111 protein-coding genes, 1 tRNA gene and 1 other RNA gene (2 of these 113 only partly in view) are annotated in these 110408 nt (G+C 60.7%); 64 read left to right on the top strand and 49 right to left on the bottom strand.

The features are described 5' to 3' along the window. The 8 genes from ychF to PKE98_RS11670 all read right to left on the bottom strand — a co-directional run. Positions 1-172, bottom strand: the 5' end (the start) of a protein-coding gene (gene ychF / locus PKE98_RS11705; protein WP_271195456.1) for a redox-regulated ATPase YchF. It extends 929 nt beyond the left edge of the window; 172 of the gene's 1101 nt are visible here — the first part of the coding sequence; the start codon lies at positions 170-172; the stop codon falls past the left edge of the window. Between the two features lie 39 nt (positions 173-211). Further along, complete coding sequence (gene pth, locus PKE98_RS11700) at positions 212-796, bottom strand: aminoacyl-tRNA hydrolase (RefSeq protein WP_271195455.1); 585 nt, start codon at positions 794-796, stop codon at positions 212-214. Between the two features lie 31 nt (positions 797-827). Next, positions 828-1436 carry a 50S ribosomal protein L25/general stress protein Ctc gene (locus PKE98_RS11695; RefSeq protein ID WP_271195454.1) on the bottom strand — a complete coding sequence of 203 codons (609 nt, stop codon included), beginning with the start codon at positions 1434-1436 and terminating at the stop codon, positions 828-830. A gap of 127 nt (positions 1437-1563) precedes the next feature. After that, entirely contained in the window at positions 1564-2505 is a 942-nt protein-coding gene (locus tag PKE98_RS11690; protein WP_108098481.1) for a ribose-phosphate pyrophosphokinase, read from the bottom strand. A 46-nt stretch (positions 2506-2551) separates the two neighbouring features. Next, positions 2552-2626: transfer RNA gene (locus tag PKE98_RS11685), tRNA-Gln, on the bottom strand. A 33-nt stretch (positions 2627-2659) separates the two neighbouring features. Continuing rightward, positions 2660-3511 (bottom strand): 4-(cytidine 5'-diphospho)-2-C-methyl-D-erythritol kinase, encoded by an 852-nt coding sequence (ispE, locus tag PKE98_RS11680; RefSeq protein WP_271195453.1) that lies wholly within the window; start codon positions 3509-3511, stop codon positions 2660-2662. Continuing rightward, a complete protein-coding gene (lolB, locus tag PKE98_RS11675; protein ID WP_271195452.1) occupies positions 3511-4128 on the bottom strand; it encodes a lipoprotein insertase outer membrane protein LolB in 618 nt (205 codons plus the stop codon). The genes ispE and lolB overlap by 1 nt, the downstream gene beginning before the upstream one ends. A gap of 3 nt (positions 4129-4131) precedes the next feature. Then, positions 4132-5859 (bottom strand): tetratricopeptide repeat protein, encoded by a 1728-nt coding sequence (locus PKE98_RS11670; protein ID WP_271195451.1) that lies wholly within the window; start codon positions 5857-5859, stop codon positions 4132-4134. Between the two features lie 199 nt (positions 5860-6058). On the opposite strand from PKE98_RS11670, the gene hemA reads away from it, so the two are divergent. From hemA to PKE98_RS11640, 6 genes are all read left to right on the top strand, one after another. Beyond that, positions 6059-7336 carry a glutamyl-tRNA reductase gene (hemA, locus tag PKE98_RS11665; protein WP_271195450.1) on the top strand — a complete coding sequence of 426 codons (1278 nt, stop codon included), beginning with the start codon at positions 6059-6061 and terminating at the stop codon, positions 7334-7336. Next, on the top strand, positions 7333-8415 hold the full coding sequence (prfA, locus tag PKE98_RS11660) for a peptide chain release factor 1 (RefSeq protein WP_271195449.1): 1083 nt from the start codon (positions 7333-7335) through the stop codon (positions 8413-8415). The genes hemA and prfA overlap by 4 nt, the downstream gene beginning before the upstream one ends. Before the next feature lie 3 nt (positions 8416-8418). Beyond that, positions 8419-9270: a peptide chain release factor N(5)-glutamine methyltransferase gene (gene prmC, locus PKE98_RS11655; RefSeq protein ID WP_271195448.1), complete on the top strand. Its 852-nt coding sequence runs from the start codon at positions 8419-8421 to the stop codon at positions 9268-9270. Next, positions 9263-10024, top strand: coding sequence for a molybdopterin-synthase adenylyltransferase MoeB (locus PKE98_RS11650; protein WP_271195447.1), 762 nt, complete (start codon positions 9263-9265; stop codon positions 10022-10024). The genes prmC and PKE98_RS11650 overlap by 8 nt, the downstream gene beginning before the upstream one ends. After that, a complete protein-coding gene (gene murI, locus PKE98_RS11645) occupies positions 10021-10815 on the top strand; it encodes a glutamate racemase (RefSeq protein WP_271195446.1) in 795 nt (264 codons plus the stop codon). The genes PKE98_RS11650 and murI overlap by 4 nt, the downstream gene beginning before the upstream one ends. 156 nt (positions 10816-10971) lie before the next feature. Continuing rightward, positions 10972-11484 carry an acyloxyacyl hydrolase gene (locus tag PKE98_RS11640; protein ID WP_271195445.1) on the top strand — a complete coding sequence of 171 codons (513 nt, stop codon included), beginning with the start codon at positions 10972-10974 and terminating at the stop codon, positions 11482-11484. A 209-nt stretch (positions 11485-11693) separates the two neighbouring features. On the opposite strand, the gene PKE98_RS11635 is transcribed toward PKE98_RS11640, so the two are convergent. The 13 genes from PKE98_RS11635 to PKE98_RS11575 all read right to left on the bottom strand — a co-directional run bounded on the left by PKE98_RS11635 (position 11694) and on the right by PKE98_RS11575 (position 23845). After that, positions 11694-12428 (bottom strand): class I SAM-dependent methyltransferase, encoded by a 735-nt coding sequence (locus PKE98_RS11635; protein ID WP_271195444.1) that lies wholly within the window; start codon positions 12426-12428, stop codon positions 11694-11696. 10 nt (positions 12429-12438) lie between these two features. After that, positions 12439-12756 carry a YkgJ family cysteine cluster protein gene (locus PKE98_RS11630; RefSeq protein ID WP_271195443.1) on the bottom strand — a complete coding sequence of 106 codons (318 nt, stop codon included), beginning with the start codon at positions 12754-12756 and terminating at the stop codon, positions 12439-12441. 24 nt (positions 12757-12780) lie between these two features. After that, positions 12781-13290, bottom strand: coding sequence for a DUF2878 domain-containing protein (locus PKE98_RS11625; RefSeq protein ID WP_271195442.1), 510 nt, complete (start codon positions 13288-13290; stop codon positions 12781-12783). Next, complete coding sequence (locus PKE98_RS11620; RefSeq protein WP_271195441.1) at positions 13283-14554, bottom strand: SAM-dependent methyltransferase; 1272 nt, start codon at positions 14552-14554, stop codon at positions 13283-13285. The genes PKE98_RS11625 and PKE98_RS11620 overlap by 8 nt, the downstream gene beginning before the upstream one ends. Beyond that, complete coding sequence (locus PKE98_RS11615; RefSeq protein ID WP_271195440.1) at positions 14541-15338, bottom strand: DUF1365 domain-containing protein; 798 nt, start codon at positions 15336-15338, stop codon at positions 14541-14543. The genes PKE98_RS11620 and PKE98_RS11615 overlap by 14 nt, the downstream gene beginning before the upstream one ends. Beyond that, positions 15335-16585 carry an NAD(P)/FAD-dependent oxidoreductase gene (locus PKE98_RS11610; RefSeq protein ID WP_271195439.1) on the bottom strand — a complete coding sequence of 417 codons (1251 nt, stop codon included), beginning with the start codon at positions 16583-16585 and terminating at the stop codon, positions 15335-15337. Before PKE98_RS11610 ends, PKE98_RS11615 begins: the two co-directional genes overlap by 4 nt. After that, positions 16582-17358, bottom strand: a complete 777-nt coding sequence (locus tag PKE98_RS11605) for an SDR family NAD(P)-dependent oxidoreductase (protein WP_271195438.1) — start codon at positions 17356-17358, stop codon at positions 16582-16584. Before PKE98_RS11605 ends, PKE98_RS11610 begins: the two co-directional genes overlap by 4 nt. Next, a complete protein-coding gene (locus PKE98_RS11600; protein WP_271195437.1) occupies positions 17355-17819 on the bottom strand; it encodes a nuclear transport factor 2 family protein in 465 nt (154 codons plus the stop codon). The genes PKE98_RS11605 and PKE98_RS11600 overlap by 4 nt, the downstream gene beginning before the upstream one ends. Before the next feature lie 4 nt (positions 17820-17823). Beyond that, a complete protein-coding gene (phrB, locus tag PKE98_RS11595; RefSeq protein ID WP_271195436.1) occupies positions 17824-19302 on the bottom strand; it encodes a deoxyribodipyrimidine photo-lyase in 1479 nt (492 codons plus the stop codon). Further along, on the bottom strand, positions 19302-20288 hold the full coding sequence (locus tag PKE98_RS11590) for a MerR family transcriptional regulator (RefSeq protein WP_271195435.1): 987 nt from the start codon (positions 20286-20288) through the stop codon (positions 19302-19304). The genes phrB and PKE98_RS11590 overlap by 1 nt, the downstream gene beginning before the upstream one ends. Before the next feature lie 12 nt (positions 20289-20300). Further along, complete coding sequence (locus tag PKE98_RS11585) at positions 20301-21254, bottom strand: YbgA family protein (RefSeq protein ID WP_271195434.1); 954 nt, start codon at positions 21252-21254, stop codon at positions 20301-20303. Between the two features lie 210 nt (positions 21255-21464). Then, positions 21465-22553 (bottom strand): tRNA (uridine(54)-C5)-methyltransferase TrmA, encoded by a 1089-nt coding sequence (trmA, locus tag PKE98_RS11580; protein ID WP_271195433.1) that lies wholly within the window; start codon positions 22551-22553, stop codon positions 21465-21467. Continuing rightward, a complete protein-coding gene (locus PKE98_RS11575; RefSeq protein WP_271195432.1) occupies positions 22550-23845 on the bottom strand; it encodes an NCS2 family permease in 1296 nt (431 codons plus the stop codon). The genes trmA and PKE98_RS11575 overlap by 4 nt, the downstream gene beginning before the upstream one ends. A gap of 519 nt (positions 23846-24364) precedes the next feature. On the opposite strand from PKE98_RS11575, the gene PKE98_RS11570 reads away from it, so the two are divergent. After that, positions 24365-25756, top strand: a complete 1392-nt coding sequence (locus PKE98_RS11570; RefSeq protein WP_271195431.1) for a PhoH family protein — start codon at positions 24365-24367, stop codon at positions 25754-25756. A 166-nt stretch (positions 25757-25922) separates the two neighbouring features. Here the strand turns inward: PKE98_RS11570 and PKE98_RS11565 are convergent, their stop codons facing one another. From PKE98_RS11565 to gatC, 5 genes are all read right to left on the bottom strand, one after another. Further along, complete coding sequence (locus PKE98_RS11565) at positions 25923-26300, bottom strand: carboxymuconolactone decarboxylase family protein (RefSeq protein WP_271195430.1); 378 nt, start codon at positions 26298-26300, stop codon at positions 25923-25925. Between the two features lie 13 nt (positions 26301-26313). Continuing rightward, positions 26314-26718: a septal ring lytic transglycosylase RlpA family protein gene (locus PKE98_RS11560; RefSeq protein ID WP_271195429.1), complete on the bottom strand. Its 405-nt coding sequence runs from the start codon at positions 26716-26718 to the stop codon at positions 26314-26316. A gap of 135 nt (positions 26719-26853) precedes the next feature. Then, positions 26854-28299: an Asp-tRNA(Asn)/Glu-tRNA(Gln) amidotransferase subunit GatB gene (gene gatB / locus PKE98_RS11555; protein ID WP_271195428.1), complete on the bottom strand. Its 1446-nt coding sequence runs from the start codon at positions 28297-28299 to the stop codon at positions 26854-26856. Positions 28300-28310: 11 nt separating this feature from the next. After that, on the bottom strand, positions 28311-29762 hold the full coding sequence (gene gatA, locus PKE98_RS11550; RefSeq protein ID WP_271195427.1) for an Asp-tRNA(Asn)/Glu-tRNA(Gln) amidotransferase subunit GatA: 1452 nt from the start codon (positions 29760-29762) through the stop codon (positions 28311-28313). 14 nt (positions 29763-29776) lie between these two features. Beyond that, entirely contained in the window at positions 29777-30064 is a 288-nt protein-coding gene (gene gatC / locus PKE98_RS11545; protein WP_271195426.1) for an Asp-tRNA(Asn)/Glu-tRNA(Gln) amidotransferase subunit GatC, read from the bottom strand. A 224-nt stretch (positions 30065-30288) separates the two neighbouring features. Between gatC and mreB the strand changes: the two genes are divergently transcribed. The 8 genes from mreB to tldD all read left to right on the top strand — a co-directional run bounded on the left by mreB (position 30289) and on the right by tldD (position 41436). Then, a complete protein-coding gene (gene mreB / locus PKE98_RS11540) occupies positions 30289-31326 on the top strand; it encodes a rod shape-determining protein MreB (RefSeq protein ID WP_108096189.1) in 1038 nt (345 codons plus the stop codon). Positions 31327-31475: 149 nt separating this feature from the next. Then, on the top strand, positions 31476-32555 hold the full coding sequence (mreC, locus tag PKE98_RS11535; protein ID WP_271195537.1) for a rod shape-determining protein MreC: 1080 nt from the start codon (positions 31476-31478) through the stop codon (positions 32553-32555). Next, on the top strand, positions 32552-33040 hold the full coding sequence (gene mreD / locus PKE98_RS11530; RefSeq protein WP_271195425.1) for a rod shape-determining protein MreD: 489 nt from the start codon (positions 32552-32554) through the stop codon (positions 33038-33040). The genes mreC and mreD overlap by 4 nt, the downstream gene beginning before the upstream one ends. Positions 33041-33091: 51 nt before the next feature. Continuing rightward, on the top strand, positions 33092-33697 hold the full coding sequence (locus PKE98_RS11525) for a Maf family protein (RefSeq protein ID WP_271195424.1): 606 nt from the start codon (positions 33092-33094) through the stop codon (positions 33695-33697). Next, complete coding sequence (gene rng / locus PKE98_RS11520) at positions 33690-35147, top strand: ribonuclease G (protein WP_271195423.1); 1458 nt, start codon at positions 33690-33692, stop codon at positions 35145-35147. The genes PKE98_RS11525 and rng overlap by 8 nt, the downstream gene beginning before the upstream one ends. 88 nt (positions 35148-35235) lie before the next feature. Continuing rightward, positions 35236-39081 carry a YhdP family protein gene (locus PKE98_RS11515; RefSeq protein ID WP_271195422.1) on the top strand — a complete coding sequence of 1282 codons (3846 nt, stop codon included), beginning with the start codon at positions 35236-35238 and terminating at the stop codon, positions 39079-39081. Between the two features lie 32 nt (positions 39082-39113). Then, complete coding sequence (locus PKE98_RS11510; RefSeq protein ID WP_271195421.1) at positions 39114-39953, top strand: carbon-nitrogen hydrolase family protein; 840 nt, start codon at positions 39114-39116, stop codon at positions 39951-39953. Positions 39954-39993: 40 nt separating this feature from the next. After that, on the top strand, positions 39994-41436 hold the full coding sequence (gene tldD / locus PKE98_RS11505) for a metalloprotease TldD (RefSeq protein ID WP_271195420.1): 1443 nt from the start codon (positions 39994-39996) through the stop codon (positions 41434-41436). Positions 41437-41531: 95 nt separating this feature from the next. Here tldD and yjgA read toward each other — a convergent pair whose 3' ends face one another. Further along, a complete protein-coding gene (gene yjgA / locus PKE98_RS11500) occupies positions 41532-42050 on the bottom strand; it encodes a ribosome biogenesis factor YjgA (RefSeq protein ID WP_271195419.1) in 519 nt (172 codons plus the stop codon). A gap of 97 nt (positions 42051-42147) precedes the next feature. Here yjgA and pmbA point away from each other — a divergent pair, with 97 nt between their 5' ends. The 6 genes from pmbA to PKE98_RS11470 all read left to right on the top strand — a co-directional run bounded on the left by pmbA (position 42148) and on the right by PKE98_RS11470 (position 47544). Then, positions 42148-43494 (top strand): metalloprotease PmbA, encoded by a 1347-nt coding sequence (pmbA, locus tag PKE98_RS11495; protein WP_271195418.1) that lies wholly within the window; start codon positions 42148-42150, stop codon positions 43492-43494. Positions 43495-43706: 212 nt separating this feature from the next. After that, on the top strand, positions 43707-44102 hold the full coding sequence (locus PKE98_RS11490; RefSeq protein WP_271195417.1) for a FagA protein: 396 nt from the start codon (positions 43707-43709) through the stop codon (positions 44100-44102). Then, a complete protein-coding gene (locus tag PKE98_RS11485; RefSeq protein WP_271195416.1) occupies positions 44095-45471 on the top strand; it encodes a class II fumarate hydratase in 1377 nt (458 codons plus the stop codon). Before PKE98_RS11490 ends, PKE98_RS11485 begins: the two co-directional genes overlap by 8 nt. Before the next feature lie 33 nt (positions 45472-45504). Further along, a complete protein-coding gene (locus PKE98_RS11480) occupies positions 45505-45987 on the top strand; it encodes a DUF2753 family protein (protein WP_271195415.1) in 483 nt (160 codons plus the stop codon). Position 45988: 1 nt separating this feature from the next. Beyond that, positions 45989-46600 (top strand): superoxide dismutase, encoded by a 612-nt coding sequence (locus PKE98_RS11475; RefSeq protein ID WP_271195414.1) that lies wholly within the window; start codon positions 45989-45991, stop codon positions 46598-46600. Between the two features lie 38 nt (positions 46601-46638). Next, positions 46639-47544 (top strand): ZIP family metal transporter, encoded by a 906-nt coding sequence (locus PKE98_RS11470; protein ID WP_271195413.1) that lies wholly within the window; start codon positions 46639-46641, stop codon positions 47542-47544. Between the two features lie 13 nt (positions 47545-47557). Here the strand turns inward: PKE98_RS11470 and PKE98_RS11465 are convergent, their stop codons facing one another. From PKE98_RS11465 to PKE98_RS11420, 10 genes are all read right to left on the bottom strand, one after another. Beyond that, positions 47558-47830 carry an HPr family phosphocarrier protein gene (locus PKE98_RS11465; protein WP_271195412.1) on the bottom strand — a complete coding sequence of 91 codons (273 nt, stop codon included), beginning with the start codon at positions 47828-47830 and terminating at the stop codon, positions 47558-47560. A gap of 34 nt (positions 47831-47864) precedes the next feature. Further along, on the bottom strand, positions 47865-48719 hold the full coding sequence (gene rapZ, locus PKE98_RS11460; RefSeq protein WP_271195411.1) for an RNase adapter RapZ: 855 nt from the start codon (positions 48717-48719) through the stop codon (positions 47865-47867). Positions 48720-48737: 18 nt separating this feature from the next. Beyond that, positions 48738-49202: a PTS IIA-like nitrogen regulatory protein PtsN gene (gene ptsN, locus PKE98_RS11455; RefSeq protein WP_271195410.1), complete on the bottom strand. Its 465-nt coding sequence runs from the start codon at positions 49200-49202 to the stop codon at positions 48738-48740. Positions 49203-49216: 14 nt separating this feature from the next. After that, positions 49217-49525 (bottom strand): ribosome hibernation-promoting factor, HPF/YfiA family, encoded by a 309-nt coding sequence (gene hpf / locus PKE98_RS11450; RefSeq protein ID WP_108096173.1) that lies wholly within the window; start codon positions 49523-49525, stop codon positions 49217-49219. Positions 49526-49671: 146 nt separating this feature from the next. Further along, positions 49672-51183, bottom strand: a complete 1512-nt coding sequence (locus PKE98_RS11445; protein WP_271195409.1) for an RNA polymerase factor sigma-54 — start codon at positions 51181-51183, stop codon at positions 49672-49674. A 173-nt stretch (positions 51184-51356) separates the two neighbouring features. Then, positions 51357-52082: an LPS export ABC transporter ATP-binding protein gene (gene lptB, locus PKE98_RS11440; protein WP_271195408.1), complete on the bottom strand. Its 726-nt coding sequence runs from the start codon at positions 52080-52082 to the stop codon at positions 51357-51359. Further along, positions 52082-52654, bottom strand: a complete 573-nt coding sequence (lptA, locus tag PKE98_RS11435; protein ID WP_271195407.1) for a lipopolysaccharide transport periplasmic protein LptA — start codon at positions 52652-52654, stop codon at positions 52082-52084. Before lptA ends, lptB begins: the two co-directional genes overlap by 1 nt. Then, positions 52641-53213 (bottom strand): LPS export ABC transporter periplasmic protein LptC, encoded by a 573-nt coding sequence (gene lptC, locus PKE98_RS11430; protein WP_271195406.1) that lies wholly within the window; start codon positions 53211-53213, stop codon positions 52641-52643. The genes lptA and lptC overlap by 14 nt, the downstream gene beginning before the upstream one ends. 9 nt (positions 53214-53222) lie before the next feature. Further along, entirely contained in the window at positions 53223-53747 is a 525-nt protein-coding gene (locus tag PKE98_RS11425; RefSeq protein WP_271195536.1) for a KdsC family phosphatase, read from the bottom strand. A 14-nt stretch (positions 53748-53761) separates the two neighbouring features. Further along, positions 53762-54736 carry a KpsF/GutQ family sugar-phosphate isomerase gene (locus PKE98_RS11420; RefSeq protein ID WP_271195405.1) on the bottom strand — a complete coding sequence of 325 codons (975 nt, stop codon included), beginning with the start codon at positions 54734-54736 and terminating at the stop codon, positions 53762-53764. Positions 54737-54997: 261 nt separating this feature from the next. Here PKE98_RS11420 and PKE98_RS11415 point away from each other — a divergent pair, with 261 nt between their 5' ends. The 10 genes from PKE98_RS11415 to hisC all read left to right on the top strand — a co-directional run bounded on the left by PKE98_RS11415 (position 54998) and on the right by hisC (position 62992). Further along, complete coding sequence (locus PKE98_RS11415; RefSeq protein WP_271195404.1) at positions 54998-55807, top strand: ATP-binding cassette domain-containing protein; 810 nt, start codon at positions 54998-55000, stop codon at positions 55805-55807. Then, positions 55807-56607 (top strand): lipid asymmetry maintenance ABC transporter permease subunit MlaE, encoded by an 801-nt coding sequence (gene mlaE / locus PKE98_RS11410; RefSeq protein WP_271195403.1) that lies wholly within the window; start codon positions 55807-55809, stop codon positions 56605-56607. The genes PKE98_RS11415 and mlaE overlap by 1 nt, the downstream gene beginning before the upstream one ends. Further along, positions 56607-57074, top strand: coding sequence for an outer membrane lipid asymmetry maintenance protein MlaD (gene mlaD, locus PKE98_RS11405; protein WP_108096164.1), 468 nt, complete (start codon positions 56607-56609; stop codon positions 57072-57074). Before mlaE ends, mlaD begins: the two co-directional genes overlap by 1 nt. An 11-nt stretch (positions 57075-57085) precedes the next feature. After that, entirely contained in the window at positions 57086-57742 is a 657-nt protein-coding gene (locus PKE98_RS11400) for an MlaC/ttg2D family ABC transporter substrate-binding protein (protein WP_271195402.1), read from the top strand. Then, positions 57732-58043, top strand: coding sequence for an STAS domain-containing protein (locus PKE98_RS11395; RefSeq protein WP_271195401.1), 312 nt, complete (start codon positions 57732-57734; stop codon positions 58041-58043). Before PKE98_RS11400 ends, PKE98_RS11395 begins: the two co-directional genes overlap by 11 nt. A gap of 135 nt (positions 58044-58178) precedes the next feature. Beyond that, complete coding sequence (locus tag PKE98_RS11390) at positions 58179-58418, top strand: BolA family protein (RefSeq protein WP_271195400.1); 240 nt, start codon at positions 58179-58181, stop codon at positions 58416-58418. 22 nt (positions 58419-58440) lie between these two features. Further along, complete coding sequence (murA, locus tag PKE98_RS11385) at positions 58441-59706, top strand: UDP-N-acetylglucosamine 1-carboxyvinyltransferase (RefSeq protein ID WP_122494328.1); 1266 nt, start codon at positions 58441-58443, stop codon at positions 59704-59706. Between the two features lie 66 nt (positions 59707-59772). Further along, positions 59773-60408 (top strand): ATP phosphoribosyltransferase, encoded by a 636-nt coding sequence (hisG, locus tag PKE98_RS11380; protein WP_271195399.1) that lies wholly within the window; start codon positions 59773-59775, stop codon positions 60406-60408. A 164-nt stretch (positions 60409-60572) separates the two neighbouring features. Then, positions 60573-61883, top strand: coding sequence for a histidinol dehydrogenase (gene hisD, locus PKE98_RS11375; RefSeq protein ID WP_271195398.1), 1311 nt, complete (start codon positions 60573-60575; stop codon positions 61881-61883). Positions 61884-61939: 56 nt separating this feature from the next. Beyond that, complete coding sequence (gene hisC, locus PKE98_RS11370) at positions 61940-62992, top strand: histidinol-phosphate transaminase (RefSeq protein WP_271195397.1); 1053 nt, start codon at positions 61940-61942, stop codon at positions 62990-62992. A gap of 88 nt (positions 62993-63080) precedes the next feature. Here the strand turns inward: hisC and PKE98_RS11365 are convergent, their stop codons facing one another. From PKE98_RS11365 to algW, 3 genes are all read right to left on the bottom strand, one after another. Then, on the bottom strand, positions 63081-63797 hold the full coding sequence (locus PKE98_RS11365; protein WP_271195396.1) for a DUF4198 domain-containing protein: 717 nt from the start codon (positions 63795-63797) through the stop codon (positions 63081-63083). Between the two features lie 37 nt (positions 63798-63834). Next, complete coding sequence (locus PKE98_RS11360; protein ID WP_271195395.1) at positions 63835-65919, bottom strand: TonB-dependent siderophore receptor; 2085 nt, start codon at positions 65917-65919, stop codon at positions 63835-63837. 139 nt (positions 65920-66058) lie between these two features. Further along, entirely contained in the window at positions 66059-67213 is a 1155-nt protein-coding gene (gene algW / locus PKE98_RS11355; protein ID WP_271195394.1) for a Do family serine endopeptidase AlgW, read from the bottom strand. Between the two features lie 112 nt (positions 67214-67325). On the opposite strand from algW, the gene PKE98_RS11350 reads away from it, so the two are divergent. The 3 genes from PKE98_RS11350 to cysN all read left to right on the top strand — a co-directional run bounded on the left by PKE98_RS11350 (position 67326) and on the right by cysN (position 71049). Further along, complete coding sequence (locus PKE98_RS11350; protein ID WP_271195393.1) at positions 67326-68084, top strand: Nif3-like dinuclear metal center hexameric protein; 759 nt, start codon at positions 67326-67328, stop codon at positions 68082-68084. A 147-nt stretch (positions 68085-68231) separates the two neighbouring features. Then, positions 68232-69149: a sulfate adenylyltransferase subunit CysD gene (cysD, locus tag PKE98_RS11345; RefSeq protein ID WP_271195392.1), complete on the top strand. Its 918-nt coding sequence runs from the start codon at positions 68232-68234 to the stop codon at positions 69147-69149. A gap of 1 nt (position 69150) precedes the next feature. Continuing rightward, entirely contained in the window at positions 69151-71049 is a 1899-nt protein-coding gene (gene cysN / locus PKE98_RS11340; RefSeq protein ID WP_271195391.1) for a sulfate adenylyltransferase subunit CysN, read from the top strand. Positions 71050-71201: 152 nt separating this feature from the next. On the opposite strand, the gene PKE98_RS11335 is transcribed toward cysN, so the two are convergent. Further along, positions 71202-71660 (bottom strand): Z-ring associated ZapG family protein, encoded by a 459-nt coding sequence (locus PKE98_RS11335; protein WP_271195390.1) that lies wholly within the window; start codon positions 71658-71660, stop codon positions 71202-71204. Positions 71661-71818: 158 nt separating this feature from the next. On the opposite strand from PKE98_RS11335, the gene PKE98_RS11330 reads away from it, so the two are divergent. The 3 genes from PKE98_RS11330 (at position 71819) to zapE (ending at position 75148) form a co-directional block, all read left to right on the top strand. Next, positions 71819-72454 carry an alpha/beta hydrolase gene (locus tag PKE98_RS11330; protein WP_271195389.1) on the top strand — a complete coding sequence of 212 codons (636 nt, stop codon included), beginning with the start codon at positions 71819-71821 and terminating at the stop codon, positions 72452-72454. A gap of 17 nt (positions 72455-72471) precedes the next feature. After that, entirely contained in the window at positions 72472-73821 is a 1350-nt protein-coding gene (locus tag PKE98_RS11325; RefSeq protein WP_271195388.1) for a tryptophan--tRNA ligase, read from the top strand. Positions 73822-74053: 232 nt separating this feature from the next. Further along, positions 74054-75148: a cell division protein ZapE gene (zapE, locus tag PKE98_RS11320; RefSeq protein WP_271195387.1), complete on the top strand. Its 1095-nt coding sequence runs from the start codon at positions 74054-74056 to the stop codon at positions 75146-75148. 180 nt (positions 75149-75328) lie between these two features. Here the strand turns inward: zapE and PKE98_RS11315 are convergent, their stop codons facing one another. Both PKE98_RS11315 and PKE98_RS11310 read right to left on the bottom strand, forming a co-directional pair. Continuing rightward, positions 75329-76294 (bottom strand): hypothetical protein, encoded by a 966-nt coding sequence (locus PKE98_RS11315; protein WP_271195386.1) that lies wholly within the window; start codon positions 76292-76294, stop codon positions 75329-75331. A gap of 72 nt (positions 76295-76366) precedes the next feature. Next, the gene (locus PKE98_RS11310) at positions 76367-77272 is read right to left on the bottom strand and encodes a GlxA family transcriptional regulator (RefSeq protein ID WP_271195535.1); all 906 of its coding nucleotides are present in this window, start codon (positions 77270-77272) and stop codon (positions 76367-76369) included. A 248-nt stretch (positions 77273-77520) separates the two neighbouring features. Here PKE98_RS11310 and PKE98_RS11305 point away from each other — a divergent pair, with 248 nt between their 5' ends. Continuing rightward, a complete protein-coding gene (locus tag PKE98_RS11305; protein WP_271195385.1) occupies positions 77521-78657 on the top strand; it encodes an acyl-CoA dehydrogenase family protein in 1137 nt (378 codons plus the stop codon). A 62-nt stretch (positions 78658-78719) separates the two neighbouring features. Here PKE98_RS11305 and PKE98_RS11300 read toward each other — a convergent pair whose 3' ends face one another. Continuing rightward, positions 78720-79757 (bottom strand): NADP(H)-dependent aldo-keto reductase, encoded by a 1038-nt coding sequence (locus tag PKE98_RS11300; protein WP_271195384.1) that lies wholly within the window; start codon positions 79755-79757, stop codon positions 78720-78722. A 237-nt stretch (positions 79758-79994) separates the two neighbouring features. Between PKE98_RS11300 and rplM the strand changes: the two genes are divergently transcribed. The 7 genes from rplM (at position 79995) to PKE98_RS11265 (ending at position 84810) form a co-directional block, all read left to right on the top strand. Next, positions 79995-80423 carry a 50S ribosomal protein L13 gene (rplM, locus tag PKE98_RS11295; RefSeq protein WP_271195383.1) on the top strand — a complete coding sequence of 143 codons (429 nt, stop codon included), beginning with the start codon at positions 79995-79997 and terminating at the stop codon, positions 80421-80423. Positions 80424-80437: 14 nt separating this feature from the next. Beyond that, positions 80438-80830 carry a 30S ribosomal protein S9 gene (gene rpsI, locus PKE98_RS11290; protein WP_108098496.1) on the top strand — a complete coding sequence of 131 codons (393 nt, stop codon included), beginning with the start codon at positions 80438-80440 and terminating at the stop codon, positions 80828-80830. A gap of 252 nt (positions 80831-81082) precedes the next feature. Further along, positions 81083-81676, top strand: a complete 594-nt coding sequence (petA, locus tag PKE98_RS11285; RefSeq protein ID WP_271195382.1) for a ubiquinol-cytochrome c reductase iron-sulfur subunit — start codon at positions 81083-81085, stop codon at positions 81674-81676. Further along, positions 81676-82887: a cytochrome b gene (locus tag PKE98_RS11280; RefSeq protein WP_271195381.1), complete on the top strand. Its 1212-nt coding sequence runs from the start codon at positions 81676-81678 to the stop codon at positions 82885-82887. The genes petA and PKE98_RS11280 overlap by 1 nt, the downstream gene beginning before the upstream one ends. Beyond that, complete coding sequence (locus tag PKE98_RS11275; RefSeq protein WP_271195380.1) at positions 82887-83669, top strand: cytochrome c1; 783 nt, start codon at positions 82887-82889, stop codon at positions 83667-83669. Before PKE98_RS11280 ends, PKE98_RS11275 begins: the two co-directional genes overlap by 1 nt. 92 nt (positions 83670-83761) lie before the next feature. After that, complete coding sequence (locus PKE98_RS11270) at positions 83762-84379, top strand: glutathione S-transferase N-terminal domain-containing protein (RefSeq protein ID WP_271195379.1); 618 nt, start codon at positions 83762-83764, stop codon at positions 84377-84379. Positions 84380-84396: 17 nt separating this feature from the next. After that, positions 84397-84810 carry a ClpXP protease specificity-enhancing factor gene (locus PKE98_RS11265; protein WP_271195378.1) on the top strand — a complete coding sequence of 138 codons (414 nt, stop codon included), beginning with the start codon at positions 84397-84399 and terminating at the stop codon, positions 84808-84810. A 131-nt stretch (positions 84811-84941) separates the two neighbouring features. Here the strand turns inward: PKE98_RS11265 and PKE98_RS11260 are convergent, their stop codons facing one another. The 4 genes from PKE98_RS11260 to PKE98_RS11245 form a co-directional block, all read right to left on the bottom strand. Next, the gene (locus PKE98_RS11260; protein ID WP_271195377.1) at positions 84942-85472 is read right to left on the bottom strand and encodes a BON domain-containing protein; all 531 of its coding nucleotides are present in this window, start codon (positions 85470-85472) and stop codon (positions 84942-84944) included. Beyond that, positions 85469-86062 (bottom strand): phosphoheptose isomerase, encoded by a 594-nt coding sequence (locus PKE98_RS11255; protein ID WP_110616852.1) that lies wholly within the window; start codon positions 86060-86062, stop codon positions 85469-85471. The genes PKE98_RS11260 and PKE98_RS11255 overlap by 4 nt, the downstream gene beginning before the upstream one ends. 133 nt (positions 86063-86195) lie before the next feature. After that, positions 86196-86567, bottom strand: coding sequence for a YraN family protein (locus PKE98_RS11250; protein WP_271195376.1), 372 nt, complete (start codon positions 86565-86567; stop codon positions 86196-86198). Beyond that, a complete protein-coding gene (locus PKE98_RS11245; RefSeq protein ID WP_271195534.1) occupies positions 86568-88382 on the bottom strand; it encodes a penicillin-binding protein activator in 1815 nt (604 codons plus the stop codon). Positions 88383-88534: 152 nt separating this feature from the next. Between PKE98_RS11245 and rsmI the strand changes: the two genes are divergently transcribed. The 18 genes from rsmI to lpxC all read left to right on the top strand — a co-directional run bounded on the left by rsmI (position 88535) and on the right by lpxC (position 107910). Beyond that, positions 88535-89380 carry a 16S rRNA (cytidine(1402)-2'-O)-methyltransferase gene (gene rsmI / locus PKE98_RS11240; RefSeq protein ID WP_271195533.1) on the top strand — a complete coding sequence of 282 codons (846 nt, stop codon included), beginning with the start codon at positions 88535-88537 and terminating at the stop codon, positions 89378-89380. Between the two features lie 49 nt (positions 89381-89429). After that, an RNA gene (gene rnpB, locus PKE98_RS11235) (RNase P RNA component class A) lies at positions 89430-89787 on the top strand. A gap of 312 nt (positions 89788-90099) precedes the next feature. After that, a complete protein-coding gene (mraZ, locus tag PKE98_RS11230) occupies positions 90100-90555 on the top strand; it encodes a division/cell wall cluster transcriptional repressor MraZ (RefSeq protein ID WP_271195375.1) in 456 nt (151 codons plus the stop codon). Beyond that, positions 90552-91505 (top strand): 16S rRNA (cytosine(1402)-N(4))-methyltransferase RsmH, encoded by a 954-nt coding sequence (rsmH, locus tag PKE98_RS11225; RefSeq protein WP_271195374.1) that lies wholly within the window; start codon positions 90552-90554, stop codon positions 91503-91505. The genes mraZ and rsmH overlap by 4 nt, the downstream gene beginning before the upstream one ends. Continuing rightward, positions 91502-91795, top strand: coding sequence for a cell division protein FtsL (gene ftsL, locus PKE98_RS11220; RefSeq protein WP_271195373.1), 294 nt, complete (start codon positions 91502-91504; stop codon positions 91793-91795). The genes rsmH and ftsL overlap by 4 nt, the downstream gene beginning before the upstream one ends. Further along, positions 91792-93528, top strand: a complete 1737-nt coding sequence (locus tag PKE98_RS11215; protein ID WP_373877844.1) for a peptidoglycan D,D-transpeptidase FtsI family protein — start codon at positions 91792-91794, stop codon at positions 93526-93528. The genes ftsL and PKE98_RS11215 overlap by 4 nt, the downstream gene beginning before the upstream one ends. Beyond that, positions 93528-94991, top strand: a complete 1464-nt coding sequence (locus PKE98_RS11210) for a UDP-N-acetylmuramoyl-L-alanyl-D-glutamate--2,6-diaminopimelate ligase (RefSeq protein WP_271195372.1) — start codon at positions 93528-93530, stop codon at positions 94989-94991. Before PKE98_RS11215 ends, PKE98_RS11210 begins: the two co-directional genes overlap by 1 nt. Then, entirely contained in the window at positions 94984-96351 is a 1368-nt protein-coding gene (locus tag PKE98_RS11205) for a UDP-N-acetylmuramoyl-tripeptide--D-alanyl-D-alanine ligase (protein WP_271195371.1), read from the top strand. The genes PKE98_RS11210 and PKE98_RS11205 overlap by 8 nt, the downstream gene beginning before the upstream one ends. Beyond that, positions 96352-97434, top strand: coding sequence for a phospho-N-acetylmuramoyl-pentapeptide-transferase (mraY, locus tag PKE98_RS11200; RefSeq protein ID WP_271195370.1), 1083 nt, complete (start codon positions 96352-96354; stop codon positions 97432-97434). Positions 97435-97448: 14 nt separating this feature from the next. Further along, entirely contained in the window at positions 97449-98798 is a 1350-nt protein-coding gene (gene murD / locus PKE98_RS11195; protein WP_271195369.1) for a UDP-N-acetylmuramoyl-L-alanine--D-glutamate ligase, read from the top strand. 11 nt (positions 98799-98809) lie between these two features. After that, the gene (ftsW, locus tag PKE98_RS11190) at positions 98810-100048 is read left to right on the top strand and encodes a putative lipid II flippase FtsW (protein ID WP_271195531.1); all 1239 of its coding nucleotides are present in this window, start codon (positions 98810-98812) and stop codon (positions 100046-100048) included. Further along, positions 100038-101108: an undecaprenyldiphospho-muramoylpentapeptide beta-N-acetylglucosaminyltransferase gene (gene murG / locus PKE98_RS11185; protein ID WP_271195368.1), complete on the top strand. Its 1071-nt coding sequence runs from the start codon at positions 100038-100040 to the stop codon at positions 101106-101108. The genes ftsW and murG overlap by 11 nt, the downstream gene beginning before the upstream one ends. 28 nt (positions 101109-101136) lie before the next feature. After that, positions 101137-102555, top strand: a complete 1419-nt coding sequence (gene murC / locus PKE98_RS11180) for a UDP-N-acetylmuramate--L-alanine ligase (protein WP_271195530.1) — start codon at positions 101137-101139, stop codon at positions 102553-102555. Continuing rightward, entirely contained in the window at positions 102552-103496 is a 945-nt protein-coding gene (locus PKE98_RS11175; protein ID WP_271195367.1) for a D-alanine--D-alanine ligase, read from the top strand. Before murC ends, PKE98_RS11175 begins: the two co-directional genes overlap by 4 nt. A 4-nt stretch (positions 103497-103500) precedes the next feature. Then, the gene (locus tag PKE98_RS11170; RefSeq protein ID WP_271195366.1) at positions 103501-104379 is read left to right on the top strand and encodes a cell division protein FtsQ/DivIB; all 879 of its coding nucleotides are present in this window, start codon (positions 103501-103503) and stop codon (positions 104377-104379) included. Positions 104380-104398: 19 nt separating this feature from the next. Next, positions 104399-105646 carry a cell division protein FtsA gene (ftsA, locus tag PKE98_RS11165; protein WP_271195365.1) on the top strand — a complete coding sequence of 416 codons (1248 nt, stop codon included), beginning with the start codon at positions 104399-104401 and terminating at the stop codon, positions 105644-105646. A 56-nt stretch (positions 105647-105702) separates the two neighbouring features. After that, the gene (ftsZ, locus tag PKE98_RS11160) at positions 105703-106887 is read left to right on the top strand and encodes a cell division protein FtsZ (protein WP_271195364.1); all 1185 of its coding nucleotides are present in this window, start codon (positions 105703-105705) and stop codon (positions 106885-106887) included. Positions 106888-106998: 111 nt separating this feature from the next. Then, positions 106999-107910, top strand: coding sequence for a UDP-3-O-acyl-N-acetylglucosamine deacetylase (lpxC, locus tag PKE98_RS11155; protein WP_271195363.1), 912 nt, complete (start codon positions 106999-107001; stop codon positions 107908-107910). A 232-nt stretch (positions 107911-108142) separates the two neighbouring features. Here lpxC and PKE98_RS11150 read toward each other — a convergent pair whose 3' ends face one another. Continuing rightward, complete coding sequence (locus PKE98_RS11150) at positions 108143-108592, bottom strand: DUF721 domain-containing protein (protein WP_271195362.1); 450 nt, start codon at positions 108590-108592, stop codon at positions 108143-108145. A 361-nt stretch (positions 108593-108953) separates the two neighbouring features. On the opposite strand from PKE98_RS11150, the gene secA reads away from it, so the two are divergent. Next, positions 108954-110408, top strand: partial view of a preprotein translocase subunit SecA gene (gene secA / locus PKE98_RS11145; protein WP_271195361.1) — the 5' portion only. It continues 1281 nt past the right edge of the window; only the first 1455 of its 2736 coding nucleotides appear in the window; the start codon lies at positions 108954-108956; its stop codon lies off the right edge, out of view.

Raw genomic sequence — 110408 nt, 5'->3', positions numbered from 1 at the left:
CGATGGCCGCCAGGGCATCGAGGCGCGGGTCGGGCATTGGTACGATGCCGCTGTTGGGCTCAATGGTGCAGAACGGGAAGTTCTCCGCCGCGATGCCGGATTTGGTCAGGGCGTTGAACAGGGTGGACTTGCCGACGTTGGGCAGGCCGACGATGCCGCAGTTAAATCCCATGGTGTAACCCTCGCGGAGAAATTCGCTGAAAAAGTGTGGTTATGCCTTCTGGCTGTGCAGAAGTTTCATCGCCCGGTTCCATTCCCCGGCGTAAACCTCTGGCATCACGCCAAGGGCAAAGTCGATGCTGGCATCCAGTTTTTCCTGCTCGGCGCGCGGTGCGCGGCCCAGCACGAAGCCGGAAACCTTACTGGCTTCACCGGGGTGGCCAATGCCAAGCCGCAGACGGTGAAAGGTATTCTGATTGCCCAGTTGCGCGATGATGTCGCGCAAACCGTTGTGCCCACCATGACCGCCGCCTTGTTTGAATTTGGCAACGCCCGGTGGCATATCGAGTTCGTCGTGCGCTACCAGAATGGCGTCTACCGCAATGCGGTAGAAACCGGCCATGGCAGCCACTGCCTGACCGCTGCGGTTCATAAAGGTAGTGGGAATCAACAGACGAATATCGTGGCCCTGATGGCTGAAACGCGCCGTCAGGCCGAAAAATTTGCGCTCTGCTACCAGGCTGACCCCTCGGGCCGCGGCGAGACGCTCAACAAAAAGGGCCCCTGCGTTATGCCGGGTCTGTTCGTATTCAGCGCCTGGATTACCCAGGCCGACGATCAGTTGTACGGCAGTCACGACAGGAGCCCTTCCTTAGACGAGGCGAGTATTACTCGGCTGCGCCTTCTTCTTCATCTTTCGGTACGCGCGAAGCGTGGATGTTGGCTACCGGCAGGTCTTTGCCGTGTGCCAGAGCAACCAGTTCAACGCCGGCTGGCAGAACCAGGTCCGACAGGTGAACGATTTGGCCCAGTTCCACTTTAGCCAGGTCGACGTTGATGAATTCCGGCAGGTCTTTAGCCTCGCAGGAAACTTCAACTTCAGCTGCGGTGTGGGAAACTTCGCCGCCTTGCTGCTTCACGCCAACCGCAGTTTCCTGGTTGATGAAGTGCAGAGGAACGAGAACGGTCAGTTTCTGGCCAGCAACAACGCGCACGAAGTCAGCGTGCAGTACGTGACCTTTAGCTGGGTGGCGTTGCAGTGCTTTGATCACTACAGTTTCAGTCGCGCCGCCAACGGTCAGGGCGATAACGTGGCTGTAGGCAGCTTCGTTTTCCAGCAGCTTGGCGATTTCTTTGGCCAGCAGAGTGATGGAAACCGGAGCCTTGTCACCACCGTAAACTACGGCAGGAACTTGGGCGGCGAGACGACGCAGGCGGCGGCTCGCACCTTTCCCCAGGTCGGAACGCACTTCAGCATTCAGGGCAAAATCAGTCATGGTGAATCTCCAAAATAAACGTCGCCGCCTTTATTGCTTGCGACCGGCAATGGAAGGCGGTGAGGCAAAAAGCCCCGCACGAGGCGGGGCACTTTCGTTCTGCGTTATGCAGCCAGGGATTTAACCCTTAGCGGAACATCGCGCTGATCGATTCTTCGTTGCTGATGCGGCGTACCGCTTCAGCGACTACCGGCGCGATATCCAACTGGCGGATACGTTTGCAGGCTTGAGCTGCTGCCGACAAGGGGATGGTGTTGGTCACCACCAGTTCGTCGAGCATGGAATTTTCGATGTTCTCAATGGCACGACCGGAGAGAACAGCGTGGGTTGCGTAGGCGAATACCTTGGCAGCGCCGTGTTCTTTCAGGGCCTTGGCCGCGTGGCACAGCGTGCCGGCGGTGTCGACCATGTCATCCACGAGGATGCAGGTACGGCCTTCAACATCACCAATGATGTGCATCACTTCGGAATGGTTGGCCTTCTCACGACGTTTGTCGATGATGGCCAGATCCACGCCCAAGGATTTGGCGACAGCGCGAGCACGCACTACACCGCCAATGTCCGGGGACACGATCATCAGGTTTTCAAAACGTTGATCTTCGATGTCGTCCACCAGTACTGGCGAACCGTAGATGTTATCTACCGGAATATCGAAGAAGCCCTGAATCTGGTCGGCGTGCAAATCAACAGTCAGAACGCGGTCGATACCGACAACGGTCAACATGTCAGCCACCACTTTGGCGCTGATAGCAACCCGGGCAGAACGCGGACGGCGATCCTGACGGGCGTAACCGAAGTAGGGGATCACGGCTGTGATTCGAGTAGCCGAGGAGCGGCGGAAGGCGTCAGCCATTACCACCAGTTCCATCAGGTTATCGTTGGTTGGCGCGCATGTCGGCTGGATCAGGAAGACGTCTTTACCGCGGACGTTTTCGTTGATCTCAATGCTGATTTCGCCGTCGGAAAACTTTCCAACGGAGGCATCGCCGAGTGGGATATGCAGCTGACGTACGATACGTCGCGCCAGATCGGGGTTAGCATTCCCCGTAAAGACCATCATCTTGGACACGCGCAGTACCTGCCGGCTGAGGGTATACCTGGATGAGTATAGAAAATGGCAGGGGCGGCTGGATTCGAACCAACGCATGGCAGGATCAAAACCTGCTGCCTTACCGCTTGGCGACGCCCCTGTAATGTGCAACTGGATGCCTAGCATCCGCTTCTCAGGACAGTTTTTGTAACCGCTGGTGCAACATCGAAACGTTACAACCTTTAGCAACAAACCCTGGCAGGGAGGCTGGAAGTTGGGCCGCGACTTTATCAGCTTCGGCTTTGTTAGGGAAGCTCCCAAAAACACAACAACCAGTGCCGGTTAATCTAACTGAAACAAATTTGTTTAGCAAGATCAAAGCGTTACGAACATCTGGGTAACGCTTCTCGACCACCGACTGACAGTCATTACGACCGCCCCGCTCGAGAACGGCGTGCAATGTAATCGGCGCAGTGTCGCGTGTCAACTCAGGATCAGAGAAAATTTCTGCTGTGCTGACAGATACTTGCGGTATTGCCACGAGAAACCACGGTTCGTCCAATTCCACCGGCGTCAGCACTTCGCCCACACCTTCAGCAAATGCGGCGTGCCCGCGCACGAATACTGGCACATCGGCGCCCAGACCTACGCCCAATTGCGCAAGCTGATCGAGACTCCAATTCAATCTCCAGATGTGGTTCAGACCCAGCAGGGTAGTGGCGGCATCGGAGCTGCCGCCCCCGATGCCGCCGCCCATGGGTAATTTTTTTTCCAGCCAGATATCGGCCCCGAGCCCACACGCGCTTTTTTCTTGCAGCTGTCGTGCGGCCTTTATGATCAGGTTGCTGTCGTGAGGGACGCCTTCGATTTCCGTGTGCAAACGAATTTCACCGTCATCACGCAGGGCGAACGTCAGCTCGTCGCTGTAATCGAGAAACTGAAACAACGTTTGCAACTGGTGATAGCCGTCAGCGCGGCGACCGAGGATATGCAGCATAAGGTTGAGCTTTGCTGGAGCCGGCAAGGTGATACGCGCAGCCGGCATCACTGGCCCAGCTGGCGCGGTTGCCAGTCCTTGATCACCAGGGTGACATCAATATTGCGGCCATGCAGCTTCATGCGTTCGGGCAGCCAATAGCCATTCTGTTCGGCATAGCTCAGGTATTCGACGTCCCAGCCATCCTGATTCAGGCGCTGCAGATGGCTTTCGGTATCGAGCACCACGGTGCTTTTGCTATCCGGCGCTGGCAGACCGCGCACCCACCAGGTCAGGTGGGAAATGGGCAGTTTCCAGCCCATCTGCTGTTCCAGCAGTTCTTCCGGCGTGGAGGCCTGATAGCGGCCCTGGTTCGCGACTTCGAGCGTGACATCGCCCGCATGTCCGGTCAGCCGTGCCGCACCACGGCCCAGTGGGCCGGAAAGGCGAATATCGTAGTAGTCCTGACGTTGCAGCCAGAACAGCGTGCCGCTGCCCGAATCTTTTGGTGCACGAATGCCCACCTTGCCGCTGATCTGCCAGCCATTGAGCGCGATGGTGCGCTCTTTGTGGGCTTGCCATTTGGCCGGGTCGCCCTGGCCTTCCAGCGATTCGTGGGAAGTTAGACCGGCGCAACCGCTGAGCACGGCAAGCAGGCCAATAATGAGGAGGTGGCGCAAACGCATGGGTTAAAGCTTCTCGGAACCGGTCAGGCGCAACAAGGTTTCGCGCAGGATGGTGTTGTCGGGTTGTTCTTTCTGCGCCGCGGCCCAGACTTTTCGTGCCTCAGGCTGTTTGCCATTGGCCCACAAAACTTCGCCTAGGTGGGCAGCCACTTCCGCATCGGGGAAACGCTCCAGGGCCTGGCGCAGCAAGCGCTCGGCTTCATCCAGGTTGCCGGTGCGGTAGTTGGCCCAGCCCAGGCTGTCGAGAATGGCCGGGTCGTCCGGGCTCAACTTATGGGCTTTCTGAATCAGTTCGCGACCTTCGGCATAGCGCGTGGTGCGGTCTACGAGGGTGTAACCCAGGGCGTTAAGCGCCATCGAGTTATCCGGCTCGCGACTAAGGATGGTGCGCAAATCGGCTTCCAGCTGGCCCAGGTCGTTGCGCTTTTCGGCCAGCATCGATCGGGTGTAGAGCAGGTTCAGATCGTCCGGGTACTGTTTGAGCGCTTTCTGAATCACGGCCCAGGCTTCGTCGTATCGCTGGCGGCTGGACTGTGCTTCCGCTTCGATCAGGTAGAGCTGAATGGCGTAATCGGGCTGAGCGTCGCGGGCATCGGCAAGCACTTTTGACGCTTCGCCGCTGCGGCCGGTGTCGAACAGAATATTGGCCTGACGCAATTGCGCCGGCAGGTAGTCGTTGCCCGGGCCCACCATGCCGAATTCCTGCAGGGCGCTGTTCGGATCTTTCAGTTCTTCATAGGCACGGCCCATGTTGAAGTGGGCTGCGTCGACGTGGCTGTTACGCTCCACTAGGTCCTGCAGGTAGCCAATCGCTTCCTGCCAGGCTTCGGCCTCCAGGCACACCAGGGCGAGGGAGAAGCGCAGATCATCGTCGTCGGGGAATTGCTGTACGAGCGAGGCGAACTCGACCTTGGCATCGTCCAGGCGGTTCTGCTCCACCAGCAAACGGGCGTATGCCAGGCGCAGACGTTTGTCGTCCGGGTGCTGTTTGATGCCTTTTTCCAGCAAGGGAATGGCTTCGTCGCCACGCTTCATGCTTTGCAGTAAGCGCGCCCGCAGCAGCAGCGGGGCTACATCGTGGGTCGCCGCTTTCTGGTCTTCGAGCAGTTGCAGTGCGGTGTCGGGATGCCCGTCCTGTTGCAGCAGCAGGGCTTTGCCGAACAGCAGTTGGCCGTTATCCGGGTATTTCACCAGCAAGCGGTCGAAGCTTTGCAGCAGCCCTGCGCGGGTATCGGGATCGGTTTCGGCAGCCGACAGGGCGAGGAAATCGAAGTGGGTGTCGCCTTGACCTTGCAGCACTTTTTCCATGTAGGTCATGGATTCGTCATAGCGGCCGGCGCGGGCCAGTTGGATGGCGACGGCACGTTGCGCTTCGAGGTTGTCCGGGGCGTTTTTGGCCCAGATTAGCGACAGCTCCAACGCCGGCTCATCGGCACCCAGGTACTCGGCAATGCGAAAACCACGCTCGGCAACGCCGGCATCCTGGGTTTCGTTGGCTTGCTGGATATAGTTTTCCAGGGCGATATCGAAGCGGTTGCGTTGCCCAGCAAGCTCGGCGGTGAGCAGCGAAAGCAGGGTTTGCTCGCTGAAGGAGCCATACACCTGAGGCTTGGCAACGGCGGCCGGCGCGGTGTCTTCCACCGGCGGCGAGCCGTCCTGGCTGGAGGGGCTCAGGTTGGCGCAGCCCCCGAGAAACATGACGGCGGCGAACAATGGCAGCGATTTATTCATATATAGGAAAGGGCGACTTACCTGCGGTTTGGGCATCATGACACAAGCCGTGGGGCAAAACCCATGGGGCAAGCGCCTATCTATGGTTGGCTGTGCACGACACAGGCCACCGGCTATTAGGACAATGGTCAGCGGTGGTTGTTCTCAATCTGGTGAAGTAGGACAATTGGCGGCTTCCCGTTTCTGTCAGCGACCCTGCATGACCTTTCTTGCCCTCGGTATCAACCATAAGACCGCCTCGGTGGATGTCCGCGAACGTGTGGCATTCACCCCGGAGCAGTTGGTTGATGCATTGCAGCAGTTATGTCTGCGCACCGCCAGCCGCGAGGCGGCCATCCTCTCGACCTGCAACCGCAGCGAGCTGTATATCGAGCAGGACAGCCTGACCGCCGACAGCGTGCTGGCCTGGCTGGCCGACTACCACAAGCTCAGCCTCGACGAACTGCGCGCCTGTGCCTATGTGCACCAAGACGATTCTGCCGTGCGCCATATGATGCGCGTGGCCTCGGGGCTCGACTCCATGGTGCTTGGCGAACCCCAGATTCTCGGCCAAATGAAATCCGCCTACGCCGTGGCGCGTGAGGCCGGCACCGTCGGTCCACTGCTGGGTCGCCTGTTTCAGGCCACGTTCAGCACCGCCAAACAAGTGCGCACCGACACCGCCATCGGTGAAAACCCGGTCTCGGTGGCCTTCGCCGCTGTCAGCCTGGCCAAACAGATTTTCAGTAACCTGAACAACAGTCAGGCGCTGCTGATCGGCGCCGGCGAAACCATTACCCTCGTCGCTCGGCACCTCTATGAGCAGGGCGTAAAGCGCATCGTTGTCGCCAATCGCACGCTGGAGCGCGCCAGCCAATTGGCCGAGCAGTTCGGCGCCCATGCGGTGCTGCTGTCAGAGATTCCGCAAGAACTTATCCACAGCGACATCGTCATCAGTTCCACCGCCAGCCAACTGCCGATTCTGGGCAAAGGTGCGGTGGAAAGTGCGTTGAAGCTGCGCAAGCACAAGCCGATCTTCATGGTCGATATTGCCGTACCGCGGGATATCGAACCGGAAGTGGGCGAGCTGGACGACGTGTACCTCTACACCGTCGACGACCTGCACGATGTGATCGCCGAGAACCTCAAAAGCCGCCAAGGCGCCGCCCAGGCGGCCGAAGAGCTGGTAGCCATCGGCACCAGCGACTTTATGTCGCGCCTGCGCGAGCTGGCTGCCGTCGATGTGCTCAAGGCTTACCGGCAACAGGCCGAACGCCTGCGCGACGATGAACTGTCCAAGGCCCAGCGCCTGCTCGCCAACGGCACTTCAGCCGAAGAAGTGCTGGCGCAATTGGCGCGCGGCCTGACCAACAAATTGCTCCACGCGCCCAGCGTGCAGCTGAAAAAACTCTCGGCCGACGGGCGCATCGATGCGCTGACCGTGGCTCAGGAACTCTTCGCGCTCGACGAGAGCAACACGGATAAAACCCCGCAATGAAAGCCTCGCTGCTGAACAAATTGGACATGATCCACGACCGCTACGAGGAACTGACGGCGCTGCTTGGCGACGCCGAAGTGATCAGCGATCAGACCAAATTCCGCGCCTATTCCAAGGAATATGCCGAGGTCGAGCCCGTGGTGCAGCTGTTGCAGGAGTTCCGCAAAGTCACCGCCGATATGCAGGGCGCCCAGGCGCTGCTCAAAGACAGCGACCCGGACATGCGCGAAATGGCCGAGCAGGAAGTGGCCGACAGCAAGGAGCAGCTGGCTGATCTGGAAGCCCGTCTGCAACGCATGCTGTTGCCCAAAGACCCCAACGACGGTCGCAACGTGTTCCTCGAAATCCGCGCCGGCACCGGTGGCGACGAGGCGGCGATCTTTTCCGGCGACCTGTTCCGCATGTACTCGCGTTATGCCGAGAAACGCGGCTGGCGGGTGGAGATTCTGTCCGAGAACGCCGGCGAACATGGCGGCTACAAAGAAGTGATCGCCCGCGTCGAAGGCGACAATGTCTATTCCAAACTCAAGTTCGAGTCCGGCGCCCACCGCGTGCAGCGTGTGCCGGAAACCGAGTCCCAGGGCCGAATCCACACGTCGGCCTGCACCGTTGCCGTACTGCCTGAGCCCGATGAGCAGCAAGCCATCGAGATCAACCCGGCGGACTTGCGCGTCGACACCTATCGTTCCTCGGGCGCCGGTGGTCAGCACGTAAACAAGACCGACTCGGCTATCCGCATTACTCACATTCCCTCGGGCATCGTGGTTGAGTGCCAGGAAGAGCGTTCGCAGCACAAGAACCGCGCCAAGGCCATGGCCTGGCTATCAGCCAAGCTCAATGACCAGCAGGAAGCGGCTGCGCACAAAGAAATTTCCGACACGCGCCGTCTGCTGGTGGGTTCCGGCGACCGCTCCGAACGCATCCGCACCTACAACTTCCCCCAGGGCCGGGTGACTGATCACCGCATCAACCTGACCCTCTACAACCTGGACGATGTGTTGGCCGGGAGCGTGGACGCAGTCATCGAACCGCTGCTCAGCGAATACCAGGCCGACCAGTTGGCCGCGTTGGGGGACTGACCCTTGACCGGCCAAGGCGGCGCCTCAAGCATTCAGCACCTGCTCGCCAGCGTTACGTTGCCCGGTTCGGACACCGCACAGCTGGATGCCGAGTTGCTCCTGGCAGCGGCGCTGGGCAAGCCTCGCAGTTACCTGCGCACCTGGCCGGAACGCGAGCTTGACGGCCAACAGTTGCAGTGGTTTCAGGCCGCCATTGCCCGCCGCCAGCAGGGTGAGCCGGTGGCGTATATCCTTGGCCAGCAAGGGTTTTGGAGCCTCGATCTGGAAGTCGCGCCGCACACGTTGATCCCGCGCCCCGACACCGAGCTGCTGGTGGAAACCGCGCTCGAATTATTGCCGCACAACCCCATTGCTGCCCTCGACCTGGGCACCGGCACCGGGGCTATCGCCTTGGCCCTGGCCAGCGAGCGGCCGGGCTGGACTGTCACCGGCGTCGACCGCGTGCCCGAGGCCGTCAGCCTGGCCGAGCGCAACCGCAGGCGGCTCAAACTGAACAATGCGCGCTTTCTCGAAAGCCACTGGTTCAGCGCCTTGGCCTCGCAACGCTTTGCCTTGATCGTCAGCAACCCGCCCTATATCCGCGCCAATGACCACCATCTGGACGAAGGCGATGTGCGCTTTGAACCGGCCAGTGCGCTGGTGGCAGGCGACGATGGGCTGGACGATATCCGTTTGATTATTCAGCACGCCCCCGCGCACTTGGCAGCGGGTGGCTGGCTGTTGTTGGAACACGGTTTTGACCAGGCTGCCGCCGTCCGTGAGCTGTTGGCAGACCAAGGCTTTACTGACATCGAGAGCCGCCTGGACCTGGGCGGCCATCAACGAATCAGCCTGGGGCGCTACATGCATGCATGACTCACTGAACGACGAGGAGCTGCTGCGCTACAGCCGGCAGATCCTGCTGAGCCAGATCGATATCGACGGCCAGTTGCGCCTGAAAAACAGCCGCGCCTTGATCGTCGGCCTTGGCGGCCTCGGCTCGCCGGTGGCGCTGTACCTGGCGGCCGCCGGGGTGGGTGAATTGCACCTGGCCGATTTCGATACGGTGGATCTGACCAACCTGCAACGCCAGATCGCCCACGACACTGCCAGCATCGGCCAGAGCAAAGTCGACTCCATGCGCGCGCGGCTGCTGGCCATCAATCCGCACCTGGCGCTACAGGCGCACCGCACGGCGCTGGATGTCGACAGCATGGCCGCTGCCGTGGCGGCGGTGGACCTGGTGCTCGATTGCTCCGACAACTTTGGCACCCGCGAGGCGGTAAACGCCGCCTGCGTGGCTGCTGGCAAGCCGTTGGTAAGCGGCGCCGCCATTCGCCTCGAAGGACAATTGTCGGTGTTCGATCCTCGGCAGCCGACGAGCCCCTGTTACCACTGCCTTTACGGCCACGGCAGCGAAGCCGAGCTCACCTGCAGCGAGGCTGGCGTGGTCGGTCCGCTGGTGGGCCTGGTGGGTTCTTTGCAGGCGCTGGAAGCCTTGAAACTGCTGGCCGGTTTCGGCGAACCGTTGGTGGGTCGGTTGCTGTTGATCGACGCGCTGGGCTCGCGTTTTCGTGAACTGCGGGTAAAGCGAGACCCCGCTTGCGCCGTCTGCGGGCCGCACCCATGAATAAGTCGGCGCCCATCGGTGTGTTCGATTCCGGCGTCGGCGGCCTGTCGGTGCTGCTGGAAATTCAGCGCCTGCTGCCCAACGAAACCCTGCTGTATGTCGCCGACAGCGGCCATGTGCCTTACGGCGAAAAAACGCCCGAATTTATCCGCCAGCGCAGCACGGTCATTACCGAATTTCTTTTGGAGCAAGGCGTCAAGGCGCTGGTGGTGGCATGCAATACCGCCACCGCCGCCGGCATCAATGAACTGCGCGCGGCCTACCCGCAGTTGCCCATCATCGGCATGGAGCCAGCAGTAAAGCCGGCGGCTGCGGCTACTCGCAGTGGCGTGGTTGGTGTGCTGGCCACCACCGGTACTTTGCAGAGCGCCAAATTCGCCGCCTTGCTCGACCGATTTGCCAGCGACGTGCGGGTGATTACCCGCCCGTGCCCTGGCCTGGTGGAGTTGATCGAAGCCGGTCAATTGCACAGCGACGTTACCCGCGAGCTGCTGCGTGGCTACGTCGAACCGCTGCTGGCCGAAGGCTGCGACACCCTGATTTTAGGTTGCACCCATTACCCGTTTATCAAACCGCTGCTGCTGGAGCTGGTGCCCCCTTCGGTGAGCTTGATTGATACCGGCATGGCGGTGGCGAGGCAGCTGCAACGGCTGCTCGGCGAGCGGGGTTTATTGGCCGATGGCGGCGGTAGCGCAACACGGTTGTGGTCCAGCGCAAATATTTCGAACCTAACACACGTGCTTCCGCTCCTACTTGGCACAGAGGCTGAGGTCGCCGCGCTGCTGCGTTAGTGGCACGGGCGATTGAATCCTTTGCCTGGCCAGAATGGTCGCTGATTTTTTAAGCTGCTTTGTGGCCGGTTGAACCTTTCGTTTATAGCCAACATTTCTATAATCAGGCCCGTACGCAGATATCTGTGATCAACCTGATACAAAAAGGACGTTGAGATGAAGTTGATTTCTTTGGCTGCGGCTGCAGCCCTTTCCCTGGGTATGTCCCTGTCCGCTCACGCCGCTGACGTCACCGTGGCCATTGGCCAAACCGGTGAGTCCACCATGGTTTACCGCCTCGGTACTCAGTTCGACTTTGGCACCAGTTGGTTGCAGAGCGATGTCGGTCGTCTGACCGGATACTGGGATGCCGGCTACACCTATTGGGATGGCGACTCGTCCTCCAGTAACCACAGTATTTCCTTTTCCCCAGTGTTCGTTTACGAGTTTGCCGGTGAAAACGTGCGGCCTTACATCGAGGCCGGCGTCGGTGTGGCCTTGTTTGCCAATACTGAGGTGGAAAACAACAAGCTGGGAACCGCCTTCCAATTTGAAGACCGTCTGGGTGTAGGTCTGCGCTTTGCTGACCAGGAAGTGGGTATTCGCGCCGTCCACTATTCCAACGCCGGCATCAGCTCGACCAATGACGGGGTTGAGGCCTACACAATTCATTACCGCTTCGCGTTCTAAGCGCCCGTATGCAACGAAAAAGCCCGGCTAAGTGCCGGGCTTTTTTATGTCGCATCTCTCGCTCCACCCACCGTCATCCCCGCGTAGGCGGCGCTCCGACGATTCGGGATCCAATTACGTGTCGGGCATAAATGTGTGCCCCTTTTGAAACTCTGGATCCCAGCCTGCGCTGGGATGACGGATATAGGTCTCGCGGCTGAGTAATTACTTCAGTTCGTAGCCTTGAACTGACACGTCAGATACCGATTGCTAAACCCATACCGCAGCATCGACCCCACCCGCGCCAGCAAATAAAACGGGTGGCGGCGGTAGTACTGCAACACCGCATGGCCCACGCCCTCCGAGCGGTGTTGTTTCTGGTGGTCGGGCTTCTTGCTGAACAGCCCTTTGAATTGCCACCACTGAATCTGCTCGAACTCCTTTACCGACCGCAGGCCTTCGCGTTGGAACAGGCGGGCGAAGGAGCCTTTGCTGAAGTCGTGCAAGTGGTGCGGGTTGCCGTCCAGCGTCGGGGTAATCGGCACCGAGGCAATCACCTGGCCGCCGCTGGCCAGCAGGCGGCTGTAGTTAGCCACCAGGCGCGTGGGGCTGGGCAAGTGCTCGATGGTTTCCAGGCTGACGATGGTGTCGAAACCGCGCTCGCTGGCAAAGGTTTCCGCGTTGGCGCACACGTAGGTGAGGTTCGGCAGGTGGTAATGGGCCTGGGCGTAGGCGATGGCGTCGGGGTCGATGTCCACGCCGGTCACGGTTTTATCAGGGTTTTGTTCGGCCAACAGCGCCGTGCCGTAGCCACAGCCGCAGGCCATATCGAGAATTTGCTGCCCGCTGAGCAGGCTAGAGGCGAATTCGTAGCGCTGCACATGGATGGCCAGGGTGGCTTGGTCGGCGGGGTTATGCGGGTCCAGGTCCATTGGATAAATGCGTTCGATACTATGCAACGTCATTCCTAATCCTTTAGCGATAAATGGTGGCCAGTTGCTCGCGTTCTTCCAGGCATTCGGGCGAGCCTTCTTCAAAAATCCGGCACACCCAGGGCCGGTTTTCGTAGATGGTGCAGCGCATGGTGTCGCGGTCCAGGGCGATGCACCAGCCATCGTCCAGGCGTGCCATTACGTCGCCGCCCCACTCATCGGTGTCGATATAACGCTCGGGCACGCCGGTGTCGGTCAGCAGCATCACTTCCAACTGGCAGCAGCACGCCGCGCAATTGGTGCAGGCCACCTTCGGGGCAGGCTCAAGGTTAACGAGGGGAATGGTGGGGAGGGCGCTCATGGGGGCAACAGTCTACAGACTGCGCTAGCCCCTTGGCTGCAATTCGACCGGTTGCATGCGCAGGGCCAGCCGATGAAGCAGCGGGAATATCACCGCCCACAGCGCCGCCAAGATGAGCAGGCTGGGCCACAACCCGAAGGGCAACCCGACGCCGGCCAACCGTGCGCCGGCGTAATACGACAGCGGCGCGGTGACGGCACCGAGAGCGCTGGCCAGCCACCAAGGGCTTGCGGTCCAGGCCAGGCAGTGGCGCAAGGTGGTGGCCAGTAGCGTCCACATCAGCACCAGCCACGGCGGAATCAGCCAGCGCGGTTCGCCGAAGTCGAACAGCCCGGCGTGCAGCAACAGGCTGTCGATAAGCGTGCCCAGCACGGTGACCGCCACCAGCAGCAGCGCCTCGCCCCGCCCAATCCACAGCAGATGCACCAGGGCTGCCAATAGCGGCCCCAGCAACAGCGCGGGGTACTGCGGGCTGAAAACACCGGCGAACCAGGCGAGTTGAAACAGCCCGGCGTTCGCCAGGTTCTTAAACATCAAAGCGGCCCAGCAAGGGCGCGGTTTGCGCCGCCGGCTTGGCTAGCAGCAGTTGCGCGGTGCCGATGGTGCGTTCGATAAAGCCGCCCTCGCAGTAGCACAGGTAAAACTCCCAGAGACGGAAGAAGCTGTCGTCGTAGCCTTGCTCTTGCAGACGGTGGCGGGCGTTACGCAGGTTGTCGTGCCAAATGCGCAGGGTGCGCGCGTAGTGCAGGCCAAAGTCTTCCATGTGCAGCAGGTTCATATCGGTGTCGCGGCTCAGCACCGTCAGCATGTTGGTCAGCGACGGCAGGGCGCCGCCGGGGAAGATATAACGTTGAATGAAGTCGACGCTGCGCTTGGCCTGTTCATAACGCTGGTCGCGAATGGTGATGGCCTGCAGCAGCATCAGGCCGTCGTCCTTGAGCAGGTGTGCGCATTGCTGGAAGTAAGTGGGCAGAAATTCGTGGCCCACCGCTTCGATCATCTCGATGGAAACCAGCTTGTCATACTGCCCCTCTAGGTCGCGGTAGTCCTGCAGCAGCAGGGTGATGCGGTCCTGCAGCCCCTGGGCTTCGATGCGCTTTTGGGTGTAGGCAAATTGTTCGCGCGACAAGGTCGTGGTGGTCACCCTGCAGCCGTAATGCACGGCGGCGTAAATCGCCATGCTGCCCCAGCCGGTGCCGATCTCCAGTAGGTGGTCGCCGGGCTTCAGGGCCAGCTTCTGGCAGATACGTTCAAGCTTGTTCAGTTGTGCCTGTTCCAGGCTGTCGTCGTCACCCTGAAACATGGCGGCCGAATACATCATGGTCGGGTCGAGAAACTGTTCGAACAGCTCGTTGCCCAGGTCGTAATGAGCGGCGATGTTTTTCTGCGAGCCTTGGCGCGTGTTGCGGTTCAGCCAATGCAGCCCAGCCATCAGCGGACGGCCCAGCCTCGCCAGGCCGCGCTCCATGGTATCGAGCAAATCCAGGTTGCAGACAAACAGACGCACCACCGCCGTCAGGTCGGGGCTGCTCCAGTAACCGTGGATATACGCCTCGCCCGAGCCGATGGAACCGTTGCTGGCTACCAGCGCCCATACCGCCGGGTTGAGCACCTGAATCTCTGCCTGCAACTCGGCGCCCGGCTGGCCGAACACCAGGCGCTCGCCGTTTTCGACAATGCTCAACTGGCCGTGGCGCAATTGCCCAAGCAGGCGCAGCACGCCGCGGCGTAGCAACCCGGCACCAATGCCGTTGCCGCCACGGATAAAGGATTTACTGCTCAGGCTAGGGCTTTTCATCGAGGCTATCCGGCGAGGCCACGCGCACAGAACCGTGCGCCGGCTGGTGGGAGAACAAAGGGGTGCGTTTGATCAGCAGACGCAAGGCCTGCCAATAAATGGCCAACAGCGTTTTGGCCGTCATCCAGGGAAAGCTGAGCAAGTGGCCGTGCAGGCTGGCGCGCGAGAGTTCCCGGCGGCGCAGGCTCAGGCTGGCATCGAACAGTTTGAGCTCGCCTTGCCAGTCGGCCATATGCACGCCCAACCGATCGGTCGGCAGGCTGAAGCGCATGCGGTATTGCAGCTCGCGCGGCAAAAACGGCGACACATGAAAGGCCTTGTTCACCCGCACATCAAATGGGCCGGTTTGGCCGTCTGGGCAGGGCAGCACATAGTGATAGCGTTCTTGCCACGGTGTATTGCGCACCTCGCAGAGCACTGCCTGCAGTTGGCCGATGCTGTCGTAGCAATAGAAGAAACTGGCCGGGTTAAAGGCCAGGCCCCAACTGCGCGGTTGCGCCAACAGACAGATGCGCCCCAGCAGCGGTTGCCCCAATGCCTCGCTGACCACCTGGCGCACCGCATCGCTCAGGCGCACGCCGCGCTGGGTAAAGGTCGGCAGAAAATCTTCTTCACGAAAGGCGAACGGCGCCCAGCGTCCACGTCCGGCCAGTGGCGACAACGCCAACACCTGCTCTTGTTCGTCGAGGTCGAGAAACAGCAGGCCCATGCGATAGCGGAACGCATGGGCGCGCGGGCTGAAGCGCCGGTGCTGAACCCAGCCGCTGTACAGGGCGCTGTTCATCCCAGCTCCTCGCCAAACGCCCGGGCCACACGCAAGGCGCTGACGACTCCATCTTCATGAAAACCGTTGGCCCAATAGGCGCCGCAGTAATAGGTGTGCTGCACGCCGAGCAACTCGTGCCAGCGCGCCTGCGCGGCCACACCGGCCAGGCTGTATTGCGGGTGCGCATAGGTGTGGCGCGACAGCACGGTCGAAGGGTCGATGGCCTCGCTCTGGTTGAGGCTGACGCAGAACGTGGTGTCGCTCTTGATGCCCTGGAGAATGTTCATGTTGTAGGTCACCGCCGCCGCGCGGCTGCGGTTGCCATCGAGTTGATAGTTCCAACTGGCCCAGGCCAGGCGCCGGGTGGGCAGCAAGCGCGTGTCGGTGTGCAGTACCACGTCGTTATCGGCGTAGGGCAGCGCGCCAAGAATGCTTCGTTCGGCCTGGCTCGGTTGGGCCAGCAGGCGCAGGGCCTGGTCGCTGTGGCAGGCGAACACCACCTTGTCGAACCGCTCGCTACCGTGGGCCGAGTGCACGGTCACGCCACGCTCATCGCGCTCGACCTGCTGCACCGGGCAGTTGAGCCGGATGTGCTGGCGAAACGAGGCGCACAGCGGCTCCACATAACTGCGCGAGCCGCCGCTGACCACCTGCCATTGCGGCCGATCATTGACTGACAACAGGCCGTGGTTCTTGAAAAACTGTACAAAGAACGGCAGCGGAAAGTTGAGCATTTCCACCAGCGACATCGACCAGATGGCCGCACCCATGGGCACAATGTAGTGGTCGATAAAGCGCTGGCGGTAGCCGCGTGCTGCCAGGTAGTTGCCTAGCGTGGTGCTGGCGTTGATACGCTGGCTTGCCAGGTCATCGAGGGCTTCGCGGTTGAAGCGCAGAATGTCGCGCAACATACCCCAGAACAGCGGCGACAGCAGATTGCGCCGCTGCGCAAACAGGCTGTTTAGGCTGTTGCCGTTGTACTCCACGCCGCTTTGCTGATCGCGCACGGAAAAACTCATTTCGGTCGGCTGATAACCGACCTGCAATTGGCTGAGCAGGCGAATGAAGTTGGGGTAGGTCCAGTCGTTGAACACGATGAAACCGGTGTCGATCGCATAGCTGCGCCCGTTCACCTGCACGTCCACGGTATGGGTGTGGCCGCCGATCCAGTCGCTGGCTTCGAACACCTGAATATCGTGTTGACGGTTCAGCAGGTAGGCGGTGGTAAGGCCGGAAATACCGCTGCCGATAATGGCAATTTTCATGACGCGTCCTTGCTGTTGTCAGGGGTGCGCGCCATGCGTTTGCCCAGTGCCAGTTGCAGGCCGGTGGGCAGACTGGCGAGCAGTTTGAGAATGGCGATAAAAGGGCCGGGAAACGCGATTTCATGGGGGCGTTTGTCCAGCCGCCTGGCGATATGGGCGGCGGCTTTTTCCGCCGACCAGCGCATGGGCATGGCGAAGTCGTTGCGCGCCGTTAGCGGGGTATCGACAAAGCCGGGGCTGACCAGGGTGACGTCGATACCCTCGGCCGCCAGGTCGATACGCAGCGCTTGCAGCAGATAGCGCAGGCCGGCTTTGGATGCGCCGTACGCTTCGGCGCGCGGCAGCGGCAGGTAGGTAACGGAGCTGGCGACCGCGACCAGATGCGGGTTGTGACCGGTGCGCAGCAACGGCAGCGCGGCCTCGATGCAGTAGCTGGCCGACAGCAGATTGGCGCGCAGCACACGCTCGACCATGGCCGCCTCGAAGTGCTGGGCGTCGATGTATTCACAGGTGCCGGCATTGAGAATCACGCCATCAAGCGCGCCCCACTGCTGAGCAATCTGCTCGCCGATTGTGCGTACTTGTTCTGCTTCGCCGAGGTCGCCTGGTAACACCAGTACTTGCTGTGGATAACGCTCGGCCAGGGCCTGTAACGGCTCAACACGGCGAGCACTGAGCGCCAGGCGCATGCCGCTGGCCAATAGCTCCTCGGCCAGTGCGGCACCGATACCGCTGCTGGCGCCGGTAAGCCATATACGCCGCGCGCCGTTCATGCCAGACGACCTTTGAGCCAGCGGATCAAGCGGCCCATCACGGGCAGGTGTTCATAGAGCAGGGCGCCGGCATCGAAGTAATCGCGGTGCATATACACCTTGTCGCGCCACAGCAGGTGCGAGCAGCCTTGCACTTCAATCGATTGGCCACCGTTCAGGCGCGGGTGGCGGTAGGTCATTTTCCAGCGCAGGTAACCGGCGCCGGGGTACAGCTGGTCGAAGCCGTAGAACTGAAAATCCAGGTCTTGCACGTTGCTGTATAGCTCGCGGAAATAGGCCTGCACAGCGGGCAGCCCATTGATTTCATGCAGCGGGTCCTGAAAGCGCACATCGTCGGTGTAGAGCTGGCTCAGGCGTTCAAGGTTGTCGGCATTGAGGCTGGCAAAAGTGGTAGCGAAGCGCTGCAGGAATTCGCGTTGCACCTGTTCGCGGTCCAGGGTTTCTGCTCGTTCGAACTTCATGACGTCAGTTCCTCCAGGGGGCTTGGCTGTCGTCGTCAAACAGCGACGGCAACCTGGCTTCACTCAGGCCTTTGAAAGCGCTGATGGCGCGGGTGCGGCTGCTGCTCAAATCAACGATGGGCGCGGGGTAGTCGCAGCCTGCAAACAGGTCGCCGCCTTTGCGTGCTCGCGGGTTATGCACATCTTTGTCACTGAGCTCGTTCAGTTGCGGGAGCCAGTGGCGGATAAAGCGACCCTGAGCATCGAAGCGCTGCGACTGGCTAACCGGGTTGAAAATGCGGAAGTACGGCACCGAGTCGGTACCGGTGGAGGCGCTCCACTGCCAGCCGCCGTTGTTGGCCGCCAGATCACCGTCAATCAGGTGCTGCATGAAAAACCGCTCACCCTCGCGCCAATCGATCAGCAGGTTTTTGGTCAGAAACATCGCCACCACCATGCGCAGGCGGTTGTGCATCCAGCCGGTGGCCAACAGCTGCTTCATGGCAGCGTCAATCAGCGGAATACCGGTGCGGCCTTCTTTCCAGGCGGCCAGGTCCTGCGGCGCATCGCGCCAGGGCAAGGCTTCGGTTTCCTGGCGAAAGGCGCGGTGGCGCGATACCCGTGGGTAGCCGGCGAGGATGTGCTTGTAAAACTCGCGCCAGAGGAGTTCGTTGATCCAGGTGATGACGCCGGTATTGCCGCTTTCGAATTCACCCTGGTTGCACATCAGCGCGCGGTGCAGGCATTGGCGCGGCGACAGCACCCCGGCGGCCAGATAGGTGGAGACCTGGCTGGTGCCGGGCTTGGCCGGCAGATCGCGTTGTTGGTGGTAGTCTCCAATGGCCTCGTCGGCGAAGGTTTCCAGGCGCTCGTGAGCGTCGGCTTCGCCGGCCGGCCACAGGGCGCGCAGGCTTTCTTCAGGTGTGGCAAACCCTGGCACTGCTTCGGGTACTGCATCGGCGTTGATGCCCAGCGCCTGCTGCGGGTGCGGCAGTGCAACCAGGGGCGGCAGGGCGGTGTGCAAGCGGCTGTAACAGACTTTGCGGAACTGGCTGAAGACCTGAAAGTAGTTACCGGCTTTGGTCAGTACACTGCCCGGTTGAAACAGCAACTGGTCCAGGTGGCTGCGCCACTGAATGCCTTGCTCGCCGAGGCGGTCGGCCACCGCGTGGTCGCGCTCGGTTTCGTTGATGCCGTATTCCTCGTTCACCTGCACGCAGCGGATTTCATGCTCGTTGCACAGCTCGGCAATTACCTGCGGGGCTTTGTCCCAGGTGTCGGCTTGGCGGATCAGCAGCGGCACGCCCAATTGCCCAAGGGCTTCGCTCAAGTGGCGCAGGTTGCGCAGCCAGAAATCGACTTTGCAGGGCGCATCGTCGTGCTGCTGCCACTGCGCCGGGCTCAGCAAAAACACGGCAACGGTCGGCCCGGCCTGCATGGCGGCGGCCAGGGCGCTGTTGTCCTGCACCCGCAGGTCGGTGCGAAACCACATGAGCTGGCGCATCAGGGTTTGGCCTTGTGTTGGCCAAGCAGGTCGAGTTGCTGCAGGGTTTCCAGCGCCCGCAACGGGTCGTCGGCCAGGTGGAGGCCATTGAGCTGGGTTTGCAGCGCGAGCAAGTCGGCTTGGTGAATACGTACGGTGGGACCGACCAGCAGGCGCGGGCAGCTGCTGTCGGCCAGCAGTTTGGGCAACTGCGCGCCCGCCAACGCCTGGCCCGAATACAGCAGGGTGGCGCGCGGCTTGATGTGCTCGATAGCCAGCGCCAATTCCAGCGGTGGCAACGGCCAATCGAACACTTCCACGGCGCAGTCGGCGCTGCTCAGCAGCCAGGCCGACAACCACAGCGCCGGCTCCATCGGCAGGTCGGAAAGATTGACCAACAACAGCGGCGCGCCGCCCAACTGACGGTTGTTGAGGTAGATACGCGAGCCCAGTTTGCTGCGCAGCCAGGAGTAGAAAAACACCTGCTCCAGCCGTGCACCGAACTGCCCTTGCCAGCGTTGTTCTAGCTCGGCGAGCAGCGGCAGCAACAGCTGTTCACACAGCAGCTTGGGCGGGTACAACTTTTCGACCCGTTTGAAGGCATCGTCCAGGCGCCGTTCGGCTTGTTCGCTGATGGCGCCCAGCATTGCTGCACGGGCATTGCTCCAGCCATCGCTGTCGACTTGGGCATTGGGCAACGCGGCGGTTTTCAGCAGCGCCTTGACCTGGCTGACGGCCACACCGCGATTGAGCCAGGTGAGAATTGCCTGGATGCGGGCGATGTGGTCCTCGGTGTACAAGCGATGCCCTTTGGCCGTGCGCTGCGGCACGATCAGGCCATAACGGCGTTCCCAGGCGCGCAACGTCACCGGGTTGACCCCGGTGATGCGCGAGACCTCGCGAATCGGCAGCAGGTTGTTTGCGAGCGCAGCTTGCAGCTCAGCGTCAGTGCTGTCTTCAGGCTCGTCGGCCTCAGGCGCGTCGGGTTGGACGGAGTGTTTGCTCATGTCAATTCCAGGTTAGAGCGCATTGCGCAGGCTTAGGGTGGCCGGGTGCGGCTGCAGGTACACCTGCTGGGCAATGTAGCGATCGGGGTGCAAGAGAAAGTGGTGCTTGAGCAGGGTCAGCGGCACCACCAGCGGCACATAGCCACGGCGGTACTGTTCGATCAACTCCTGCATTTCGATTTTTTCGTCCTTGCTCAAGGTTTGCTTGAGGTAGCCGCTGATGTGCAGCAGCACATTGCTGTGGGTGCCACGGGTGGCGCACTTGCGCAGCGCCTCCATCAGCGCGCTGAAATAGCGCGGCGCCAGTTCGGCAAGGTTATGTTTGTCGAGGCCGCCGAGCAGTTTGCCCAGGGCTCGGTATTGCTCGGGATGCGTGGCCAGCAGCAGGTATTTATAGCGGGCGTGGAAATGAGTCAGGCGATGGCGGGTGATCCCGCTTTGCAGCAGGGCTTGCCAGTCGGCGTAGGCAAATACGCGGGTGAGGAAGTTTTCCCGTAGCACCGGGTCGTTCAGGCGGCCTTCTTCTTCCACCGGCAAGTCCGGCAGGGCTTCGCAAAAACTCTGCGCATACAAGCCGCGCCCGCCACCGGCAGCCGGCAAACCATTGGCCTGATACACCTTGACCCGATACAACCCGCAGGAGGGCGACTTCTGCATAAAGATGTAGCCGCTGATGCCCTTGAGCTGCTCGGCCATCTGGCTGCCGTACTCGTGCAAGGCGGCGCTGACATCCAGCTCGGGGTGCACGGTGCCCACCGCTCGTGGCGCGGCGATATCGCCGACCAGGCGAATCGGCTCGCGCGGCGTGCCCAGGCCAATGGCCACTTCCGGGCATACGCGCACCAGTTCCACATGCTCAGCCAGGCGTTCGGTACACAGCTCGGAACGCTTGTGCCCGCCGTTGAAGCGCACTTCATCGCCCATTAAACAGGCGCTGATGGCGATTTTCGGCTTGCTGTGAACCATGGCGACCCCTGGTGGTTAGTTGTACAAGATTTATTTCTTGTACAGCTTTAGGGTCAGCATAGAGAGATTGTTGTACAGGTCAAGTTTTCTGTACAACTTTTTGAAGGGATGCAGTTGTAGGAGCCAGCTCGCTGGCGAATCCTGGCCCCATCTGTCGAGAGGGGCATTTCCAGGGTTCGCCAGCAAGCTGGCTCCTACAGAGGAAATGGCTTAACGGCGAGTGAGCAGAACGCCGGATTCCATATGGTGGGTATAGGGGAACTGATCAAACAGTGCGCAACGCTTGATGCGGTGCGTGTCGTTCAGTTGGGCGATATTCGCCGCCAGCGTTTCCGGATTGCAGGAGATGTAGAGGATGTTGTCGAAGCGCCGAGTCAACTCGCAGGTATCCGGATCCATCCCCGCGCGGGGCGGGTCGACGAACACACTGCCGAATTCATAGGCCTTGAGATCAATGCCCTGCAGGCGGCGGAACGGTCGCACGTCATTCAGTGCTTCGGTCAGCTCTTCGGCAGACAACCGCACCAGCGTGACGTTAGCCACCTGGTTGTCCTCCAGATTGGCCAGCGCGGCATTGACCGAGGTCTTGCTGATTTCGGTCGCCAACACGTTGCGCACGCGGGTGGCCAGCGGCAGCGTGAAGTTGCCGTTGCCGCAGTACAGCTCCAGCAGGTCGTCGCTGCGTTGGCCGAGCGCTTCGTAAGCCCAGTTGAGCATGTGCTGGTTCACCGTGCCGTTGGGCTGGGTGAAGGCGCCTTCTGGCTGGCGGTAGCTGAAGGTGCGGCCGGCGACGTCGAGTTTTTCCACCACATAGTCACGGCCCACCACCAGGCGCTGACCGCGTGAGCGGCCGACGATGCTGACGCCCAGCTCGCTGGCCAGCTGCGCGGCCGCTGCTTGCCATTCGTCATTGAGGGGGCGGTGGTAGCACAGGGTGATCAGGCCATCGCCGGCCAGGGTGGTGAGGAATTCCACCTGGAACAATTTGAAGCCCAGTGCCTTGCTGCCTTGCCACGCAGCTTTCAAACGCGGCATCAATTCATTGATGCGCTGGCTGGCGATGGGAAAGTCTTCCAACAGGATGGGCGTGTGCTTGTCGCCGGCGGCGAACATCGCATAGAAGCGATCCTCGCCTTCACGCCACAGGCGGAACTCGGCGCGCAGGCGATAGAACTCCCGTGGCGATTCGAATACCTGCGGCGCCGGGGCGTCGAAGGGCGCCAGCAGATCGTGCAGGCGTTGCTTCTTTTCGGCCAGTTGGGCGTCGTATTGGCTTGGGTCGAACTGCGGTGCACTCATGCGTTGAACCAACCCAGCTTGATCACGAACAGAATCGAAAGAATCACCAGCGCCGGGCTCAGTTCACGGGCGCGACCGGCCAGCAGCTTGATGGCGGTCCAGGCGATAAAACCAAAGGCGATGCCGTTGGCGATGGAGAAGGTCAGTGGCATGGCCAACGCGGTAATCACCACCGGGGCGGCGACGGTGATGTCGCTCCAGTCGATTTCCGCCAGGCCCGCAGTCATCAGCACGGCCACGAACAGCAGGGCAGGGGCGGTGGCGAAGGCCGGTACGCTGCCGGCCAGCGGCGCGAGGAACAGGGCCAGCAGAAACAGAATGGCGACCACCACGGCCGTCAGCCCGGTGCGGCCACCAGCGCTTACGCCGGCGGCGGATTCGATGTAGCTGGTGGTAGTCGAGGTACCCAGTACCGAACCGACCATCGCCGCGCTGCTGTCGGCAATCAGGGCGCGGCCCATCTTCGGCATATGACCGTCGGCGCGCATCAGGCCGGCTTTTTTCGCCACGGCAATCAGGGTGCCGGAGTTATCGAAGATATCCACAAACAGGAAGGCGAACACCACGGTGACCAGGCCGATATTCAGCGCGCCTTTGATATCCAGTTGCATAAAGGTCGGGGCCAGCGATGGCGGCATCGAGAACACGCCACCGAACTGCGACACGCCCAGGGCAATGCCGGCTGCGGTGGTGACCAGAATGCCGATCAGTACGGCGCCGGTGATCTTGCGGGCTTCCAGGGCAACGATGATAAAAAAGCCGAGGATGGCCAGCAAAGGCTCTGGCTTGCTCAGGTCGCCCATACCCACCAGGGTGGCCGGGTTGGCAACGACGATGCCGGCTTCTTTCAGCGCGATCAGCGCCAGGAACAGGCCGATACCGGCGGCAATGGCCGAGCGCAGTTCCAGCGGAATGCTGTTGATGATCCATTCACGGATGCGAAAGATCGACAGCACAAAGAACATGCACGCCGAGATAAATACCGCGCCGAGCGCCACCTGCCAGGTGTGGCCCATGTGCAGCACAACGGTGTAGGTAAAGAAGGCGTTCAGGCCCATGCCCGGTGCGAGTGCAATCGGGTAGTTGGCGATAAAACCCATGATGGCCGAGCCGATGGCGGCGGCCAGGCACGTGGCGACGAAGATGGCGCCTTTGTCCATGCCGGTTTCGCCGAGGATGCTCGGGTTGACGAACAGGATGTAGGCCATGGTCAGGAAAGTCGTGATCCCGGCAAGGATCTCGGTGCGCACCGTGGTGTTATGTGCGTTGAGTTGGAACAGTCTTTCCAGCATGGGGATGGGCTCCGCGGATGTGATCAGTGGCCGTCTTGTTTATAAACCGAATGCTCAGAAGCAAAGCACAGCCGCCTGGCTGGCGCTGGTTTTGCCCGTTCTCGGTGTATAGGGTGCGGCGAAAAAAGCGGCGCATCATACCAGTTCGCACGGCGGTGCTTGTGCCTTGTATCGGGCGCAGTGCTTAAAGGGGAAAGGTCGGAAAGGGAGAGTGAAGCGGGCCCGCATACGAAAAATGTATGTAGGGAACGGCTGTTTGACGCTAGCCGGACTTCCGACTTTAACGAGACGGTGCGGGTACGCCAAGGGCTTTTCGTCGCACCGAAAAATAAACCCGGCAAACGCAAAAATTACTTTTTCCTGTCACCTTTTTTGGAGTATCTAAAAGACAGACCGCCGAGTTCTGCAGCACACGTTGTGTGCAGTATCCCCCGCTGCGGCCGGGGATATCGGTGGTTCGTGCGGCGGAGCGCTGTTCCGGCATTCCGTCGCTTGGCTCCTACAAGAAGGTGACCGAGTATGGATGACCACGGACGCTCCAGCCCTACTGCTCCAATCCTCTACGCCCTCGATACCAACGTTCTGATCCACGACCCCAACGCCCTGCTGAACTTCCAGGAACACCACGTAGCCATCCCCATGACAGTTCTGGAGGAACTGGACAAGCTTAAAACCGGCAAGCAAGGCGTCGCAGCAGAATGTAGGCAAGCCATCCGCCTGATCGACAAGATTCTAGGCGGTGCCACCCCCGAAGAAGTGGAACATGGTGTCGCCATCCAGCGCGACAAAAGCGGTCCCTGCGGTTACCTCTCCATCCTTATGAGTCGGCGTGCCGAGCCCATTACCTGGCTGCCGGAAGATCTCAACGACAACAAGATCATCAATCAACTGGTCGACTTGCAGTCACGCAAGCCGGGCTTGTCCGTGGTGCTGGTCACCAAAGACATCAACATGCGCCTCAAGGCGCGCGCCTGTGGCATTGAATCCGAGGACTACCACACCGACCAGTTGGTCGACGATATTTCGCTGTTGCCCCGTGGTTATCACACCCTTACCGGCTCGTTCTGGGACCGCGTGAGCAAGGTCGATACCCGTCAGGACCGAGGCCGCGCCTGGCACCGTGTGCAGATGACCGACAACTTGCCGGCCGTGCATATCAACGAATTCATCATCGACGAGCAGGGCTTTGTCGGCTGGGTCAAAGGCATCAAGGCCGATGAACTGCTGATTCTCGACCTGCATCAGGAGCCTTTGCTGCACCAGGAAGCCTGGGGCCTGCGCCCGCGGGACATCTATCAGAGCCTGGCGCTGTTCGCCTTGCTCGATCCGGACATTCACCTGGTCAACCTTTCCGGCGCCGCCGGTTCTGGGAAAACCATCCTGGCGCTGGCTGCTGCTATCGAGCAGACCATGGTCACCAAGCGCTATCGCCGCATCATTGCAACTCGCAGCGTACAGGGGCTGGATCAGGAGATCGGTTTTCTACCGGGCACCGAAGCGGAAAAAATGGAACCGTGGCTGGGCGCCATTACCGACAACCTCGAAGCCCTGCATATGGACGACGAGAACACCCACGGCAGCGTGGACTACATCCTGGGCAAGGTGCCATTGCAGTTCAAATCGCTTAACTACATTCGCGGGCGCAGCTTCCAGCAAAGCCTGATTCTGATCGACGAATGCCAGAACCTGACGCCGCACCAGATGAAAACCATCATCACCCGTGCCGGTACCGGTTCCAAAGTGGTGTGCCTGGGTAACCTGGCGCAGATCGATACGCCGTATCTGTCGGCGCCCAGTTCGGGGCTGACCTACCTGACCGAACGCTTCAAAGACTTCCCCCATGGGGTGCATATCACCCTGCAAGGGGTGCCACGTTCGGTGCTGGCCGAATACGCCGAAGCGAATATGTAGAGGCGTTTTGCAGGATAAAAAAGCCGGGCCATGTGCCCGGTTTTTTTGTAGCGTGATTTCTTGCTGTTGTGTCCGGCTTGGGATTCTGGATCCCCGCCTGCGCGGGGATGACGGGTGTCTTGGCAAAAACCTTCGTCATCCCCGGGTAACGAGATGGCCAACCCTGTTAGGAACCCGTGTAGCTCTCGATTACTTCCTGCGCCGCGCGGAACGCTTCGGCCACGGCCGGCACGCCGGCATACACCGCGCAGTGCAGCAGCGCTTCGCGGATTTCTTCCACGGTGCAGCCGTTGTTCAACGCGCCGCGCACATGGCCTTTGAGCTCTTGCGGGCACTTCAAGGCAGTAAGGGCGGCGAGGGTGATCAAACTGCGGGTTTTCAGCGGCAGCCCTTCACGGCTCCACACCGAACCCCAGGCGTGTTCGTTGATAAAGTCTTGCAGCGGTTGGGTGAAGTCAGTGGCGTTGTTCAGGGCACGGTCGACAAAGGCGTCGCCCATGACCTGACGGCGTACCTGTTCGCCGGGTTTGGATTGCTCGCTCATAAGGGCTCCTGATTCAGTCGAGGCTCTGCACGCGCACCGGCGCCGTGCCGGCCTTCAGCATGTCGAGCTGTTCAGCGGCGGACTTGGAAATATCGATCAGCCGTTTGCGGTTAAACGGCCCACGGTCGTTGATACGCACCACTACGGTTTTGTTGTTGTCCAGGTTGGTCACCTGCACCCGGGTGCCGAAGGGCAAAGTGCGGTGGGCGGCGGTCAGTTGCGCCTGATCGAAGCGCTCGCCGCTGGCGGTTTTCTTGCCTTGGTGCTTGGCACCGTAATAGGAGGCTTCGCCACTTTCATTGTAGTGGCCGCTGTAGCGCTCATGGTCGTTGTCGTCGCTGGGGGTGGTGCGAAAAGAAGGGGTGGTACAGGCGCTCAAGAGCGCTAGAAAGCTTCCTGCCAGTAGAACGCGCCACATACCTGTGTCTCCGAAATTTGTAATACCCTCTCCCCCAGCCCCTCTCCCGCTAGCGGGCAGAGGGGTGCTAATCGGCAACTCGTTCTAGTTCCCTCTGCCCGCTGGCGGGAGAGGGTTAGGGAGAGGGTTTTGCCGTTAACCTTCCAGCTTCTGCTTCAACAGCTCATTCACCTGCTGCGGGTTGGCTTTACCCTTCGAAGCTTTCATCGCCTGCCCCACAAAGAAGCCGAACATCTTGCCGCGCTTGGCTTCATCGGCGGCGCGGTACTGCTCAACCTGCTCGGCGTTGGCTGCCAGCATTTCATCGAGCACTGCCGAAATGGCGCCGCTGTCGGTGACTTGCTTGAGGCCCTTGGCTTCAATGATTTCATCGGCGCTGCCTTCGCCATTGGCCATCGCTTCAAACACCATCTTGGCGATCTTGCCGGAGATGGTGTTGTCGGTGATGCGCTTGAGCATGCCGCCCAGTTGCGCAGCGCTGACCGGCGAGGCGTCGATTTCCACGCCTTGCTTGTTGAGCAGGCTGCCCAGTTCAACCATCACCCAGTTGGCCGCCAGCTTGGCGTCGCCACTGATGCCCACCACCTGTTCGAAGTAGTCGGCTTGCTCGCGGCTGGAAGCCAGCACGCTGGCGTCGTAGGCGCTCAGACCAAACTGCGCCTGGAAGCGCTCGCGTTTTTGCGGCGGCAGTTCCGGCAGGGTGGCGCGGGTGGTGTCCAGAAACGCGTCGTCGATGATCACCGGCAGCAGGTCGGGGTCGGGGAAGTAACGGTAGTCGTTGGCTTCTTCCTTGCTGCGCATGGCGCGGGTTTCGTCTTTGTTCGGATCGTACAGGCGGGTTTGCTGAATGACCTTGCCGCCGTCTTCGATCAGCTCGATCTGGCGCTGCACTTCAGTGTTGATCGCCTTCTCGATAAAGCGGAACGAGTTGACGTTCTTGATCTCGCAGCGGGTGCCGAACTCGGCCTGGCCTTTGGGGCGCACCGACACGTTGCAGTCGCAGCGCAGCGAGCCTTCGGCCATGTTGCCGTCGCAAATGCCCAGGTAACGCACCAGGGCGTGAATGGCTTTTACGTAGGCCACGGCTTCCTTGGCGCTGCGCATGTCCGGTTCGGAGACGATTTCCAGCAGCGGGGTGCCGGCGCGGTTGAGGTCGATGCCGCTCATGCCGCTGAAGTCTTCGTGCAGACTCTTGCCGGCGTCTTCTTCCAAGTGCGCGCGGGTGATGCCAACGCGTTTGACCGTGCCGTCTTCCAGGGTGATATCCAGGTGGCCCTTGCCGACAATGGGCAATTCCATCTGGCTGATCTGGTAGCCCTTGGGCAGGTCCGGGTAGAAGTAGTTTTTGCGGGCGAACACGTTGTGCTGGCCGATTTCGGCGTCAATGGCCAGGCCGAATTTTACGGCCATGCGCACGGCTTCTTCGTTGAGCACCGGCAATACGCCGGGCATGCCCAGGTCGATCAGGCTGGCCTGGGTGTTCGGCGCGGAACCAAAGGTGGTGGCGCTGCCGGAGAAAATCTTCGATTGGGTGGCGAGCTGGGTGTGAATCTCCAGCCCGATAACAACTTCCCATTGCATGGTGTATCTCCTCAGAAGCCTGTCGGTGTGCGCGTGTGCCAGTCAGTGGTGAGCTGGTACTGGTGAGCGACGTTGAGCAGGCGACCTTCCTGGAAGTAAGGCGCGAGCAGTTGTACGCCAACCGGCAAGCCGTCGACGAAACCGGCCGGCATGGAAATGCCCGGCAGGCCCGCGAGGTTGGCGGTGATGGTGTAGACGTCTTCGAGGTAGGCGGCGACGGGGTCGTTGTTTTTCGCGCCGATCTTCCAGGCCGGGTTTGGCGTGGTTGGGCCGAGAATCAGGTCGACGTCCTGGAAGGCGGCCATGAAGTCGTTCTTGATGAGGCGACGAATTTTTTGCGCTTGCAGGTAGTAGGCGTCGTAGTAGCCCGCCGACAGGGCGTAGGCGCCAACCATGATGCGGTTCTGCACTTCCGCGCCGAAGCCTTCGGCACGGGAACGCTTATAAAGGTCGGTGAGGTCTTTGGGGTCTTCGCAGCGGTAGCCGAACCGCACACCGTCAAAACGCGACAGGTTGGACGAGGCTTCTGCCGGAGCGATGACGTAGTAGGCAGGAATGGCGTGCTGCATGTTTGGCAGGCTGATTTCCTTGACCACGGCACCGAGCTTTTCCAGCTCTTTGACACTGGCGTGGATCAGCTCGGCAATGCGCGGGTCGAGGCCAGCGCTGAAGTATTCCTTCGGCAAGCCAATGCGCAGACCTTTGATGGAGTCGCCGAGAGTGGCGGAGTAATCCGGCACCGGCTCGTCGACGCTGGTGGAGTCTTTGGCATCGAAGCCAGCCATGCCTTGCAGCAACAGCGCGCAGTCTTCAGCGGTACGGGCCAGCGGGCCGCCCTGGTCGAGGCTCGAAGCGTAGGCAATCATGCCCCAGCGCGACACACGGCCGTAGGTGGGCTTGAGGCCGGTGAGGTTGGTCAGCGCCGCGGGCTGGCGAATCGAGCCGCCGGTGTCGGTGCCGGTGGCCGCTGGCAGCAGGCGTGCAGCCACAGCAGCAGCCGAACCGCCGGACGAGCCGCCCGGAACGTGTTCCAGGTTCCACGGGTTTTTTACCGCGCCGTAGTGGCTCGACTCGTTGGCCGAACCCATGGCGAACTCGTCCATGTTGGTCTTGCCCAGGCTCACGGCGCCGGCGGCGGCAAGCTTGGCGACCACGGTGGCATCGTAGGGCGCGGTGAAGTTGTCGAGCATCTTCGAGCCGCAGCTGGTGCGAATGCCCTGGGTGCAGAACAGGTCTTTGTGCGCCAGCGGGGCGCCGAGCAGGGCACCGGTTTCGCCAGCGGCGCGGCGCTCGTCAGCGGCCTTGGCCTGCTGCAACGCGCTGTCCTGGGTGACGGTAATAAAGCTGTTGAGCTGCGGGTCCAGCTGGGCGATACGCGCCAGCAGGCTTTGGGTCAGCTCTACAGATGAGAATTTCTTGGCCGCGAGGCCTTGGGCAATCTCGGCCAGGGTCAGTTGATGCATGTCCACGTCCTTAATTACTCAATAACCTTGGGAACCAGATAGAGGCCGTCTTGTACGGCCGGGGCGATGGCTTGGTAGGCGTCGCGCTGATTCTGTTCGGTCACCTGGTCTTGCCGCAGGCGCTGGGTCGCTTCCAGTGGGTGGGCCAACGGCTCGATGCCGGTGGTGTCCACCGCTTGCATCAGATCGATCAGGCCCAGGATGTTATTGAGTGTTTCAGTGGTGCGGGGGATATCGGCTTCGTTCAGACCCAGTCGGGCCAGATGAGCGATTTTCTCCACCTCGGAGCGTTCAAGCGCCATCGGGTGTTCTCCAATTAATAGAACGGCCTGTGAGAGGCGAGTAGAAGTCCGTAGGGAATGTCGTACGGAACGGATAAGATCAGCGCGCGGTCATAAGCCGCTAACTGGGCGCCAATGCCGGGAAAAGGCGCCAATTTAACATATTGGCGCCTTGCCCAAAATCCCCGTCGTTGTTAGAGTTTGCGCCACTTTTTTACCCACGCGTTGCCTAGGGTCCCTATCCCATGTTTAAGAAACTGCGTGGCATGTTTTCCAGTGATCTCTCGATCGACCTGGGCACTGCCAATACCCTGATTTATGTTCGCGAACGCGGCATCGTGCTGAACGAGCCATCCGTGGTCGCCATCCGCACCCACGGCAACCAGAAGAGCGTTGTAGCGGTCGGAACCGAAGCCAAGCGCATGCTGGGCCGTACACCGGGCAACATTGCTGCCATTCGCCCGATGAAAGACGGCGTGATCGCCGATTTCAGTGTCTGCGAAAAAATGCTTCAGTATTTCATCAACAAAGTGCACGAAAACAGCTTTCTGCAGCCCAGCCCTCGCGTGCTGATCTGCGTACCGTGCAAATCCACCCAAGTAGAACGTCGTGCCATTCGTGAATCGGCCCTCGGTGCCGGTGCTCGTGAAGTGTTTCTGATTGAAGAGCCAATGGCCGCTGCCATCGGTGCCGGCCTGCCGGTAGAGGAAGCACGCGGTTCGATGGTGGTGGATATCGGTGGTGGTACCACTGAAATCGCCCTGATTTCCCTGAATGGTGTGGTGTATGCCGAATCCGTTCGCGTGGGCGGCGACCGCTTCGACGAAGCGATCATTACCTACGTACGCCGTAACTACGGCAGCCTGATCGGTGAATCCACCGCTGAACGCATCAAGCAGGAAATCGGCACGGCCTACGCCGGTGGCGAGCTGCGTGAAGTGGACGTGCGTGGCCGTAACCTGGCAGAAGGCGTACCGCGCAGCTTCACCCTGAACTCCAACGAAGTGCTCGAAGCGCTGCAAGAGTCGCTGGCCACCATCGTGCAAGCGGTGAAAAGCGCCCTTGAGCAATCGCCGCCGGAACTGGCTTCCGACATTGCCGAGCGCGGCCTGGTGCTGACCGGTGGGGGCGCGCTGCTGCGTGACCTCGACAAGCTGCTGGCCCAGGAAACCGGTCTGCCGGTGATCGTCGCCGAAGACCCGCTGACCTGCGTAGCACGCGGTGGCGGCAAGGCTCTGGAGATGATGGACCGCCACACCATGGATCTGCTGTCGAGCGAATAATCGCTGTCAGTTGTACCGTGCATGCAGTAGTCGTTGGGCCCACTCCGGTGGGCTCATTGCATTTATAACGGTGCTTAGCCTTACACTCCGTCAACCTGCCAGCGATGCGGACCGTATGAACATTCAATTCAGCGTTGGAGCACTTAGCCATTAAGCCGCTCTTTGCCAAGGGACCCTCGTTGGGGGTACGCCTGCTGGTGCTGGTTGTACTGTCGGCCACGCTGATGGTGGTCGATGCCCGCTTTGAATCCCTCAAGCCCATGCGCAGCCAGCTCGGTCTGGTGCTGACACCGTTCTATTGGCTGGCCGATTTCCCCGTACGCTTGTGGGATGGCGCGACGCAGCAGTTCACCAGCCGTAGCGAATTGCTGGGCGAGAACGAAAAACTCAAAGCCGAAGCCCTGTTGATGCAGCGTCGTCTGCAAAAACTGGCAGCCCTGACCGAGCAGAACGTGCGCCTGCGCGAGTTGCTCAACTCCTCGTCCCTGGTGGATGAAAAGGTATTGGTCGGCGAGCTGATCGGTGTAGACCCCAACCCGTTCACCCATCGAATCCTGATTGATAAGGGTGGCAAGGACGGCGTGTTCCTCGGCCAGCCAGTGCTCGATGCCCGCGGCCTGATGGGCCAGGTGGTCGAAGTGATGCCCTACACCTCGCGGGTACTGCTGCTCACCGATATCACCCACAGCATTCCCGTGCAGGTAAACCGCAATGGCTTGCGCGCCATCGCCAGCGGCACCGGTAACCCGGAACGTCTGGAGTTGCGTCACGTTGCCGATACCGCCGATATCAAAGAGGGCGATCTGCTGGTGAGCTCGGGCCTTGGCCAGCGTTTCCCGGCCGGTTATCCGGTGGCCGTGGTGAAGGAAGTGGTGCATGACTCTGGCCAGCCGTTCGCCATCGTTCGCGCTGTGCCGACCGCCGCGCTGAACCGCAGTCGTTATGTGCTGCTGGTATTCACCGACACCCGCACGCCGGAACAGCGCGCCACCGATTCGGCCGAAGCGCAGGAAAAGGTCGACCGTCAGGCCGAACAGAAGGCGGCTGAAGCTCTGCAAGGCACTACTCCGGCGGCAGCCCCGGCGCCTGCTGCAACACCCGCACCCGCACCCGCTCAGCCGCCTGCTCCGGCCAGCGCGCCCATCACCGCGCCCGCCAAGCCTGCAACCGCGCCGGCCAAACCCATCACCGCCCCGGTAAAACCCGCCACGCAAGGAGAGCGTCGATGATCGGTCTACGCCCGCGTAACGGTTGGGTGATCTGGTTCAGCCTCGCCCTGGCGCTGCTGCTGAGCGTGGCGCCGTTGCCCGACTTCATGGAAGTCGGGCGCCCGCTGTGGCCCGCCTTGATCCTCACCTACTGGGTATTGGCCCTGCCGCACCGCGTGGGCATGACCACCGCCTGGTTGCTCGGCGTGGGCGTGGATGTGCTGTACGGCACACTGTTGGGGCAGAACGCGCTGATTCTCACGCTTATCACCTTCCTGGTGCTCAGCCTGCACCAACGCCTGCGCATGTTCCCCATGTGGCAACAGAGCCTGGTGCTGCTGGTGGTGTTTGGCTTGGCCCAGCTGGTGCAGTTGTGGCTCAATGCGTTGACCGGTAACCGCCCACCCACCTTGGCCTTTGTGCTGCCGGCCCTGGTCAGCGCGTTGCTCTGGCCCTGGGTGTCGGTGGCGTTGCGCGGTGTACAGAAGCGTTTGAACGTCAACTAAGCGCGGCAGGCTTTTTCCTGCTGGCGCACTGCTCGACAGGGAGAGGTCTGCATGGCCACGCTATACCTGGCCTCCGGGTCTCCACGCCGGCGCGAACTGCTGACGCAGATCGGCGTGGCCTTTTCTACCCTTGCTGCCCCCATCGACGAGAGCGTGCTGCCGGGCGAGCCTGCTGAACGTTACGTACAGCGTCTGGCCCAGGCCAAAGCCACCGCTGGCCTGGCGACCTTGCCTCAGCCAACCGATGCCGTCGTGCTGGGCGCCGATACCGCCGTGGTGGTCGATGGCCGGATTCTCGGCAAGCCCACCGACCAGGCTGATGCCCTGGCCATGCTGAACCTGCTTTCGAACCGTGAACACCAGGTGTTGACCGCCGTGGCGCTGGCCAACGGGCACCGCAGCGAGGTGCGTCTGGTCAGCAGCGACGTGCGTTTTCGCGCTATCTCTCCTACCGAAGCACACACCTATTGGGCCAGCGGCGAGCCGCAGGACAAAGCCGGCGGCTACGCTATTCAGGGCCTGGCCGCCGTATTCGTCAGTGGCATGCGCGGCAGCTATTCCGCCGTGGTCGGGTTGCCGCTGTGTGAAACTGCTGCCTTACTCGCCGAATTCGGCATCCCCTGCTGGCAGGCCTTGAGCGAGAGCCGTCATGAGTGAAGAAATCCTGATCAACATCACCCCCATGGAATCGCGCGTGGCGGTGGTGGAAAACGGTGTACTGCAAGAAGTGCACGTCGAGCGCACGCAGCGCCGCGGCATTGTTGGCAACATCTATAAAGGCAAAGTGGTGCGGGTGTTGCCGGGTATGCAGGCGGCGTTCGTCGATATTGGCCTGGAGCGTGCGGCGTTTATTCATGCCTCGGAAATCTCTACCCGCGAAGGCGCGGCGGTAGAAAGCATCAGCGCCCTGGTGCACGAAGGGCAGAGCCTGACCGTGCAAGTGACCAAGGACCCCATCGGCAGCAAAGGTGCTCGCCTGACCACCCAACTGTCGATCCCGTCGCGCTACCTGGTGTATATGCCGCGCACCAGCCACGTCGGCATTTCGTTGCGCATCGAAGATGAAGTCGAGCGTGAGCGCCTGAAAAAAGTGGTGGCCGATTGCATCGCCGCCGAAGGCATCGAGGAAGCCGGCGGTTTTATTCTGCGCACTGCCGCCGATGGTGCAGGCGCCGATGAAATCGTCGCCGATATCCGTTACTTGCGTCGGTTGTGGGGCCAGATCGGCACCCAGATGAAAACCGCGCCGACGCCCTCGGTAATTTACGAAGACCTAAGTCTGGCGCTGCGCACTTTGCGGGATCTGGTCAGCCTGCGTACTGAGAAACTGCGGGTCGACTCGCGGGAAACCTTCCAGAAAGTCACCCAGTTCGTCGAAGAGCTGATGCCGGAAGTGGCTGACCGCATCGAGCATTACCCGGGTGAGCGACCCATTTTCGACTTGTATGGCGTCGAAGACGAAATCCAGAAAGCCCTGGAACGCAAGGTGCCACTGAAATCCGGCGGCTACCTGATCATCGACCCGGCCGAAGCGATGAGCACCATCGATGTGAACACCGGCGCGTTCGTCGGCCATCGCACGCTGGAAGAAACCATCTTCAAGACCAACCTGGAAGCGGCCACTGCCATTGCCCGCCAACTGCGCCTGCGCAACCTGGGCGGCATCATCATCATCGACTTTATCGACATGGAAGATGAGGAGCACCAGCGCCAGGTACTGCGCACCCTGGAAAAACAACTGGAGCGCGACCACGCCAAAACCAACATCATCGGCATCACCGAATTGGGCCTGGTGCAGATGACCCGCAAGCGCACCCGCGAGAGCCTGGAGCAGATCCTTTGCGAGCCGTGCATCAGCTGCCAGGGGCGCGGGAAACTGAAGACCCCGGAAACGATCTGCTACGAAATCTTCCGCGAAATTTTGCGTGAAGCGCGCGCGTACCAACCCGAAGGCTATCGTGTGTTGGCCAACCAGAAAGTGGTCGACCGCCTGCTGGATGAGGAATCGGGTAATGTGGCCGACCTTGAGAGCTTTATTGGCCGCACCATCAAATTTCAGGTCGAGAGCATGTATTCGCAGGAACAATACGACGTGGTCCTACTCTGACTCCTCTCGTGACCTTAACCGCCCACCCCGATAACGGCGGCTCGCCCGACTTGACTCGGCCCCAGAACAAAAGGAAAGCCCGCTGACCATGCAGCGCCTTGCCCGCTCGATTGCCACCCTGACGCGCTGGGGCCTGTACCTGTGCGCCACCGGGCTGATTGTGGCGGCGCTGTATGTCAGCGTTGGCCGGCAACTGGTGCCGTTGGTGGCCGATTACCGCTTGCAAGCCGAAGATCGTCTGCGTGACGCCCTCGGTTTGCCCGTCAGTATCGGCAGTCTGGAGGGCAGTTGGCGCGGCTTTGCCCCGTTGCTGGTGGCGCACGACGTGCAGGTGGGCGAAGGCCCGAGCGCGCTGCGTCTGGACCAGGTTCGGGTGGTGCCGGATCTGTTGGCCAGCATCCAGGGCCAGCAGGTGCGCGTTGGCAGCATCGAAGTCGATGGCCTGCAACTGAGTGCGGTGCAGGACGCCGAGGGGCACTGGGCCATGGAAGGGTTGCCACAGCGCGACAACAACACGCCGCTGGACCCCGAGCAGTTGCTGCGCAGCATGAAACGCGTCAAGCAGTTCTCGCTGTTCAACAGTCAGCTCACCCTGGAGCCCAAAGACAGCGCACCGCTGACCCTTACCTATATCAACCTCGACCTGCTAACCGGCGCCAGTCGCCACCGTCTGGATGGCCGAGTGACGCTGCCCGATGGCCAGCCGCTGAGTGTCAGCGTGGCGGTGCGAGTAAAACCCAAAGCCTGGCGCGAGGCGCAAGCCGACATCTACCTGAGCCTGCCGCAAAGTGACTGGGCCCGTTGGCTGCCCGCCGGCCTGACCCGCGACTGGCACGTGAAAGAGTTGCAAGCCGGCGGCGAGTTCTGGCTGGCCTGGGCCGACGGCGCCGTGCAGCGCGCGGTGGCCCGTGTGCATGCGCCCGCGCTGAGCGCCGCCTATGCCGAGCGCACGCCGGTGAAACTTGATGACTTGGCGGTGATGGCTTATCTCAACCGCACGGAACAGGGCTACACCCTGCTGCTCAACTCCCTGGCCGCGACCCTTGGCGATACGCGCTGGGGCGAAGTGCAGGTCGGCATGACCTACCAGCAAGCCAGCGCCGAGCGCCCGCAAAGCTGGCAAGTTACTGCCGACCGCCTCGACCTGACCCCGCTGACGCCAACCATCGAAGCCCTGGCGCCGCTGCCGGAAAAAGCCGCCGACGTGCTCCGCGGATTGAAGCCCCAGGGCACCCTGCACAACGTGCAAGTAACCATTACCCCGCAGGCTGGCAACCCTGATCAGCGCCTGCAATTTGCCGCCAACCTGCAGCAGATCAGTTTCAGCGCCTACGGCGGCGCGCCGGCCGCCGAGAACGTCACGGGCAGCATCACGGGCGACCTGGGCCATGGCGAGCTGCGCATGGATACGGACAACTTCGCCCTGCACCTGGACCATCTGTTCCCTAAACCCTGGCGTTACCAGAAAGCCAACGCGCGCCTGACCTGGACCCTGAATGCCGACGCCTTCACCCTGATTGCGCCCTACATGAAGCTGGTGGGCGACGAGGGCAAGCTGGCCGGTGACTTCCTGATTCGCCTGACGCTGGCGCCGGACACCGAAGACTACATGGACCTGCGCGTCGGCTTGCAGGAGGGCGATGCCCGCTATGTGGAGAAGTACCTTCCGACCCTGGTGCCGAGCTTTAGCCAGGACCTGGCCAAATGGCTGACCACGGCGATTCACAGCGGCGCCATCGACGAAGGCTACTTCCAGTACCAAGGCTCGCTGAACAAGGGTGCCGAAGATGCGGCCCACAGCATCAGCCTGTTCTTCAAAGTGCATGACACCGAGCTGGCGTTCCAGCCGGGCTGGCCGGTGCTGAAAAACGTCAGTGGTGATGTCTTGATCGAAGACACTGGCGTGCGTGTGCGCGCGCCCAGTGGGCAACTGCTCAACAGCACGGTCAGCGATGTGAATGTGGATGTTCCCCATGTCGCCAAAGGCCAGCCATCGCGCTTGCTGATCACCGGTAACGTTGACAGCAGCATGGCCGATGCCCTGAAAATTCTGCAGGAGGCACCGATTGGCACGGCGTCGGTGTTCAACGGTTGGGGCGGCGAAGGCAACCTGAAAGGCAAACTCAATCTGGATATTCCTCTCGGAGCGGGCCCGGCCACGCGGGCCATCGTCGATTTTACCGCCGATGGCGCCACCCTCAGCATGCCTACCCCGAAGCTGGAGTTGAGCCAGGTGAAAGGTGCGTTCCGCTACGACACGGCGACGGGCCTCAGTGCGCCGGATATCCGCGCGCAGGTATTTGGCCGGCCAATCCGCGGCAAGGCGGTGGCCAGCAAGACCGTCGGCAAGCCAACGAGCCGCATCGAAACCAGCGGCCAGGTGCCGTTGAAAACCCTGACCCAGTGGCTGGGCGTAACACGACCGATTCCGGCCTCAGGCGATCTGCCGTTCCAGCTGGCGGTAACCCTGGATGGCGACAACAGCCAGCTGCAGGTCGACTCCACGCTCAAGGGCCTGGCCATTGACCTGCCCGCGCCGCTGGGCAAAGTTGCCAGCGATGAGCGCCCGAGCCAATGGCGCATGAGCCTGCAAGGTGCCGAGCGCAGTTATTCCTTCAACTACGCCAACCTGGCCAGCCTGGCCGCCAGTGCGCCGGCCAGCGGTTTTAATGATGGCCGCGCCGAGTTGCGCTTGGGCAGCGGCATCGCCCGGGTGCCGGAGGCCAAGGGGTTGCAGGTGAACGGTGATGTCAGTGAACTGGATGCCACAGCCTGGCAGGACGTGGCCAAGCGTTATGCCGGCGACCAGGCCGCCAGTGCCAAGCAGTTCTTCAACAGCGCCAACCTGCATATCAACACCTTCCACGGCCTGGGCGCCGACATCGATAACCTCGATGTGAAGATGACCCGCATCGACAGCGGTTGGGCCATCAACCTGGGCAGTGCCAAGGTCAGCGGCAATGTTGGCCTGCCGGATGCCGATGGTGCGCCCATCAATGTTCAGCTCAAGCACCTGCGTTTCCCGCCCGCCAAGCCGCCGCAGCCGGCCGATGCCAACGCCCAGGAAGTGGAAGAGCCGGACAGCCTGGCTGATGTCGACCCCCGGCAGATTCCCGCGCTTAACCTGAATATCGCCCGCGTGTACCAGGGCGATGCACTGCTCGGTGCCTGGTCGCTCAAGGCGCGGCCTAACGCCAAAGGTGTGGTGTTCAGCGGCGTGAACATGGGCCTCAAGGGCTTGCAGCTGGAGGGTAGCGTCGGTTGGGAAGGTGCGCCGGGCGCCACCAGCAGCTGGTTCAAAGGCCGTATCGGTGGCAAGAATCTTGCCGACGTATTGCTGGCCTGGAACTTCGCGCCGACGGCCACCAGCGAAGATTTCCATATGGATATCGACGGCCAGTGGCCGGGTTCGCCGGCCTGGATCAGCCTCAAACGCTTTAGCGGCACACTGGACCCGACCTTGCGCAAAGGTCAGTTCGTCGAAGCCCAGGGCTCCACTGCCGCGCTGCGGGTGTTTGGCCTGCTCAACTTCAACTCCATCGGTCGCCGCCTGCGCCTGGATTTCTCCGACCTGTTGGACAAGGGCCTGAGCTACGACCGCGTGAAAGGCTTGCTGGTGGCCACCAACGGCGTGTACGTGACCAAAGAGCCGATCACCCTGGCCGGGCCGTCGAGCAACCTGGAAATGAACGGCACCCTGGATATGGCCAGCAATCAGGTGGATGCCAAGCTGCTAGTGACCCTGCCGCTGACCAACAACCTGCCGCTGGCGGCGCTGATTGTCGGCGCGCCGGCCATTGGCGGCGCATTGTTCGTGGCGGATAAATTGCTGGGCAAACAAGTGGCACGCTTTGCCAGCGTGCAATACAGCGTCAAAGGCTCCTGGCAGGACCCGAAGATCACTTTCGACAAACCCTTTGAAAAACCTCGCTAACCTTAAGGGGTAAGCTCGTTCCCGGAGCGTGTATGGCCCTCGCGGTAATTCAAATGGTCAGCCAGGACGATGTGCTGGCCAATCTCGCCCAGGCGCGGCTGCTGTTGCAGCAGGCCGCCGAGCAGGGCGCACAACTGGCGGTACTGCCAGAAAACTTCGCCGCCATGGGCCGTAGCGACCTCGCTGCCATCGGCCGTGCCGAGGCCGAGGGCAGCGGGCCGATCCTGCCGTGGTTGAAACAGACCGCACGCGACCTCAAATTATGGATAGTGGCGGGCACCTTGCCGCTGCCGCCAGCCGGGCAACCTGACGCCAAATCCCACGCCTGCTCGCTGTTGGTCGATGAACACGGCGAGGTGGTGGCGCGTTATGACAAGCTGCACCTGTTCGATGTGGACGTGGCGGACAGCCGCGGTCGCTACCGTGAGTCGGACGATTACGCGTTTGGCGCCAATGTCGTGGTGGCCGATACGCCGGTGGGGCGTGTGGGTTTGACCGTGTGTTACGACCTGCGCTTTCCCGAGCTGTACAGCGCGTTGCGCGAGGCCGGGGCTGAATTGATTACCGCGCCGGCGGCCTTTACCGCCGTTACCGGTGCGGCGCACTGGCAGGTACTGCTCAGGGCGCGGGCGATTGAAACGCAGTGCTATATCCTCGCCGCTGCACAAAGCGGCCTGCACCCGAAGGGGCGCGAAACATTCGGCCATGCGGCAATCATCGACCCCTGGGGGCGGGTGCTTGCCGAGCAGGCTCAAGGCGCGGCTGCGCTGCTGGCCAACCGGGATGCGGTTGAGCAGGCGGCCATCCGTCAACGTATGCCGGTGTATACACACCGCCGTTTTGCTGTGTCGTCGCTGAAGGCGTCGACCTGAAGGCACCGTTTTAAAGGCCACAGCGCCTATTGGAGTGACTATGAGCGACATGTTGCTGTCCGTCAGCGAGCACCTGTTGGGGCCCGGCGGTTTGAGCATTGACCACTTGCCGGGCGTGCTCGGCGAGTTGGCAGGGCCGGGTATCGATGCGGCCGATCTGTATTTCCATGGTCAGGTCTCCGAGACCTGGGTGCTGGAAGACGGCATCGTCAAGGAAGGCAGTTTCAACCTCGACCAGGGGGTTGGTGTGCGCGCCCAGTCCGGCGAGAAAACCGGTTTTGCCTACAGCAACGCCATTACGCCAGACGCTTTGAGCCAGGCCGCCCGTGCTGCCCGCTCGATTGCCCGTGCCGGCCAGCAAGGCCGCGTGCAAGCCTTTGTCAGCCCCGAAGTGGCGCGCCTGTATGCGCCGGAAAACCCGCTGGAAGTGCTGACCCGTGCCGAGAAGGTCGAGCTGCTCAAGCGTGTGGACGTTGCCACCCGCGCGCTGGACCCACGCATTCAGCAAGTCACCGTGAGCCTCGCCGGCGTGTGGGAGCGCATTCTGGTGGCCGCTGCCGATGGCAGCCTGGGCGCGGATATCCGCCCGTTGGTGCGGTTTAACGTCAGCGTGATCGTCGAGCAGAACGGTCGTCGCGAGCGCGGCGGGCAGGGCGGTGGCGGGCGTTCCGATTACCTCTATTTTCTGACCGAAGACCGCGCCATGGGCTATGCCCGTGAAGCGCTGCGCCAGGCCTTGGTTAACCTCGAAGCCATTCCCGCGCCGGCTGGTTCCATGCCGGTGGTGATGGGTGCCGGTTGGTCGGGCGTGTTGCTGCACGAAGCGGTGGGCCACGGCCTGGAAGGCGACTTCAACCGCAAAGGCAGCTCGGCATATAGCGGTCGCGTGGGCGAAAAAGTGGCGTCGAGCCTGTGCACCATCGTCGACGACGGCACCCTGTTCGGCCGCCGTGGCTCGCTGAGCATGGACGACGAAGGCACGCCCACCCAGTGCACCACCCTGATCGAAAACGGCGTGCTCAAGGGCTATATGCAAGACAAGCTCAACGCTCGCCTGATGGGCGTGGCCGCTACCGGTAACGGCCGCCGCGAAAGCTACGCGCACCTGCCGATGCCGCGCATGACCAACACCTACATGCTGGCTGGCGAAAGCGACCCGGAGGAAATCATCCGCTCGGTGAAAAAGGGCATCTACTGCGCCAACCTCGGCGGCGGCCAGGTGGACATCACCAGCGGCAAGTTCGTGTTCTCCACCAGCGAGGCCTACCTGATCGAAGACGGCAAGATCACCGCTCCGGTCAAAGGCGCGACGCTGATTGGCAATGGGCCGGAGGCGATGAGCAAGGTCTCGATGGTCGGCAACGACCTGGCGCTCGATAGCGGCGTGGGCACCTGCGGCAAGGATGGGCAATCGGTGCCAGTCGGTGTGGGGCAGCCGACGTTGAAGATTGATTTGATTACGGTGGGTGGGACCGGGGCTTAGGGCCTAACCACGTACCTTGTAGGAGAGGCTTTAGCCTCGAGCTTTTAAAAAATCGAGGCTGAAGCCTCTCCTACAGTGAGCACCCAAGCGGCGAGTTACCGCAACCCGCGCTTGGTTTCATCCAGTTCGCGGATGTATTTGAAGATTTTGCGCGTGGCGGCCGGGGCTTTGTTTTGGGCTGCTTCGTGCTGGGCCTGGCGGATCAGCTGACGCAAATGAGTGCGGTCGGCGTCCGGGTACTCGGCGACGAAGGCTTCCAGCACGTCGTCGGTGCCGGTGGTCAAACGATCACGCCAGCGTTCGAGGTTGTGGAAGCGTTCGTTGTACTGCCGGGTCGAGGCGTCGAGTTGATCCAGCAGCACCAGAATTTCATCGATGTTCTGATCACGCATCAGCTTGCCGATGAACTGGATATGCCGTTTACGGGCGATATGCGCCGTATGTTTCGGCGCTTCGGCCAGGGCGCGACGCATGGCGTCGGTCAGCGGCAGTTTGTCGATCAGGGCAGGTTTGAGCGTGGTCAGGCGCTCGCCAAGGTCAACCAGCGCGTGTAGCTCGCGCTTGACCTGAGTTTTGCTCTTCTCTTCGGAGAAGTCGTCGGAATAGTCAGACATGGGGCAGATCCAGTTGGAAACGCCGCCATGATAACGAGTCAAAGGCCGCTTGTCCGGCCTGGCCAGGTGACTGGTCTTTGAACTGGAGTTGTAGGTTATGAGTGCAGCAGACGTAGTTGGGCCTCAGGCCCTGCCGCAATTGCAGGAGCAGGTGGCGCGAATCATCGCCGAAGCCAAGGCTCAGGGCGCCAGCGCGTGTGAAGTGGCGGTGTCGGTGGAGCAGGGGTTGTCGACCTCGGTGCGCCAGGGCGAAGTAGAAACCGTCGAGTTCAACCGCGACCAGGGCTTTGGCATCACCCTTTACCTGGGCCAGCGCAAAGGCTCGGCCAGCACCTCGGCCAGCGGCGAAGCGGCGATCCGCGAAACCGTGGCGGCGGCCCTGGGCATCGCCAAGCATGCTTCCGAAGACGACTGCTCAGGCCTGGCCGACGCCGAGCTGATGGCCCGTGACCTGCCGGACCTGGACCTCTACCACGCCTGGGATATCACCCCGGAGCAAGCCATCGAGCGGGCGCTGGAGTGCGAAGCGGCGGCCTTTGCCACCGACTCGCGCATCAAGAATGCCGACGGCACCAGCCTCAATACTCACCAGGGCTGCCGCGTGTATGGCAACAGCCACGGGTTTGTCGGCGGCTACGCCAGCACCCGGCAGAGCCTGAGCTGCGTGATGATCGCCGAGGCCGACGGCCTGATGCAGCGCGATTACTGGTATGACGTGAGCCGCCGTGGCGAAGACCTGGCAAGTGCCGCCAGTATTGGCCGTCGCGCCGCTGAGCGTGCCGTAAGCCGCTTGGGCGCGCGCCCGGTGCCAACCTGCGAAGTGCCGGTGCTGTTTGCCGCCGAGCTGGCGGGCGGCTTGTTCGGGCATTTTCTCTCGGCGGTGTCGGGCGGCAGTCTGTACCGCAAATCGTCATTCCTGGAAGGCAGTCTGGGCCAGGTGCTGTTCCCCGAGTGGCTTAGCCTGGAAGAGCGCCCGCGTATTCGCGGGGCGCTGGGCAGCGCTTCTTTCGACGGTGATGGTCTGGCCACCTACAGCAAGTTTTTCGTCGAAAAAGGCCAGGTGCAGTCCTACGTACTGGGTACTTATTCCGGGCGCAAGCTCGGTATGCCAAGCACCGCCAACTCCGGTGGCGTGCATAACCTGTTTGTGAGCCACGGCGATGACGATCAGAAGGCGCTGCTCAAGCGTATGGGCCGTGGGCTGCTGGTAACCGAGCTGATGGGCCAGGGCCTGAATATGGTCACCGGCGATTACTCCCGCGGCGCGGGCGGTTACTGGGTGGAAAACGGCGAGATTCAGTTCCCGGTGCAAGAGGTGACCATCGCCGGCAATTTGCGAGACATGTTCAAGCAGATTGTGGCGGTAGGGAATGACCTGGAGCTGCGTGGCAACACCCGCACCGGCTCGGTGTTGATCGAGAAAATGACCGTGGCTGGTAGCTGATTTCCCCTAAGCGCAAAACGTAAAAAGTTCGAGGCTGAAGCCTCTCCTACACGGACCGCGTTCTGTAGGAGAGGCTTCAGCCTCGATGCTTTTAAGCGCTTTTTCACTGAAAATCCCCGCAATTTTCCGCCTGGATAACGATCTTTAAATCGACTGTTGATTATTCTTCGCAAATAAGAATAAATGTCATCAAGTCTTTTAGAGGTTGAGCCATGGCGCTGCGATCCCCGTTTGGTCCGTGTCTGGACTGCTGGAATTGGCAAGGTTTGCGCATTCGCTGCGCACTGTTGCCTAACGAACCGCGCCTGCTCGACGTGCATTGGGCGCAGGGCTGCGAGCTGGTGGAACACGGCCAGCTATGCCCGTGGAAGATGTCCGTCACTACCCTGAATCTGCTCCTCGATACCGCGTGCGACCCGGTGCTGCCCTGGCATTGGCGCAGCCTGTGCCTCGACCACGTCTACCGCTCGCTTTACGCCATCCAGCACCTGGCTCAGGACAGGGCGCAGCACAGTACGCTCAATCGCCTGCGCAATCGCCTGGCCACACTGCAGATGACGCCCTCCATCGCTTTTTCTGAACTGGCACAAGGAAATCCCTATGAGTAATTTGCGCACCGAACGCGACAGCATGGGTGAGCTGGCGGTCCCTGCCGAGGCGCTGTACGGCGCGCAAACCCAGCGCGCTGTGAATAACTTTCCGATCTCGGCGCTGCGCATGCCGACTCCGTTTATCCGTTCGCTGATTCTGGCCAAGGCCGCTGCAGCGCGGGCCAACGTCGAACTCACGCAGATCACCCCGGAACAGGGCGAGGCGATTGGCGCGGCGTGCAGCCAATTGCTGGCGGGCGATTTTATGGCGCACTTTCCGGTGGATGTGTTCCAGACCGGCTCCGGCACCAGCTCCAACATGAATGCCAACGAAGTGATCGCCACCCTGGCCAGCCGCATTCTCGGCGAGCCGGTGAGCCCGAACGATCACGTCAATTGCAGCCAGAGCAGCAACGACATCATTCCCACCACCATCCACGTGAGCGCCGCCATCGAACTGCAGGAGCGTCTGCTGCCGGCGCTGGGGCATCTGCTCAGCGCGCTGTGCGAAAAGTCGTTGCAGGTACACCCCTATGTAAAGACCGGTCGTACGCACTTGATGGATGCCATGCCGGTGCGCATGAGCCAGGTGCTGGACGGCTGGGCGCAGCAGATCCAGAGCAATATCCAGCACCTGCGTATGTTGCTGCCCAGCCTGCAAGCGCTGGCCCAGGGCGGTACCGCAGTGGGCACCGGCATCAACGCCCATCCGCGGTTTGCCGAAACCTTCTGTGTGGAGCTGAAGGAGCTGACCGGCCTGCACTTCACGCCTGGGGATAACTTTTTCGCCCTGATCGGCTCGCAAGACACCGCCGTCGCCGTCTCTGGCCAGTTGAAAACCACCGCCGTATCGCTGATGAAAATCGCCAACGACCTGCGCTGGATGAACTCCGGCCCACTGGCAGGTTTGGCGGAAATCGAGCTGGAAGCCTTGCAGCCGGGTTCCTCGATCATGCCCGGCAAGGTCAACCCGGTAATTCCGGAAGCAGTGGCCATGGTGGCGACCCAGGTGATCGGCAATGACGCCGCCATCACCGTCGCCGGCCAGTCGGGCAACTTCGAGCTGAATGTAATGCTGCCGGTAATCGCGCAGAACCTGCTGTACAGCATCGAGTTGCTGAGCAATGTCACGCGCCTGTTGGCCGACCGCGCCATCACCACCTTCAAGGTCAACCAGCCCAAGCTTAATGAGGCGCTGGCCCGCAACCCGATTCTGGTCACGGCATTGAACCCGATCATTGGCTATCTCAAGGCGGCCGAGATTGCCAAGCAGGCCTACAAGGAAGGCCGCGCAATTATCGACGTGGCGCTGGAACACACCGACCTCAGTCGCGACCAGCTGGAGCAGTTGCTCAACCCGGAAAAACTTACGGCGGGCGGCTTGTAACCCTCTCGATCTGACCCTGTGCAGGAGCGGTCCATGAAGCATTGGCAAGGCATGATGAAGATTGGCAATCAGCTGTTTGGCGCTGGCGATTTTTATTCGGCGCGTGAGCAATATCTGCAGGCGCTGGCCTTGGCGCAGGTGTTGTTCGACCGTTGGGCCAATACCGATGAAGCGGTGGCCGCCCTGGTGATTTCTCACCACAACCTGGCGGATCTGCACCTGCGCATCGGCCAGCCGGAGGAGGCGGCCGAGTACCTCTGCGCCGCGCATGAGTACCTGTTGGAGGCCGCGGAGAATCCCCGTCTGTCCAACATCCTGCGCGACACGGCGTTGCGTCATAGCCAACGCACCTACACCGAACTGCTGGGTTTTATCAGCGAGCACGGTCAGTACCCGAGCACCGAGTACCTCTTGGCCTGCTCGCGCATTACCCACAAGCCACAGCTGGTGATCAAGTCCGGTCAGCGCGCGCCTAGTCATGGTGTCTACGGCCCCCGTGTTTATGGAGAGCATTGAAATGACCTACAGCCTGCCCCCGCTGCCTTATGCCTATGGCGCACTGGAGCCGCACATCGACACGCAGACCATGGAGATTCACCACAGCAAGCACCACCAGACCTATATCAACAACCTCAACGCGGCGCTGGAAGGCAATCCGCTGGGGCAGTTGCCGGTGGAGGAGTTGCTGACCCGTCTTGACGAAGTGCCGGAAAACCTGCGCGCCGCGGTAATCAACAACGGTGGCGGCCACGCCAACCATTCGCTTTTCTGGCAGGTGATGGCCGAGAACGCCGGCGGCCTGCCGCAGGAGGAGTTAGCGCAAGCGATTGATCAGCAACTGGGCGGCTTCGAAAAATTCAAAGAGGCCTTTACCAAGGCGGCGCTGACCCGTTTCGGCAGCGGCTGGGCCTGGCTAAGTGTCACTGCCCAGAAAAAGCTGGTGGTGGAAAGCAGCGGCAACCAGGACAGCCCGCTGATGAATGGCAATACGCCAATTCTTGGCCTGGATGTGTGGGAGCACGCCTATTACCTGCGCTACCAAAACCGTCGCCCCGAATACATCGGCGCGTTTTTCAACGTGATCAACTGGCCGGAAGTGTTGCGCCGTTATCGCCAGGCCCTGAGTTGAAAACGCTGCCGCTGGCGATTTGCTGACAAGGTTTATTCATGCCCGTTTCTTTGCATTCGCTGTCCACCTTTGGCGGTAAATCGCTGCGTCGCTCGCTGGGCGTTGCCATCGTGCTGGCGGGCGGCGTGCTGCTGTTTCGTCAGGCCGAGGCACTGCTGCTTGCCCACCCGCACCTATGGCGCGCGTTGCAGGGCGGCATGCTCTGTTCGTTAGGCACGGCGCTCGGCGCGCTGCCGGTGTTGCTGCTGCGCCGGGTGGCTGCATCGGTGGCGGACGGCATCATGGGCGCCGGCGTCGGCGTGATGCTCGCCGCCACGTCGTTTTCCCTGATTCTGCCGGGGTTGGATGCGGCGCGGGCGTTGGGTTATGGCGAGCTGGCGGCCACGGCATTGGTGAGTGGTGCGGTGTTTGTCGGGGCCATTGCGCTGTTTGCGGCCGGGCAGCTGTTGCCGCAAACGCCGATGGTGCATGAGTTGCCGGCGGAAAAGACACTGCCGGTGATTACGCCCAAGGTGGTGCTGTTTGTGGTGGCGATTGTGCTGCACAACATTCCCGAGGGCATGGCGGTCGGCTTGTCGTTTGGCGCCGGCACCCATGCGGCGGATGCCCTGACCATGGGCATCGCACTGCAGAACGTGCCGGAGGGGCTGATCATCGCCCTGGTGTTGGTGGCCGCCGGTATGTCGCGGGTAAAAGCCACGGTCATTGGCGTGGCATCCGGCCTGGTCGAGCCGCTGTTCGCCGTGATCTGCGCCTGGCTGGTGGGGCTTTCGGAGATTTTGCTGCCGTGGGGCCTGTCACTGGCCGCCGGGGCGATGCTGTTCGTGATCACTCACGAAATCATTCCCGAGTTGCACCGCAAAGGTAACGGCACCTACGCCAGCCTGGGGCTGGCGAGCGGCTTTTGCTTGATGATGTTGCTGGGCGCTGCGCTTGCAGGCTAGGCGGGGGAGGGCGTTACTCGCCTTCGTCGAAGCGGTTGTTGATCAATTCCACCAGCGCGGCCAGGGCTTCATCGCCCTGTTCACCCTCTGTGCTCAAGTGAATGCTGGTGCCTTTGCCCGCAGCCAGCATCATGACGGCCATGATGCTCTTGCCGTCTACACCACTTTCCGGGCTGCGACCGATACGGATCTGGCATGGAAAACGACCGGCTACGCCGACGAATTTGGCGGCTGCGCGGGCGTGAAGGCCGAGCTTGTTGATGATGGTGATTTCACAGGCAGGCATTGCTGCTTAAGTCCTTCTATTGGGTCTCGCGACTCTATAGGTCGCGATGACGAACCTGGATGTTTTTCAGGGTTTTCTTCAATTCTTTACCCAGCCGGTCGGCCAGGTATACCGAGCGATGATGACCGCCCGTGCAGCCAATAGCGACTGTGACATACGAGCGGTTGCTGGCGGCGATGCGCGGCAGCCATTTGTGCAGGTAGGCGTAAATATCGTCGTACATTTCCTGGACGTCGGGCTGTTCCTGCAGATACTCGGCCACCACCGAATCGAGCCCGGAATGTTCGCGCAGTTCGGGCTTCCAGTACGGGTTGGGCAGGCAGCGCACGTCGAACACCAGGTCGGCGTCCACCGGCATGCCGCGCTTGAAGCCGAACGACTCCACCAGAAATGCGGTGCCCGGTTCGGGCTTGTTCAGCAGGCGCAGTTTCAAGGTGTCGCGCAACTGATAGAGGTTCAAGTGCGTGGTGTTGATCTTGAGGTCGGCCAGATCAATGATCGGGCTTAGTAATGCACTTTCGTCATGGATGGCTTCGGCCAGCGAACGCTCGTCGGTGGTCAGCGGATGGCGGCGACGGGTTTCGGAAAAGCGCTTGAGCAGGGTGTCGTCGTCGGCATCCAGATACAGCACATCGCACTGGATATGCCGGGCGCGCACTTCGGCGAGAATTTCGGGAAAACGTTTGAGCTGGCTGGGCAAGTTGCGCGCATCGATGGAAACAGCCACCAAGGGCTGCAGCAGTTCGGTATGCAGCAGGGAGCGTTCGGCAAGCTCGGGCAGGAGCCCGGCCGGCAGGTTATCGATGCAGTAGAAGCCGTTGTCTTCGAGCACGTCCAGCGCTGTGCTCTTGCCTGAACCGGACCGGCCACTGACGATGATCAAACGCATGCACAGTCACCCGTTCGCCTAGCGGCCGTTTTGTACGTCTACGACAACCTGATAAAGACGTTCGCTGGTGGGGGCGTGGCGCAGTTGGTCGCGGACATCGCTGCGGTCGAGCATGCTGGCGATCTGGCGCAACAGCTCGAGGTGCTCGTCGGTAGCCGCTTCGGGTACCAGCAGTACAAACAGCAGGTCTACCGGAGCGCCGTCGATGGCGTCGAAGTCAACCGCAGACTCCAGGCGCAACAAGGCGCTGATGGGCGCCGTGCAGCCGGGCAAGCGGCAATGGGGAATGGCAATGCCATTGCCAAAGCCGGTGGAGCCGAGTTTTTCCCGGGCCACCAGGCTTTCGAAAATGTCTTGTCCATCCAGGTCGGGCAATTCGCGGGCGACCAGATTGGCGATTTGTTCGAGTACACGCTTTTTGCTGCCGCCCGGCACGCCCACTAGGGAGCGGCCGGGGGTCAGGATATTTTCAAGTCGAATCATGGGTTGGGGTGGTGTCAGCGGGCTGTGGCGCCTTGCAGGCGACCCAGCTGCTTTTCCTTATGTTTGATAAGTTGGCGATCGAGTTTGTCGGTGAGTAGATCGATGGCAGCGTACATGTCGTCATGTTCGGCGTTGGCGACAACTTCGCCTCCGGCGATGTGCAAAGTCGCTTCGATTTTCTGCTTGAGCTTCTCGACCTCCATGGTCACTTGCACGTTGGTGATCTTGTCGAAGTGGCGTTCCAATCGACTGAGTTTCTCGTCGATGTAGTCGCGTAGGGCGTCGGTCACATCCAGCTGATGTCCACTGATGTTGACTTGCATACCGCTTTCTCCTTATTGCCGTGTGTAAGAGACAAGCTAACGGGCTTGTCGCCGGAACACTTTGGCCTTGGATCAGTGTAGCCGTCTGCCAGAACCGGTCCGAAGCGCGCCGCGATGTGGCGCAAGAACGAACCGTCAATGGTGTATTACATCAGTCGCTTACGTTCACTGGAGGGCGCTATCCCGAGGGATTCGCGGTACTTGGCGACTGTGCGACGGGCTACCTGAATGCCCTGTGCCTCCAGTAAACCAGCGATCTTGCTGTCACTCAACGGCTTTTTCGCATTTTCCGCGGCAACCAGTTTTTTGATGATCGCGCGTATCGCCGTGGACGAGCATTCGCCGCCTTCGGAGGTGCTGACGTGGCTGGAGAAGAAGTACTTCAACTCGTAGATGCCACGTGGGGTATGCATGAATTTCTGCGTAGTGACGCGCGAGATGGTCGACTCGTGCATGCCCACCGCTTCAGCGATGTCGTGCAGCACAAGTGGCTTCATCGCTTCGTCGCCGTAATCGAGGAAACCGCGTTGATGCTCGACGATCTGGCTGGCCACTTTCATCAGCGTTTCGTTGCGGCTCTGCAGGCTTTTGATAAACCAGCGCGCCTCTTGCAGTTGATTGCGCATAAAAGTGTTGTCGGCGCTGGAGTCGGCGCGGCGCACGAAGCCGGCATATTGCGGATTGACTCGCAGGCGTGGCATCGCTTCCTGGTTCAGTTCCACCAGCCAACGGTCGTTGTGCTTGCGTACGATCACGTCCGGAACCACGTATTCCGGTTCGCTCGCTTCGATCTGCGAGCCCGGGCGCGGGTTAAGGCTTTGAATCAGTTCGATGACCTGGCGTAGCTCGTCTTCCTTGAGCTTCATGCGGCGCATCAGTTGGCTGTAATCGCGGTTACCGAGCAGGTCGAGGTAGTCGCCAGCAAGGCGCTGGGCTTCGCTCAGCCACCGGGTTTTGGCGGGCAACTGACGCAGTTGCAGCAGCAGGCACTCGCGCAGATCGCGCGCGCCGATGCCGGCGGGCTCGAACTGCTGGATGCGGTGCAGCACGGCTTCCACTTCGTCGAGCTCGATGTCGAGTTCCGGGTCGAACGCGTCCAGCACTTCTTCGAGGGTTTCTTCCAGGTAGCCCTGGTCGTTGATGCAGTCGATCAGCGTGACGGCAATCAGCCGGTCCTTGTCGGACATCGGCGCCAGGTTGAGCTGCCAGAGCATATGACTTTGCAGGCTTTCACCTGCCGAGGTGCGGGTGGTGAAGTCCCACTCGTCATCGTCGTTGGAGGGCAGGCTGCTGGCGCTGGTCTGGTAGATGTCTTCCCAGGCGGTGTCGACGGGAAGCTCATTGGGAATGCGTTCGTTCCATTCGCCTTCTTCCAGGTTGTCGACGGTGGGCGCCGAGCTTTCCTGGTAGCTGGTGTCCTGGTAGGACTCTTCGTTGTTCGGCGTGGCGGGCGCGCTTTCGGCACCATCAGCCAGCGGGTCGCTATTGTCGAAGTCCTCGCCTTCTTCCTGGCGTTCGAGCATGGGATTGGACTCCAGCGCCTCCTGGATCTCTTGTTGCAGATCCAAAGTCGACAATTGGAGTAGGCGGATGGCTTGTTGCAGCTGCGGTGTCATCGTCAGCTGCTGGCCCATTTTTAGGACTAGCGATGGTTTCATGGAGGGGGCTTAAGACCTTATTCGCCGGCGCACACGCGCTTTCCACAACGAGGGCGCCGAAGCGCCACCAGGAAGCAAATTATATGCCTATGTCTGAGGGGTTTGCCTAGTCCTCAATCGAAGTCTGTAGTGCGTGTCAGAAATACACTACAGACAGGTACAGCGGTCGCCTGTTAGAGGCGGAACTCATGGCCCAGATACACCTCTTTCACCAACTGGTTGGCCAGGATGGTTTCAGAGTCGCCCTCGGCAATCAGCTGGCCGTCGTTGACGATATAGGCCGTTTCGCAGATATCCAGGGTTTCACGTACGTTGTGATCGGTGATCAACACGCCAATGCCTTTGGCCTTGAGGTGGTGAATGATCTGTTTGATATCGCCAACAGAAATCGGGTCAACACCGGCGAAGGGTTCGTCCAGCAGGATGAACTTTGGTGCGGTAGCCAGTGCGCGGGCAATTTCTACCCGGCGGCGTTCACCGCCGGACAGGCTCATGCCGAGGTTGTCGCGGATATGACTGATGTGGAATTCCTGCAGCAGGCTTTCCAGTTCCTTGCGTCGACCCGCGCTGTCGAGCTCTTTGCGCGTTTCGAGAATGGCCATGATGTTGTCGGCCACCGAAAGCTTGCGAAAGATCGAGGCTTCCTGCGGCAGGTAGCCGATGCCGGCGCGAGCGCGGCCGTGCATGGGCAGGTGGGTGACGTCCTGCTGGTCGATCAGCACGCGGCCCTGATCGGCATTTACCAGGCCGACGATCATGTAGAAGCAGGTGGTCTTGCCAGCGCCGTTAGGACCGAGCAAGCCAACGATCTGACCGCTTTCAATCGACAGGCTGACATCACGAACCACTTGGCGGCCTTTGTAGGCTTTGGCCAGGTGTTGGGCTTTAAGAGTCGCCATTACTGCGCCTGTTGGTCGGCTGGCTGGGCGCCAGCGGGTTTGTTCTTGGGCTGGATAACCATGTCGATGCGCGGGCGCGGCGTGGTTACGTTGGAACCATTGGCGCGGCCGGCGTTAACGATCTGGCGCTGGGTGTCATAGACGATCTTTTCGCCTTCGAAGGTGTTGCCTTCCTGAATCACCTTGGCCTGGTCGATCAGCACAATGCGGTCTTTGGCGGCGAAATACTGGATGGTCAGGCCATAGGCCTTGACGATCTGTTTGTCCGGCGCGGGTTTCTGTTCGTAGTAGGCCGGGGTGCCTACAGCGGTGAACACTTCGATGTCACCTTGGGCGTTCTGCGTGATGGTCACCGTATGGCCAGTGATCTTCATGCTGCCCTGGGTGATCACCACGTCGCCGCGGTAGACCGCTACACCTTGTTTGTCGTCGAGCTCGGCGCTGTCGGCCTGTACGCGAATCGGTTGTTCACGATCGGTGGCCAGGGCCCAGGCGCTGGAGCTGGCGAAAGCCGCACCCAGGCTCAGGAGCAGGGACAGTGTGTGCAGGGAAAATTTGTTAACGAACCTCATGCTGGCCTCTTACGTTGGACAGCAGGAGCACCCGGCTGTCTTTCAAATACGCTTTCATTCCGTTAGCCGTGGTCACTCCATTGGCGGCCTCGATTCTAACGGCTTGCTGGGTCTGCGCAAATTCCTTGTCCGGGAACACGGTCATGCGACTGCTGGTAATGATGGTGGGGCGGTTTTTTTCGTCGGTGCGGGCGATGCGGACGTTGTCGATCAATTCGACCTCGGTGCCGCCCGGCGCCACTTCGCCGCGCTCGCTCTGGATATGCCAGGGCAATTGCGAAGTGGCGCGATACAGCAGCAAATCCGGCTTGGTTACCAGGCTCTTGTCACTTTCCTTCAGGTGCTCGACCTTGTCGCTGGTCATTTCATAGTGAAGCGAGCCATCTGCCTGGTATTCCACACTCTTGGCATTGATGACGTAAAAGTCCACGGCATTGTCGGCGCTGGCCTGAGGCTTTTGCTCGAGCAGGCTCTCAGGGTTCAGGTTCCAGTAGCCAAGGGCGGCAACCAGCAATGCCGCCAGGCCAAAGGATAAGGTAAGAAGCAGTTTGCGTAGCATGCGTCGGCTCTATAAGTAGGCGGCTTGGGCCGCTTCGAGATTGCCCTGGGCTTGCAGGATCAACTCGCAGAATTCACGTGCCGCGCCTTCGCCACCACGCGCGCTGGTGACACCATCGGCGTGCTTGCGGACAAAGTCATTGGCGTTGGCCACAGCCATGCCCAGCCCTGCACGGCGAATTGCCGGTAGGTCAGGCAGGTCGTCACCCAGGTACGCAACGTGCTCATAGCTTAGGCCCAGTTCGGCCAGAAGCTCATCAAGAACCACCAATTTGTCTTCGCGGCCCTGATACAGATGATGAATGCCGAGGTTTTGCGCGCGGCGCTCAACCACCGGCGAGGAGCGCCCGGTAATGATGGCAGTGCGCAAGCCGGAGTTGATCAGCATCTTGATGCCTTGGCCGTCCAGTGTGCTGAACGTTTTGAATTCGCCGCCATCAGGCAGGAAGTAGATCTTGCCGTCGGTGAGCACGCCGTCCACATCAAACACTGCCAGCTTGATGGCTTTGCCACGTTGCAATAGCTCGCTGCTCATCACATCACTATTCATTACATGACCCCCGCGCGTAACAGGTCGCCCAGGTTGAAGGCACCAATGGGATGGTCTTGTTCATCCACCACGATCAGTGCACCGATCTTGTGGTCTTCCATGATCTTTAGCGCCTCGGCGGCAAGCATGTCCGGGCGCGCGGTCTTGCCGTGTACGGTCATCACGTCGTCGATGGTGGCCTGACGGATGTCCAGGTCGCGGTCCAGCGTGCGACGCAAATCGCCGTCGGTGAAGATCCCGGCCAAGCGGCCATCGCCTTCCAGTACAGCGGTCATGCCCAGGCCCTTGCGGGTCATTTCCATCAGTGCATCACGCAGCAAGGTGCCGCGTTGCACTTTTGGCAGTTGCTCGCCGCTGTGCATCACGTTTTCTACTTTCAGCAGAAGGCGTCGGCCAAGAGCTCCGCCGGGGTGGGAAAATGCGAAGTCTTCAGCCGTGAAACCACGGGCTTCGAGCAGGGCGATTGCCAGTGCGTCGCCGAGTACCAGCGAAGCCGTCGTGGAAGAAGTCGGTGCCAAGTTCAGTGGGCAGGCTTCGTGGGCAACACGGGCGTCGAGGTTGACCTCGGCGGCCTTGGCCAGTGGCGATTCGGGGTTGCCGGTCATGCTGATAAGGGTGATGCCCAGGCGCTTGATCAGGGGCAGCAGGGTGACGATTTCGGCGGTGGAACCGGAGTTGGACAGGGCGAGCACCACGTCATCGCGGGTGATCATGCCCATGTCGCCGTGGCTGGCCTCGGCCGGGTGCACGAAAAACGACGTAGTGCCGGTGCTGGCCAGAGTGGCGGCGATCTTGTTGCCGATATGCCCGGACTTGCCCATGCCGACAACCACCACGCGGCCTTTGCTGGCCAGAATCAGTTCGCAGGCTTTTACGAAAGCCGCGTCAATACGCGGGAGCAGGCCTTCCACAGCTTCGATTTCAAGGCGCACTGTACGCAGTGCCGATTGGATCAAGTCGTTGGTCTGGTTCATAGCTAAAGACAGTGGCCGCGTGAAAAGGCGGGGATTATAGCGGCAAAGCTGGTTCGGCTCACCTTCGAATGTAGGAGCGCTTCGTCACATGCATGCAATCGCGTGTTTTTTGCCGTTGTTGAAAACGCCTTTGCCGGGTTTGTGCCTTGGGCGCAGCCGGATGCCGGTGATATAGTTGCCGCCCTGTCCGGCATGTTCACTCCCGTGGTGTCCCCACCGTGAGACATGACGTCTGATAGGCGGCTGTACCAAGGAGTTCAGATGAGTGCCGATCACGCCTACGCGGTCGAGCTGAAGGGCGTGTCCTTCATGCGCGGTTCGCGCAGCATTTTCAAGAATGTCGATATTTCCATTCCCCGCGGTAAGGTCACCGGCATCATGGGGCCTTCCGGGAGTGGCAAAACCACGTTGCTACGGTTGATGGGCGCCCAGTTGCGGCCGGCCAGCGGCCAGGTGTTGGTCAACGGCCAGAACTTGCCCGAGCTGTCGCGCAGTGATCTGTTCGATATGCGCAAGCAGATGGGCGTGCTGTTTCAAAGCGGCGCGCTGTTTACTGATCTCGATGTATTCGAGAACGTCGCGTTCCCGCTGCGCGTACATACTCAATTGCCCGAAGACATGATTCGCGACATCGTGCTGATGAAGCTCGAGGCTGTTGGCCTGCGCGGTGCCATAGAGCTGATGCCGGACGAGCTGTCTGGCGGTATGAAACGCCGTGTCGCCCTGGCGCGTGCCATCGCGCTGGACCCGCAGATTCTGATGTACGACGAACCCTTCGTGGGTCAGGACCCGATTGCCATGGGCATTCTGGTGCGCCTGATCCGCCTGCTTAACGATGCGCTGGGTATTACCAGTATTGTGGTTTCCCACGACCTCGCCGAAACAGCCAGCATCTCCGACTACCTTTATGTAGTGGGTGATACTCAGGTGCTCGGTCACGGCACGCCCAAGGAATTGATGGAGTCGGATAACCCGCGCATCCGCCAGTTTATGAAAGGTGTCGCCGATGGGCCGGTGCCGTTCCATTTCCCGGCTGCGGATTACCGCGACGACCTGTTGGGGACGCGTTAATGCGCAAAAAAACTATTGGCGAACGTATTCGCCTGCTTGGCCGCGCGGGCATCGACACGGTGGGTTCACTGGGCAGCTCTACTGTCTTTTTGTTTCGCGCCTTGTTCGGTACCGGCAATGTCGGCAACGGTTTCGGTCATCTGTTGACCAAACAGTTGTTTTCCGTGGGCGTGATGTCGCTGGTTATCATCGTCGTTTCGGGCCTCTTTATTGGCATGGTGCTGGCGCTGCAGGGTTTCAACATTCTGTCCAGCTACGGCTCGGAGCAGGCGGTGGGGCAGATGGTGGCCCTGACCTTACTGCGTGAACTGGGCCCGGTGGTTACCGCATTGCTGTTCGCCGGCCGAGCCGGCTCGGCGCTGACCGCCGAGATCGGCAATATGAAATCCACCGAGCAGCTGTCCAGCCTGGAAATGATCGGTGTCGACCCGCTCAAGTACATCATCGCCCCGCGCCTGTGGGCCGGCTTTATCTCGCTGCCGTTGCTCACCATGATCTTCTGCGTGGTGGGTATCTGGGGCGGCGCCATGGTGGCGGTGGATTGGCTGGGCGTATACCAGGGCTCGTTCTGGGCCAATATGCAAAACAGCGTGTCCTTTGAGAAGGATGTGCTCAACGGCCTGATCAAAAGTGTTGTGTTTGCCTTTGTAGTGACCTGGATTGCCGTGTTCCAGGGGTATGACTGCGAGCCCACGTCCGAGGGGATCAGCCGTGCTACTACCAAAACAGTGGTTTATGCCTCGCTTGCCGTGCTGGGCCTGGACTTCATCTTGACCGCCCTGATGTTTGGAGACTTCTGATGCAAAACCGCACCCTGGAAATCGGTGTCGGCCTGTTCCTCTTGGCCGGTCTTCTGGCCTTGTTGCTGCTGGCCTTGCGCGTCAGCGGCCTGACGGTCGGTGCCGGGCAGGACACCTATAAGCTCTACGCCAATTTCGACAACCTGGCCGGGCTTACCGTGCGCGCCAAGGTGACCATGGCCGGCGTCGGCATTGGCAAGGTGACCGCCATCGACCTGGACCGCGACACCTTCACCGGCCGCGTGACCATGGAGCTGGAAAAACGTGTGGACAACCTGCCGGTGGACTCCACCGCGTCTATCCTCACCGCGGGCCTGCTTGGCGAGAAGTACATCGGCATCAGCGTGGGCGGCGACGAAGCGCTGCTCAAGGATGGCGGAACCATTCACGACACCCAGTCGTCGTTAGTACTGGAAGACTTGATCGGCAAGTTCCTGATCAACTCGGTCAACAAAGAATCCAAGTGAGGAATACAGGCATGGTTAGCGCTCTGCGTCGCGGTTTGCTGGTGCTGTTGGCGGTTTTTCCACTGTTCGCGTCTGCCGCTCCGGCTGCGCAGGACATTGTGCAGAAAACCACTGACGAGCTGTTGAGCGACCTCAAGACCAACAAAGACCAGTACAAGGCCGACCCACAGAAATTCTACGACTCGCTGAATCGCATCATTGGGCCGGTGGTGGATGCCGACGGCATTTCGCGCAGCATCATGACCGTCAAATACTCTCGCAACGCCACCCCGGCGCAGATGAAACGCTTTGAAGAAAACTTCAAACGCAGCCTGATGGAGTTCTACGGCAACGCCTTGCTGGAGTACAACAATCAGGACATCCGAGTGCTGCCTAGCAATGGCAAGCAGTCCGACCCGGACCGCACCAGCGTGAATATGGAAGTGCGTGACACCAAAGGCACCGTCTACCCGGTCAACTACACCATGACCAAGGTGAACGGCCAGTGGATGCTGCGTAACGTCACCATCAATGGCATCAACATCGGCAAGCTGTTCCGCGATCAGTTCGCCGACGCCATGCAGAAAAACGGCAATGACCTGGACAAGACCATCGATGGTTGGGCGCAGGTAGTGGCCAATGCCAAGAACACCGAAGACGGGCAGAAGGCTGCGGGTCATGACGACTGATAGCGTGATTCGCCAGCAAGCCGACGGCGTTTTGCAGTTGGTGGGCGTGTTGGATTTTCGTACCGGCGCGGCGCTGCGTGATGAAGGCGAGAAGCTGATTCGCGCAGCGGCGGCCAGCAACGTGGTGGTCGACTGCGCCGAGGTTGAACACTCCAGCAGCGTTGGGCTGTCGCTGCTGTTGGCGTACATGCGGGTAGCCAAGCAGGCCGGCAAGACCCTGGCGGTGCGTGCGCTGCCGGTGGAAATGCGGCAGATTGCCGAAGTATCTGGCTTGCTGGCCATTTTGCCTTTGCAAGCGTGAGGCTGCCGGCTTCAGGCAGTAGTTAGCAAAAATCGAAGGCCCTCTGTCAGTGTTCCGTATTCCGGGGTTCGCAGGCGGGGGGCTTTTTTGTATCATGGCCGACCCGCGCGCGTAGGGCGCCGATTGAGGTTTAGCATGCAGGCCGTAGAAGTTAAAAGCCTCCTTGAGGAAAAGCTGTCCGATACCGAGGTCAACGTGGAAGGCGAAGGCTGTAATTTCCAGTTGAACGTCGTCAGTGATGAATTGGCGGGCATGAGCCCGGTCAAGCGTCAGCAGCAGGTCTATGCCCACCTCAACCCGTGGATCGCCGATGGCAGCATCCATGCGGTTACCATGAAATTCTTCAGCCGCGCCGCTTGGGCCGAGCGTTCCTAAGCCCACGGGCGACGAGACTCCTATGGATAAATTGATTATTACCGGCGGCGTTTGCCTCAATGGCGAAATCCGCATCTCCGGGGCGAAGAACTCCGCCCTGCCGATTCTCGCTGCAACCCTGCTGGCCGATGCGCCGGTTACCGTGTGCAACCTGCCGCACCTGCACGACATCACCACCATGATCGAGCTGTTCGGGCGCATGGGCATCGAGCCGGTGATCGACGAGAAGCTCAGCGTTGAAGTCGACGCTCGCGCCATCAAGACCCTGGTCGCACCGTACGAGCTGGTGAAGACCATGCGCGCTTCGATTCTGGTACTCGGCCCGATGGTCGCGCGCTTCGGTGAAGCCGAAGTGGCCCTGCCTGGCGGTTGCGCCATTGGTTCGCGCCCGGTGGATTTGCACATCCGTGGCCTCGAAGCCATGGGTGCGATCATCGACGTGGAAGGCGGCTATATCAAAGCCAAGGCGCCTGAGGGCGGCCTGCGCGGTGCGCACTTCTTCTTCGATACCGTCAGCGTGACCGGTACCGAGAACATCATGATGGCCGCCACCCTGGCCAAAGGCCGCAGCGTGCTGGAAAACGCCGCACGTGAGCCCGAAGTGGTCGACCTGGCCAACTGCCTGATTGCCATGGGCGCGAAGATTACCGGCGCCGGTACCGACACCATCACCATTGACGGCGTTGAACGCCTAGGCGGCGCGCGTTACAGCGTGATGCCTGACCGTATCGAAACCGGCACCTACCTGGTGGCCGCTGCCGCTACCGGCGGAAAGGTGAAACTGAAAGACACCGATCCGACCATCCTCGAAGCCGTGCTGCTGAAGCTTCAGGAAGCGGGCGCGGAAATCACCACCGGTCCGGATTGGATCGAGCTGGATATGAAAGGCAAGCGTCCGAAGGCCGTGAACCTGCGTACCGCGCCGTACCCGGCATTTCCCACCGACATGCAGGCGCAGTTCATTGCCCTGAACGCCATTGCCGAAGGCACTGGCGCGGTGATCGAGACCGTGTTCGAAAACCGCTTTATGCATGTGTATGAAATGACCCGCATGGGCGCGCAGATCCAGGTCGAAGGCAACACCGCCATCGTCACCGGTACCCAGACGCTCAAGGGCGCGCCAGTAATGGCCACCGACCTGCGTGCATCGGCCAGCCTGGTGATCTCGGCCCTGGTGGCCGACGGCGATACCCTTATCGACCGCATCTACCACATCGACCGTGGTTACGAGTGCATCGAAGAGAAGCTGCAGTTGCTGGGCGCGAAAATTCGCCGCGTACCGGGCTAGTACCGCCAGCCCTGATTGCCGCGTGTCGGTGATCAGGGCATCCAGGTTTTAAGGACATATCGCGCCATGTTGACCATCGCCTTATCCAAAGGCCGCATTCTTGACGACACCCTGCCATTGCTGGCCAAGGCTGGGATCGTGCCGACCGAAAACCCGGACAAGAGCCGCAAGCTGATTATTCCCACCACCCAGGACGACGTGCGTTTGCTTATCGTGCGCGCCACCGACGTGCCGACTTATGTCGAACACGGTGCGGCCGACCTCGGTGTGGCCGGTAAAGACGTGCTGCTGGAGTACGGCGGTCAGGGCCTGTACGAGCCGCTGGACCTGAAAATTGCTCGTTGCAAGCTGATGACTGCCGGCGCCGTTGGCGTACCGGAGCCCAAAGGCCGTCTGCGCGTGGCCACTAAGTTCGTCAACGTGGCCAAGCGTTATTACGCCGAGCAGGGTCGCCAGGTCGAAGTGATCAAGCTGTACGGCTCCATGGAACTGGCACCGCTGGTTGGCCTGGCTGACAAGATCATCGACGTCGTCGACACCGGCAATACCCTCAAGGCCAACGGTCTGGAAGCCCAGGAACTGATCGCTCACATCAGCTCCCGCCTGATCGTCAACAAAGCCTCGATGAAGATGCAGCACAAGCGCATCCAGGCCTTGATCGACACCCTGCGCGACGCGGTGGAAGCGAACCACCGAGGCTAATACCTCTCCACGCGACGTTCAGTCGCGTGTGCCTATCCTTGTAATAGCCGTTTTTCTCGGGCGTCCACAGGATTGGCTTGGTAGCCTAGCGACGCTCGAGAACCGGTTGATTGCGCACCTGCGCACAACCGCTCTTAACGTCCATGACTATCACGAGGCCCGTTATGACTGCTCCTATCGCCATCCGCCGACTCAACGCTGCTGATCCGGGCTTCAATAAGCATCTGGATCATCTGCTGAGCTGGGAAAGCGTGTCGGACGACGGCGTCAACGAGCGCGTGCTGGACATCATCAAGAATGTGCGTGAGCGCGGCGACGCGGCCCTGGTGGAATACACCCAGCGCTTCGACGGCCTGGCCGTCAACAGCATGGCCGACCTGATTCTGCCACGTGAGCGTCTGGAACTGGCCCTGACCCGCATCACCCCCGCCCAGCGCCAAGCCTTGGAAGTGGCCGCCGAGCGCGTGCGCAGCTACCACGAAAAACAGAAACAGGACTCCTGGACCTACACCGAGGCCGACGGCACCGTGCTGGGCCAGAAGGTCACGCCGCTGGACCGCGCCGGGTTGTACGTTCCGGGTGGCAAGGCGTCGTACCCGTCGTCGGTACTGATGAACGCTATTCCGGCCAAGGTGGCCGGGGTGCCAGAGGTGGTCATGGTGGTGCCGACCCCGCGCGGCGAAATCAATGAAATCGTACTCGCGGCGGCCTGTATTGCCGGTGTCGACCGCGTGTTCACCATCGGCGGCGCCCAGGCCGTAGCCGCACTGGCCTATGGCACTGAAAGCGTGCCGCCGGTGGACAAAATCGTCGGCCCCGGCAACATCTATGTAGCCACCGCCAAGCGTCATGTGTTCGGCAAGGTCGGTATTGACATGATCGCCGGTCCTTCGGAAATCCTCGTGGTATGTGATGGCCAGACCGACCCGGACTGGATCGCCATGGACCTCTTTTCCCAAGCCGAACACGACGAAGACGCCCAGTCCATTTTGCTCAGCCCCGATGCCGAGTTTCTAGACAAGGTCGCTGCCAGCATCGCCCAGTTGCTCCCTACCATGGAACGCGAAGCCATTATCCGCACCTCGATGGAAACCCGTGGTGCGCTAATTCTGGTGAAGGACATGGAACAAGCCATCGAAGTGGCCAACCGCATTGCGCCGGAACACCTGGAATTGTCGGTAGCCGACCCGGATGCCTGGCTGCCGCACATTCGCCACGCTGGCGCGATCTTTATGGGGCGCTACACCGCCGAGGCGTTGGGCGACTACTGTGCCGGCCCCAACCACGTGCTTCCGACCTCCGGCACCGCGCGCTTCTCCTCGCCGCTGGGTGTGTACGACTTCCAGAAACGCTCGTCGATCATTCACTGCTCGGCGCAAGGCGCATCGGAGTTGGGTAAAAGCGCCTCGGTGCTGGCCCGTGGCGAGTCGCTGACCGCCCACGCCCGCAGCGCCGAATACCGCATCAAGAACTAATGGGGCGGGTGCTTCGGCGCCCGTTGAGACCCACTGAATTCGAGGAGAGAAGGGTTATGAGCAAATTCTGGAGCCCCTTCGTCAAAGACCTGGTGCCGTACGTGCCGGGTGAGCAGCCCAAGCTCAACAACCTGGTCAAACTCAATACCAACGAAAACCCTTATGGCCCGTCGCCGAAAGCCATCGCCGCGATGCAGGCGGAAATCAACGACGACCTGCGTCTGTACCCGGACCCCAACGGCGACCGCTTGAAAAACGCCGTGGCTGACTACTACGGCGTGCAGCCGGCGCAGGTGTTTGTCGGCAACGGCTCCGATGAAGTGCTGGCCCACGCGTTTCACGGCCTGTTCCAGCACGGCAAACCGCTGCTGTTTCCGGATATCAGCTATAGCTTCTATCCGGTTTACTGTGGTCTGTACGGCATTGCGTTCGACGCGGTGCCGTTGGACGACCAATTCCAGATTCGCCCGCAGGATTACGCCAAGCCCAACGGCGGCATCATTTTCCCCAACCCCAACGCGCCGACCGGCTGCGTGCTGGCGCTGGACGCGATTGAGCAGATTCTGCAAGCAAGCCCCGACAGCGTGGTGCTGGTGGACGAAGCCTACATTGACTTCGGCGGCGAGACGGCGATCAGTCTGGTGGATCGTTACCCGAATCTGCTGGTGGCGCAGACCCTGTCCAAATCCCGTTCGCTGGCCGGTCTGCGCGTAGGCTTTGCAGTCGGTCACCCGGACCTGATCGAAGCGCTGGAGCGGATCAAAAACAGCTTTAACTCCTACCCGCTGGACCGCGCGGCCATTGCGGGCGCGGCGGCGGCGTTCGAAGACAAGGCGTACTTCCAGCAAACCTGCCAAGCCGTAATCGATAGCCGCGAGAAGCTGGTGGCCGAGATGACTGCATTGGGCTTTGACGTGTTGCCGTCGGGCGCCAACTTTATCTTTGCCCGTCACCCGCAGAAGGACGCCGCTGCCCTCGCTGCAGGCCTGCGTGAACAGAGCGTGATCGTGCGGCACTTCAACAAGCCGCGCATTGCGCAGTTTTTGCGGATCACCATTGGGAATCCAGAGCAGAACCAGGCGTTGGTGGAGGCGTTGAAGCGGCTGTAATGGTTGCCTGAATAAAAAAAGCCCGGCCATGTGCCGGGCTTTTTGTTGGTCCTTTTACGATCAGCCTCGAGCTTTTGTGCTTTGAGCGTTATTCCTCGTGGGCGCTGCCAATAAAGCTTAACGATGTGAACAGCCCCCGCTCATCGATATCCGCATCATCACTCACCGGCACAGTGGTTTCGGCGGCGATGATATTCAGCCCTTCATTGCGTACAACCACCTGCGCCTCGCCATTCTTATCGGTTGTGGCGCTGACGGTGGAAGGCGCGCTGCGGTAGTCGCCAATCAGCTTGAGGCCGGAGACGGGTTTGCCGTCCAGCAGCACCTGCACCCGCAGCGGCTTGCCAGGCCCGACCTTGAGTGGATCCTGCAGCGGTTTGATCACCAGTTTGAGCATGGAGAGGTCCGGCAATATGGCGCCGTCCTGATAGATCGCCAGGCTGTATTTCCAGGTGTGCAACGCATGCACGGCGGTCGGCACTTGAGTGCGTCCCTGGTTGATCCACTTGTTGTCCGGCGTTTGCGACCAGGCGCCGTTGTCTAGCGCAACCGCCAGGCTTGCGGGCGAGGTGGTTGGGTGCAGGCGGGCGTGGTCGTTGAGGCGCTCGATGTTGACGGCGATAGGCTTGCCTTGCGCATCAAAGGCCCAGGCATCGCTGATTTTCGCCGCCTTGAACGCATCGTCTTCAGCGCCGTGGCCGTACACCACTTCGATATTGCCGCGGCGCTGCTCCGTCCACAGGCCATGGGCCTGCACTTCCATCGTGAACAGGGCGGCGATCAGCATCAGGTGAAATTTAGGCATGGTGCTTCCTTGGTGGCTGTTGGTTAGAGGAGCGGGGTTAGAGGGATAGGGTCAGGCTGACGCTGAGGTTGCGAGGCTCGCCGGGCAGCACCCAGGTACTGTTGTGGGCGCGTTCGTAATATTTACGGTCGAACAGATTGTTGAGGTTCAGGCCAATCCGTGCGGTATCGCTGACGTTGTAATGGGCCAGCAGGTCAACGGTGCTGTAGGCCGGCAGCTCGAATCGAGTGCCGGTCTGGCCGGAACGGTCACCCACATAATTGCCGGCGATGCCGATGTCCGAGCCACGCAGTTCACCTGCTTGAAACTCGTATACGGCCATCAGGCTGGCGCTGTTGCGGGCGATGCCGAGCAGGTCGCTGCCTTCGGGAATGACGTTGTCCTTGGTCACTTCGGCATCGATATAGGCGTAGGCGCCGATCACCCGTATGGCGTCGCTGAACTGTCCGGCCAATTGCATATCCAGGCCCTGACTACGTGCCTTGCCGGCGGCGATGCTGTCGCCGTTGGCATCGGTGGTCAGCACGTTTTCCTTGTCGATATGGAACAGCGCCACGGTAGCGCCCAGACGGCCGTCGAACAGATCCAGCTTTAACCCGGTTTCATAGCCGATGCCTTTCTCCGGTTTGTATACCTGGCCCTGGTTGCCGAGAGTATTGGGTTTGAACGAGGTGGAGGCGTTGGCGAAAACACCGACCTCGGGGGTTAGCTGATACAGCAGCCCTGCACGCGGCGTGGCGACGTCTTTCTTTTGCAGGTTGTCGACGCTGGAGGTGCGGTTGAGGGCGCGCTGTTCGACGCGCTCCAGGCGTACACCCAGCAGGCCGCGCCAGCGTCCGTTGAACACGATCTGGTCCTGCAGGTTGAGGGCATAGCTTTGGGTGTGCTCGAAGAAGTCATTCGGGTTCACCAGCGCGGGTTTGGGCTGGCCGTACACCGGGTGGTAAATATCCAGGCCGTAGTCCGGTGAGGTAAGGCTTTGCGGGTACTTCTGGCTGTTGCGATAGTTCTCGTACTCAACACCCGTTAGCGTCTGGTGCTCCCAGCCGCCAAGCGTGAAGCTGCCGTGCAGTTCGGCCTGGGTAATGCTGTCGTTCCATTCGAAGTTGCGCTGACGATAGATACGCGACACCTGCTGACCGATCAGGCGCTGCGGTTCCGAGCTGTCGCCGTTGAGCGTGCCCTGGCTGTAGTGCGTGGCCAGGCGGGTTTTCCAGTTGTCGTGGAGGTAGTGCTCAAGGCTGATCTGCAGCAATTGGTTGTTGTTGCGGATGTTGCCGTCGTTAGGTTCGCCCAGAAATGTGTTGCGCGACACCGAGCCCATCTCGCCATTTACCGCCGGGATACCGCGGTCGAACACCGACTCGGTGCGGCTGAATTCGCTTTCGACCAGCAGCCAGGTATCCGGGCTGAGTTGCCACGACAGGGTCGGGCTCACCAGCTTGCGCTGGCTGCTCACATGGTCGCGGAAGCTGTGGTTGTCTTCCACCGCCAGGTTCACCCGCGAGAGCACCGTGCCTTCGTCGTTAAGCGGCGTGTTGACGTCCAGCGCGCTGCGGTAGCGGTCCCAACTGCCGGCGCTCAGTTGCAAGGTATTGAAAGCATCCGACTGCGGCTTCTTGCTGACAATATTCACCAGGCCACCGGGGTCGCCACGGCCGTACAGGCTGGCGGCCGGGCCTTTGAGTACTTCGATACGCTCAATGGTGGCGGAATCCGGTGCCGTGTTGCTGCCGCGGTTATAGGCAAAGCCGTTGCGGTACAGCTCGCCGGTGGTAAAGCCGCGCACGCTGTAGTTGAGGAAGGTCAGGCCGCCAAAATTGTTTTGCCGGGAAACGCCGCCGGCGAAATCCAGCGCCCGGTCGATGCGCGTGCTGTTGAGGTCGGTGAGTACCTGGGCGGGGACCACGTTGATGCTTTGCGGGGTGTCACGAATATCGGTGTCGGTGCGTGTCGCGGTGGCCGAGCGGTGGGCGCGGTAGCCGTTTACAGGCCCATCGCTCCGCTCGGCGGCGTAGTCGGCGGTAATGGTGGTTTCTTCTAATGTGTTTTCTGCAAATGCAGGTTCGCCAAGCAGGCCAACAGATAGCGCAGCAAGCGAGGTGAGGGCAGATGACTTCATGTTCGGATTCCGTACTTAAGATGTAATAACATAACATTTTAAACAGAGGAAAACGGAAGCGACATCTTTTGCCTGTTGTGTTTCAAGAAATCTCGGGCACAAAAAAGGCGCCACTTAGGCGCCTTTGATAGGGGACAAATTACTCGGTCGCGTCACTGGTAGCAGGTGGCGGACGCAAGCCGATCTCGGCGGTCAGCTCCATCGACTTGCCGTTGCGCATGATCTCGATGCTGGTTTTTTCTCCCGGCTTGGCGCGCGCCACCTGGTTCATCGAACGGCGCCCGTCGCTGGCTGGTTCGCCATCGATGCTCAGAATCAGATCGCCGGGCTGCAGGCCGGCTCTCTGCGCCGGGCCGTCACGGTAGATACCGGCCACGACAATGCCTGGCTTGCCTTCCAGGCCGAACGATTCGGCCAACTCGGGCGTCAAGGGTTGCACTTCAATCCCCAACCAGCCACGAATGACTTGGCCGTGCTCGATAATCGCCTTCATCACATCCAGTGCCAGCTTGGTCGGAATGGCAAAGCCGATGCCCTGCGAGCCGTTGGACTTGGACAGGATTGCGGTGTTGATGCCCACCAGATTGCCATGCGCATCCACCAGCGCACCGCCGGAGTTGCCCGGGTTGATGGCGGCGTCGGTCTGGATAAAGTCTTCGTAGGTATTGAGGCCCAACTGGTTGCGGCCGGTGGCGCTGATAATGCCCATGGTCACGGTTTGCCCGACGCCAAACGGGTTACCGATGGCCAGGGCCACATCGCCGATGGCGACGCTGTCGGAACGGCCGAGGGTGATCGAAGGCAAATCCTTGAGGTCAATCTTCAGTACCGCGAGGTCCGTTTCCGGATCGCTGCCGATGACGCGGGCCAGGGTTTCGCGACCGTCTTTGAGGGCCACTACAATTTGGTCGGCGCCGGCGGTCACGTGGTTGTTGGTCAGCAGATAGCCTTCTGGGCTCATGATCACCGCCGAACCCAGGCTCGATTCCATACGCCGTTGCTTGGGCAGGTTATTGCCGAAAAAACGGCGGAACTGCGGGTCTTCAAATAGTGAGTTGGCCGGCTTGCTGACAATCTTGGTGGTGTACAGGTTGGCCACCGCCGGGGCGGCGACGGTAACCGCGTCGGCGTATGACACAGGCCCCTGTTGCGCCACGCCGTACCGCGGCGCTTGCTGCATATGCACATCCTGGCGCGGCAGGCCGACCCATTGCGGGTAGTACTGGATAATCAGCAACGCGAGCAGTACGCCGACCAGAAGCGGCCAGCCAAGATAACGCAGAGCCTTGAACATCGATAAATCCTGAGGGTTGCGAGGGCCATGACAGGCCCTTAAGGTGGCGGCCATTATAGAGGCCGTTGTGGCAATAAAAAGCAGCTTAGATTTGTACGGGAGAGTAAATGTTATGGCGATTGCGCTGACCACCTTGCTGGAAGAGGCCGAGCGTTTTCTTGGCGCTGCGCGCATTGCCGACTACTGCCCCAACGGTCTGCAAGTGGAAGGCCGCCCGCAGGTACGGCGCATCGTCAGTGGCGTGACGGCCAGCCAGGCATTGCTGGATGCCGCCGTTGAAGCCGATGCCGATGTGGTGCTGGTGCACCACGGCTATTTCTGGAAAGGCGAAAACCCCTGCGTGGTCGGCATGAAGCAGCGCCGCCTGAAAACCCTGCTGAACAACGACATCAGTCTGCTGGCCTATCACCTGCCGCTGGATGTGCATCCGCAGGTGGGCAACAACGTACAGCTTGCCGCCCAATTGGATATTACCGTCGAAGGCCCGCTGGACCCGGAAAACATGAAAGTGGTCGGCCTGATCGGCTCGCTCGACGAACCCATGACTGCCCGCGACTTCGCCCGCCGCGTGCAGGAAGTGCTTGGCCGCGAGCCGCTATTAATAGAAGGCTCGCAAATGATCCGCCGCGTTGGCTGGTGTACCGGTGGTGGTCAGGGCTATATCGACCAGGCCATTGCCGCCGGCGTCGATCTCTACTTGACCGGCGAAGCGTCCGAGCAAACCGTGCACAGCGCGCGGGAAAACGACGTCAGCTTTATCGCCGCCGGCCACCACGCCACCGAGCGTTACGGCGTGCAGGCGCTGGGCGACTACCTGGCCAAACGCTTCGCCCTGGAACACTTGTTTATCGACTGTCCCAACCCTGTGTAGCGGCCCTGTTTAGCGGGAATATCGCTAGATCGTTTCGATCTAAAAGGCTGCCTGAATAGAATAGGGTGCTGTGCTAAAGTGCCGCCCTCGTCCACGGCCCGTAGGCCGTCCAATAACGCTCTCTTCGTGAGAAAGCCGTGAGTAGCCATGCTCGATAAATTGACGCATCTGAAACAGTTGGAGGCGGAAAGCATCCACATCATCCGCGAGGTCGCCGCCGAGTTCGATAACCCGGTGATGCTGTACTCCATCGGTAAAGATTCCGCGGTCATGCTGCACCTTGCCCGCAAAGCGTTTTTCCCCGGCAAGTTGCCTTTCCCGGTCATGCACGTGGATACCCGCTGGAAATTCCAAGAGATGTACGCGTTCCGCGACAAGATGGTGGCGGACCTGGGCTTAGACCTGATCACTCACGTGAACCCCGACGGCGTGGCGCAGAACATCAACCCGTTCACCCACGGCAGCGCCAAGCACACCGACATCATGAAAACCGAGGGCCTCAAGCAGGCGCTCGACAAGCACGGCTTCGACGCCGCCTTCGGTGGCGCGCGCCGTGACGAAGAAAAATCGCGAGCAAAAGAGCGCGTGTATTCCTTCCGCGACAGCAAGCACCGCTGGGACCCGAAAAACCAGCGCCCCGAACTGTGGAATGTCTACAACGGCAAGGTCAACAAGGGCGAGTCGATCCGCGTATTCCCGCTCTCCAACTGGACCGAGCTGGATATCTGGCAGTACATCTATCTGGAAGGCATTCCGATCGTTCCTCTGTATTTCGCCGCCGAGCGCGACGTGATCGAAATGAACGGCACGCTGATCATGATCGACGACGATCGCATTCTCGAGCATCTGTCGCCCGAGCAGAAAGCCAGCATTCACAAGAAGATGGTGCGCTTCCGCACCCTCGGCTGCTACCCACTGACTGGCGCGGTGGAATCCACCGCCACCAGCTTGACCGACATCATTCAGGAAATGCTCCTGACCAGAACCTCCGAGCGTCAGGGTCGCGTTATCGACCATGACCAGGCAGGTTCGATGGAAGACAAGAAACGTCAGGGGTACTTTTAATATGTCACACCAATCCGAGTTGATCAGCGAGGACATCCTCGCCTACCTGGCCCAGCACGAACGCAAGGAAATGCTGCGCTTCCTCACTTGCGGCAACGTCGATGACGGCAAGAGCACCCTGATCGGGCGCCTGCTGCATGACTCGAAAATGATTTACGAAGACCACCTCGAAGCCATCACCCGCGACTCGAAAAAAGTCGGCACCACCGGCGAGGACATCGATCTGGCGCTGCTGGTAGACGGCCTGCAAGCCGAGCGCGAGCAAGGCATCACCATCGATGTGGCGTACCGCTACTTCTCCACCGCCAAGCGCAAATTCATCATCGCCGACACCCCAGGCCATGAGCAGTACACCCGCAACATGGCCACCGGTGCTTCCACCTGTGACCTGGCGATCATTCTGGTCGATGCCCGTTACGGCGTGCAGACCCAGACCCGTCGCCACAGCTATATAGCGTCCCTGCTCGGCATCAAACATATCGTCGTGGCCATCAACAAGATGGACCTCAAGGGGTTCGACGAAGGCGTGTTCGAGTCGATCAAGGCCGATTACCTGGCGTTCGCCGCGAAGGTGGCCCTCAAGCCAACCTCGATCCACTTCGTGCCGATGTCTGCCTTGAAGGGCGACAACGTGGTGAACCACAGCGATCGTTCGCCGTGGTACACCGGCCAGACGCTGATGGAAATCCTCGAAACCGTGGAAATTTCCGCCGACCGCAACTTCACCGACATGCGTTTCCCGGTGCAGTACGTCAACCGTCCAAACCTGAACTTCCGTGGGTTTGCCGGCACCCTGGCCAGCGGTATCGTGCACAAGGGCGACGAAGTCGTGGTGCTGCCGTCGGGCAAAAGCAGCCGCGTAAAATCCATCGTCACCTTCGAAGGCGAGCTGGAAAGCGCAGGCCCGGGTCAGGCTATTACCCTGACTATGGAAGACGAAATCGATATCTCACGTGGCGACCTGCTGGTGCATGCTGACAGCCAGCCGCAGGTGACCGACAGCTTCGAAGCCATGCTGGTATGGATGGCCGAAGAGCCGATGCTGCCGGGCAAGAAATACGACATCAAACGCGCCACCAGCTATGTGCCGGGCTCGATTGCCAGCATCGTGCACAAGGTGGATGTAAACACCCTCGAAGAAGGTGCCGCGAGCAGCCTGCAGCTGAACGAGATCGCCAAGGTCAAAGTCAGCCTGGATGCCGCCATCGCATTGGACGGCTACGACCGCAACCGCACCACCGGCTCGTTCATCATCGTCGACCGCCTCACCAACGGCACCGTTGGCGCTGGCATGATCATCGCTGCGCCGGTTGGCGGCCAGGGCGGTGGTTTGCACGGCAAGCTGGCCCATGTGGCGACCGAAGAGCGCGCCGCACGTTTCGGCCAGCAACCGGCCACTGTGCTGTTCAGCGGCTTGTCGGGCGCGGGCAAGAGCACCTTGGCCTACGCCGTTGAGCGCAAGCTGTTCGACATGGGCCGTGCCGTTTACGTGCTCGATGGCCAGAACCTGCGTCACGATCTGAACAAGGGCCTGCCGCAAGACCGCGCCGGGCGCACCGAGAACTGGCGCCGTGCGGCGCATGTAGCGCGCCAGTTCAACGAAGCCGGCTTGATTACCCTGGCCGCTTTCGTGGCGCCGGATGCCGAAGGCCGCGAACAGGCCAAGGCCCTGATCGGCAATCAGCGTCTGCTCACCGTGTATGTGCAGGCGTCCCCGCAAGTGTGCGCCGAGCGTGACCCGCAAGGCCTGTACGCGGCCGGTGGCGACAACATTCCGGGCGAGTCCTTTCCGTATGACATTCCGCTGAATGCCGACCTGGTGGTCGATACTCAGAGCGTGTCGGTGGAGGAGGGCGTGAAGCTGGTGCTGGATCTGCTGCGTAGTCGCGGCGCAATCTAACCCGGTCGAGCCAAAAAAAGCCCCGCTTCGGCGGGGCTTTTTCGTAGGGTGTGCTTCGCGCACCAAGCGATATATGCGAAATCGCCACGGTGCGCACAGCACACCCTACAAAAGCAAAAGCCCGCTTGCGCGGGCTTTTTATTGGCTGCGATTTAACGCGGCGAAGTGTCGCTGACCGGCGGTTTTTTCAAACCAAAAGTGGCGTCCAACATCCCCGGCGCATCGGCGCTTTTAGGCGCGTAATCGCGTGGTACTTCCGAATCTTTCGGCGGCGTCAGGCGCTCACGTGTGCCCGGCTTTTCATCATGCAGCGCAGCCAGCAAACGCTGACGGGTGAGTTCGTCCAGGGCCAGGCGGTTGGCGCCTTCAGAAAGGTGCTCCTGCACTTCCTGGTAGCTCTGGGTCAGTTTTTTTACCAGGCTGGCGGTGGTGTTGAAGTGGGTCACCACTTCGCTCTGGTAACTGTCGAAACGTTCCTGAATTTCGTCCAGCTGCCGTTGTGTGCGGCTCGGTGCGGCGCTGGGCACCAGGCGGGCCACCAGAAAACCAATGGTGACGCCTGCGAGCAGGGCGAGTGCCGGGAGTAACCAGGCCAATAGGGTCTGTTCCACGAGTCCTTCCTCTATAAACGGCTTTGCATTACGGTAACGGCTCGCACCTGCGCTGTATAGCGCGGCGCTGCCTTGACAGGGCGAGCGTCGCGGTAAGGCGGCGCCCAAGGTTCCTACTCAAGACGTGTCGACCCTTTGTCGGGTCACGGAGTTCCCCGTTGTCAGCTCGCGAAGTCTCCCTGTTTATTGATGGACCAACCGGCCAACTCGAGGCGCTCTACCTCGACCTGCCCGAAGCCCGTGGCCTGGCGCTGATCTGCCACCCGAACCCTGTGCAGGGCGGCACCATGCTCAATAAAGTGGTGTCGACCCTGCAGCGCACCGCGCGCGATGCCGGCTACGCCACATTGCGTTTTAACTACCGCGGTGTGGGTGCCAGCGAAGGCGCCAGCGAGATGGTCAGCGGCGAAGTGGACGACGCCGAAGCCGTGGCCAACTGGCTGCTGGCCGAAAAGCCGGACCTGCCCCTGAACCTGTTCGGGTTTTCCTTCGGTGGGTTTGTTGCCGCCAGCCTCAGCGGTCGCCTGGAAGCGCGTGGCGTGGAAATCGAGCGGCTGTTTATGGTCGCCCCCGCCGTCAGCCGTCTGAACGAGCAAAATCCCATCGCCCAGCACGGCGTACTGACCCTGATTCAGCCCGAGCAGGACGAAGTGATTGCCCCGGACACCGTTTTCGCCTGGTCGGCCAACCTCGACCGTGCCCACGAGCTGCTGAAAGTGGCAGAATGCGGGCACTTTTTTCACGGCAAGCTCACGGAGCTCAAAGACCTGCTGCTGCCGCGCCTGTCGAACTGACTTAATAAGCGAATGCCATGACCACTCGTATCCTTACCGGTATCACCACCACCGGCACCCCGCATCTGGGTAACTACGCGGGCGCCATCCGCCCGGCCATCGTCGCCAGTCGCGCCGCGGACGCCGACTCGTTCTATTTCCTGGCTGACTACCACGCGCTGATCAAATGCGATGACCCGCTGCGCATTCAGCGCTCGCGTCTGGAAATCGCCGCGACCTGGCTGGCTTCGGGGCTGGATACCGACCGCGTGACGTTCTATCGCCAGTCTGATATCCCGGAAATTACTGAACTCACCTGGCTGCTGACCTGCGTCGCAGCCAAGGGCCTGCTCAACCGCGCCCACGCCTACAAGGCCTCGGTAGATAAAAACGTCGAGCAGGGTGAAGACCCGGACGCCGGCGTCACCATGGGCCTGTTCAGCTACCCGGTGCTGATGGCTGCCGACATTCTGATGTTCAACGCGCACCAGGTGCCGGTCGGCCGCGATCAGATTCAGCACGTGGAAATGGCTCGCGATATCGGCCAGCGCTTTAACCACCTGTTTGGCAAGGGCAAGGAATTCTTCGTAATGCCGCAGGCGTTGATCGAAGAAAGCGTTGCCACCTTGCCGGGCCTGGATGGCCGCAAGATGTCCAAAAGCTACGACAACACCATTCCGTTGTTCGGCAGCTCCAAGCAGTTGAAGGCGGCGGTCTCGTCCATCGTCACCGACTCGCGCGCCCCCGGCGAAGCCAAAGACCCGGACAACTCGCACCTGTTCACCCTGTACCAGGCGTTCTCCACTGCCGCGCAGAAAGCCGAATTCCGTGCCGACCTGTTGGGCGGTCTGGCTTGGGGTGAGGCCAAGCAGCGCCTGTTCGAGCTGCTGGACAACGAACTGGGCGAGTCACGCGAGCGTTATCACGCGCTGATCGAGCGCCCGGCCGACCTGGAAGATATTTTGCTGGCCGGCGCCGCCAAGGCCCGCAAGATCGCCACGCCGTTTCTCGGCGAGCTGCGTGAGGCGGTAGGCCTGCGCTCCTTCCGAAGCGACCTGCAAAGCACCCAGAGCACCAAGAAAAAAGCGGTTAAAGGCGCGCGGTTTGTCAGCTTCCGTGAAGACGACGGCAGCTTCCGTTTCCGCCTTCTGGCGGCAGATGGCGAGCAATTGCTGCTGTCGAAAAACTTCGCCGATGGCAAAACCGCTGGCCAGGTCAGCAAGCGTCTGCAGGACGGCAGCGTTCTGGACGTGCGTGTCGACGGCAACGGTTTTGCCGTCTGGCTGGATGATGAAGCCGTCGGCCAAAGCCCGCAGTTCGCCGATACCGCGGCCTGCGAGCAGGCTGTGGCGCAACTGCGTGAGACGCTGGCACCTCAGCCAGAGTGAGGCGCAGTGGCCAGCCGGTGCGGCTGGCCGATTGCCAAGCAACGGGGTCGCCGCTAAAGTGACGACCCCGTTTTTGCTGTCTGGGCATGCCAGACCCACCACGCGCCAAACGCAGCGCGTCGGCAAGACGCAGACCCTGGGTACTGTTTACTCGTTACCTGCCCATCACATGCCTCGCGATGCCCGCCACTGGGCCGGTCGCGAGCTAGTAAATAGTTGAGAGCATTACGCGATGACGCCCCTCGAGCGATACCAGGCGGACCTCAAACGTCCCGACTTCTTCCATGACGCCGCGCAGGAAACTGCGGTGCGCCATCTGCAGCGCCTCTACGACGACCTGATTGCCGCCGGCGACAACAAGCCTGGGCTGTTCGGCAAACTGCTGGGCAAAAAGCACCACGACCCGGTTAAGGGCCTGTATTTCTGGGGCGGCGTGGGTCGTGGCAAGACCTACCTGGTCGATACCTTCTTTGAAGCGCTGCCTTTCAAGGAAAAGACCCGCACCCACTTCCACCGTTTCATGAAGCGTGTGCACGAAGACCTGACCACCTTGAGCGGCGAAAAGAACCCCCTGCAAGCCATCGCCAAGCGCTATGCCGCCGAAACCCGGGTGATCTGCTTCGACGAATTTTTCGTGTCCGACATTACCGACGCGATGATTCTGGCGACCCTGCTCGAAGAACTCTTCAAGAACGGCGTGAGCCTGGTGGCAACGTCCAATATCGTGCCGGACGGTTTGTATAAGGACGGCTTGCAACGCGCCCGCTTTTTGCCGGCGATTGCGCTGCTCAAAGAACACACCGTGATCGTCAACGTCGACAGCGGCGTTGACTACCGCCTGCGGGCCTTGGAGCAGGCAGAGCTGTATTACTGGCCGCTTAACGAAGGCGCGGAAACCAGCCTGAACAAAAGCTTTGTCAGCCTGGTGCCGGACTGCGTGAAAGCGCAGGTCAATGAAGTGCTGATGATCGAAAACCGTGGCATTACCGCGCGCAAAGTGTGCGACGACGTGGCCTGGTTTGAATTTCGTGAGCTGTGCGACGGGCCGCGCAGTCAGAACGACTACATTGAGCTTGCGAAGATTTTCCACGCCATTTTGATTTCCAATGTCGAGCAGATGGGCGTCAACGAAGACGATCTGGCGCGCCGCTTTATCAACTTGGTGGACGAGTTCTACGACCGCAACGTCAAGCTGATCATTTCGGCGGCGGTGGAGTTGAAAGACCTGTATACCGGCGGGCGGTTGAATTTCGAGTTCCAGCGCACGTTGAGTCGGTTGTTGGAAATGCAATCTCACGAGTTCCTTTCGCGGGCGCATAAGCCGTAAGGGATTCGAAAATAAAAGGCTGCCAATAGGCAGCCTTTTTTATGCAAGCAGAGTCTCAACCCCACTTCGTCGTCCCCGCGAAGGCGGGGATCGAGAATCTCGCAGGAGGCGTGCAAAGGCGTCCGATCCGAAACTCTGAATTCCCGCCTTCGCGGGAATGACGATAGTTGGGCTAAAGCGCTAGTTCTGCGCCACCTTCTGCTCATGCTCCTTGAGTAGCTCTTTGGCATGCGCCACTTCCAACGCTTCCATGGCGTTGATTGGCTTGATCGCCACGGCTTCTTTCAGGTGTTGAACCACCTTGGCTTCTTCATCATCGCCGTACACATAACCCAGCGCGTTGGCGTATTCGTAATGGCCAATGGGGAGATTGCTCGACTGCTTGAAGGAGCGGGCGAAGTAGCCTTCCATTTTGTCGGCGCTGACGCCGTAGGTCATGCTGCCCACCAACTTGCCTACCTTGCGAATCACTCCAGCCTCATAGCCGCCGTAGAGCGCCAGGGCAAAGGGTTGCTGGGGCTGTTTGGCCAGCAGGGCATCCAGTTCTTTCGGGATCTGGTTGGTGTAACCGCGGTTTAGCACCACTGGCACCGAGAGTTCTTCACCCAGGCGCGCCTTGGCGTACACGCGGCCGAACTGCGCCACGGTATCGGCTTGCACCAGTTCGCCGGCCTTGTCGGTGTAGTCGATCACTTCTTCCAGCAAGCGGTGTTTTTCATCCTGATTCGGCACCAGGAACATGGCGTACACCACCTGGGCAAACATCGCCGGAATCTGCCCGCCAACGCCGAGAGCCAGGCCTTCTTTTTTTGCCTGGGCAAAGTCGCCTTTGAACATCAGACGCCAGACGTTTTGCAGCTTCTGCGCATAAATCTCGGCTTCTTCGGGCTTGCCGGTAAAACCGGTGTTGCCGGTGACCGTCATTTCCAGCGCTTTGGGGTAGGTGGTGGCCATCTTCATCACCCACTCCGCGTCGGGGAACGGGTAGTCGCTGCCAAAGCCGCGGGTCAGCTGTGGCCAGGCCTGGCGCAGCTTGTCGCCGGAATAGTCATAACCGCTCTGGTCGTAGGGGAAGGGTTTCCATTGTTCGTCCGCGACAGCCACCAGGCTGCACAGCGTAAGCACGGCAAGAATTAAAGGGCGCATGACAAGTACCTGTTTTTGTTAGAGGTTCACACGCCGATCATAGGTCGCAGGGCAGGGCGACCAACCCCCATCCTAGGAATGGCTGTCCTTTTGCTGGAACTGGCGCCGGTATTGGTTGGGCGACAATTCTGTGTGCTGACGGAACAACCGGGCGAAGAAGCTGGCGTCGTCGTAGCCCACTTCGTAGCTGATGGTCTTGATACTTTTACGCGTTGCGCTGAGCAGGCCCTTGGCTGTTTCGATCCGTAACCGTTGCAGGTAGTGCAGCGGTTTGTCGCCGGTGGCTGTCTGAAAACGCCGCATAAAATTGCGAATGCTCATGCCGTGTTGGCGGGCAACGTCTTCAAAGCGGAATTTTTCCGCGAAGTTTTCTTCGAGCCATTGCTGAATCTGCAGAATGGTCACGTCCTGGTGCAGCTTCTGCCCCCCGAAGCCGATGCGGCCAGGTGTGTAGTTGCGCTGCACTTCGTAAAGAATGTCGCGCGCCACGGCCTGGGCCACGCTGGCGCCGCAAAAACGCTCGATCAGGTACAGATAAAGATCGCACGCCGAGGTGGTGCCGCCGGCGCTGTAAAGGTTGTCAGCGTCCGAAAGGTGCTTCTCCTGATTCAGCAGCACCTTGGGGAAGCGCTCGCCAAACTCGCGGAAAAAGCGCCAGTAGGTGGTGGCTTCTTTGCCGTCCAGAAGGCCTGCCTGGGCAATCCAGAACACGCCCATGGCCTCGCCGCAGATCACGCTGCCCGCCGCATGCTGCTTGCGCAGCCAGGTGAGAATCTGCGGGTAACGCTGGTTTAGCTCGTCGAAATCGCCCCAGTAGGCCGGCAGGATGATGATATCGGCCGGTTCCAGGCCGCCTTCGACCGGCAGCACCACGTCGCTGAAGCTGCGTGCGGGTTTGCCGTCCGGGCTCACCAAGTGGATATCGAAAGCCGGTGTCAGCCCCAGCCCCAACTGGCGGCCATAGCGCAAGCTGGCCATGTGGAAAAAATCTTTGGCTTGCATGAGGGTGGAGGCGAACACGCCTTCGACGGCCAGAATGGCGACGCGCTTGAGTGCGCTGGACTGAGCAGTTGGCATGGATGCTTATTCTTATTAGGGGATAGTGGTCAGGGGGTGGCTGGATCGTCTTATTTTTTGTCGCATGTGTCCAGTGTGTCGAAACGTTTGACTGTCCTACAGTCGGGGTCTTGCCAATCCCGGCTTAGACGTATCCAGTGGGTATAACAATGATTCCAAGAACCCTGTTCAGCTCCGACCACGAGCTGTTTCGTGACAGCGTGCGCAAGTTCCTTGAGCAGGAAGCCGTGCCTTACCACCATCAGTGGGAAAAGGACGGGCACATCGACCGCACGCTGTGGAACAAGGCCGGTGAGGCCGGCATGCTCTGCTCCCACCTGCCGGAAGAGTACGGCGGCATGGCGGCCGATTTCCTCTACAGCGCGGTTGTTATCGAAGAGATCAGTCGCCTGGGTCTGAGTGGTATTGGCTTCTCGCTGCACTCCGACATCGTGGCGCCGTACATCCTGCATTACGGCTCCGAGCAGCTGAAACTCAAGTACCTGCCCAAGCTGGTGTCGGGCGAGATGGTCAGCGCCATCGCCATGACCGAGCCGGGCGCCGGTTCCGACCTGCAAGGGGTGAAGACCACCGCTGTGCTGGATGGCGACGAGTACGTGCTGAACGGCTCCAAGACCTTTATCACCAATGGCTTCCTGGCCGACCTGGTCATCGTGGTGGCCAAGACCGACCCCAAAGCGGGCGCCAAAGGCACCAGCCTGTTTCTGGTGGAGGCGGGCACGCCGGGCTTTGCCAAAGGCAAGCGCCTGGAGAAAGTCGGCATGAAAGCGCAGGACACTTCCGAGTTGTTCTTCCAAGATGTGCGCATTCCCAAGGAAAACCTGCTCGGCCAGGCTGGCCAAGGCTTCGCTTATCTGATGCAGGAACTGCCGCAGGAGCGCCTTACTGTCGCGTTGGGCGCGCTGGCCAATGCCGAAGCGGCGCTGAAATGGACGCTGGACTACACCCGCGAGCGCAAGGCCTTCGGCAAAGCCATCAGTGAATTCCAGAACACGCGCTTCAAGCTGGCGGAAATTGCCACTGAAGTTCAGGTAGGGCGCGTATTTGTCGACCGCTGCCTGGAGCAACATCTGCAAGGCAAGCTGGATGTGCCGACCGCCGCCATGTGCAAGTACTGGACGACTGATCTGCAATGCAAAGTGCTCGACGAGTGCGTGCAGTTGCATGGCGGTTACGGCTATATGTGGGAGTACCCGGTGGCACGCTCCTGGGCGGATGCGCGGGTGCAGCGCATCTATGCCGGTACTAACGAGATCATGAAAGAGATCATCTCGCGGGCGCTGTAATGGCCCTGTACTGAAATAAAAAAGCCCGGCCAAGTGCCGGGCTTTTTTATTTGAAGTGCCCGTTAGGGCGCGGGGTTTGGCTGGGCTTTGTGGATGGCGTCTATTTGCTCAAGCAGCTCCAAGCTTAGCGTGAGTTCCGCGCTGGCTAGGTTGCTTTTCAGCTGCTCGGTGCTCGTCGCGCCAATGATATTGCTGGTGACAAAAGGGCGAGCGGTGACGAATGCCAGCGCCATCTGCGCCGGATCCAGGCCGTTCTCGCGGGCCAGTGCGACATAACGTGAACACGCCGCTTCCGCCTGTGGGTTGGTATAGCGGGTAAAGCGGCTGAACAGGCTGATACGCGCATTGGCCGGGCGTGCCCCGCCTTCATATTTGCCAGAGAGCATGCCGAAGGCCATCGGCGAGTAAGCCAGCAGGCCGCACTGCTCGCGAATGGCTACTTCTGCCAGGCCGACCTCGAAGGTGCGGTTGAGCAGATTATAGGGGTTCTGGATGGAGACCGGGCGGGGCAGCCCGAGTTGTTCGGCCTGCTGCAGAAACTGCATGGTGCCCCACGGGGTTTCATTGGACAGACCGACGTGACGGATCTTGCCGGCTTTCACTTGCTCATCCAGCGCTTCGAGGATTTCGGCGATGGGGGTGAAGTCCTGTTCTTTATGTTGGTAGCCGAGCTGGCCAAAAAAGTTGGTGCTGCGCTCGGGCCAGTGCAATTGGTACAGGTCGATATAGTCCGTTTGCAGGCGTTTCAGGCTGGCATCCACCGCCGCAACGATGTGCGTTCGGTTGTGTTTGAGCTGGCCGTCGCGGATGTAATCGATGCCATTGCCGGGGCCGGCGATCTTGCTGGCCAGGATCCAGTCGCCGCGATTGCCGCGGGCTTTGAAGTAGTTGCCGATGATTTGTTCGGTGCGGCTGTACGTCTCGGCACGCGGCGGCACCGGGTACATTTCAGCGGTATCAATAAAGTTCACGCCGGCGGCGCGTGCCATATCGATCTGTTCGAAGGCCTCGTCCTGCGTGTTCTGCTCGCCCCAGGTCATGGTGCCCAGGCAGATAGCGCTGACGTCGAGATCGGTGCGGCCGAGCTTGCGAAACTGCATGAATTTCTCCTCGTGCAAAAAGTGCCATCAAATCAGGTTGATATTTTTCCTGCAATCGGCATAATTCCGCAGCTGTTTTCAGCGGGGGATGCCAAGCCTGCTGAAACTCGCCGTACGGACGTGATGACCCGAGCCCCCGATAGCGTCCGTCTCTGGCTGCCTTTGCTTGTCAAAGCGCGCACTATTCAGTAAGATCCGCCGTCTTATTTTCAGGGCGGCCCCTGAGGCTATTAAAGAATGAAAACTTTTACTGCTAAACCGGAAACTGTTAAGCGCGACTGGTTCGTCGTCGACGCTGCAGGTCAGACTCTGGGTCGTCTGGCCACAGAAATCGCTAGCCGTCTGCGTGGCAAGCACAAAGCTGAATACACCCCTCACGTTGACACCGGCGACTACATCGTCGTTATCAACGCTGAGCAAGTACGTGTAACCGGCGCTAAGACCACCGACAAAATGTACTACTCTCACTCCGGTTTCCCGGGTGGCATCAAATCGATCAACTTCGAAAAGCTGATCGCCAAGGCGCCTGAGCGTGTGATCGAGACCGCGGTTAAGGGCATGCTGCCTAAGAACCCGCTGGGTCGCGACATGTACCGTAAGCTGAAAGTGTACGCGGGCGCTGCTCACCCTCACACTGCTCAGCAGCCCCAAGAACTGAAGATTTAACGGAATAGTTCATTATGTCGGCGACTCAAAATTACGGCACTGGCCGTCGCAAGACTGCAACCGCTCGCGTTTTCCTGCGTGCAGGCACTGGCAAGATCTCCATCAACAACCGCACCCTGGAAAACTTCTTCGGTCGCGAAACTGCCCGCATGGTAGTTCGCCAGCCGCTGGAGCTGACTGAGACTGTCGAGAAGTTCGACATCTACGTCACCGTTCTGGGTGGTGGTGTCAGCGGTCAAGCTGGCGCGATCCGTCACGGTATCACTCGTGCTCTGATGGACTATGATGAAGCTCTGCGTCCTGCTCTGCGCAAAGCTGGTTACGTCACTCGTGACGCCCGTGAAGTTGAACGTAAGAAAGTCGGTCTGCGTAAAGCGCGTAAGCGTCCGCAGTACTCGAAGCGTTAATTCGCACTTCGTTCAAAGACGCCCAGTTTCCCAAAGGAACTGGGCGTTTTTTATGGGCGAAAGTATTGATTGCGACAACTTGCCGCACGCGTAAACGCCGCGTCGGACAAGGCTTTCAGCCATTTTGTATCCAGTAATTGCCTTGTCAGATATGGGGCTTTTCTTTACCATTTGGCAAATTTTTTGCGCGGCTTGAATTTTACTTAGTAGACGCCTGAAAAACAGGCCACAAAGCTGATGGGAGACGACTGAATGAGCAATGACGGCGTGAATGCAGGCCGGCGTCGCTTCCTTGTAGCAGCCACTTCGGTGGTAGGTGCTGCAGGAGCGGTGGGTGCTGCGGTCCCGTTCGTGGGGTCATGGTTCCCGAGTGCCAAGGCCAAGGCCGCTGGTGCCGCGGTGAAGGTGAATGTCAGCAAAGTCGAACCAGGTCAGCAGATGATTGCTGAATGGCGCGGCCAGCCGGTGTTTATCGTTCGCCGGACAGAAGAAATTCTGGGCAACCTGACCAAGATCCACGATCGGATGTCTGACCCGGAGTCGAAAGCTTCCGTACAGCCCGAATATGTCGACAAGACTGTGCGCTCGATCAAACCAGAGATTCTGGTGCTGGTCGGTATCTGCACCCACCTGGGTTGCTCGCCGTCCTTCCGTCCTGAAGTAGCTCCGGCCGACCTGGGCGCTGAATGGGTCGGTGGCTATTTCTGCCCTTGCCACGGTTCGCGCTACGACCTCGCCGGTCGTGTGTATAAATCGCAACCAGCTCCGTTGAATCTGCCAGTGCCGCCTCACTCTTACGAGTCTGACGACGTCATTGTCATCGGTGTGGACCAGGAGAAAGCCTGATGAGCAAATTCATGGAGTGGGTAGATGCGCGCTTTCCCGCCACTAAAATGTGGGAAGACCATCTCAGCAAGTATTACGCACCGAAGAACTTCAACTTCTTCTACTTCTTTGGCTCCCTGGCCCTGCTGGTTCTGGTTAATCAGATCCTGACCGGCGTCTGGCTGACCATGAGCTACACCCCGTCCGCCGAAGAGGCGTTCGCCTCTGTTGAATACATCATGCGTGATGTGGAATACGGCTGGATCATTCGCCTGATGCACTCCACCGGCGCTTCGGCGTTCTTCATCGTGGTTTATCTGCATATGTTCCGTGGCTTGCTCTACGGTTCGTACCAGAAGCCGCGTGAGCTGGTGTGGGTATTCGGCATGCTGATCTACCTGGCGCTGATGGCTGAAGCCTTCATGGGTTACCTGCTGCCGTGGGGCCAGATGTCCTACTGGGGCGCCCAGGTGATCATCTCGCTGTTCGGTGCCATTCCGGTTATCGGCGACGACCTGACTCAGTGGATCCGTGGTGACTACCTGATTTCGGGCATCACCCTGAACCGCTTCTTCGCCCTGCACGTGATTGCCCTGCCAATCGTGATTCTGGGCCTGGTGGTTCTGCACATTCTGGCGCTGCACGAAGTGGGTTCGAACAACCCGCAAGGCGTGGACATCAAGAAGTTCAAAGACGAAAACGGCGTACCGTTGGACGGCATTGCTTTCCACCCGTACTACACCGTTAAAGATATCGTTGGCGTGGTGGTGTTCCTGTTCATCTTCTGTTCGATCATCTTCTTCTTCCCGGAGATGGGTGGTTATTTCCTCGAGAAGCCGAACTTCGAAGTAGCGAACTCCTTCAAGACCCCAGAGCACATCGCTCCGGTCTGGTACTTCACTCCGTTCTACGCAATTCTGCGTGCTGTACCGGATAAATTGCTCGGCGTAATCGCCATGGGTGCTGCTATCGCCGTACTGTTCGTGCTGCCTTGGCTCGACCGTAGTCCGGTCAAATCCATGCTCTACAAAGGCTGGATGAGCAAAGTTTGGTTGGCAGTGTTCTGCGTCTCCTTCGTGATTCTTGGCGTGCTGGGTGTTTTGGCGCCTACCGACGAGCGTACGCTGGTGTCGCGTATCTGCACCTTCTTGTACTTCGCATACTTCATCCTCATGCCGTTCTACACCAAGCTTGAGAAGACCAAACCGGTTCCGGAAAGGGTGACTGGCTGATGAAAAAGCTATTTGCTGCACTAGTTTTCGCTGTTCTGCCGGCTATCGCGTTCGCCAACACCGGTCATGGTCCTGAGTTGGATTCGGTCGATATCGACCTGACCGACAAAGCCGCCATGCAAGACGGCGCACGCACATTCGCCAACTACTGCATGGGCTGCCACAGCGCCAAGTTCCAGCGTTACGAGCGCGTTGCCGATGACCTCGGCATTCCGCACGAGCTGATGCTGAGCAATCTGGTTTTCACCGGCGCCAAGATCGGCGATCTGATGAAAAACAGCATGTCGCCGGTTGATGCCAAGAAGTGGTTCGGTGCGGCTCCGCCCGACCTGACTCTGGTCGCTCGCGTACGTGGTAACGATTGGCTGTACAGCTACCTGCGCAACTTCTACGAAGACCCGGCGCGCCCTTGGGGTGTGAACAACAAGATCTTCCCGAACGTGGGTATGCCTAACGTTCTGGTCGGTCTGCAGGGTCGTCAGGTATTAGGTTGCAAGCAAGTACAAGTGGTTGAGGACGGCAAGAAGCAGTACGACCCGCTCACCGGTACTCCGCTGACCCACGAAGCCTGTGACCAGCTCACCATCGTGCCGAAAACCGGCAAGCTGAATGAGGCCGAGTTCGACGAGAAGGTCAAAAACCTCGTAACCTTCCTGGCTTACTCCGCCAACCCAGTGAAACTGAAAAGCGAGCGCATCGGCACCTACGTGCTGTTGTACTTGGCCTTCTTCTTCGTGTTCGCGTATCTGCTGAAACGTGAATACTGGAAGGATGTGCACTAAGTAACTGGTATTCTCCGCTGTCGACTTGCGCGCCCAATTGGGCGCGCACGTTTTTGTGCTTCAGATAACTTTAACAAGCGAGGAGGATCGCCATGGGCGTGACCAACCGGTTGGCCTGTTACTCCGACCCCGCCGATCACTATTCCCATCGCGTACGTATCGTGCTCGCCGAGAAAGGTGTAAGCGCGGAAATCATCAATGTGGAGCCGGGGCGCACGCCGCCCAGACTGGTTGAGGTCAATCCTTACGCCAGCCTGCCGACATTGGTGGACCGTGACCTGGCGTTGTATGAATCGACCGTTGTGATGGAATATCTTGACGAGCGTTATCCCCACCCGCCGTTGTTGCCGGTTTACCCGGTGGCTCGCGCTAATAGCCGTTTGCTGATTCACCGTATTCAGCGTGACTGGTGTGTGTTGGTGGACCAGATTCTTGACCCGCGCAGCAAAGAGCCAGCCCGTGTGCAAGCACGCAAGGAGCTGCGTGAAAGCCTTACCGGCGTGTCGCCATTGTTCGCCGACAAGGCTTACTTCCTCAGCGACGAGCTGAGTTTGGTAGATTGTTGCCTGTTGCCGATCTTGTGGCGGTTGCCGATATTAGGCATCGAACTGCCCAAGCCGGCCAAGCCATTGCTCGATTACATGGAGCGCCAGTTCGCCCGCGAGGCCTTCCAGGTCAGCTTGTCGGGTGTTGAGCGCGATATGCGCTGAAGCTGAAGGAGCTTTCAATGAACTCCAGTCGTCCGTACCTGATCCGCGCCCTATACGAGTGGATAGTTGATAACGATTGCACGCCACACCTGCTGGTAAATGCCGAATACCCGAACGTGCAAGTGCCGCCAGGCTTTGCCAATGACGGTCAGATCGTTCTGAACGTGTCGCCCAGCGCTGTACGTCATCTGCACATGGATAACGACGCTGTGAGCTTCGAGGGGCGTTTCGGCGGCATTGCTCACACCTTGTTCATCCCGGCGCCAGCCGTATTGGCGATTTACGCACGGGAAAATGGCCAGGGAATGGTCTTCGACCTGGAGTCGCCGGTGGCAGACGAAGAGCCGGAAGACGATCCGGATGGCGATGGCCCGTCGGGCTCCGAGCCACCGCGTCCTAGCGGCAGACCGAGCCTTAAGGTGGTCAAGTAGGGCGAATATCCGCAAAGCGGATATCAGCCGCTTCGCGACTATCCCCGGGGCATTCGCTCTCTGACAGGCCACGCAAAAACCAATAAAAAAGGCGATCCGAAGATCGCCTTTTTTATTGCCTGCCGATTGAGTCAGTCGACGTACTCAAACAGTTTCACGATCTTCTGCACGCCCGACACACCCTGCACCAGGTTACTGGCCAGTTGCGCCTGCTGACGGCTTACAACGCCGAGCATGTAGACGATCCCGTTCTCGGTGATCACCTTGATATTCGAGCTGGAGACGCTGCTGTCAGCCAGCATCTCTGTCTTGATCTTGGTGGTCAGCAGGGCGTCATTGCTACGCGCCAAGGCCGAGGAGGGCGCGATGACCTGCAGTTCGTTGTACACCTTGCGCACGCCCTGTACCGAGCGCGCAGCCTGTTCGGCTGCGGCTTTCAGGTCGGCGCGAGGAGTTTGGCCGGCCAGCAGCACGATGCCGTTGTAGCTGGTGACTACAATGTGAGAGCCGTTGGCCAGGTCGGGGCTCGCCTGCTTGATCTTCTGCTCGACATTCGACGGGATGAATTGGTCATCGATCTTGTTGCCGAACGAACGACTGCCGCACCCGGAAAGCACCAAAGTGATGGCAAGGGCGGCAAGGATTAATGGCGAACGGGTCATTCTTCACTCCCAAACAGTTGGCTATCAATCAGATCGCAGAGGCAGTGGATGGCCAGCAAGTGGACTTCCTGAATGCGTGCGGTAACTTTCGATGGAACACGGATTTCGACGTCTTCTGGCAGCAGTAGCGAGGCCATGCCGCCGCCATCGCGGCCGGTAAGTGCGACCACGACCATTTCGCGATCATGCGCGGCCTGGATGGCTTGAATCACGTTGGCCGAGTTGCCGCTGGTGGAGATCGCCAGCAGTACGTCGCCCGGTTGGCCCAGGGCGCGGATCTGCTTGGAGAAAATTTCGTTATAGCTGTAGTCGTTGGCGATCGAGGTGATGGTCGAGCTGTCGGTGGTCAGGGCAATGGCCGGCAGACTTGGGCGTTCGCGCTCGAAGCGGTTGAGCAATTCGGAGGAAAAGTGCTGGGCATCACCAGCCGAGCCGCCGTTACCACAGGTCAGGATCTTGCCCTCGTTGAGCAGGGCTTGAACCATGACCAGACTGCCGTGCTCGATGTAGGGAATAAGCACTTCCATGGCTTGCTGTTTGGTTTCGATACTGGCTTGAAACAGCTGGCGGATACGGGATTGCATGTCCATCGGAGATGACCTTCAGTGTGGCTGCTGATCAGGTGGCCTGGGTTTCGCCCGGCGCCTGCTGATAATAGGTAAAGCGTTATTGCTGCCGACGGCGCACCGTACGGCCCTGTAGTTGGGGTGGTTGGGCGGAAAATCAAGTCTCGAAGGCGTTGCGAATCCAGTTCAGACGGCTCGCAGGTTCACTGCCAGTGTTGATGGCTACGACATCGAAACGGCACGGATGTTTGGCCCAGCGCGGCTCCTGCTGCAAAAAGCTGGTGGCCGCCAGAATCAGCTTCTGCTGCTTGCGGCCATCGACACTTTCCACGGCGCCACCCCAGGTGGTATGCCGGCGGGCGCGAACTTCGACGAATACTACTGTATCGCCGTCCAGCATGACCAGATCGAGCTCGCCGCCCTTGCAGCGCCAGTTTTTGCAGACCAATTTCAGGCCCTGGCGGCGCAGATGCTCAAAGGCCTCTGCTTCGCCCTCACGGCCGGCGTGCTGGGTGCTGGCGGCTATCAATCAGAAGCCGCTGCTGACAGGCAGGCGCTGCACGGCGCCATCACGGAACTCGGCCCACGGCAACTGACGTTCTACGCGCTGGTTGGCGTTCACGCTCAGGCTGCCGGAAAGACCGTCAACGCGGCTTTCTGGCAAGGCTTTCAGCTCGGTCAGGCGTGGTGCCAGCCGATAGGCGTCTACGCCCATGGCATACAGGCGACCGAGGCTGCCGGCAGCTTGTGGCCATTGGGCGGCAACTTGCTGGCGCAGCGGGTCGTTGGCATCAAGCAGCCACGGGGTTTCACAGAAGCGGATGCCGTCCAGGTCTTGGTACTGCGACGGGTTGCTGCCGCCGGTGAAGAGGTGCGAGGTGGCATACACCGGCACATCGCCCGCGTACTGGAAGGCCAGCGTCGGTTTGATCTGCTGGGCTTGCTGCGGCGTGGCAGCGAGGAAAATAAAGTCGATGTCCTGACGGCGCGCTGGCTGGGCCGCTACCTGCGTGCCCAGCACGCTTTGAATGCGTTTGGCGCGGGCTTCGCTCTGGCGCAATTGGAAGAGATCGGCAATCTGTTGAGCCAGTTCTACCGGCTGATCAACATGCTCGGCAGCGATCAGGCTGCCGCCCTTGGCTTGCCAGCTCTGGCGGAAGGCTTCCAGTACGCGGTCGCCCCACTCGCCACGCGGCACCAGGGCCACGGCGCGGCGCATGCCGTCGTCCCAGGCGCGGCGCGATACTTCGCGAGCTTCATCTTCAGCGGCCAGGCCGAACTGGAACAACTGGGGCGGGCCTTCGCGGCCGGCATCGCTGTAGTTCAGGGCCAGGGTGGTGATCGGCAATTGCTCGCGATCACTCAGCTGTTTCACCAGGTTCTTTTCCAGTGGGCCGACGACCAGTTGAATGCCGGCGGCTTGTGCCTGGCGGTAGAAGTCGTCCATCGAGGCCAGGCGTGAGCTGTCGAACACTTCGATGCTGGGCGGGTTCTGACCGGCTTGCTGGGCCTGGAAGTGCGCAGCCATAAATCCGTCACGCAGGGCGCGGGCTACGGAGGCGAGCTGGCCATCTTGCGGCAGCAGCAGGGCGATCTTGGTCAGCGGTTGGCTGGCCAGTTCTTTCAGTTTGGTCAGTGGCGCCGGCAGTTGTGCGGCGGCCGGGTGTTGCGGGTTCTGTTGGCTCCAGGTATCGATGGCGGCTTGTTGCTGTTGCAGGGTGCCGGCACTTTTTACCGCGCTGGCCAGTTGCAGCCAGCCGGCCAAGTCGGCATCGCCACCAGCTTGCAGTTGATCGGCAGGCAGCGAAGACACCAGGCTCCAGATGCTTTCATGGTTGCGGGTGGCGGCTTCACCGCTCAGCAGCGGCGCGATAAACACGCGCTCGCGGGCGGCAGCCAGAGTTTGCCCGTCAGCTTCCAGGGCCTGGGCGCGGACCAACTGGGTGCGCACTTGCTGCTCAACCGGCAGTTCGGCCAAGCGCTGCATGCCCGGCTGGTCGAGGGCCTGCAAGGCGCTTTTCGGTTTTCCGCGGGCCAGGGCCAGCTCGGCGCTCAAGGTGCCAGCGAATACCTGTTGGGCCGGTTTCAGGGTCGCGACGGGCACCTGCTCCAGAATTTGCGCGGCGCGGCCCAGATCCTTCTGTTGATAAGCCTGGTCTGCGGCGGCCAGGCGCAAGGAGGCAGCCTGTTCCGGTTTGGCCTCGTTGGCCTGTTGCAGCAACTGGTCGATGCTGGCTTGCGGGGTGCGGGGCAGTTCGCCAAGGGTGGACGACGGCGAGCTTGAGCAAGCGGCCAAGAGAGCGGCGAGGCTGAGAGCGAGGAGCGGGCGCAGGCCGGCGGTCAGGCGGATGATCATGTAGACGTTCCTGGTACTTGATCGAAGAGGGCGGATTGTACCCAAGGGGCACGGCAGGCGCGATGTTGATGGCGTGAATCGGGCTACAATGCGCGCTTTCTGCAATTGGTGAGGTGTGCGTTGTGACCACTCAGGGTGTTTTGAATTCCACCACCGGCACGCTTTATGTGGTGGCCACACCCATTGGCAATCTCGACGATATAAGCGCCCGTGCGCTTAAAGTGCTGCGTGATGTGGCGCTGATTGCCGCCGAAGACACCCGCCACTCCATGCGCTTGATGCAGCATTTCGGCATTCCGACGCCGCTGGCGGCCTGCCACGAGCACAACGAACGTGACGAGGGCAGCCGTTTTCTCGCGCGCTTGCAGGCCGGGGACGACGTAGCGCTTATTTCCGATGCCGGCACACCGCTGATTTCCGATCCGGGCTATCACCTGGTGCGCCAGGTGCGCGCCGCGGGCATCAAGGTGGTGCCGGTGCCGGGGCCTTGCGCGCTGATCGCCGCGCTGTCGGCGGCCGGGCTACCGTCTGACCGGTTTATCTTCGAAGGGTTTTTGCCGGCCAAGGCGGTCGGGCGGCGGGCTCGTCTGGAAGCAGTAAAAGAAGAGCCGCGCACGCTGATTTTCTACGAAGCCCCGCACCGTATTCTTGAATGCCTGGAAGACATGGAGCTGGTCTTCGGCGGTGAGCGCGTGGCGCTGCTGGCGCGCGAGTTGACCAAAACCTTTGAAACCCTCAATGGCCTGCCGTTGGCCGAACTGCGTGCCTGGGTGGCGAGCGACAGCAATCAGCAGCGCGGTGAGTGCGTGGTGTTGGTCGCGGGCTGGCAGGCCCCGGAAGGCGATGATGCGGTCAGCGCTGACACCCTGCGCGTGCTCGATCTGTTGCTCAAGGAAATGCCGCTCAAACGCGCGGCTGCCGTGGCGGCGGAAATCACCGGGGTGCGCAAAAACCTGCTCTATCAGGTGGCCCTGGAGCGGCAATAACGGATTTTGGCTTGTTCTAAATGGAGGCTGCCGCTACCCTGTGCGGCGGAGAGTCGATTGGACAGTCGCTGCCTCGTTTCGTTCACGCGAGCGGGGGGGAGGAAAGTCCGGGCTCCATAGGGCGGAGTGCCAGGTAACGCCTGGGAGGCGCGAGCCTACGGAAAGTGCCACAGAAAATAACCGCCTAAGCGTTTCGGCGCCGGTAAGGGTGAAAAGGTGCGGTAAGAGCGCACCGCACGTCTGGTAACAGTTCGTGGCTAGGCAAACCCCACTCGGAGCAAGACCAAATAGGGTTCCATGGCGCGGCCCGCGTCGGAACCGGGTAGGTTGCTAAAGGTGTCCAGTGATGGCCATCGTAGAGGAATGACTGTCCTCGACAGAACCCGGCTTACAGATCGACTCTCCACCTCCTTCCGCTGTTCGTTCTACCTCCCGTCGCTGCGTTTCTAAGATCGAAAAAATCTCACTCTTAAGAAGTTACTTTAAGTTCGAGGCGCAGCCCCTTGAACTCGTTCGGCTGTACCCGTCAAAAGACCGCTAAAACACCCCTTTCTAGTTCCAAAAACTTCGCTAAATCACCGTCCTATAAGGATTTTTCCCTACAAGCGCGCCTTGACGGTGGGGTGGCTGCGTTCCTATAGTGTGCCGAAGTGGTACAAAGTGGTACGAAGTGGGTTTTTAAGGCATGGAAAGCTAGAAAAAATAGGGGAAGCGCTGTCGTGTTTCGCGGAGCTAACGCAATCAATCTCGACGCCAAGGGGCGCCTCGCGATGCCAAGTCGGTATCGGGATGAGATCGTGTCGCGTTCGGCTGGCCAGCTCATCGTTACCATCGACGCCATTGACCCCTGCCTCTGTGTCTACCCGCTGCCTGAGTGGGAAATAATCGAAACCAAGCTCCGTGAGTTGCCGTCCCTGCGTGAAGAAACCCGTCGCTTGCAGCGTTTGCTGATTGGTAACGCGGTGGATATCGAGCTGGACAGCGCGGGCCGTTTCCTCGTGCCGCCCCGTTTGCGCGAATACGCCAAGCTCGACAAGCACGCGATGCTGGTCGGCCAACTGAACAAGTTTCAACTGTGGGACGAAAACGCCTGGAACGCGCTTGCTGATGCGGACCTGGCAGCCATTAAACAGCCGGGCGGTCTGCCGGACGAATTGCGTGACCTCATTCTGTGACAACTACCACTAGCAGCGGCTTTCGCCACATCACCGTATTGCTCGACGAAGCCGTAGAGGCTCTCGCCGTGCGTCCGGACGGCTGCTATGTGGATGGCACCTTCGGCCGTGGCGGGCACAGCCGCCTGATTCTGCAAAAGTTGGGCCCGGACGGGCGGCTCCTCGGTTTCGACAAGGACCCTCTGGCGATTGCGACCGGAGAAGCGCTGGCGGCCGAAGACGGCCGCTTTGTCGTTGTGCAGCGCAGTTTTGCCGAACTCGGGGAAGCGGTGGCCGAGCGCGGCGACAGCGGCAAAGTGTCGGGCATTCTGTTGGACTTGGGGGTTTCCTCGCCGCAGTTGGATGACGCCGAACGCGGCTTCAGCTTTATGAACGACGGCCCGTTGGATATGCGCATGGACCCGAGCCGTGGCATCAGCGCCGCGCAGTTCATCGCCACTGCCCCTGAAGAAGAAATCGCCCGCGTCTTCAAAGAATACGGCGAAGAACGTTTCGCCAAGCGCATGGCCCGGGCTGTGGTGCAGCGCCGCGAAGTAACGCCCTTTGAACGCACCGCCGACCTGGCCGAAGTCTTGAAAGTTGCCAACCCGGCCTGGGAGAAGGGCAAGAACCCTGCTACCCGTGCCTTCCAGGGTTTGCGCATTCATGTGAACAACGAGCTGGCCGACCTGGAGCGTGGCCTGCAAGCCGCCATGGACGTCCTGGAGATCGGTGGCCGTCTGGTGGTCATCAGCTTCCACTCGCTGGAAGACCGCATCGTCAAACTCTTTATGCGTCGCCTGGAAAAAGGCGAGGCCGACAAGCTGCCGCGCAACCTGCCGGTACGCGTCGAGCGCTTCGAGCCGCTGATCAAAACCATCGGCAAGGCGCAATTCCCCTCCGATGCCGAACAGTCGGCCAACCCGCGCTCGCGTAGTGCGGTCATGCGTGTTGCGGAGAAGTTGCGGTGAGCCGCGCGTTCGCCAAGCCGTTGCCGGCCGGCAGCACCGTGCTGCTGATTCTGTTCGTCGCCGTTCTGGTTTCGGCTATCGCCGTGGCTTACAGCGCCCACTGGAACCGCCAATTGCTCAACACCCTGTACGGCGAACTCAGCGTGCGCGACAAAGCGCAAGCCGAGTGGGGCCGCCTGATTCTTGAACAAAGCACCTGGACCGCCCACAGCCGCATCGAAACCCTGGCCAGCGAACAGCTGAAAATGCGCATTCCAGAGCCTGCCGAAGTGCGGATGGTGGCGCCATGATGAAGCTCGAAGGCGCACTCTACCCATGGCGCTTCCGCGTGGTGCTCGGTTTGCTGGGCCTGATGGTGGCTGCCATCTGCTGGCGCATCATCGATCTGCAAGTGCTCGACCACGCTTTCCTGCAGGGCCAGGGCGATGCTCGCAGCGTGCGTCACGTGCCTATTCCTGCGCACCGCGGCCTGATCACCGACCGCAACGGCGAGCCGCTGGCTGTCAGTACGCCGGTCACCACCCTGTGGGCCAACGGTAAAGAGCTGCAAGCCGGCAAAGACCGCTGGTCGGCACTGGCGGCGGCACTGGGCCAGGAGCCCAAAGCCTTCGCCGCCCGGCTGGAGGAAAATGCCGGGCGCGAATTCATGTACCTGGTGCGGGGGCTGACCCCGGAACAGGGCCAATCAGTGCTCGACCTCAAAGTGCCAGGCGTCTACTCCATCGAGGAGTTTCGTCGTTTCTACCCGGCCGGCGAAGTGACTGCGCACGTGGTGGGCTTTACCGATATCGACGACCACGGCCGTGAGGGCGTGGAATTGGCGTTTGACCAGTGGCTGTCCGGCGTACCGGGCAAGCGTGAAGTGTTGAAAGACCGTCGCGGCCGCCTGATCAAGGACGTGCAGGTAACCCGCAACGCCAAGGCCGGCAAGGCGTTGGCGCTGTCCATCGACCTGCGCCTGCAATACCTGGCTCACCGCGAACTGCGCAACGTGGTCACCGAGTTCGGCGCCAAGGGCGCAAGCCTGGTGATGCTCGACGTAAAGACCGGTGAAGTGCTGGCCATGGTCAACCAGCCGACCTACAACCCCAACAACCGCCGCAACCTGCAGCCGGCCATGATGCGCAACCGCGCCATGATCGACGTGTTCGAACCCGGCTCCACGGTGAAACCGTTCTCCATGAGTGCAGCGCTGGAAAGCGGGCGTTGGAAGCCGACCGATACCGTTGACGTCTACCCTGGCACCTTGCAGATCGGCAAATACACCATTCGCGACGTGTCCAAGAATGAAGGGGTGCTGGATTTGACCGGCATCCTGATCAAGTCCAGTAACGTGGGCATCAGCAAGATCGCATTCGATATCGGCGCCGAGCCGATTTACAACGTTATGCAGCAGGTCGGGCTGGGCCAGGACACCGGTCTGGGCTTCCCCGGCGAGCGCGTCGGCAACCTGCCGAACCACCGCATCTGGCCAAAAGCTGAAACCGCCACCCTGGCTTACGGCTACGGCTTGTCGGTAACAGCCATTCAACTGGCGCACGCCTATGCCGTGCTGGCCAACAACGGTCGCAGCATTCCAATGACCATGACCCGCGCCGACGGCCGCGTGCAGGACGGCGTGCAGGTAATCCCCGAAGCCACTGCCAAAACCATTCAGGGCATGCTGCAACAAGTGGTCGAAGCCCCCACCGGCGTGTTCCGCGCCAAGGTGCCGGCGTACCACGTGGGCGGCAAGTCCGGTACGGCGCGTAAAGCCACCGTCGGCACCAAGGGCTACACCGCCAACGCATACCGCTCGCTGTTTGCCGGTTTTGCACCGATCAGCAACCCGCGTATCGCCATGGTCGTAGTGGTCGATGAGCCAAGCACCGGCGCCTACTTCGGCGGCCTGATCTCAGCACCCGTATTCGGCAAAGTCATGGCCGGCGCCCTGCGCCTGATGAACATTGCCCCAGATAACCTGACGCCTGCCGATGTTCAGCCCGCCGTGGCAGTCACCATTCCTCGGGGGTTAGCGCGCTAATGCCGATGCCACTGAACCAACTGCTGCCACAAGCCGAGAGCTCGGTACTCATTCGTGAGCTGACCCTGGACAGCCGCAAAGTGCGCCCGGGCGATCTGTTCCTCGCCGTGCCTGGCGGTCAGCAGGACGGCCGCGTTCATATTGCTGACGCCATTGCCCGAGGCGCCGCTGCCGTGGCGTATGAAGCCGAAGGCGCGCAAAAAATTGAAGCCCAGGGTGCCGAACTGGTGCCGCTGAAAAACCTAGCCGGTCAACTGTCGGCCATTGCCGGTCGTTTCTATGGTGAGCCAAGCCGGGGCCTGCACCTGGTGGGCGTCACCGGTACCAACGGCAAAACCAGCATCAGCCAGTTGATTGCCCAGGCGCTGGATCACTTCGGCGAGCGCTGCGGCATTGTCGGCACGCTTGGTACCGGTTTCCACAATGAACTGGAGCAGGGCCGCCACACCACGCCCGACCCAATCGGCGTGCAAGCGGTACTGGCCAATCTGAAACAGGCTGGCGCGCGCGCTGTGGCAATGGAAGTGTCGTCCCACGGCCTGGATCAAGGCCGCGTGGCCGCCTTGGCCTTCGACGTAGCGGTGTTCACCAATCTGTCCCGCGATCATCTCGACTACCACGGTTCCATGCAGGCCTACGGCGAAGCCAAAGCCAAGCTGTTCCGCTGGCCGAGCCTGCGTTGCCGCGTACTGAATCTGGACGACGACTTTGGCCGCCAACTGGCCGCCGAGCAGCATGACTCGCGCCTGATTACCTACAGCCTCGAAGACCGCAACGCCTACCTTTATTGCAGCGAAGCGGTGTTCGACGACCACGGCGTGCGCGCCAAGCTGGTCACCCCCAAAGGCGAGGGCAGCCTGCGCAGTTCCTTGCTCGGCCGTTTCAACCTGAGCAACTTGCTCGGGGTGGTCGGTGCCTTGCTCGGCCTGGACTACCCGCTGGACGAAATTCTCAAAGTGCTGCCGCAACTGGAAGGCCCTGCCGGCCGCATGCAGCGCCTGGGTGGCGGTGCCAAGCCGCTGGTGGTGGTCGACTACGCCCACACCCCGGACGCGTTGGAGAAAGTCCTGACTGCCTTGCGCCCGCATGCCACCGGCAAACTGCTGTGCCTGTTCGGTTGCGGCGGCGACCGTGACCGTGGCAAGCGTCCGCTGATGGCCGAAGTGGTGGAGCGTCTGGCCGATGGGGTAATGGTGACCGACGACAACCCGCGTACCGAATCGCCGGAACAGATCTTTGCCGATATCCGTGTGGGCCTGAAGGCGCCGGAAAAAGCCCAATTCGTGTTCGGCCGTGGCCAAGCCATTGCCCAACTGATCGCCGCTGCCGATGCCGCCGACGTGATCGTGCTCGCCGGCAAAGGCCACGAGGACTACCAGGAAATCAACGGCGAACGTCAGCCGTTCTCCGATCTGCATCAAGCCACCAACGCCCTGGCCGCGTGGGAGGCCGCTCATGTTTAAAGCCCTGCGTCTGAGCGAAGTCGTGAATGCCTTGAACGGCTGCCTGATTGGCGCCGATGCCACCTTCAGCGCCGTGAGCACCGACAGCCGCGCCATCAAGCCGGGCCAGCTGTTTGTTGCTCTGACCGGCCCGCGCTTCGACGGCCACAGCTATTTGCAGGAAGTCACCCAGAAGGGCGCAGTTGCAGCACTGGTCGAGCGCGAAACCGTGGGCGTCAGCATTCCCCAGTTGGTGGTGGCCGATACCCGCCAGGCGCTGGGCCAATTGGCGGCACTCAATCGTCAGGCCTACACCGGCCCACTGGCGGCCATCACTGGTTCCAGCGGCAAAACCACGGTCAAGGAAATGCTCGCCAGTATCCTGCGTGCCGGCGTCAGCGGCCCGGTATTGGCCACCCGTGGCAACCTGAACAACGACCTTGGCGTACCGCTTACCCTGCTTGAGCTGGACGCGGAACACCAAGGTGCGGTGATCGAGTTGGGCGCCAACCGCGTCGGCGAGATCGCCTACACCGTTAGCCTGGCCAAGCCACAGGTGGCAGTGCTGAACAATGCCGGCACCGCCCATATCGGCGAGTTCGGTGGCGCAGACAAGATCGTCCAGGCCAAAGGCGAAATCATCGACGGCCTGAGCAGCAGTGGCATCGCCGTGCTCAACCTCGATGACAAGGCGTTCGGCATCTGGAAAGTGCGCGCGGGCCTGCGCAAGGTTGTGAGCTTTGCCCTGAGCAACAGCGAGGCCGACTTCTACGCCAGCGACCTGGGCCGCGACGCCCGTGGTTGCCCGTCGTTCACCCTCAACTGTGCCCTCGGCTCGACCACTGTGCAGCTCAATCTGCTCGGTAATCACAACGTCGCCAATGCATTGGCGTCAGCGGCGGCAGCGTCAGCGCTGGGCATGCCGTTGGTCAGTATCAAGGCGGGGCTGGAAAACGTGCTGCCGGTCAAAGGCCGCGCCGTAGCGCAGTTGGCGACCAATGGCGCGCGGGTGATCGACGATACCTACAACGCCAACCCGACTTCCATGTGCGCCGCCATTGATATACTCGCCGCCTTCTCCGGCCGGACCGTTCTGGTTCTGGGTGATATAGGCGAGCTGGGCGAGTGGGCCGAACAGGGCCACCGCGATGTCGGCGCCTACGCCGCCGGAAAAATCGATGCTCTTTATGCCGTCGGCCCGAACATGGCGCATGCCGTTGCCGCCTTCGGCGCTAATGGCCAGCACTTTGCCGATCAGGCCAGCCTGATCACCGCCGTCAGTGCTGAGCCTGGCAACACCACCATTCTAATTAAAGGCTCGCGCAGCGCAGCGATGGAAAACGTCGTTGCCGCTTTGTGCGGCACCCAGGGGAGTCATTAAATGCTGCTGCTGTTGGCCGAGTATCTGCAACAGTTCTACAAGGGCTTCGCGGTCTTTCAATACCTGACCCTGCGCGGGATTCTGGGTGTGTTGACCGCCTTGTCGCTGTCGCTGTGGCTGGGCCCCTGGATGATTCGTACCCTGCAGATTCGCCAGATCGGCCAGGCCGTGCGCAATGACGGCCCGCAGTCGCACCTGTCCAAATCCGGCACGCCCACCATGGGCGGCGCGCTGATTCTGTCGGCCATCGCCATCAGCACCTTGCTCTGGGCAGACCTGACCAACCGCTATGTATGGGTGGTGCTGGTCGTCACCTTGCTGTTCGGTGGCATCGGCTGGGTTGATGACTACCGCAAGGTGATCGAAAAGAATTCGAAAGGCCTGCCGAGCCGCTGGAAGTATTTCTGGCAGTCGGTGTTTGGCCTGGGCGCGGCGATCTTCCTGTACATGACGGCGCCAAGCGCCGTTGAAACCACCCTGATCGTGCCGATGCTCAAAGACGTCAGCATTGCGCTGGGCGTGGGCTTCGTGGTGTTGACCTACTTCGTGATCGTCGGCTCCAGCAATGCGGTCAACCTGACTGACGGCCTCGACGGCCTGGCCATCATGCCGACCGTGATGGTCGGTGGCGCGCTGGGCATCTTTTGCTACCTGTCGGGCAACATCAAATTCGCCGATTACCTGCTGATCCCTTACGTGCCGGGCGCGGGAGAGCTGATCGTGTTCTGCTCGGCGCTGGTCGGTGCGGGCCTGGGCTTTCTCTGGTTCAACACCTACCCGGCACAGGTCTTTATGGGCGACGTCGGCGCGCTGGCGCTCGGCGCTGCGCTGGGCACCATTGCCGTGATCGTCCGCCAGGAAATCGTGCTGTTCATCATGGGCGGTGTGTTCGTGATGGAAACCCTTTCCGTGGTGATTCAGGTGGCCTCGTTCAAGCTCACCGGCAAGCGCGTGTTCCGCATGGCGCCGATCCATCACCACTTTGAACTCAAAGGCTGGCCTGAGCCGCGCGTAATCGTGCGCTTCTGGATCATCACCGTAATTCTGGTGTTGGTCGGCCTCGCCACCCTGAAACTGCGTTAAGGACAAGGACCCGAATGAGCCTCATCGCTTCTGACCACTTCCGCATCGTTGTCGGCCTCGGCAAGAGCGGCATGTCCCTGGTGCGTTTCCTCGCACGCCAGGGCATCCGCTTCGCCGTGGCCGACACGCGCGAGAACCCGCCGGAGCTGGCCGCCATTCGCGCCCAGTACCCGCAGGTAGAAGTGCGTTGTGGCGAGCTGGACGTCGAGTTCCTGTGCCGCGCCGATGAGCTTTACGTGAGCCCGGGCCTGGCCCTGGCCACCCCCGCATTGCAGGCCGCTGCCGCCCGAGGCGTAAAACTGCTGGGCGATATCGAACTGTTTGCCCGTCACGCCAAGGCGCCGATCGTGGCCATCACCGGCTCCAATGCGAAAAGCACGGTCACCACGCTGGTGGGCGAGATGGCTGCGGCAGCCGGCAAACGGGTGGCAGTGGGCGGTAACCTCGGCACGCCGGCGCTGGATCTACTTAGCGATGACGTCGAGCTGTACGTGATCGAGCTGTCGAGTTTCCAGCTGGAAACCACCGACCAACTGAATGCCGAAGTGGCCACGGTGCTGAATATCAGCGAAGACCATATGGACCGTTACAGCGGTCTGCCGGCCTATCACTTGGCCAAACACCGCATTTTCCGCGGCGCGAGGCAGGTTGTGGTCAATCGTCAGGACGGCTTGTCCCGTCCGCTGATTGGCGACAACACCCCGTGCTGGACCTTCGGCCTGAACAAACCTGACTTCAAAGGCTTCGGCTTGCTGGAAGAGCAGGGTGAAAAATACCTGGCCTTCCAGTTCGACACGCTGATGCCAGCCCGTGAGCTGAAAGTGCGCGGCGCCCATAACCAGGCCAATGCTCTGGCCGCTCTGGCCCTGGGCCATGCCGTGGGTCTGCCGTTTGAGCCGATGTTGCAAGCTCTGCGCGACTTCACCGGTCTGGCGCACCGTTGCCAGTGGCTGCGTGAGCGCAATGGCGTGAGTTACTACGACGACTCCAAAGCCACCAACGTCGGCGCCGCCTTGGCTGCCATCGAAGGTCTGGGTGCGGATATCGAAGGCAAGCTGCTGCTGGTGGCCGGCGGTGACGGCAAAGGTGCCGACTTCTCGGCCTTGCGTGCGCCGGTAACCGCCCATTGCCGCGCGGTAATATTGCTGGGCCGTGATGCCCCGTTGCTGGCTGACGTACTGGCCGATACCGGCGTGCCGCTGATTCGCGTGCAAACCCTGGATGAGTCGGTGGCCAAGGCCGCTGAACTGGCGCAAAGCGGCGACGCCGTGCTGCTGTCGCCGGCCTGCGCCAGCCTGGATATGTTCAAGAACTTCGAAGAGCGCGGGCGTCTGTTTGCCCAAGCGGTAGGGGGGCTGAACTGATGCTCGCCCGTCTGCTCAGCATTCTGCGCCCGTACCCGTCGCCTCTGTTCAGCCGTCGCGGCATCGACCTGGACTTTCCGCTGCTGGCCGGTTGCCTGGCGCTGCTGGGCCTTGGCCTGGTGATGATTACCTCGGCGTCCACGGAAGTGGCGGCGGTGCAGACCGGCAACCCGTTCTACCACATGATCCGCCACCTTATTTATATGACCATCGGCCTCGGTGCCGCCGGTTTGATGATGGTGATTCCGCTGGCCACCTGGCAGCGCATGGGCGGCACCTTGCTGGTGGTGGCTTTCGGTTTGCTGGTGCTGGTATTGGTGCCGGGCATTGGCCGGGAAGTGAACGGTTCGATGCGCTGGATTGGCTTCGGTGCCTTCAACGTGCAGCCCTCGGAAATCGCCAAGGTCTTCGCCGTGATTTATCTGGCCGGCTATCTCGTGCGCCGGCAGGAAGAAGTGCGCGAAAGCTGGATGGGCTTCTTCAAGCCCTTCATTGTCCTGCTGCCGATGGCTGGCCTGCTGCTGATGGAGCCGGACTTCGGTGCCACCGTGGTACTGATGGGCGCGGCGGCGGCCATGTTGTTCCTCGGCGGCGTCGGCCTGTTCCGCTTCTCGCTGATGGTGGCCCTGGCGGTGGCGGCGGTGTTCGTGCTGGTGCAGGCGCAACCCTATCGGATGGCGCGCTTGGTGACCTTTACCGACCCGTGGGCCGACCAGTTCGGTTCCGGTTACCAGCTCACCCAAGCGCTGATTGCGTTTGGTCGCGGCCAGTGGCTGGGCGTAGGCCTGGGCAACAGCATTCAAAAGCAGTTTTACCTGCCCGAAGCGCACACCGACTTCGTGTATTCCGTGCTGGCCGAAGAGCTTGGTCTGTTCGGGTCACTGGCCACCGTGGCGCTATTTGTATTCGTCAGCGTGCGCGCGCTGTACATCGGCCTGTGGGCCGAGAAGGCCAAGCAGTTCTTCGCAGCGTATGTCGCCTATGGCCTGGCGTTCCTGTGGATTGGTCAGTTTCTGATCAATATCGGTGTGAACGTCGGCTTGCTGCCCACCAAGGGCCTGACCTTGCCGTTCCTCAGCTACGGCGGCAGCTCGTTGGTGATCTGCTGTGCCTGCCTCGGGTTGCTGCTGCGGATCGAGTGGGAGCGCCGCACCATTCTGGGCAGCGAGGATGTCGATTTCGTCGAGAGCGATTTCGCCGAAGATGCGCCCGGCAACAAAGCGTCCAAGGAGGTGGTCCATGGCCGCTAATGTTTTGATCATGGCCGGCGGTACCGGCGGCCACGTGTTCCCGGCGCTGGCTTGCGCCCGTGAATTCCAGGCACGCGGTTACACCGTGCACTGGCTCGGCACGCAGCGCGGCATCGAAAACCAGCTGGTGCCCGAAGCCGGTCTGGAGCTGCACCTGATCAACGTGGCCGGGCTGCGTGGCAAGGGCTTCGTCAATCTGTTGAAGGCACCGTTCAGCCTGCTGCGCTCGCTGTTCCAGGCGCGCCGCATCGTGCGCAAGCTCAAGCCAGTGTGTGTGCTGGGCATGGGCGGTTATGTCACCGGCCCGGGCGGCCTGGCGGCGAAGATGGCCGGCGTGCCGTTGATCATCCACGAACAGAATGCGGTTGCCGGTACGGCCAACCGCAGCCTGGTGCGTTTCGCCACGCGCGTGTGCGAAGCGTTCCCCAATACTTTCAAGGCCTCGCCCAAACGCCGCACCACCGGCAACCCGGTGCGTGAAGAGCTGTTTCTGGAAACCCCGCGCGACACGCTGCAGGGCCGTCGCCCGCGGTTGCTGATTCTGGGCGGCAGCCTGGGCGCCGAGCCGCTGAACAAACTGCTGCCTGAAGCGCTGCGCGAAGTAGCGGCAGAAATCCGTCCGGAAGTGGTGCACCAGTCCGGCAAGAATCACGATGAAGTGACCACGGACCGTTATCAGAGCGCCGGTGTCCAAGCGCACGTTGCGCCCTTTATCAAAGACATGGCCGGTGCGTATGCCTGGGCCGACCTGGTGGTGTGCCGCGCAGGCGCGCTGACCATCAGTGAACTGGCTGCTGCCGGGCTGCCGTCGATGCTGGTGCCATTGCCGCACGCCATCGACGATCACCAGACCCGCAATGCCGATTATCTGGCGCGTGAAGGTGCTGCCTTCCTGCTGCCGCAAGCGACTACTGGCGCCGCTGAACTGGCCGAGCGCCTGACTGAGGTTTTGATGCATCCCGAACGTCTGATTTACATGGCCAGCACTGCTCGCCGCCTGTCCAAGCCCGACGCGACCCGCGCCGTTGTCGACATCTGCCTGGAGGTGGCCCGTGGTTGAGAGCCAGAAAGCGTTTCCACAGCCTGAAATGCGCCGCATCCGCCGTATTCACTTCGTCGGTATTGGTGGCGCCGGTATGTGCGGTATTGCCGAGGTGTTGTTGAACCTGGGCTATGAAGTGTCCGGCTCCGACATCAAGGGTTCGGCCGTGACCGAGCGCCTGCAGAATTTCGGTGCCCAGGTGTTTATCGGCCACCGTGCCGAGAACGCTCAGCACGCCGATGTGCTGGTGGTGTCCAGTGCCATCAACACCGCCAACCCGGAAGTGGCCAACGCCCTTGAGCGCCGCATCCCGATTGTGCCCCGTGCCGAAATGCTCGCGGAACTGATGCGCTACCGCCACGGCATTGCCGTTGCCGGTACCCATGGCAAAACCACCACCACCAGTCTGATTGCCTCGGTGTTTGCTGCTGCCGGGCTGGACCCGACCTTTGTAATTGGTGGTCGCCTGAACGCTGCCGGCACCAACGCCCAGCTCGGCACCAGCCGTTATCTGGTGGCCGAGGCGGACGAAAGCGACGCCAGCTTCTTGCACCTGCAACCGATGGTGGCTGTGGTCACCAACATCGACATGGACCACATGAGCACCTACGAAGGTGACTTCAACAAGCTGAAGAAAACCTTCGTCGAGTTTCTGCACAACCTGCCGTTCTACGGCCTGGCCGTGGTGTGCATCGATGACGTGGTAGTGCGAGAAATTCTGCCGCAGGTCAAACGCCCGACCATGACCTATGGCCTGAGCGAAGACGCTGACGTGCGCGCCATCAACCTGCGCCAGAACGGCATGCAAACCTACTTCACCGTGCTGCGCGCTGGCCGCGAGCCGTTGGATGTGTCGGTAAACATGCCTGGCAACCACAACGTGCTGAACGCCTTGGCAACCATCGCCATCGCCACCGACGAAGGCCTCAGCGATGAAGCTATCGTGCACGGCCTGTCGAAGTTCCAGGGCGTGGGTCGGCGCTTCCAGGTGTACGGTGAACTGCCGGTGGAAGGCGGCAACGTGATGCTGGTGGACGACTACGGTCACCACCCGCGCGAAGTGGCCGCCGTTATCAAGGCAGTACGCGGTGGCTGGCCGGAGCGCCGCCTGGTGATGGTGTACCAGCCGCACCGCTACAGCCGCACCCGCGATCTGTACGACGATTTCGTGCAGGTACTGGCCGACGCCAACGTGCTGCTGCTGATGGAAGTGTACCCGGCGGGTGAGGAGCCGATTCCAGGCGCCGACAGCCGCCAGCTGTGCCACAGCATCCGTCAGCGCGGCCAGCTGGACCCTATTTATATCGAGCGCGGCACCGAGCTCGCGCCGATCGTCAAACCGTTGCTGCGCGCTGGCGACATTCTGCTGTGCCAAGGCGCAGGGGATATCGGTGGCCTGGCGCCGCAGTTGTTGCAGAGCCCGTTGTTTGCCGGCGCCGTTGTCGCTGGTGGGAGTAAAAAATGAGTCGCCTGGTAGAAGCCAATCTGGCCCCTGAGGCCTTCGGTAGGGTTGCCGTGCTGTTCGGCGGCAAGAGTGCCGAGCGTCCGGTATCGCTGAAGTCCGGCGCTGCCGTGCTGGAAGCCTTGCAGGCCGCTGGTGTGGATGCATTCGGTATCGATGTGGGCGATGACTTCCTGCAGCGCCTGGTCAGCGAAAAGATCGACCGCGCCTTTATCGTGCTGCACGGTCGTGGCGGCGAAGACGGCAGCATGCAAGGCCTGCTGGAGTGCGTGGGCATTCCGTACACCGGCAGCCGTGTGCTGGCCTCGGCCCTGGCCATGGACAAGCTGCGTACCAAACAAGTCTGGCAGAGCCTGGGCCTGTCCACGCCGCGTCACGCGGTGCTGGCCAGCGTCGAGGACTGCCGGTCGGCTGCGATGGAACTGGGTTTCCCGCTGATCGTCAAACCGGCCCATGAAGGTTCCAGTATCGGCATGGCGAAAGTGAACAGCGTTGATGAACTGATCGGCGCTTGGCGTGATGCCAGCGGGTACGACTCGCAGGTGCTGGTGGAGCAGTGGATTTCCGGTCCTGAATTTACCGTCGCCGTATTGCGTGGCGAAGTGCTGCCACCCATTGGCCTGGGCACCCCGCACACCTTCTACGACTACGACGCCAAGTACCTGGCCAATGACACCCAGTACCGCATCCCGTGCGGCCTGGACGCTGCCAAAGAACAGGAACTCAAAGACCTCACCGCCCGTGCCTGTGAAGCCGTGGGTATTCAGGGCTGGGCGCGCGCCGACGTGATGCAGGACAAAGACGGCAAATTCTGGCTGCTGGAAGTCAACACCGTGCCCGGTATGACCGACCACAGCCTGGTGCCAATGGCCGCTCGCGCAGCAGGGCTGGATTTCCAGCAACTGGTCGTGGCAATTCTTTCCGACAGCGTTGAGGCTCGATAAGACCATGCACGGCGCAACCCTCCGTCATCAGCAACCTGTTCCCGGCCGCGGCGCTTTGCCACGCAAGCCGGTGCAGCGGGGTGCCAGCCGGATGGTGGCCAAGGAACCGTTGTCGGTGCGCGTGCCCAAGCCGAGTTTTTCGGCGATCAAGCGCGTGCTCTGGCCGGTGCTGTTGCTGGCCCTCGGCTTTGGTACCTACGAAGCGGCCCAGCGCCTGCTGCCGTATGCCGACCGGCCGATTGCCAGGATCAGCGTGCAGGGCGAGCTCAGTTATATCAGCCAGCAGGCAGTGCAGCAACGGATCGCACCATTCGTGGCGTCGAGCTTCTTTACCGTCGATTTGGCCGGCATGCGTGCCGAACTGGAAAACATGCCGTGGATCGCCCACGCCGAAGTGCGTCGCGTGTGGCCGGACACCGTGACCATTTCGCTGGAAGAACAATTGCCAGTCGCCCGTTGGGGTGACGAAGCGCTGTTGAACAACCAAGGTCAGGCTTTCACCCCCCGTGAGCTGGCCAATTACGAGAATTTGCCGCAGCTGGTGGGCCCGCAGCGCGCCCAGGAAGATGTGATGCAGCGCTACCAGATGCTCAGCCAGATGCTGCGCCCGCTGGGCTTTTCGGTGGCGCGCCTGGAGCTGCGTGAGCGCGGCAGCTGGTTCCTCACCACCGGGGTGAACAACACCGGACAAAGTATTGAGTTGTTGCTGGGTCGCGACCATCTGGTCGAAAAAATGCGCCGGTTCGTGACCATCTACGACAAGAGTTTGAAAGACCAGATCACCAATATTTCGCGCATCGACCTGCGCTACTCCAACGGCCTTGCCGTTGCGTGGCGTGAACCGATTGCGCCGGCGACGGACAAAACCGTCGCACAGAAGTGAATTAGGAGAAGGCAGCAACATGGCAAACGTGCAGAGCGGCAAGATGATCGTCGGCCTCGATATCGGCACCTCCAAGGTGGTGGCGCTGGTAGGCGAAGTCACATCTGACGGCCAGCTGGAAATCGTTGGTATCGGTACTCACCCGTCCCGCGGCCTGAAGAAGGGCGTGGTGGTGAATATCGAGTCCACCGTGCAGTCGATTCAGCGCGCCATCGAGGAAGCGCAGATGATGGCTGGCTGCCGTATTCACTCGGCCTTCGTCGGTGTGGCGGGCAACCATATCCGTAGCCTGAACTCCCACGGCATCGTCGCCATTCGCGATCGCGAAGTGAGTCAGGCAGACCTTGAGCGTGTGCTTGATGCCGCCCAGGCCGTGGCCATTCCCGCCGACCAGCGCGTACTGCACACCTTGCCGCAGGATTACGTGATCGATAACCAGGAAGGCGTGCGTGAGCCGCTGGGCATGTCGGGCGTGCGTCTGGAAGCCAAGGTCCACGTGGTGACCTGCGCGGTAAACGCGGCGCAGAACATCGAGAAGTGCGTACGCCGCTGTGGCCTGGAAGTGGACGACATCATTCTCGAGCAGTTGGCCTCGGCTTACGCCGTGTTGACCGATGACGAGAAAGAGCTGGGCGTGTGCCTGGTGGATATCGGCGGCGGCACCACTGATATCGCAATCTTCACCGAGGGCGCGATTCGCCACACGGCGGTGATCCCGATTGCCGGCGACCAGGTGACCAACGACATCGCCATGGCGCTGCGTACGCCGACCCAGTACGCCGAAGAAATCAAGATTCGCTATGCCTGCGCCCTGGCCAAACTGGCCGGCGCCGGCGAAACCATCAAGGTGCCGAGCGTGGGTGATCGCCCACCGCGCGACCTGTCGCGCCAGTCGCTGGCCGAAGTGGTCGAGCCGCGTTACGACGAACTGTTCACCCTGGTACAGGCCGAGCTGCGTCGCAGCGGCTACGAAGACCTGATTCCGGCCGGCATCGTGCTCACCGGCGGTACTTCCAAGATGGAAGGCGCGGTGGAACTGGCCGAAGAGATTTTCCACATGCCGGTGCGCCTGGGCATGCCGCAAGGCATCAAAGGCCTGGCCGATGTGGTGCACAACCCGATTTATTCGACCGGCGTGGGCTTGCTCATGTACGGGCTGCAAAAGCAGAACGACGGCATCTCGCTGTCGGGCGGCAGCAGCTACAACGACGAACCAAAGACACCTGTACTGGAGCGGCTTAAACGCTGGGTCCAGGGCAATTTCTGATGTTAAACCGCGTGTGCTGTAGGCGTTACAACTAGAAAAGCAAAGGAGAGGGGACCATGTTCGAGCTCGTAGACAATATCCCGCAAAGCGCAGTTATCAAGGTCATCGGTGTGGGTGGCGGCGGCGGTAACGCTGTTAACCATATGGCCAAAAACAACATTGAAGGCGTTGAGTTCATCTGCGCCAACACCGACGCCCAGGCATTGAAAAATGTCGGCGCGCGTACCGTGCTGCAGCTGGGCACCGGTGTCACCAAGGGGCTGGGCGCCGGGGCTAACCCGGAAGTCGGCCGTCAGGCTGCCATGGAAGACCGCGAGCGTATCGCCGAAGTGCTGCAAGGCACCGACATGGTCTTCATCACCACTGGCATGGGCGGCGGTACCGGTACCGGTGCGGCGCCGATCATTGCTGAAGTGGCCAAGGAAATGGGCATTCTCACGGTTGCGGTGGTAACCCGTCCGTTCCCGTTCGAAGGCCGCAAGCGCATGCTGATTGCCGAAGAAGGCATCCGCGCGCTGTCGATGAGTGTTGACTCGCTGATCACCATCCCGAACGAAAAACTGCTGACCATCCTGGGCAAAGACGCCAGCCTGCTGTCGGCTTTCGCCAAGGCCGACGATGTACTGGCCGGTGCCGTTCGCGGTATCTCCGACATCATCAAGCGTCCGGGCATGATCAACGTCGACTTCGCCGACGTGAAAACCGTGATGAGCGAAATGGGCATGGCAATGATGGGCACTGGCTGCGCCAGCGGTCCGAACCGTGCACGTGAAGCCACCGAAGCGGCGATCCGCAACCCGCTACTCGAAGACGTGAACCTGCAAGGCGCGCGCGGCATTCTGGTGAACATCACCGCTGGTCCTGACCTGTCTCTGGGTGAGTACTCGGACGTGGGTAACATCATTGAGCAGTTCGCTTCCGAGCAAGCGACCGTCAAGGTCGGCACCGTAATCGACCCGGATATGCGCGACGAATTGCACGTGACCGTTGTGGCCACGGGCCTGGGCGCGAAAATCGAGAAGCCGGTCAAGGTTATCGACAATACCGTGCAAACAGCGGCCATGCCGTCTGCCGCTGCACCACGCAACGAACAGCCGGCGGTGAACTACCGCGATCTGGATCGTCCGACCGTCATGCGCAACCAGGCTCACGCCGGCGCAGCTGCTGCAGCCAAGCTGAACGCACAGGACGATCTGGATTACCTGGATATTCCGGCATTCCTGCGTCGTCAGGCTGATTAAAGAAATGTATCAGGAGTATTGGGGTGATTGGTGTTCAGCAAAGGCCGGGTCTGGTATTATCCCCGGCCATTGTTGAAAACAATTCGCAACTAGTGTTATAGCGGCCAATCCATGATCAGACAACGCACCCTGAAGAACATCATCCGCGCCACCGGCGTCGGCCTGCATTCCGGGGAAAAGGTTTACCTGACCCTCAAGCCGGCACCGGTCGATACCGGTATCGTGTTTCGTCGTACCGACTTGGACCCCGTCGTGGAAATTCGCGCGCGGGCCGAGAATGTCGGTGAAACCACCATGTCGACCACACTGGTCAATGGTGATGTGAAAGTGGACACCGTGGAGCACCTGCTTTCGGCCATGGCTGGCCTGGGCATCGATAACGCCTACGTCGAGCTCTCCGCGTCCGAAGTGCCGATCATGGACGGTAGCGCTGGCCCCTTCGTATTCCTGATTCAATCCGCTGGTTTGCAGGAGCAGGAAGCGGCGAAGAAATTCATCCGCATTACCCGCGAAGTAACGGTAGTAGAGGGCGACAAGCGCGCCACCTTCGTTCCTTTCGATGGTTTCAAGGTGAGTTTCGAGATCGATTTCGATCACCCGGTTTTCCGCAATCGCACCCAGAGTGCGAGCGTGGACTTCTCCAGCACCTCCTTCGTAAAAGAAGTGAGCCGTGCACGCACCTTCGGTTTTATGAGTGACATCGAGTTCCTGCGTTCCCAGAACCTAGCACTCGGCGGCAGCGTAGAAAACGCCATCGTGGTTGACGAGTTTCGCGTGTTGAACGAAGACGGCCTTCGCTATGAAGACGAATTCGTGAAGCACAAAATTCTCGACGCCATTGGTGATCTCTATCTGCTGGGTAACAGCCTGATTGGCGAGTTCCGCGGCTTCAAGTCGGGGCATGCGCTGAACAACCGTCTGTTGCGCACCTTGATTGAGCAACGTGACGCTTGGGAAGTGGTGACATTCGACGACGTGAAGAGCGCGCCGATTTCGTACATGCGACCAGTTGCGGCTGGTTGAGCAATACCCTCCTTAGCTGTTTCTTAAAGCCGCCTTCGGGTGGCTTTTTTTATGGGGGTAGATAACCGATTGGCTGCGCGTCGGCATTGCGGCGTTGAAATGGCTTTTTAAATGCTCATTGGCTAAAGCCAACTGCGCGTTTAAAAAACCATTTCGCCTTGCACTGCTCTAGCTCGCTCAATCTGGATTCGTGTGATGGCTTGGATTGCGAACAGCAGAAGCGAATGGCGAATCAGCCTTTGCCGTGGCGGGCGAGACGCTCAAGCGCTGCGCGTAATCCCGGGTCGCTGATGCCTTCGGCCACTTCCTGAATGCCTTCGGCCGTTTCGGTGGACAGCTGCATGGTATGGCCGCGAAGTTTGGCCACGCCCACCCTCGGCTGCACCTTGAACAGAATGCGATTGAGATTGTGGAACGGCTCTAGCATTTGCAGTTGGCGTTCCAGCCGGCGCTGTTGGTAGCGCAGCCGAGTGGCCCAGTGGCCGTCTGTGACAATCAGTAGCAAGCAGCCTTCGCGCCAGGAGGCAACGTGGCAGTGTTCGCGTGCCGCCGGTTGCAGTTGGCTTTCCACCAGGCGCTGCAGATGGTCCAGGCGATGGGCCTGGTTGATCAGCGCTTGCAAGGGTTTGGCATCGCGCAACAGCGCGGTGTGACCTTTGGCGGGCAGGGGGCGAAAAGCCATGGGGAACGGTCTGCTGGTGAGAGGCCGCCATGGTAGCAGATGCGCGCGCACGCCTGCGTCCAAGGCTGTATTGAGAGGGGCTTGATTGAGGAAAAAGTGCCCCCATATAAAGTGCTTGGAAATGATTGCGAGTTGTAACAGGCTGGAATTTGCGTCGACAACAAGCAGACTGAGCAGTCAACTTTGTAGTCCGTAACTGAACAGTGCGTCGTGGAGTGATCCACTGCTGGCACCTTGCAATAACGCTACTTTCCTCAATAACGATTCCGGGTAGAATGCCCGCTTCGCAAGCAGCCATGAAGGCTGCGCGGGCGACTCACGGGGCCGCCCTCCATCCATATGTGTGGAAGATCCTGCCGATATGTTTGCGCCTTTGTTAAAGAAACTCTTTGGAAGCAAGAACGAGCGCGAAGTAAAGCGCATGCAGAAGGTGGTGCAAGCCGCCAATTCGTTCGAAGAGCAAATGCTGGCTCTGTCCGATGACCAGCTGCGCGCCAAGACCGAAGAGTTCAAGGCCCGTCTGGCCAAAGGCGAAACCCTCGACCAACTGCTGCCTGAAGCCTTCGCGGTAGCCCGTGAAGCGGGCAAGCGTGTGATGGGTATGCGTCACTTTGACGTCCAGCTCATCGGCGGCGCGACCCTGCACGAAGGCAAGATTGCCGAGATGCGTACCGGTGAAGGTAAAACCCTGGTGGGTACCCTGGCTGTGTACCTCAACGCGCTGTCCGGCAAAGGCGTGCACGTGGTTACCGTGAACGACTACCTGGCTCGCCGCGACGCCAACTGGATGCGTCCGCTGTATGAATTTCTCGGCCTGTCCGTAGGTATCGTCAGCCCGTTCCAGCCGCCGGAAGAAAAGCGTGCTGCTTATGCGTCCGACATCACCTACGGCACCAACAACGAATTCGGCTTTGACTACCTGCGCGACAACATGGCGTTCAGCGTTGAAGAGAAGTTCCAGCGCGAGCTGAACTTCGCGGTCATCGACGAAGTGGACTCCATCCTCATCGACGAAGCCCGTACCCCGCTGATCATCTCCGGCCAGGCCGAAGACAGCTCCAAGCTGTACATGCAGATCAACCTGCTGATTCCACGCCTCAAGCAACACATCGAGGAAGTGGAAGGCGTGGTGACTCAGGAAGGCCACTTCACTGTTGATGAAAAGACCCGTCAGGTAGAACTCAACGAAGCCGGTCACCAGTTCATCGAAGACATGCTCACCCACGCCGGCCTGCTGGCCGAAGGCGAGAGCCTGTATTCGGCGCACAACCTGGGCCTGCTGACCCACGTGTATGCCGGCCTGCGCGCGCACAAGCTGTTCCACCGCAACGTCGAATACATCGTGCAGAACGACCAGGTACTCCTGGTTGACGAACATACTGGCCGTACCATGCCGGGTCGTCGTCTGTCCGAAGGCCTGCACCAGGCCATCGAAGCAAAGGAAGGTCTGAATATCCAGGCCGAGAGCCAGACGCTGGCCTCCACCACCTTCCAGAACTACTTCCGTCTTTACAACAAACTGTCCGGCATGACCGGTACGGCAGACACCGAAGCGTTCGAATTCCACCAGATCTATAACCTGCCGGTTGTGGTAATTCCGCCGAACAAGCCGCTGGCGCGTAAGGACTACAACGACCTGGTCTACCTGACCCAGGAAGAGAAGTACGCCGCCATCGTGGCCGATATCAAGGAAAGCCAGGCCGTTGGCCGCCCGATCCTGGTGGGTACGGCTTCCATCGATAGTTCGGAATACGTGTCCAAGCTGCTGGAACAGGAAGGCATCGAGCACAAAGTACTCAACGCCAAGTTCCACGAA

This window comes from Pseudomonas turukhanskensis (genome assembly GCF_027922365.1).
GTDB classification, from domain to species: domain Bacteria; phylum Pseudomonadota; class Gammaproteobacteria; order Pseudomonadales; family Pseudomonadaceae; genus Aquipseudomonas; species Aquipseudomonas turukhanskensis.
This window is presented reverse-complemented; position numbering and strand designations above follow the sequence as displayed.

What these genes read in the sequence shown, in the direction of transcription:
- PKE98_RS11695 (WP_271195454.1), bottom strand. Translation starts at nt 1,436, where the DNA reads ATGACTGATTTTGCCCTGAATGCTGAAGTGCGTTCCGACCTGGGGAAA.
- ispE (WP_271195453.1), bottom strand. Translation starts at nt 3,511, where the DNA reads ATGCCGGCTGCGCGTATCACCTTGCCGGCTCCAGCAAAGCTCAACCTT.
- lolB (WP_271195452.1), bottom strand. Translation starts at nt 4,128, where the DNA reads ATGCGTTTGCGCCACCTCCTCATTATTGGCCTGCTTGCCGTGCTCAGC.
- PKE98_RS11670 (WP_271195451.1), bottom strand. Translation starts at nt 5,859, where the DNA reads ATGAATAAATCGCTGCCATTGTTCGCCGCCGTCATGTTTCTCGGGGGC.
- hemA (WP_271195450.1), top strand. Translation starts at nt 6,059, where the DNA reads ATGACCTTTCTTGCCCTCGGTATCAACCATAAGACCGCCTCGGTGGAT.
- prfA (WP_271195449.1), top strand. Translation starts at nt 7,333, where the DNA reads ATGAAAGCCTCGCTGCTGAACAAATTGGACATGATCCACGACCGCTAC.
- PKE98_RS11650 (WP_271195447.1), top strand. Translation starts at nt 9,263, where the DNA reads ATGCATGACTCACTGAACGACGAGGAGCTGCTGCGCTACAGCCGGCAG.
- murI (WP_271195446.1), top strand. Translation starts at nt 10,021, where the DNA reads ATGAATAAGTCGGCGCCCATCGGTGTGTTCGATTCCGGCGTCGGCGGC.
- PKE98_RS11640 (WP_271195445.1), top strand. Translation starts at nt 10,972, where the DNA reads ATGAAGTTGATTTCTTTGGCTGCGGCTGCAGCCCTTTCCCTGGGTATG.
- PKE98_RS11635 (WP_271195444.1), bottom strand. Translation starts at nt 12,428, where the DNA reads ATGACGTTGCATAGTATCGAACGCATTTATCCAATGGACCTGGACCCG.
- PKE98_RS11630 (WP_271195443.1), bottom strand. Translation starts at nt 12,756, where the DNA reads ATGAGCGCCCTCCCCACCATTCCCCTCGTTAACCTTGAGCCTGCCCCG.
- PKE98_RS11625 (WP_271195442.1), bottom strand. Translation starts at nt 13,290, where the DNA reads ATGTTTAAGAACCTGGCGAACGCCGGGCTGTTTCAACTCGCCTGGTTC.
- PKE98_RS11620 (WP_271195441.1), bottom strand. Translation starts at nt 14,554, where the DNA reads ATGAAAAGCCCTAGCCTGAGCAGTAAATCCTTTATCCGTGGCGGCAAC.
- PKE98_RS11615 (WP_271195440.1), bottom strand. Translation starts at nt 15,338, where the DNA reads ATGAACAGCGCCCTGTACAGCGGCTGGGTTCAGCACCGGCGCTTCAGC.
- PKE98_RS11610 (WP_271195439.1), bottom strand. Translation starts at nt 16,585, where the DNA reads ATGAAAATTGCCATTATCGGCAGCGGTATTTCCGGCCTTACCACCGCC.
- PKE98_RS11605 (WP_271195438.1), bottom strand. Translation starts at nt 17,358, where the DNA reads ATGAACGGCGCGCGGCGTATATGGCTTACCGGCGCCAGCAGCGGTATC.
- PKE98_RS11600 (WP_271195437.1), bottom strand. Translation starts at nt 17,819, where the DNA reads ATGAAGTTCGAACGAGCAGAAACCCTGGACCGCGAACAGGTGCAACGC.
- phrB (WP_271195436.1), bottom strand. Translation starts at nt 19,302, where the DNA reads ATGCGCCAGCTCATGTGGTTTCGCACCGACCTGCGGGTGCAGGACAAC.
- PKE98_RS11590 (WP_271195435.1), bottom strand. Translation starts at nt 20,288, where the DNA reads ATGAGCAAACACTCCGTCCAACCCGACGCGCCTGAGGCCGACGAGCCT.
- PKE98_RS11585 (WP_271195434.1), bottom strand. Translation starts at nt 21,254, where the DNA reads ATGGTTCACAGCAAGCCGAAAATCGCCATCAGCGCCTGTTTAATGGGC.
- trmA (WP_271195433.1), bottom strand. Translation starts at nt 22,553, where the DNA reads ATGAGTGCACCGCAGTTCGACCCAAGCCAATACGACGCCCAACTGGCC.
- PKE98_RS11575 (WP_271195432.1), bottom strand. Translation starts at nt 23,845, where the DNA reads ATGCTGGAAAGACTGTTCCAACTCAACGCACATAACACCACGGTGCGC.
- PKE98_RS11570 (WP_271195431.1), top strand. Translation starts at nt 24,365, where the DNA reads ATGGATGACCACGGACGCTCCAGCCCTACTGCTCCAATCCTCTACGCC.
- PKE98_RS11565 (WP_271195430.1), bottom strand. Translation starts at nt 26,300, where the DNA reads ATGAGCGAGCAATCCAAACCCGGCGAACAGGTACGCCGTCAGGTCATG.
- PKE98_RS11560 (WP_271195429.1), bottom strand. Translation starts at nt 26,718, where the DNA reads ATGTGGCGCGTTCTACTGGCAGGAAGCTTTCTAGCGCTCTTGAGCGCC.
- gatB (WP_271195428.1), bottom strand. Translation starts at nt 28,299, where the DNA reads ATGCAATGGGAAGTTGTTATCGGGCTGGAGATTCACACCCAGCTCGCC.
- gatA (WP_271195427.1), bottom strand. Translation starts at nt 29,762, where the DNA reads ATGCATCAACTGACCCTGGCCGAGATTGCCCAAGGCCTCGCGGCCAAG.
- gatC (WP_271195426.1), bottom strand. Translation starts at nt 30,064, where the DNA reads ATGGCGCTTGAACGCTCCGAGGTGGAGAAAATCGCTCATCTGGCCCGA.
- mreB (WP_108096189.1), top strand. Translation starts at nt 30,289, where the DNA reads ATGTTTAAGAAACTGCGTGGCATGTTTTCCAGTGATCTCTCGATCGAC.
- mreD (WP_271195425.1), top strand. Translation starts at nt 32,552, where the DNA reads ATGATCGGTCTACGCCCGCGTAACGGTTGGGTGATCTGGTTCAGCCTC.
- PKE98_RS11525 (WP_271195424.1), top strand. Translation starts at nt 33,092, where the DNA reads ATGGCCACGCTATACCTGGCCTCCGGGTCTCCACGCCGGCGCGAACTG.
- rng (WP_271195423.1), top strand. Translation starts at nt 33,690, where the DNA reads ATGAGTGAAGAAATCCTGATCAACATCACCCCCATGGAATCGCGCGTG.
- PKE98_RS11515 (WP_271195422.1), top strand. Translation starts at nt 35,236, where the DNA reads ATGCAGCGCCTTGCCCGCTCGATTGCCACCCTGACGCGCTGGGGCCTG.
- PKE98_RS11510 (WP_271195421.1), top strand. Translation starts at nt 39,114, where the DNA reads ATGGCCCTCGCGGTAATTCAAATGGTCAGCCAGGACGATGTGCTGGCC.
- tldD (WP_271195420.1), top strand. Translation starts at nt 39,994, where the DNA reads ATGAGCGACATGTTGCTGTCCGTCAGCGAGCACCTGTTGGGGCCCGGC.
- yjgA (WP_271195419.1), bottom strand. Translation starts at nt 42,050, where the DNA reads ATGTCTGACTATTCCGACGACTTCTCCGAAGAGAAGAGCAAAACTCAG.
- pmbA (WP_271195418.1), top strand. Translation starts at nt 42,148, where the DNA reads ATGAGTGCAGCAGACGTAGTTGGGCCTCAGGCCCTGCCGCAATTGCAG.
- PKE98_RS11490 (WP_271195417.1), top strand. Translation starts at nt 43,707, where the DNA reads ATGGCGCTGCGATCCCCGTTTGGTCCGTGTCTGGACTGCTGGAATTGG.
- PKE98_RS11485 (WP_271195416.1), top strand. Translation starts at nt 44,095, where the DNA reads ATGAGTAATTTGCGCACCGAACGCGACAGCATGGGTGAGCTGGCGGTC.
- PKE98_RS11480 (WP_271195415.1), top strand. Translation starts at nt 45,505, where the DNA reads ATGAAGCATTGGCAAGGCATGATGAAGATTGGCAATCAGCTGTTTGGC.
- PKE98_RS11475 (WP_271195414.1), top strand. Translation starts at nt 45,989, where the DNA reads ATGACCTACAGCCTGCCCCCGCTGCCTTATGCCTATGGCGCACTGGAG.
- PKE98_RS11470 (WP_271195413.1), top strand. Translation starts at nt 46,639, where the DNA reads ATGCCCGTTTCTTTGCATTCGCTGTCCACCTTTGGCGGTAAATCGCTG.
- PKE98_RS11465 (WP_271195412.1), bottom strand. Translation starts at nt 47,830, where the DNA reads ATGCCTGCCTGTGAAATCACCATCATCAACAAGCTCGGCCTTCACGCC.
- rapZ (WP_271195411.1), bottom strand. Translation starts at nt 48,719, where the DNA reads ATGCGTTTGATCATCGTCAGTGGCCGGTCCGGTTCAGGCAAGAGCACA.
- ptsN (WP_271195410.1), bottom strand. Translation starts at nt 49,202, where the DNA reads ATGATTCGACTTGAAAATATCCTGACCCCCGGCCGCTCCCTAGTGGGC.
- hpf (WP_108096173.1), bottom strand. Translation starts at nt 49,525, where the DNA reads ATGCAAGTCAACATCAGTGGACATCAGCTGGATGTGACCGACGCCCTA.
- PKE98_RS11445 (WP_271195409.1), bottom strand. Translation starts at nt 51,183, where the DNA reads ATGAAACCATCGCTAGTCCTAAAAATGGGCCAGCAGCTGACGATGACA.
- lptB (WP_271195408.1), bottom strand. Translation starts at nt 52,082, where the DNA reads ATGGCGACTCTTAAAGCCCAACACCTGGCCAAAGCCTACAAAGGCCGC.
- lptA (WP_271195407.1), bottom strand. Translation starts at nt 52,654, where the DNA reads ATGAGGTTCGTTAACAAATTTTCCCTGCACACACTGTCCCTGCTCCTG.
- lptC (WP_271195406.1), bottom strand. Translation starts at nt 53,213, where the DNA reads ATGCTACGCAAACTGCTTCTTACCTTATCCTTTGGCCTGGCGGCATTG.
- PKE98_RS11425 (WP_271195536.1), bottom strand. Translation starts at nt 53,747, where the DNA reads ATGAGCAGCGAGCTATTGCAACGTGGCAAAGCCATCAAGCTGGCAGTG.
- PKE98_RS11420 (WP_271195405.1), bottom strand. Translation starts at nt 54,736, where the DNA reads ATGAACCAGACCAACGACTTGATCCAATCGGCACTGCGTACAGTGCGC.
- PKE98_RS11415 (WP_271195404.1), top strand. Translation starts at nt 54,998, where the DNA reads ATGAGTGCCGATCACGCCTACGCGGTCGAGCTGAAGGGCGTGTCCTTC.
- mlaE (WP_271195403.1), top strand. Translation starts at nt 55,807, where the DNA reads ATGCGCAAAAAAACTATTGGCGAACGTATTCGCCTGCTTGGCCGCGCG.
- mlaD (WP_108096164.1), top strand. Translation starts at nt 56,607, where the DNA reads ATGCAAAACCGCACCCTGGAAATCGGTGTCGGCCTGTTCCTCTTGGCC.
- PKE98_RS11400 (WP_271195402.1), top strand. Translation starts at nt 57,086, where the DNA reads ATGGTTAGCGCTCTGCGTCGCGGTTTGCTGGTGCTGTTGGCGGTTTTT.
- PKE98_RS11395 (WP_271195401.1), top strand. Translation starts at nt 57,732, where the DNA reads ATGACGACTGATAGCGTGATTCGCCAGCAAGCCGACGGCGTTTTGCAG.
- PKE98_RS11390 (WP_271195400.1), top strand. Translation starts at nt 58,179, where the DNA reads ATGCAGGCCGTAGAAGTTAAAAGCCTCCTTGAGGAAAAGCTGTCCGAT.
- murA (WP_122494328.1), top strand. Translation starts at nt 58,441, where the DNA reads ATGGATAAATTGATTATTACCGGCGGCGTTTGCCTCAATGGCGAAATC.
- hisG (WP_271195399.1), top strand. Translation starts at nt 59,773, where the DNA reads ATGTTGACCATCGCCTTATCCAAAGGCCGCATTCTTGACGACACCCTG.
- hisD (WP_271195398.1), top strand. Translation starts at nt 60,573, where the DNA reads ATGACTGCTCCTATCGCCATCCGCCGACTCAACGCTGCTGATCCGGGC.
- hisC (WP_271195397.1), top strand. Translation starts at nt 61,940, where the DNA reads ATGAGCAAATTCTGGAGCCCCTTCGTCAAAGACCTGGTGCCGTACGTG.
- PKE98_RS11365 (WP_271195396.1), bottom strand. Translation starts at nt 63,797, where the DNA reads ATGCCTAAATTTCACCTGATGCTGATCGCCGCCCTGTTCACGATGGAA.
- PKE98_RS11360 (WP_271195395.1), bottom strand. Translation starts at nt 65,919, where the DNA reads ATGAAGTCATCTGCCCTCACCTCGCTTGCTGCGCTATCTGTTGGCCTG.
- algW (WP_271195394.1), bottom strand. Translation starts at nt 67,213, where the DNA reads ATGTTCAAGGCTCTGCGTTATCTTGGCTGGCCGCTTCTGGTCGGCGTA.
- PKE98_RS11350 (WP_271195393.1), top strand. Translation starts at nt 67,326, where the DNA reads ATGGCGATTGCGCTGACCACCTTGCTGGAAGAGGCCGAGCGTTTTCTT.
- cysD (WP_271195392.1), top strand. Translation starts at nt 68,232, where the DNA reads ATGCTCGATAAATTGACGCATCTGAAACAGTTGGAGGCGGAAAGCATC.
- cysN (WP_271195391.1), top strand. Translation starts at nt 69,151, where the DNA reads ATGTCACACCAATCCGAGTTGATCAGCGAGGACATCCTCGCCTACCTG.
- PKE98_RS11325 (WP_271195388.1), top strand. Translation starts at nt 72,472, where the DNA reads ATGACCACTCGTATCCTTACCGGTATCACCACCACCGGCACCCCGCAT.
- zapE (WP_271195387.1), top strand. Translation starts at nt 74,054, where the DNA reads ATGACGCCCCTCGAGCGATACCAGGCGGACCTCAAACGTCCCGACTTC.
- PKE98_RS11315 (WP_271195386.1), bottom strand. Translation starts at nt 76,294, where the DNA reads ATGCGCCCTTTAATTCTTGCCGTGCTTACGCTGTGCAGCCTGGTGGCT.
- PKE98_RS11310 (WP_271195535.1), bottom strand. Translation starts at nt 77,272, where the DNA reads ATGGCCAGCTTGCGCTATGGCCGCCAGTTGGGGCTGGGGCTGACACCG.
- PKE98_RS11305 (WP_271195385.1), top strand. Translation starts at nt 77,521, where the DNA reads ATGATTCCAAGAACCCTGTTCAGCTCCGACCACGAGCTGTTTCGTGAC.
- PKE98_RS11300 (WP_271195384.1), bottom strand. Translation starts at nt 79,757, where the DNA reads ATGCAGTTTCGCAAGCTCGGCCGCACCGATCTCGACGTCAGCGCTATC.
- rplM (WP_271195383.1), top strand. Translation starts at nt 79,995, where the DNA reads ATGAAAACTTTTACTGCTAAACCGGAAACTGTTAAGCGCGACTGGTTC.
- rpsI (WP_108098496.1), top strand. Translation starts at nt 80,438, where the DNA reads ATGTCGGCGACTCAAAATTACGGCACTGGCCGTCGCAAGACTGCAACC.
- petA (WP_271195382.1), top strand. Translation starts at nt 81,083, where the DNA reads ATGAGCAATGACGGCGTGAATGCAGGCCGGCGTCGCTTCCTTGTAGCA.
- PKE98_RS11280 (WP_271195381.1), top strand. Translation starts at nt 81,676, where the DNA reads ATGAGCAAATTCATGGAGTGGGTAGATGCGCGCTTTCCCGCCACTAAA.
- PKE98_RS11275 (WP_271195380.1), top strand. Translation starts at nt 82,887, where the DNA reads ATGAAAAAGCTATTTGCTGCACTAGTTTTCGCTGTTCTGCCGGCTATC.
- PKE98_RS11270 (WP_271195379.1), top strand. Translation starts at nt 83,762, where the DNA reads ATGGGCGTGACCAACCGGTTGGCCTGTTACTCCGACCCCGCCGATCAC.
- PKE98_RS11265 (WP_271195378.1), top strand. Translation starts at nt 84,397, where the DNA reads ATGAACTCCAGTCGTCCGTACCTGATCCGCGCCCTATACGAGTGGATA.
- PKE98_RS11260 (WP_271195377.1), bottom strand. Translation starts at nt 85,472, where the DNA reads ATGACCCGTTCGCCATTAATCCTTGCCGCCCTTGCCATCACTTTGGTG.
- PKE98_RS11255 (WP_110616852.1), bottom strand. Translation starts at nt 86,062, where the DNA reads ATGGACATGCAATCCCGTATCCGCCAGCTGTTTCAAGCCAGTATCGAA.
- PKE98_RS11215 (WP_373877844.1), top strand. Translation starts at nt 91,792, where the DNA reads ATGATGAAGCTCGAAGGCGCACTCTACCCATGGCGCTTCCGCGTGGTG.
- PKE98_RS11210 (WP_271195372.1), top strand. Translation starts at nt 93,528, where the DNA reads ATGCCGATGCCACTGAACCAACTGCTGCCACAAGCCGAGAGCTCGGTA.
- PKE98_RS11205 (WP_271195371.1), top strand. Translation starts at nt 94,984, where the DNA reads ATGTTTAAAGCCCTGCGTCTGAGCGAAGTCGTGAATGCCTTGAACGGC.
- mraY (WP_271195370.1), top strand. Translation starts at nt 96,352, where the DNA reads ATGCTGCTGCTGTTGGCCGAGTATCTGCAACAGTTCTACAAGGGCTTC.
- murD (WP_271195369.1), top strand. Translation starts at nt 97,449, where the DNA reads ATGAGCCTCATCGCTTCTGACCACTTCCGCATCGTTGTCGGCCTCGGC.
- murG (WP_271195368.1), top strand. Translation starts at nt 100,038, where the DNA reads ATGGCCGCTAATGTTTTGATCATGGCCGGCGGTACCGGCGGCCACGTG.
- murC (WP_271195530.1), top strand. Translation starts at nt 101,137, where the DNA reads ATGCGCCGCATCCGCCGTATTCACTTCGTCGGTATTGGTGGCGCCGGT.
- PKE98_RS11175 (WP_271195367.1), top strand. Translation starts at nt 102,552, where the DNA reads ATGAGTCGCCTGGTAGAAGCCAATCTGGCCCCTGAGGCCTTCGGTAGG.
- PKE98_RS11170 (WP_271195366.1), top strand. Translation starts at nt 103,501, where the DNA reads ATGCACGGCGCAACCCTCCGTCATCAGCAACCTGTTCCCGGCCGCGGC.
- ftsA (WP_271195365.1), top strand. Translation starts at nt 104,399, where the DNA reads ATGGCAAACGTGCAGAGCGGCAAGATGATCGTCGGCCTCGATATCGGC.
- ftsZ (WP_271195364.1), top strand. Translation starts at nt 105,703, where the DNA reads ATGTTCGAGCTCGTAGACAATATCCCGCAAAGCGCAGTTATCAAGGTC.
- lpxC (WP_271195363.1), top strand. Translation starts at nt 106,999, where the DNA reads ATGATCAGACAACGCACCCTGAAGAACATCATCCGCGCCACCGGCGTC.
- PKE98_RS11150 (WP_271195362.1), bottom strand. Translation starts at nt 108,592, where the DNA reads ATGGCTTTTCGCCCCCTGCCCGCCAAAGGTCACACCGCGCTGTTGCGC.